The following is a 93,892-nucleotide window of genomic DNA, read 5'->3' as shown; positions in this document are numbered from 1 at the left end:
TGTGATACCGGCCACCAAGGCACGGCTCCAGTTAAAGGTAGCTCCTACAGTCGCACTTGTGGGTGTGTAGGTAAAGGTAGCACCACTGCAAATAGCTGCTGGCGTTAAACTGCTGCTCAGCGCTGGCGTAGGATTCACTGTAATTGTAAACACCTGAGATGTTCCAACACAAGCGCCATTATTGGCCGTAACTGTAATGGTAGCAACCAGGGGTGATGTTCCTGTATTGGTAGCAACGAAACTATTGATGTTACCTACACCACTGGCAGCAAGACCGATGGAAGTATTATTGTTCGTCCAGGTATAGCTTGTTGCGTTGGTGCCTGTAAACGTAATAAGTGTTGTGTTGTCGCCATTACAAAGTGTTTGATCCGTCACTACATCGACTGTAGCAGTTGGTATTACCGTATTTATTATTGCATTACTAACATCTGTACAACCTCCGCCACCTGTTACCACGACCTCTAATTGATCTCCATCATTTAATGCGTTTGTTGAAAAAGTATTAGAGCCCCCCGACTGTATCGGAGTACCGAAATTTCCATTCAGCACGAAATCGTAAGAAGCAGCCCCAATAGGTGTTGCCGTAAACAGAACAGTGGTTCCATCACAAATTGTATTATCAACATCATTGCTAACCAAACTAGCCGTAATACCTGAAATAACATTAAGTGTAACAGGTGTAGCAATACTGCGGCAACCGCCTACAGTTTGTGTTACAAATACAGTTGTTATACCTGCAGAAGCTGTAGAAAAACCTAATTCAGCTCCGGTAGGATTGGTAGGTGACGCGGTTGCTATTGGCGATAACAATGTGACATCACTCCACCACTGCAACGCAGTTCCAGCAGTTGTTGGGGTAACAAGTGTTGCTCCTGTACAATACGTGGAAGGCGTGAAGGTAACTACTGGCGCTGCCGGACGCGCCAGGGTGTTAACTGTTATATTATCTGTGCTTTGACATGTATTGGCATCTGTAACTGTAACTGTATAAATCTGACTGCCCGCTGATGAGGTTGTCAGTGTGGGATTAGCAATTGTAGCATTGTTAAGTCCAGTAACAGGACTCCAGCTATATGTATAGCTTCCCGCACCGGCAGTAGCAGTGGGACTTCCACCTAAAACAACTGACTCACCTTCACATACATCAACACTGACAGCACCCGCATCTGCAATAGGGTTTGCTCTTACAGTTAAAGTTACAGGGGTTGCAGCACCACGACACCCTGCTACAGTTTGTGTAACATATACAACTGTTGTTCCTGCAGCAGCAGTACTAAAACCAAGTTCTGCATCTGTAGGGTTTGCCGGATCAATAGTCGGCAATAATGTAAGCAGTGTTACATCGCTCCACCATTGCAAACCTGAACCAACAGTTGTAGGTGGTATAATAGTTGCACCAACACAGTAAGTATTGGTTGTGAAAGTCACGACAGGTGCAGCTGGTAAAGGGTTTACCGTGATGGTTGTTGTCTCTGCATCCGTGATACCATTCGCGTCTGTAACAGTTACGGTATAGGTTTCATCGGAAACAGGACTTGCCTGGGGATTTGCACTGTTAGTAGCCGATAGACCTGTTGCGGGACTCCACTCATAGGTAAAGGGAGCTTCTCCACCACTGGAAACAGAGGCAAGAATTGCTTCTGTTTCTCCTTCACAGATGGCAGTGCCCGCGCCTATATTAATAATTACAGTTGGACCAGCGCCCAGAATACCTGTGAATGCAGAGGTTTGCCCTGCTGTCAAAATAGCTCCAGTAAATTCGGCCTCATTGTTGGCTGCATCTAATGCAGTAGATTTTACCCAAGGGTTTGTATTCCTATCGAAAATTCCTTCTAATTGCGCAGTATTGATCTGAGCCTCTGTACCCGTAATGTCAGGATTAACATAGCCTGCAATCAGATCAACCGAAATTGTAGAGGAAGCGGATACATTCCAGTATCGGGTTAAAAAGTTAGCTGTACTTGCGTTGTTCGGATGCTTTGCATCAACAACTGAGACACCAATAGTTGAGGCCCCACTTGATGTTAGCTGAATGGGTGAATGCTCTAAAGCTCCTGTGTTATCACCGATAGGAAAACTAAAAGTACCTGCTCCCGCAAAAATCTTTCGTACTTCGCTGCCTCCTGTAGCAATAATCATTTTTGCTGAAGAAAAAGGACCACCAGCAATGGCATTTGCAGAAGAGCCGAGTGTAAGATTATTACCATTCAGGTTAAGATTACGAGCAGTAAGCGTTAGTGTATTGCTAACTGATGCATCACCCGATAATGAAGCCTCTCCTGAATTTTGATTAATCAATAGATTAAAGTAATCCGTTGGAAAAACTGTCTGACTTGCACCAGTATATTCAATTGTATTTCCAGCCGCAGTTGCTGTCAGCGAAGCAATAGATAGTGTACCGCCCAGATTAAGTGTCGCTCCTACAGCCTGTGTAAAATTACCAGTCCCACTTAAGCTTGTGCTGATACCTACTGACCCATTGTTGGTCAGTGTAACACCATTAATCGCCATGGATGGAATTGATAAGGTTCCGGACAAAGCCTGATTGTTGGTATCGAAAGTTTGTAAAGCAGATCCAGCCGTGAAGAGCCAATTATTCGCAATGCCTCCTCTAAAGGTTATTGCTTCATTGGCCGAATTATTCCAAAAGCCGTTGGAATTGATAAGTACGAGTCCTTCAAAAATCTTTGTGCCTGTGGTGGAAGTGATTGCTAATATGCCACTTGCACCTGCACCTATTGTTGTAGTACCACTAACAGTGAGATCAAAGCCGGCTACGGTAAATGTAGTACCATCCCCAATAGATAGATTTCCATTGATGACCGTGGCTATTCCTGTTGAGGTGTTTGTACTTCCACTTGTGGAAAGGTTGTTGAAAGTAGTACTGGTTGATCCCCCTATTGATTGAATTGTGCCATCGAAAATCACCGTGCCGGTACCTCCGACAAAAGATCCACCATTATTTATGAAATTTCCGCCAATATTTGTCGTGGTTCCGCCTGTATGAGTCCCTGCGCTTAATGTGAATGCCCCTGAAACATCCAGTAAAGCGGGGCTATTGAAATTACCTGTTGTTTGGGTAAACCCTGCAACATTTAATGTTGTTGTACTACCACTAACACTGAGTGCCTGTCCTACTGTTTTTGCAATGATAATATTATTAAATGATTGAGTTGCGTCAGTTCCGTTAATCGCCTGGGGGCCGGTTCCGTCAAATGTTATTGTACTTGTTGCAGGTGTAAATGTCCCACCATTATCCGTCCAGTCTCCAGCTATTGTATGTGTAAACGAGGCTGCGTTTAAGGTCGTGCCGTTTCCTATAGATACTGAACCATCTATATCAAGTCCAGTTACTGCTGTTGCAGAGGTTGTACCTGACAGGTTAAAATTCCCGCTGATGGAGGTTGTGCCAGCTTGCAATGTTTTGGTGCCACTACCCGAAAGACCCAACGTGGAATAATTAGAGGGATGAACTGTTTGGGCTGCTCCTGTATAATTTACGGTATTCGGCACACTGGTAGTAGCATCTAATACTGTAATGGTTGAGGTTCCACCAATATTCAATACTGAACCTGTTCCTTGTTGTATACCACCAGTTCCTATCAGTGCTGTTGTTACTGTGAGGTCGTTTGTGTTGATCAGCCTTACAGCTGCCCCTGTAACCGTAATGCGCGGCACGTTAAATGAGCCTGTCAATGTTTGTGTAGCTGTGTTAAATGTGTAAACAGCTGTTGTGCCTGTTGTATTAAAATTACCTGTTGGGTTTTTTGTAATGCCTCCACGGAACACCACACTTTCTCCAGCAGTATTATCCCATGTCCCTCCTGCGTTAACAGTAACTAATCCAACAAATGTTTTACCTGATGGTGTTGCAGAAAATGTTAATACCCCACTTGTGCCCTGACCGATGATGGTTTGACCAGTAACTTGAAATACAATACCTGTGACAGTAAAAGAACAATTATCCCCAATTGACAAATCACCACCAATTGTAATACTTGCTACTGTAGATGATGTAACAGTTCCTGTCATTGTCAGATTTCCTGAAATAGACGTGGTTCCTACTTGTAGTGTCTTTGTATTCGTTCCTGAAAGGCCAAGATTTACATAAGTATTACTATGGACTGTTTGTGTTCCCCCTGTATAATTAACAGTATTACCCGCAGCTGTAGCGGTTAGTGTTGTTATACCCGATGAGCCTCCGATATTGAGCACCGCATTTCCTGCTTGCGTTAAACCTCCTGTTCCACTCAAGGCAGTCTCAACAGTCAGCAAATTATTATTAGTCAGCGTTATTGCTGTTACCGTTACATTAGGGATTACAAATGTTCCTGTTAGTGCCTGGTTGTTACTTGTAAAGGAGTAAATGCCCGTGCCCGCAGTAAAACTTGCACTTGCGTTTTTTGAAACACCATTTCTGAAATTGATGTCTTCATTGGCCGAATTATTCCAAATAGCGCCTGCATTTAATGTGACTAAGCCATCAAAGCGTTTTGTTCCCGCTGCACCTGAAATTAACAAAGAACCACTTGTTCCTCCTCCGATCGTAGTTGTTCCATTGGTGGTGAAGTTAAAGCCGGGCACTTCAAATGTAGCTCCGTTTTGGATAGTCAGATTACCTACGATAGTGGTGGCAATGTTTGTGATTGTACTTGAGCCTGTAGCGATTATTACGTTACGAAAAGTAGAAGCTGAAGTACCACCTATCGTCTGGTTTGTTCCATTGAAAGTGACCTGAACCGTTGTGGCATTGATGGCTGAGGTAAATGTTCCATTATTGGTAAAATCTCCATTAAGATTTAGAAAGTGTTCAACCGTTCCACCTACATCATTGACTGTATATGTTCCTCCTGCATCAATCGTAAAATTGCCTGTAACATTTAGCGTTCTTACTGTTGTGCCTGAATTGGTTCTAAGGGTTCCTCCATTGTTTATTGTAATATCATTGCATTCGTGGGTGGATGGAGGAGCTGATCCATCACTTACAGTAACCGTATGTGTGTTTAGAATGACAACATCATCGTTGGCATCAGGAATACCATCTGCGTCCCCGTCAACCCCTGAGAAAAGTGTCCATGTAGCTGCGTTGGTCCAATTACCCGATGCATTGCTGCGATAGGTAGCTTGTCCGAAAGTCTCTCCGCCTGCTAACAGTAAAATAAATACTGCCAATGGCTTACCCCAGTTATTAAGTAGAAATGTAGTAAAGACTTTTTTCAAAGGTTTGTTTTTTAAGAATAGGCTTCAAAACATAATAACAGGAGATCAGCATGTGTCTTGTTTATGTTTCAGCAGACATCTGGGGAATATCTTTACCGAACCGTATTTATCGTGGAAAAACTGCCTTTACCAAGCGATTTACAGTTCTTGTTTCTAAAACAACAATACAGCAGCCAACTAACTGTTTAAATATTAAAATAACTTCAAAAGTAACCCAAAAAACAGTAATAAATCTAGTTCAAAAACTGCCCTTCTGAATTAACCTTTAATAGCATCATTTTTTCCTGATTACCCAATGTTCCTGTCCCGACAATCAAAATCTTTCCATTAGGCAACTCCTCTACTTTTGCAGCCTTATAACTATCATCTACACCAAATTGGGTAGTCCATACTACTTCTCCGGAAAATCTGAGACGAGCTAAAACAATATTGCTGGTTACTTCATTTCCCAGGTTCAATTCCTGATTTGCCACCAATAAATACCCTGTTTGGCTCGAGGGTGCCACTGAAACACCTGAAAACGCACCTTCAAGACTGTTCAATCCCACAGTTTGGTTTCCTGCGTTTCTATGCTGTGTTGGTACAAAACCTAATGAGTTAGTCATGGCAACAAAGTAAACCTGCGAAAATCCAGCGCTGATTCTGTTACCCACTAACAAATAGTCCCCATTACCAGGATTGCTCACCACTTGCTGCAAAAACTCCTGATCACCTGACTCAGAAATCCGGGCAAAGCCTATGCTTCCCTCCGTAGTGGCATCCCCATCTGCTTCTATGGGTTGTAGATGAAATCCTGTTCTGGAAGCACTAGATTCAGGATTGGTATTCAAAAAAAGCAAAAAACCAGTTTGTCGCGTCACTATTTTAATACCCTGATCCAGGCTCCCATTATTACCAGGATTAGTAACCCAGAAGGGATCCAGGGTCAGGTTTTGATCTACTTTGTATGTGAATGGGTCCGTCTGATCGCCAGGAGTATTAACCAAAGTGGTACTGCCTGTGACTAAGAAGCCAGTTTCGCCATTTAACTGGTAGGGCGTAACTGAAACAACTGCTTCATCACCCTGACTATTACTTATTACTGTATTATCAAAAACCGTTGAATCCAATCTTACCAGGTCTGGAGAAATTAGCAGCAGTTTAGTGTCTCTGTTTCCTGGTGATGCAGTTCTTTGAATGGCTATAATAAAGTTGCCGTCATTTGTTTTTTCAATATCAATGGCTGATTCAATAACTAAGCCGCCTTCGCCAAAAGTTTTCTTCAACAGGATGTTACCTGCTGTATCGATTTTTGTTACAAAAAATCTATTCTCATTATTCTTTTCAGTGTTGCCAAGCAGGAAGATTGTTGCATCATCATTCACCACCATATCCACACCTTGCTGGTTCCCTGCATCTCCGTAGTACTTAACAAAATAATTTCTAAAATCCGGATTAACAGATTTTTCCGTTTCGCAGCTCATCAGGCAAATAATTGCAAACATGGCTAATCGTATGTTTTGCAGTTTATTCATTGGTCTGATTTTTTACATTTTTTAAAACACCTCGGGTGGTTCTTGCTCTTTTCAGTTTTCTTGGTTTATAAATTGGTTTAATATAACCAATCGTTATTGTGGCCTGATCCAATCTGAAATAATCATCTACATAACCGACCTTTAACGCTGAGGCGCCCGTAGGAAAGATGTCACTCCTGTCACGTACTAAATTATTATTTCTGACAATGTTGTTAAATCCAAATGCATAACGGACATCAACAAATAAGTAATCAAGTTTATACTTCCACCGAAAGCCTGCGCCAATATGTGCGGCCCTGTTTATAGCATCTCTTCTGAATCTATTATTCAGTTCTAACTCAAGGCTTTGTTCAAGCCCCTCTCCGACAGTGGCACCCGGTGTTTTATCTACAAAGAGAAAACTCTGATTTGATGCCAGTAATAAACTTGCAGACAAGCCTGCGTATGCATAAGGACTTAGACCTTGTCTGATGTGCGTATACTTAATTGACAAAGGTATTTGTAAAGACAGCTGGGTTTCTGTCATGGTTAAATTATCGTCAACAAATATTCGATCTTCATAATAGCCAAAGGCATTACTTGAAAAATCGAGACCCAGTTCTGCAGTCCACCTGTCGTTATAATTCCAGATAATGCCACCGCCAGCAGACCAGCGCGGTTTTATTGTGTATTGCTGATTACTCCCCACATTAACCTGGTGATCATTTATAACACGAGTTATTGTGCTATTGCCTGAAACATGTGCAAACCATGAAAAGATAGGTGTAGCTGTAAATTTTTTGCTGAGATATACAACATCAATCGGATCTCTTTCCGGATTGCTTATGTATTCTGGATTTGCACTCAACAGGCTGAGGTAACTTTCTTCTGCCGCCACAGGATTTTCAAGAATGAGATAAGTCTGCGTCAATAATTGATAGGCACGCACCAACTGTTCTTTTGTAAAGGTTTTGTTACTAATACAGGGCTTCAGAATGGCTTCCAGTCCAAAGAAATGTCCTGCATTAAATTCATCTGTAGCCAGGGATAGTGTACTCTCCGGGTCACACTTATCCTGAGCAAATGAAGGGGTTAACATCAGCATGCAGAGTATGCTTATTGCCAACCACCTTTTTGCTAGTAGTCGTCTATCAATAAGCCAACACATGTTATCTCTTGTTTAATATCTTTTCCTACGTAAGTTTCCCATTCGTAGCGTGTCATGTTTCGGTCAAGTTTTGAACAAATTTCATTCTGAAGAATTGCAGGATCTGTAGGCCATATCCGGATTTCAGATTCATAAGTAGTTGTAATGAGGTAGTCCGATCCTTTTGCAAAAGCAATGTCCCAGATAAAACCATCATTATTATCCATTACTACAGGCAAGTCCTCCAGGTTTCTAATCACCCACATCTGCAGACGTTTATCTGAACCGGCACTGGCCAGCAGCTCACCATCCGGGCTAAATTCAATATCATATACAGCTGCTTTGTGTCCGGTAAACTGTCTGCCAAGACTTCTTGAATTTAAGCCATAAAACTTAACCAAACCACGCTTGTTGCTCAGTTCTTCTGTTCCGAAAGCAATCAATGTATCTGAAGGATGAAACTTCACTGAGGTAATTCTGCTGGCCGGATCTTCATACAGTGTTTCGAATTCATTTTTAGCAAGATCAATCAGCAACAATTTACCAGACCAGGTACCTCCTACAGCTAAGGTACCGGATTTATTTACGTGAAGTGATTTAATGGCAGCACTTGAAGAAATAATTTTTCTAGTTGCACCTGCACTGCTAACAGTCCATACAGCATTTGCTGTGGCAACCAGAAAGCCCTGCCCATTCGGCATTACTTCTGCGTCATGTACTAAGGCACCTAACTTAACCACCAAAGGCTTAGCCTTCTCTTTCTGAAGGTCGAATATCTGCACAAAAGAGGAGTCACCTGCATTTAATAAGTAGCGATCATCTTTAGAGAGTGCCACAACTCTATTGGGGAAACGATTCTCCATAGCTGTTGGCGCGATGTCTTGATTATCCAAATCGCCTTTAAAAATTCTGCCATCTGCACCAGCAGCATAAAACGTATTGCTATTTGATGAAACTGCTACTGAATTAATTCTGTTTCTGGATACCCCTGGAACACGTAGTGCATTATAACTACTTCCTTTTATGCGAGTAAGTGCAGTATAGAGTGCATTATGGATAAATGGGTCATATTTTTTACCCTCATGCCTTGTGTTAAAAATATAAGCTTGTTTTGCCAACAGACCTGCCAGGTTTTTATCATCATCCATTTGAATGGAAACCCCTGCCATAGCCCTGGCTTTGGTCAACATCAGCAATTTGTCGGCACGCTCATATTCTCGTCTGGCTGTAACAAGGTTGTCGGCTGCTTTTCTTCTTTGCACTTTGGCGGTGTCTCTCTCTTGCTGGGCTAGCAAGAGATTTCTCTCTGCATCAACCTTAGCCGCTTCTTCTGCCAACACGGCTGCTTGCACTCTTTGTAATGCTTCTGCCAATTTCTTATTGGCGTCTTCAGCAATGTTCTTTTGCTTGGTGGCTTCTTTCTCTCTGAGTATAGCTAACTCCAGTGACTCTTCTGCTTCTTTTGATTTTTGTTCTGCTACTACTTTTTGTTGCTCTGCATATTCTTTTTGTTGCAAGGCCTCTAAACGCTGTGTGTAACCAAACACCAAAAACAAAATTGAAACAATAGTGGCACCACCCAATACAATAGCTGTGATTCGCGCCCTGCGCAATTGGCGTTTTTGCAGCAGCTCCTGATTCTTGAGTTCTGCCTCATATGTAATTCTGCTTGAATCAAGGAAAACGATGGCACGCTCAAAGGCTTCATCATAACGCTGTGCCCAGGCACGCGTTGGTTTTTGTTTCTTTTGCCAGTTCAACGCCAACTGAAGATCTGGGGGCCTCCACAAACCGGTTTTACCGATTTGGTACATGGCTGCTGCATCTGACAAACGCTTGTACATTTGTGCAGACTCATATTCATCTGCTACCCAAACATTCAAGCGCGTCCATATCCGCATTAAACTTTCGTGCGAAAGCTCAATAAGTGAATCTGAATGTAATGGAATGTGTGCTGAAGGCATCAGGAACGATCTCCCAGACTTGCGGAAATGGTCTACAATTCTGATCACATCCTGTTCGTCAGCTTCTGCCAACTCACTTAGCAATGATATTTTACTGGGTCTTCTTGTGCCTCTGTTATCCTGACGCTTTTCTGTGATACTTTTGAAAAGTACCTCAGCTATTTCTTTTTCACGCGCATTAAGTTCCTCAAAAGCTTCGTTGGCGTGTTGAGAAAGTGCCTGACTTACTTTACCTACTGCATTATAGTGCCGAATGTCTATCGACTCACTTGGGTCTCTGTTGATCAGCCAATAATCCCAGGTACGCATAAGCGCATGCTGGATAATGGGGAGTTGATCTTGTTCGTTACCAACATCATTGAGGATACGCTTTACCAAACGCTGTGAAATGCGTCCACCGGCAACAGCAATTGGTCCTTCAATAGCCATTTTTTTCTGATCGCGCGTCATTTGCGGAACCAGGTAGTTGCTATGGTTAATGAGTGTGGTCAGGCCAGGAAAAATTGAACATGATCCGATAAAGTCAGATCGCATGGTCAAGGCTATGTAAACCGGTACTCTGGTCTGCTGTACGGCCGTAAGCACAAGATTAACATAAGCCTGTGCTTCGTTAAAAGATTCGTCCGTATTAACATTTTCTGCGTACCTGAAAAGTTCTTCGAACTGATCGACCAGAAAGAAAACGTTCTCGTCTCGCTCATCCTGAAGGTATTTGGCAATATCCACCAAACCATTAGAACTACTCCTGAGCACAGAGCTGATAATGGAACGATGTATCTCAACATCTGCCACATCTATCTTTTCTCTTACCAATAAATGGTCAACAATAGATTGGGTAAGGCTTTGTATGGGTGAAGCGCCTGGTCGGGAGGTAATGATTTGCCAATGCGGGCCGGTCTGTGTCATAAAGCCTCCATAGAGGACCGGCACCAAACCGCAATACATTAAGGAAGACTTACCACTACCCGAATAACCCATAACGGTTACAAAGCGGTTAGCAGATAGTTTAAGTAATATTTCATCTGATTGCCCCTCTCTGCCAAAGAAGAGATGACATTCATCTATCGTAAATGGTCGCAGTCCCGGAAACGGATTCATCGTTCCAGGTTCAATGTCGAACATTGATTCCTGGGTCAGATTAGAGGGACTATCGATATGGGCCTGCTGTACTTTCATTTCAGCAGAATTTTCGCCTTGCCAACTGCTTGGGGGACAGCAGGGGTCAAAAACTCAGTTTAAAAAATTAACTCAACTTCAAAAATTATAAAAAAAACTTGAAAATCAATGCATTTCGTTAAATATACACTAAAAACTGGTCAGCCAACTTAACATGGTCTGATAGTAATTCATAAAACTGATTCTTGTCGAACTTCATAAGGAGACTGTCCTGGGTGGTTCTTACCCTATTAAAATTGGCAAAGCCTTCCTTCACAACCATTTCCCCAATAAATTGACCGTCACTGTAGAGTGCTATCAACTCTCCCCCCTTAAACAATTCAAGTCCACCGGAAACAACCAGGTAGAAGTAATCATTCTGCTGATCGTCAAGTATAAGCACCTCCCCCGCCTTTACTTCTATTTCATCACTGATATCGGCAATGTACGATAACACAATGCCCGGAACGTTTTGAAATAATTCAATCTTACTCAGGAAAAGTATGCGTTCAAAAAGCATTTCTTTTCCGCCCTTTTGAAGTATGGAATGGTCAAGTTTACGTTTTCTGATAATCCCCAAACGTTTTGTGTTTTCTTCATACGCCTGCGGGCTGAACTGGTATAGAGACCAGGCCGCCACTTCACTGATAAGTTCATCAGGATTGAAGAGTTGAGCGATCAGATCCATTTGAAAATCCCTGACTTTTAAAAGCCCTATCTGATAGATTAGGCATGCTTTTGTCCAACGATTGGTCTGCGTAAAATCTCTGTTGATCAGGAATTTTATGACAAGTTTAGCATCTAAGCGGACGCGTGGGTAGATGTCTTCTAGTCGGTTTATTCTCTCGCTGTCGGTGAGATCATCCAATACAGGAATAACCCTCTGTTTTAGTTGATCGGATAAGAATACGTCCAGCAATTCAATGGCATAGGCAATGCCTTCGGGTGTACCACTATCAATATTTTCTTTTACCAGCTGGATGGAGTGAGTGTCATATAACATGGTGAGCAACATATAAATGTGCTCTATATCATTCTGGATTTCCCAACGGATAGCCTGTGCTATATCCCTATAGATGCCGTGGTTTTCCATTTCCTGCAAAGCACTCAGGTTCCAGCGAATGTCGGCCACGTCAGACTCTATCGCGTATTTAATGCGTGATATTTGCGAAATGCCTGCTTTAAAACCACACTCACCCAAAGCAATCAGTGCTTTGGATACAATTACCTTGTTTGGATAATCAATTTTTTGCCACAACATATCACGCGCCCTTGCACCACCGATTCTTCCCATTACCTGTATAATGCGCAGCATAATTTGTGTGCTTTGACCACTGCGGTAAAAAGCAGAATCCAAAGCAACCAATGCAGGTTCGCCAATCAAAAGTAAAGCGTTTAAAGCCTGGTTACTGTAGTTAGCGCTGCCCAGATTTTCAATCAGGGCATTGATTACTTCTGCATTATAGCGTTGCACAGCCGTTTTAATGGCGGTGTTTCTTACTTTATGTTCTGAGTCCGTCAATAACTCCATTAAAAAAGATGTTGATTCATCTTTAGCGGTGTGTAGCAATAATTCCGCTGCATATTGCCTGTCGTTGGCATCGAAAGATCTTGTCAGTTTCTGAACACGGGATTTCGTTATTTCTCCGTTGTTCTCAATGATCATCTGAAGGTCAGCCTTACTCAACACCTGTTTGCCACTCCCCTCTTCGCGATCCCCCTTTATAACATACTTATCGGAAACTGAGAGTCCCTTTAACTCATTCATGCGATGCTGTGCGTAGTTTCTGGCGGCATCATCTGAGTTTCGCATCAGGATATTAATCCATCCCGGTACTTGCCCAGCATTGATTTTCTCTAATAATTTAAAAGAGAAAACGGCTTTCGCGGATTCTGGTACACGTAAAAAATTCTCTAAGGTGGAAGTAAGTCTTGCATAACCTCTTTCCAACTTCTCTTGTGTGATGTTTACGCTTTCAAGTTTCTCGTGAATTTTACCTCTGTAGCCCTGGTATAATCTGTTTACAATAACCAAATAGATCGCAGTAAGTACGAGTAAGAAACCCATGATATACACCACCTTAAAGAAGGGCAGCAGGGCTACACCAAAAAGCAGTAAGCCTGAAAGAAAACGCGCTATCTCATTAAAAGTACCTTCAACTTTAGATTGGATGGTAAAGCGCAAGCGACTGTCTAAGGGAATGAAGAATAGTTTGAATACAGGATTCTCCAGCGAATCACGCAGGGTCCAGCTAAACAAACGGGTTAAGGCCACCGACACAAAGAAAAATACATAACCACTTTGTGAGGCATCGTCTCCAAAGAAAAGGCCAGTACCCACAGAAGAAAAGGCGAACAAGCCAATAACTGCCGGAAGAATAAAGAGAGAGACCTTTAAACCATAATTGCTAATAATGCGATGGTTAACAAAAGTCTGCATGGTTAGACTCAGAATGTACACCGCACCCATAAAAAAGGCCATGAAGTTTGTCAGCTGCCTTTCGTCCGGGTATTGCTGCTGCACCACCTGCTGAAATGAAAATTGCGACAGGATGTATACTGACATGGACGCCAAGAGGAAAACAGACAAGATGCGCGTATAGGGATCTTTTACAATACTTATCAATGAGGTTTCACTGCTTTCTACCACACCATCGCTATCGTCCTTTGGATCGTCTTTGGCCATTTTAAAGTTTGAAGAAATGACAAAGAGCAGAATGGATACAATTAAGATGCTGATAGCACACAACAACAAATAGTTAGTCGTGTCTGGTACAAAGGGAGAGGTAAGTGGAATTACGAAAGAAGCTAAGATGGCAGCAATCAACTGTCCCGCATCAATCCAACCAATGATTCTTTTTGATTGTCTGAAATTAAAGAGTCGACCGAAGGTTCCCCAATAGCTCAGCAATAGAATAGCCGTTAAAGGCCCTGACATACAATAGAGCGCGAAGATGAGTGTCTCTTCTAGATCAACCCTGACATGTAGCAGATAATAAACACCCACCGTAAATGCAGAAATCAGCATTACGGCACTAATAGTCAATGTAGTATACCTTATTCTGCTCTGAAAAAAGGAATAGACGGCTGTAGTTAAAATACCTAAGGCGCCTGCAATTAAGAATGCTTTATTGAGCTGATCGCCCAATCGGCTAAGGAATAGAGAGTCTGCTGTAATTTGATAGGTAGCAATAAATATCCCCATGAAGAAACCGGTGGCCAACATGAGGCTTACCTGCTTCGATTCCTGGCTACCGGACCAGATTCGTGCAAAAAAGGAGTTAAACACGATGGGATGCTTTTTTTAGTATTGCTAAATATAATGAAAGCTTGTACTTAAAAACAAAAAGACCGGCCATTATGCCGGTCTTTTTGTCAAACTAAGTCATAGCTTACTTTGTCTTGGTAGTATCGGAAGGGTTTTTAACGCCTGCCTTTTCGTTTTTGTAAGCACTGTTTAATCCATCAATAACAGGCTTGGTAATATCCAGTGTTTCACCACCAAACAATACATCGCTGGTAGGATCGTATTTTAGCACCACCTGCAGATCATTTTGCTTGGCATAATCTTTCAGGAAAGCCGTAATTCTATCGTAAAGCTCTTTATTCAATTTGCCTTCTTCCATTGCCAATTGCTGAGAAAGACTTTGCTGATACAATTGAAGGTTTTGTTGTTTTTTCGTCAATTCTTCTTCAGCGGCTTTAGCCTGACCAAAGGTCATGTTGTTCACTGTGCGCTGGTAAGTAGCAACATCGTTTTGAAGGCTCTGTGCTCTGTTGCGGAAATCCTGTTCCATTTGCAGACCTCTTGATTCAAGCTCAGTTCTGTTTACAGTCAGGTATTCATAATATTTAAGTACACTATCAGAGTTGATATAAGCAATTTTAGCGTCTTGCAATAAAACACCACCATCACCGCCAGTTGTTGAAGCCTTCGGGCTTGAGAAGTGCAAATAATACAAAACAGCCACTGCTACCAGCAAAACAGCGTTAAGGACCAAGGATACGTTCTTCATGAAATGTCAATTTAAGCGCGCAAAGATAGCATTGCAAGTGATTAAATCAACTAGCCAGGGCCTTGAGGAAATGGATAATGCTACACTACGGACTTACTCATCCAGTATGGCAATCAAATCAACTTCAAGATTCGCCTGAGGCATGTATAGCCTGTCAATTTGCAACCAGGTAGCCGCAGGAAAGTCCCCCTGATAATAAGCTTTTCTCACTTCATTATTCTTCTTTACAGCCTCAATATCAGTGGTATACAAATTTTCTTTCACTACATTTTGAAAAGTAGCTCCATAGTGTGCCAAGGTCTTCTGCAGACCATCATATACTTGCTTCAGCGAAATACCCATATCAGGGTCGATACCCGGAATACCCGAAATGTAAAGGGTATTGCCCACTTTTACAGCTTGCGTATACCCTGCTTTAGTTTCACCCGGTTCGCTAAAATGAAACTTCTGTTTTTCGATGGGTTTTGATTGAGCAATGGCCAGCCAGGGGATTAAAGCAATGATGAGTGCAATAATGAACCATAAAAGCATGCGCTTATTGGTTTTCGACATGGAGTTAGTCATGAGTGGTTAGTTGGATTCAAATACTAAGCTTTTACGATAAGAACCGTCTAGTGTTTATCTAAACCTTCAGAAAAAACCATTTTAACAAAATTTTAACACCTTTTGGGTGAGGTTATATTTTTTGCGACTTTCGCGCTGCAAACAAAAGCATCATGACAAAATTCAGCTTCACAGAAAAGAAAGATACACGCTCCGGCTTTGGAGTTGGTTTATTGGAATTAGGTAAGCAAAATCCAAACGTAGTCGGCCTTTGTGCTGACCTTACCGGCTCGCTTAAAATGGATGCTTTTAAGAAAGAGTTTCCTGAACGCTTCTTTCAAATCGGTATTGCCGAAGCCAATATGATTGGTATGGCTGCTGGAATGACCATTGGTGGCAAAATTCCTTTCACCGGAACCTTTGCTAACTTCTCCACTGGCAGGGTATATGACCAGATTCGTCAATCTGTAGCTTACTCACATAAAAATGTTAAAATCTGCGCCTCTCACGCAGGGCTTACGTTAGGTGAAGATGGCGCAACGCACCAGATACTGGAAGATATTGGTATGATGAAAATGCTACCCGGCATGACTGTCATTGTGCCTTGCGATTACAATCAGACAAAAGCAGCAACCATTGCCTTGGGACAACACCAAGGCCCGGCTTATCTGCGTTTCGGAAGACCAAGCTGGCCTGTATTTATGGCACCTGATCGCCCATTTACAATCGGTAAAGCGGATAAATTAATTGAAGGTAAAGATGTGAGCATTTTTGCTTGTGGCCATTTGGTTTGGAATGCCATTGAAGCCGAAGCAATGCTTGCCGAAAAAGGCATCAGCGCAGAAATCATAAACATCCATACCATTAAGCCTTTAGATGTTGAGGCCATTTTGGCTTCAGTAGAAAAAACAAGATGTGTAGTTACTTGCGAAGAGCATCAGATGAATGGTGGTTTAGGAGACAGTGTTGCCCAGGTGTTGGCGCGCTTTAACCCCCGCCCGATTGAAATGGTCGCGGTGAATGACTCCTTCGGTGAAAGCGGAACACCTGCCCAATTACTTAAAAAATATGGCTTAGGGCCTGAGAACATTGTAGCCGCTGCTGAAAAAGTATTAAAAAGAAAGAATTGATAATCAGTCAATTGAATTAAAAAACCATCCTCCCAAGGGATGGTTTTTTTAATTTATTGAAACCTTTATCGGTAAATTACGATTAACAAGGTATGGGACTAACAAAAACAGAGGCTTTTAGTCAAACGCAAAATGAATTAGCCATGGTGAGCAAGGCTTTGGGGCATCCTGCCCGCATTGCCATTTTACAGTTCCTGGCTGAGCGTAAAGCTTGTGTTTGTGGCGACATTGTAGATGAGCTTCCTCTCTCTCAATCAACGGTTTCTCAGCACTTAAAAGAGTTGAAAAATGCAGGATTGGTGAAGGGCGATATAGAGGGACCGAGTGTTTGCTATTGTATTGATGAAGTTGCCTGGGCCAAAGCACAGCAGGTTTTACAACGGCTCTTTGATAGTTACCAGCCAGCTAAGTGCTGCTAAAATTTTTTACCCGAATTGATCGCAATATTACGATAATATACTTAAAGAACTTACCTATGGAAACCGCAGAACAACTCAAACAAATTGTAAAAGACAAGTACAGCGAAATTGCTGAACAGGATCGCGAACTTAATGCTTCCAGTTGTTGTGGCGCCACATGTGGTTGCGCTACCATCGACAATGCAATTATGGCGGATGATTACACACAACTGAAGGGCTATGCGGCAGATGCTGACTTAGGACTGGGTTGCGGGCTTCCCACTGAACATGCACATATAAAAGCAGGCGATACCGTTGTCGACTTAGGATCAGGAGCAGGTAATGATGCATTTGTGGCGCGTTCAGTTGTTGGAGAGAAAGGGAAAGTGATTGGCATCGACTTTACCGAGAAGATGATTGAAAAAGCCCGAATCAATGCTGATAAGCTGGGGTATAATAATGTAGAGTTTCGCCAGGGTGACATTGAAAAAATGCCATTGAGTGCAAACATTGCCGATGTAGTGGTAAGCAACTGCGTGATGAATCTTGTGCCCAATAAACAACAGGCATTTTCAGAAACGTATCGCATCCTTAAATCAGGTGGGCATTTCAGTATTTCTGATATTGTGTTGAGAGGCGAACTGCCTGAAGGTCTTAAAAAGAGTGCCGAGATGTATGCAGGCTGTGTTTCGGGTGCTATTCAAGAGGTGGATTATTTGCTGGCCATTAAGGATGCTGGTTTTACTAACCTGCAAATTCAGAAAGAAAAGAAGATCACCATTCCGGATGAAATTCTTAGCAATTATTTGAGCGCGGAGGAATTTAATAATTATAAATCGGGGTCCATTGGCATTTATAGCATAACGGTTTATGCGGAAAAACCTTTGGCACAAAATTGTGCACCTGGTTCAGGTTGTTGCTAAATTACCCTATGAATTTACAGATGATACAAGATCAGATTGCGCTGGAAAAACTCCAGACCTTTTTACAAAAAAATGCACTGCCTTTTAGCGATGTAAAACTGGAAGGCAGTGTATACCTGTCTTACCTTGATGATCATAGACAATTGGTAGCCTCAGGTGGACTAGAACTTTTTGGTAGTTATGCCTTATTGCGTTCTGTCGCTGTAGAGCAAGAACAAAGAGGCAAAAAAATTGGTCATCAAGTTGTGCATGACCTGATCACCAAAGCAAAGTCGTTAGGGGTAGCCGAACTCTATCTGTTAACAGAAACGGCTGAAAGTTTTTTTGAAAGCCGGGGTTTTCAAAAAATAGGTCGTGAACATGCCCCTGCGCCTATTCTAAACTCAACAGAATTTAAGAATGTATGTCCTGTTTCAGCTACATGTATGGTGTACAAGATCGGCCTTGGTTCATAAATCACAAAACGTCTGGCTACTATACACGATTGACTAACAGACATTAGCTGAATAAAAAGAATGCAAAGCATTCGCTAATACCACATGAGTTTATTTACTTTCGGCTTGTACACACTATGAAGCCAAGTAAGTATTTCGTAATCGATTTCGATAGCACTTTTACCAAAGTTGAAGCCTTTGATGTGCTGGCCGATATCTCTCTTAAGGATTTTTCAGATCAGGAAAAGCGTAAACAAGAAATTATAGCCATTACCAACCAGGGTATGGATGGTTCCATATCCTTTCGTGAATCGCTCGAAAAACGCATTGCGCTATTGCAACCCAACAGAAGGCATCTGGAACAATTGGTGACTGTTTTACGTGGCATGGTGTCGGAATCTTTCAAACGCAACAAAGAGTTTTTGCAGGAATACGCTGATCAGGTGTACATCATCTCCAACGGGTTCCATGCTTTTATAGATCCCATCGTTACAGAGTTTGGCATTAAGCCAGAAAATATTTTTGCGAATCGCTTTCATTTCGATGACAACGGTAATGTTATTGGCTTTGATAAAGAGAATCCGCTTTCTGCCAATAATGGAAAAGTGGAACAACTCAAACGTCTGAATCTTCCCGGAGATGTATATGTAATTGGTGATGGGTATACGGATTATGAAATCAAATTTGCCGGACTCGCTAACAAGTTTTACGCCTTTACAGAAAATGTAGAACGCGAACGTGTGCTAAGTAAGGCCGATCACATTACACCAAGTCTGGACGAGTTTTTATACCTGAACAAGCTTAACACAGCTATCTCCTACCCTAAAAACAGAATTAGTGTTTTATTGCTGGAGAACGTGCACCCAATAGCCGTTGAGTTAATGCGTGCAGAAGGGTTTAATGTTGAAACCTATTCAGCTGCCATGACAGAAGCTGAACTTTGCGAGCGGATCAAAAATGTTTCTGTACTGGGCATACGTTCTAAAACACAAGTAACAGCCAAAGTGCTAGAGCAGGCCAATCGCTTAATGGCCATTGGTGCTTTTTGTATTGGCACTAATCAGATTGATTTAAAAGCAGCTACTGAAAAGGGTGTCGCTGTTTTCAATGCTCCTTTTAGCAATACACGCTCCGTAGTAGAGCTGGCCATAGCAGAGATGATCATATTGATTCGTGGGATCGCTGATAAATCTGCAAAGATGCATAAGGGTGTTTGGGATAAATCTGCCAAAGGAAGTTTTGAAGTCCGTGGTAAGAAACTCGGACTTGTAGGTTACGGCAATATTGGTGCTCAACTTTCGGTGTTGGCCGAATCGCTTGGCATGAAAGTATTGTATTACGACAGAGAAGAAAAGCTCGCTTTGGGGAATGCCATCAAACTTAAATCTTTAAAGGAGGTATTGGAACAGGCTGATGTTGTTTCATTGCATGTGGACGGTCGAGACAGTAACACCAACCTGATTGGGGAACGTGAATTCGGCTGGATGAAACAGGGCGTTATTTTTATGAATCTGAGTCGTGGGCATGTGGTTGACATCAATGCACTTAAAAGTAACATCGAAAGTGGCAAAATCGCAGGCTGTAGTATCGATGTTTTCCCTTATGAACCGGTTAGCAATGATGAAGAATTTCAATCGCCCTTAAGAGGATTACCCAATACGATTCTTACACCACACATTGGCGGTTCTACACTGGAAGCACAGGAAAACATTGGTCAGTTTGTTCCTGCTAAGTTTATGGATTATATCAACACAGGCAGCACCAGTAATAGCGTAAACTTCCCTAATCTTACTTTGCCCATTTTAGATAATGCGCACAGATTAATTCATATTCACAACAATGTGCCTGGTATTTTGGCTAAGATAAACCACGTGTTGGCACAGCATGAGATTAACATTGTAGGTCAGTATTTAAAAACCAATGAGCAGATTGGTTATGTGATTACTGATATCAATAAAGAGTATAATAAAGATGTTGTGAAGGAGCTTCGGGCGATTGAGAACACGATTAAGTTCAGGATACTGTATTAGTGGTAGTCTTTTAATACTGAGTAGTTGCTATTGTTTTGCTATCTTGATGGATGCAAACGAATAAACCTTCAAAAAACTGGAAGGATCGACTTTATGAAATCATCTTTGAAGCCGATACAACAGCAGGCCGTCTTTTTGATATTAGCCTGTTAATCTGTATCGTTTTAAGTGTTATTACCGTAATGCTTGAAAGTGTATTGGGTATTCAGGCAGAAGCTGGTAAAATACTCTACGCGTTTGAATGGGGTTTTACCATCATTTTTACATTTGAATACCTTGCCCGTCTTATTGTTGTAAAGCACAAGCGTAATTATATTTTCAGTTTTTTCGGCATTGTCGATCTACTCTCAATACTACCCAGTTACCTGGCCATCTTCTTTTATGGTGCTCAGTCTTTAATGATTATTCGCGTGCTGCGTTTCTTGCGCATTTTCAGGATTTTTAAAATGGTGAAATTTGTTGGAGAAAGTAATGTGTTGTTGCAAGCACTAAAAGCCAGCAGGTATAAGATTACTGTCTTTATGATCACCATTGTTACTTCGGTGGTTATTGCCGGAACCCTTATGTATCTTATTGAAGGCGGTGAAAATGGTTTTACAAGTATACCCAGAAGTATTTATTGGGCGATAGTTACCATGACAACGGTTGGCTATGGGGATATTGCTCCGCAAACAAATCTCGGTCAAAGCCTGGCCGCTTTAATCATGATTCTAGGTTATGGTATTATTGCCGTGCCAACCGGAATCGTATCCGCTGAGATTATACAACAAAAAAGCAGGGAGAAGCTGAGTACTCAATGTTGCCCGGTATGTTTCAAGGAAGGTCATGATACTGATGCTGTTCATTGTAAGTTTTGTGGAGGTGTTCTTAATGAAAAGGATAAAAGTCATTAAACCGATGGTGAGAGTAACGGATTAAAAATCCTTTGATAATGCTTCCGAATTGTAAATTCGGAAGAGCAGCTCCTTTGATACCCATAAAAAAAGATCGTGAACTTCTCCACGATCTTTTAAATTTTACTGTACTCTTAAATTAGCGCTTGCTTTTTTTGGCAGCAGCCTTTTTCTTAGCTGGTATCACTTTTTTAATAACACCTGATTTTTTAGCTGCTGTCTTCGCTGGTGCTTTTTTAGCTGCTGACTTAGTCGCTGTTTTCTTCACTGTCTTCTTCGCTACTTTAACTGCGGGCGCCTTTGCACCAGCTTTCTTGGCTGTCTTTGCCGGTGCCTTTTTCTCCTCACTCGCTGGTGCTGCTTTTCTTCCAAAGCGTCCTCTCTTCTCTGGTGTAGCATCCGCTAAGGCTTTGCACTCTGCATAGGTAAGTGATTGCGGTTCGGTTCCTTTCGGAATCTTTACATTCTTTTTACCTGCTTTAATATATGGCCCAAAACGACCATTCAATACTTGCATCTCTGCATCTTCAGGGAAGCTCTTGATTAAACGATTCGCATCTGCAATACGCTTGGCTTCTATCAATTCAATCGCACGAGCTCCTGTGATGGTATAGGGGTCATCGTCCTTAGGAATACTTACAAATTTTTTATCGTGTAAAACATAGGGTCCGAAACGACCTAAGTTGACCACCACCGGTTTGTCTTCAAACTGAGCCACTTCACGCGGCATCTTGAAGAGCTCCATTGCATCTGCCAATGCAATGTTTTCTAAAAACTGTCCTTGACGTAAGCTGGCGAACTTAGGTTTCTCGCCACCATTGTCATCGGGGTTTTCGCCTAATTGAACGTAGGCACCAAAACGACCAAGTTTTGCATAAACCATTTTATTGGTTTTAGGATCAACGCCCAGCTCTCTGCTTCTACCCACTTCAGAGCGTTCGATCTTTTCTGTTTTAAGCACTGTTTTGTGGAAAGGCTGGTAAAAATTATCCAGCATGCGTCTCCAATCTAACTTACCCTCTGCAATTTCATCAAACTCTTTTTCAATTTCAGAAGTAAAGGAGTAGTCAGTAATATCAGGAAAGTTGTCAACGAGGAAGTCGTTAACAATCATGGCTGTATTGGTAGGAAACAATTTGTTCTTCTCTGCTCCCGTTATTTCTGTATCTATGGATTTGCTAAGGGTATTGTTAGCCAGCTTAAATACATTATACTTACGCTCAACACCTTCTCTCGCTTCTTTTACTACATAACCTCTTTTTTGCACGGTCGAGATCGTTGGTGCATACGTTGATGGTCGACCGATACCTAACTCTTCCAGTTTCTTTACCAAACTTGCTTCTGTGTAGCGTGGCGGTGTGCGAGAGAAAATCTGTTTACCGATTAACTCATTCAACACTAAATCCTGACCTACTTTAAGTGGTGGTAATACTTTGCTGTCTTCCTGCTCGTCATCATCATCGCCAGATTCCATATACACTTTTAGAAATCCTTCGAAGAGTACTACTTCACCCTGCGCCTGTAATACTTTTGGATTGGTTGATATGCCGATGTAGGCTGTTGTTTTCTCTAACTCAGCGTCAGCCATCTGTGATGCAATGGCTCGCTTCCAGATTAATTCATATAAACGTTTAGCACCACTGTCCATACCAGGATCCATCACGCTGAAATCAGTGGGGCGTATGGCTTCGTGGGCTTCTTGTGCGCCTGATGATTTTGTTTTAAAGACTCTTCGTTGCGCAAACTCTTTACCATAAGCCGATACAATTTGCTGTGTCGCATTGGCCAACGCTTCTTCTGATAAGTTTACAGAGTCTGTACGCATGTAACTGATCTTACCTGCTTCGTACAACTTTTGCGCAACCACCATGGTTTGTGTAACGGAGAAGCCCAGTTTACGGGAAGCCTCTTGCTGTAGTGTTGAGGTAGTAAAGGGTGGTGCCGGTGTACGCTTTGAAGGCTTGGTAATTAAGTCTTTGATGTTAAACTTGGCACCCTTGCACGATTCCAGAAACTCCAGTGCTTCTTTCTCTTCTTTAAAACGCTCGGGAAGTTCAGCTACCAGGGTTTTACCCTTTCCTAAATCAAAATAAGCATTGATTTTGTAAGATGATGTTATATTAAAGTCGTTGATCTCTCGCTCGCGCTCAACGACAAGGCGAACGGCCACAGATTGCACACGACCGGCAGATAAACCAGTTTTAATTTTCTTCCATAATATAGGAGAAAGCTGATACCCCACTAACCTGTCGAGCACGCGTCTTGCCTGTTGCGCATTTACCAGGTCAATATCGATACCGCGGGGGGTTTGAATGGCGTTCAGAATTGCCTTCTTGGTAATTTCAGTGAATACGATGCGCCTGATTTTCTTATCGCTAAGGTCAAGTGCCTCCTTTAAATGCCATGAAATAGCTTCTCCCTCACGGTCTTCATCGCTTGCCAGGTAAACCATTTCTGCATCATCTGCCAGTTTTTTCAGTTTTGATATAATTTCCTTTTTATCAGGACTTATTTCATAGGTCGGCTCGTAGCCGTTTTCAATATCAATTGCGTCTCCACCCTTCGGCAAGTCGCGTATATGTCCCATGCTGGAGGCTACTTTATAATCCTTACCCAGATACCCTTCAATGGTTTTTGCTTTCGCAGGAGACTCAACAATTACTAAGTTTTTCGACATGCTTTTTTATCAGAAGGGTCAAATATCTCTAATTTTTTAAAAAATCAAATTCAATTTTCTTGTTATTAGTTGTTAACCTGCGCTTAGAAGGGGTAACATGTTATTAACTGTCAGCATGTTAGCTCAATTAAAGATAATCTTCAGGTGGTTTTTTATAAGATGTTTAATTTTACGGTTTCAAACCAAATCCCTCATTCCATGCAACGCACACTTTATATTATGCGGCACGCTCAAGCCGAGGACGTTCATGGTGATTTGCATGACAAAGACCGTGAGTTGACTGCAAAGGGACAACAAGAAGCACTGATTATGGGCACACAATTGTCTAAACAGGGATTCAAGCCAGAATATATTTATACGAGCGTTGCCAACCGTACCAGACACACTGCAGCGCTGGTATCCGATGTATTAAAAGTTAGCATTGAAAATGTAATTGAGGAAGAAGAGCTCTATAATTCATCGATACGCTCTTACCTTAATTTCATAAATAAAATTGATGCAGGTGTAAGGTCTGTGCTTTTGGTTGGACATAATCCGACTGTCTCTTATCTGGCTGAGTACCTCAGTAATGCCGAGATCGGATCGATGCCTACCGCAGGCATTTGTCTGTTACAAATCTCGGTCAATTCCTGGAAAGAGGTGAGCAAAGACTGCGCAACCTTGCTGGAGTTTATTTATCCAGAACAATTTTCAAGAGGTTAAACATTATTCGAACATAGGAGTTCTTATTTCATGATAACAAAAGAAGATATTATTGCCCAATTTGATCCAAATGCTCCCGGTGCTTCAGGTAATCTGTTTGGTTTACCCTTCTCACCGGAAAATGCATCTCTGGTTATCGTACCTGTGCCATGGGAGGTTACTGTTTCTTATAAAGACGGAACAGCCAAAGGGCCGGAGGCAATTTTAAAAGCCAGTGCTCAAGTCGATTTATTTGTTAAAGATATTCCAGGTGCCTGGAAACTTGGGATTACCATGCTACCTGTGCCGCAAAATCTATATGAAGAGAATAGAAAGCTAAGAGAACTGGCCTCGCAGCATATACTTTCATTAAGTAACGGTGAGGAAGCTTCTGATAATCCGCTGCTTGATAAAATAAATGAAGCCTGTGAAAACCTGAACATTTATGTAAAAAATACAACCCTCAAACAAATCAAAGAAGGTAAACTCGTGGCATTACTCGGAGGCGATCATAGTACACCCCTTGGTTTTTTGCGGGCGTTAAGTGAACGTTACGATCGCTTTGCTGTATTGCAAATTGATGCACATGCTGATTTAAGAAAAGCATACGAAGGATTTACCTACTCACATGCCAGTATTATGTACAATGCACTGAAGCTTCCTGCTGTTGCTAAGCTGGTTCAAGTTGGCATTCGCGACTATTGCGAGGAGGAAGTAATGGTTATGCAAAGAGCGGCAGGCAGGGTGGTTACTTTTTTTGATGAAGATATCAAGGCACATCAATTGGAAGGAAAATCATGGGATGCGATCTGTAATGCTATTATTAAAGAGCTACCTGAATTAATTTATATCAGTTTTGATATTGATGGCCTTGATCCGAAACTTTGTCCGAATACAGGAACACCGGTAGTGGGCGGATTTCAATTTCATGAAGTTCAGCATCTGATTAAAAAGCTGGTAAAATCTGGTAAGCGAATTATTGGCTTCGATTTGAATGAAGTAGCCACCTCTGGTAACGATGAATGGGACGCGAACGTTGGTGCACGCTTACTTTATATGCTTTGCAATTGGATGGCTGTATCGAATGGGAAATTGAAAACAAATAACTGATAAGTACCAGTTATCATTTATTGATAGTGCTTTTACTCTTCTTTTGCTTTATTAAATGAAAATTGTCAATTAAAGAATAAGTCCTATTTTAGCCCTTTAAAATTTTGCAAATGAGTGAATTTATTAGTGAATTAGCCACCCAGGTATGGACGCCAGTTCTTTTCTTATTAATTCTTGGAGGACTTTTCTTTCTTATTTATTCGGGATTTATCCAATATAAATATTTTGGACATGCTATTTCAGTGTTAAGAGGCAAGTATGATAACCCCAATGATCCTGGTCACATCAACGCATATGAAGCGCTCTCAACAGCACTCGCTTCAACTGTGGGTATGGGAAATATTGCAGGTGTTGCCGCTGCTATTTCAATAGGCGGCCCCGGAGCACTTTTCTGGATGTGGGTTACTGCTTTTGTTGGCATGAGTACTAACTTCTTTACAAGTACTTTATCTGTGATGTATCGTGGAAAAGATTCTGCGGGTGTGCTTCAAGGAGGTCCCATGTATGTGATCAAAGAAGCCTTGGGTAAGCCGTGGCAACCTTTGGCCATTCTCTTTTCAATATGTGTGATGGTCGGATGCCTCCCTATTTTTCAAGCTAATCAACTTACTCAGGTTATTATTGATATCGGTTTTACATCAGAGAGCACTAAGACAGCTTCCTTTACTGTTGCAGGTTTTGAAATCAATATAGCCAAGTTCATTATTGGTACTGTGCTTATGATCATATCGGCTGTCGTTATTGTTGGAGGCATTCAACGCATCGGTACCTGGGCAGGGAAAATGGTACCTTTAATGATTGTGATTTATTTCGTTTCTGTGGTGGCCATACTGATTGTAAACTATGCTAAAGTTCCCACCTATTTATGGATGGTGATTACAGATGCTTTTTCTGCTAGTAATTATCGAGGAGATCCTTTGCTCGGTGGTATTGTTGGCGGATTAATTGTGACAGGTGTAAGAAGAGCCTCTTTTTCTAATGAGGCAGGTATTGGCACTGCTCCCATGGCCTTGGGTGCATCCAGAAGTAAAGAGCCTATTCGCGAAGGATTAGTTTCTATGATGAGCCCCCTCATCGATACATTAATTGTATGTACACTGACCGCATTGGCCATTCTGGTAACTGATGTATGGAAGACCTCCGGTGCGAGCGGTGTATCACTTACAGCCACGGCTTTTGAAATGTCATTAGGTACACCAGGCAAAATCTTATTATTGCTGAGTGCATTCTTCTTTGCTATTACCTCTTTGTTCTCCTATAGTTATTATGGCAGTAAAGGCATGGCCTTTTTATTTGGTGCAAAAGCAGGCCATTATTACAACTACTTCTATTTGTCTACTATTATTGTTGGTGCTGTCGCTTCCATGACGGACGTCATGAATGTGATTGATATTGCATATGCCCTGATGGCTTTCCCCACCATGCTTTCGGGATTTGTACTGGCACCGAAAGTGATGGCTGAAGCGCGTAAATATTTCGCCAAACTTGATGCTAAAGAATTTTAGTTGATCGTTGTTAGTTGTTGGTTAATCGCAATACCAACAACTAACAACCAACAACTAACTTAAGCGAGTTCCTTCTCCTCGCCTACAATAATCTCCAGCGGCTCACCTGAAATAACTTTAATGTCAGTTGATGCCTTGCTTACATTGACCAGAATAACCCTGCCTCTGAATTCAACTTTGAAAGAATACGATTTCCACTGATCTGGAATAAATGGATTAAAGTGTAGCTTGCCATCGCGCACACGCATACCACCAAAACCTTTCACAACACTCATCCAGGTACCCGCCATACTGGTAATATGGCAACCATCTTCGGTATCGTTATTATAATCATCCAGGTCGAGTCGTGAAGTGCGTAAGTACATTTCGTAAGCCTTCTCTTTATAACCCAGTACAGAGGCCAGAATAACGTGTACGCATGGTGAAAGTGAAGACTCATGAACAGTCATGGGTTCATAAAAATCGAAGTTGCGTTTCAATTCATCAAATGAAAAACGGTCTTCGAAGAAATATATCCCTTGCAACACATCTGCCTGTTTAATAAAGCACGAGCGCAGTATTCTGTCCCACGACCATTTTTGATTTAGTGGTCTGTCTTCTTTTCTTAGTTGACTTACCGTTAACAACTCTTTGTCCAAAAACCCATCTTGCTGCAAGTAAACGCCACGCTTGCTGTCTTCCGGCAAATACATGTTGGATCGGATGTCAGACCATTTTGCTGTTTCTTCCTTCTCATTAAAAGAAACTTTCTTCGCCAGCTTTTCATAGGCAGTTTTATCATCCGCCTTTACAAAATCAATTGCTTGTTGTGTATACTCTAAAGTCCAGGCTGCAATTAAGTTAGTATACCAGTTGTTGTTAACGTTATTTTCATATTCATTAGGACCAGTAACGCCTAACATAACATACTTCTGTTTATCGGCCGACCAGTTTACACGCTGTGCCCAAAACCTTGAAATACCAATCAGTACTTCCAGACCGTATTGCGTCAAATATTTTTCTTCGCCCGTATAGCGAATGTAATCATAGATACCGTAAGCTATCGCACCATTGCGGTGTATCTCTTCGAAGGTAATTTCCCATTCATTATGACATTCCTCGCCATTCATGGTTACCATGGGATAAAGCGCAGCACCATTGGTAAATCCAAGTTTTGCAGCATTTTCAATAGCTTTCTGCAAGTGCTTGTGTCTATATACAAGCAGGTTTCTGGCAACGCTCTGATCGGTAGTGCCCAGGTAAAAAGGCAAACAGTAAGCTTCAGTATCCCAATAAGTACTTCCACCATATTTTTCTCCGGTGAAACCTTTTGGTCCGATGTTCAATCGCTCGTCATCGCCTGTATAGGTCTGCATAAGCTGGAATATATTAAAACGTATGCCTTGCTGTGCTGCAATATCACCTTCAATGGTAATGTCTGCACCTTGCCAACGCTTTAACCAGTTATTCTGGTGCGCATCAAAAAGTCGGTCGAAACCTTCTGTTTTAATTGAACGAAGTTTTTGTTCTGCTACTGAAACCAATAAATCCTTCTTATGATTTTCGCTCGAGAGCACAACCGCAAATTTCTCAATACTGAAAATGGTGTTTTCTTTTAGATCATAGTTAAAAGTGATGGCTGCATACTTTTCTTTTGTTTCGGTATTGGCAGTTACTGGTTTTAACTTATCGTTTTCCTTAATGAGGAATGAAATACCTGTACAAACGTGAAATTTTGTTTTTTTGGTTTCTGCTACAACGATAGCCCTGTCTGCATCAGCTGATTTATAGATTTCTTCCCAGAATTTTTCATCATAGTTAGCATCTTTATTTACTACGTCAGCATCTACAGGTAAATTGACAGATAATTTTCCTGAACCATTCAACAGTGTGATTGAATATCGGATGGCTCCTACTTCACCGTCAGCCATGCTGCAAAAGCGTTTAGCTTCTACCGATAACTGTTTGCCATTTTTTAAGGTAGCTTTAAATGATCTGGTTAGCAGACCATTTTGCATATTAAGTTCACGTCTGAAATTTTCAACCTTTGCTGTAGCCAGATCGAGCACTTCACCGTCAATAGTTATCTTAATGTCAATCCAACTCGGTGCATTAAGTACTTTAGCAAAATATTCCGGGTATCCGTTTTTCCACCAACCTACTCTGGTTTTATCCGGATAATACACACCGGCCACATAACTGCCCTGATGTGTATCACCTGAATATTGTTCTTCGAAAGTAGCACGTTGGCCCATTCTTCCGTTACCAATGCTAAATACACTTTCCGATATTCTATTATAAGCCGGAGTAAATCCCTCTTCGATTATTTTCCAGGCATCATGTTTCAAATACTGCTTCATGTGATGTTTTTAATTACATATTAAGGACACATGGAATGGCTAACTTTATCAACGTATTTTTTTGAAAACTTTGAAAAGGCCATTTCATATCATCAACAATTCTTAGTGAGCAAGGACAAGATCTGTCATGTCCTTGATAGTGAAATTCTTTAAATCTGGGACAACAAGGTTTGCTTTACCCAATTGTGCCGGAGAACCTAAACCAACACAACGCATACCTGCCGCTAAGGCAGCCGCTACACCTGCTTCTGCATCTTCAAAAACCATGCATTGACTTGCAGGAAGATTCAGTAAGGAGGCTCCCAACAGGAAAATTTCAGGATCTGGTTTGCTTTTTTGGATCATGGTGCCATCCACAATCACATCAAACAAATGATTAATGTTTAATAGGTTTAATACTGTTTTCGCATTCTTGCTACTCGATCCGAGTGCCACTTTAATTCCATTAGCCCTGCAAGCTTCAAGCAAGGCCTTTGCACCAGGCAAAATCTCGTCTGGCTTCATCTGGTTTACATAGTCTACAAACCAAGTGTTTTTTCTATCAGCCATTGCAATCTTCTCCTTTTCGCTAAACTGAACGCCTCCTAAGGAAAGTATGATGTCCAACGAATCCATCCGACTTACACCCTTCAATCGTTCATTATCCTCAATACTCAGATCAATGCCAATTTCATTTGCTAATTTCTTCCATGCCAAGTAGTGATACTTAGCTGTATCTACAATCACACCATCTAAATCAAAAATGGCTGCAGCTATTTTGTTTTCTATTACGTTCATCAAATTAAAATTCAAAAATACTTCTTGCCCTCGCTTTACTCTAGGATTAGCTACAATAAAGTGTCGCAAACGATTGTTCATTCGTTGGCATTTTAGTACTTCATAATCTTATGTGTTACACGTTTATCTTTTAAAGTATAGCGGAGTATGTACAAGCCTGGACTTGATTCAAATTCAATCTCATTTTCAGAAATCTTTTTGATCAATACGTCTGCTCCTGTTAACGTTTTGATAGAAACACTTTTCAAATCGACTGCATCAGGGAGAATTAGTTTCCCTTCGGTTGGATTTGGATATACCGTTACAAGATTATCCTGGCCTTCTTCCAAAGCGGTTATCACATTCACATCAATAGCTACATCCGTGTACAGTTTATATTCCCCAGGAGCAAGAGTAACTGACAAACTAGCTTGCGTTACCTGAACAGATGTACCCCCTGCAGTATACTCAAACCAAGTGCCTGTATGCGGAAAATCCACAAGACTTGCCCGTTCAATCAAATCAAAATTTGAAACCACCACAGCATTCATATTCTCAGGAGTGGCGGGCGCACTGATATAAGGCGAATTTTTTAATACAACAGATTTGACAAGTGAATTGGTAGTTGAGAATGTAGCATCCCCGTTGGTAAATACATCATAGGCATTTCGCAATCGCAGTAAGTCAGCTGTTTTTTCGAATAAAACTCTTCTGCCCTCAGTCTCTTCAAAGTCCCACATAGTAGGTTTCGGTGACAACCGACAGTTTTCTGTGATGGTGCCATTCTCACAAAGGTTAATCGATTTATCATAACCAAATTCACCGAATTGCCAGATCATTTTAGGACCAGGCACAGTTAAGAAGAGGGCATTGGCTGCTGCTATTCTTTTTAACGCAATACGCAAATCCTTAGTGCTGTAACTGCTGATTGCATTTCCAAAATTAAGGTTCTTGTACATGAGCCGCTCCTCATCATGACTCTCCATATAACCGACCAGGTGTGCAGCATCCCATCCCCTTTCCGCATGGTATACATTGCGTATTGAAGAATTCTCCAAATACCCCATCGTGTTCTGATTATACTGATCTGTCATTTTAGCCCACAACATCATCCCTTTCCCTTCTGCATATCGGTATTGCGCCAACTCCTTTTCTTCAGTGTTTTCTCCCAAATGTTCCAATACAACATAGGCGTCTGGTGTATGCGACCATATCACATCTGCCATGCGTTTAAGTAAGGCAACACGCGAAGCATCATAGGAAGACCAGGCGCCAACATTACCGGGGTTATTGGTTTGTGTAAAACCTTTAGATAAATCAAAACGAAAACCATCTACTTTATATTCATTAAGCCAGTAATAATTTACCGTGTCTACATACTTTTTGGTGTAGGCACTCTCATGATTCATGTCATTAAATACATTGAAAGGATGGCGTGCATCTACATTGAACCAGGGATTATCAGGTGTTGGTTTAAACGTATCAAAATTAAAATACATGGAAGCATAAGTATTCGGCACATCCTGATGATTCAATGCGATATCCAGAATGACGGCAATTCCCTCCTGATGACAACGATCTACAAATTCCTTTAACTTATTTTTTGTTCCATAATACTTGTCAGGCGCAAACATGAAAGTAGGATTGTAACCCCATCCCTCATTACCGTTAAATTCCATTACAGGCATCAGTTCAATGGCGTTGATGCCCAAGCGCTTCAAATAAGAAATGGTATCAATTAGGTTTTGATAGTTTCTGTTATCAGCACCAAAAAAATCGCGAATAAGCAATTCATACACAACCAGCTTTTCTTTAGCAGGTTTCTGAAAATCAGTAACAACCCATTGATAGGGCTGTTGTGCAGTTTGCAATACAGATGCACGGTTCTCATACCATTTGTTGCTAAGTGCTTTTGACGGGTATTCTTTTAAATTTGGATAAGTGGTTTCCGGAATATATTGATCTTCAGGGTCAAGAATTTTGTCTGCATAAGGATCAGCTACTTTAATGCTTTCGTCAACAAAATATTGAAAGGCATATTCCACTCCTGCAGTAAGGCCAGTAAGTTTTAACCAAAAATGTTCCCCATCTTTTTTCATTTGATAGTCTGCATCTATGGACCAGTCATTAAAATCGCCCAGTACATATACTGAAGATTTACCCGGTGCCCACAAACTTAAGGTAGCTACCGTAGGGTCAGTCTCATAATTGATACCATCAATTATGTTTGGAGGTCTGTTCTCATTAATGGTTGCAGATCGGAGTGTATAAACAAAAGAGGTGGAAATGGTTTCAGTTCCGTTATTGGCCTCACACACTACCTCTACGGAACCTTGCGTTTCGGTTACTATGTGTTGGTAGGTGAATGTATTAACACCCGCTGCAGATGTGGCAATACTCACACCACCGATCTTATAAGCAATTGTTGAGTTTTGATTGGTGTTCGTAGTAATATTTATGGTTTCCCCGTTCTCAACAAAAAATGAAGTGCTTGTCGGGTTACTCAGGGTAATAGCAAAATTTAAGGAGAGGTTAATAAAGCGATCATTATCTGTTTGCTTATTATCGCTCCAGTTCCTTGTCTTTAATTTAAGTCCGATTTGCGTAATCTCGGAAGCTGGCTTATTAAAAAAAGTTGTTGGTGTAATCGTTATTTGATAGATGTCGGGATTTGTACCAATACGTGTACACTTGGCAGCATCTTGTGCAGCAGTTGCCGGGTTTACATTGGTAGGTGCGTTAATGTCTGTAGCACCTTTTTCTAACCATGCCCACAACCAAACGGGTGCCGTGTCATTGTTCCAGGCATAACCAGACAAACTTGTTCCTGCAACATTCACCGTAATCGTTACTGGTTGGTCAGGACTTGGTACAGCCGGATTAGTGGTGACTGTTTGTGCCCATAGTGTTAAAGGACTTAAAAAAAATAATAGTAAAAATCTCCTCATTACTCGATGGTAAGTTGTTTAAAAAAACAGAGGCTGTGATCACAGCCTCTGTTTATAAAATCGTAGGCCTTGCTTTACTTCAGGAAGTAATATTCACCTGTACCAGAGTTGAAGGTTACAAAGTAAGTACCAGCCTTTGTTGGAATATTAGCGCCACCTTGGCTGCTCACGCCACCAGGGAAAGCAGAACCACCCCAGTTTACATCCCATGCATTATTCGCGCGGAATTTAGCTTCAGCCTCAGTCAATGTGAATATTTTTGACCACAAGAAAGGATTGCTCGGATTCCTTGTCATGTCTGTGTCATTATCCCATCCACCAGGCGTAGCCGAACCAATAATACCAATGGTTGTATAAGGCGTGGCGCTGGCTACAGGCATAAACTGATATTCTCCTGTTGCATCATTAAAGCGAATCGCATATGTACCAGCTTTTACAGGAATATTTGCACCATTCCCAATGCCATGGCCTGAAGGATAAGTGTTAGAGCCCCAGTTGTTCGCCCAATCGTCATTGGCTCTGAATTTTGCCTCGGCTTCTGTTAACGTAACGGTACCTGTCCAAACATGAGGATCATTAACATCTTGTGTCAGGTTAGTATCATTATCCCAACCCCCAGGCGTTCCTGAACCTATGATACCAATTGTTGTAAACGTTGGTGTTGACAGCAAAGTGAAAGAGTATGCAAAAGTATCTTCGTTGAAAGTAACTTTATAATAGCCACTTGCATTCACCGTAATGTCGGCACCACCTGCTGCGCCAGTTCCTGTAGGGAAACTTGTACCACCCCAATTGTCAGTCCAAGCATCACTTGCTCTGAACTTCACCTGACTACCTCCGGTGAGATATAAGATAGCAGTCCATACAGACTTATCTACACGCGTAGCATCTGCCAGGCGCATGTCAGTATCATTATCCCAACCACCTGGTGTCGCGCTGCCAATGATACCAATTGAACAAAACTTACCACATTCACTGCTTTGGAAAGTTGAAGCACTTCTTGTAATAACTCCAGAATATAATGCATCGGTGTATAAAGTGTCTGTAGTTCCATTTACAGTTGACTTCAAACGAATATAGGCAGTAGCTTCTTCAAAGGGTGGTAATCCAAGTGAAATCATTGCGTTATTAATGTTCTCAACTGTGATTACTGCTGAATCCGCTGATGTTGTCATTAGATTCTTTGGTGCATCGAAATCTTCAGTTTTATCAATCTCAACAACATAAGTGGTGGAGAGATTTATACCACCATAGTTGGTGCGTTCCCATTTTAATATTTCATAGGTCTCAGGAAAGTCTTCCAATGTAAAAACCTCAGATGGTCTCGTTGTTTCATTTACAATTGCAGGTGCTTCAAAGGCACTGCTATCCATCAGGACAGGGCCTACTTCCTCCTCAGCACAGCCAACTGCCAGCAGTGATGCAAAGAATAGAATTTTATAATTTCTCATAGTCATTTAAAGTCTAGCATTAATAACCAAAATTTTGATCAAGATTTGGGTTGGCACCTCTATCAGCTGACGGGATAGGAAATAAATTTCTAAATGTTTCCGTTGCCACGCCTTCTTTTACCCTGCCCTTCCATGGCCATAAATATGTGTTTCCTGTAAATCGGCCAAAACGAATTAAGTCAGTACGTCTGTGGCCTTCGAAATAGAGCTCTCTTGCACGCTCGTCAATAATAAAATCAAGGTTCATTTCTGCATCCACGATATTACCAGAGGTGTTGCCATAAGCGCGTTGACGCAATTGATTAATTCTTGTTAACGCATCCGCCCTTGTAGCACCAGCCCCCCCGCGAACTACTGCCTCTGCAAACATCAAGTATGCATCTGCCAAACGGAACATCGGGTAGTCTGTGTTAACGAAATCGCCAGGAGGATTAGCTGTTGCCTGAGAGCCATCAAGTTTTCTGTTTCTGAACTTGGTAATGGCCCAGCCGTCAGTAAACTGACCAACATCATTGATATCAAGTGCCTGACCATCATTCCAGAAAAGGGCTCTGGCATCAGGTCCGCCAATAGGAGCATCAAACTTATCTACCAAAGCTGATGTAGTGCGTATACCACCCCATCCGCCATTAACACCAAATGTACTCGCAGCTGGCATCGACCCACCAATGGTAGCGTGGATAAGGTATACCATACCACCAAAAGATTGCGTGTTAACTTCATCAAAGGTGATTGGGAAAATCATTTCCGGACTGGTGTGATTATCGGCTACAAAATTGTGCAAGTAATTTGTAGATAGTGAATAAGGAGCTGCTAAGACTTTATTTAATGCAGTAATGGCCTCCGTATATTTGGCCTGGCCGATATACACCTCTGCATTCAAATACAATTTTCCTTGTAACATCCAGGCAGCTGCTTTATCAGCGCGTGCATATTCAAACTTAGGGTCACCCAACTCGCTTTCAATAGCAATAAGTTCCTGTTCGATGTAACTAAAAAGTTCTTCACGGTTGGTTTGTCTTGGAAAGCTTGAACCTGGCTTGTCAGCTTCAGTTACAAAAGGCGGATTACCAAACATATCCAAAGCATGGTAGTATGCTAAGGCACGCAGGAAGCGAGCCTCTGCAACCATTGTTGAAACCTCTCCATCTGAATTACCTGCGCCAGCTCTGATGAATTCGTTACACAAAGAAACGGTGTACATAATTCTTGAGTAAACAGCACCTATAAAAACGTCAGTAGCTGTCCAGGTGTGATAATGGAAATCTTTTATCGTTGCATCATTCCAGGCCATAATAGCCTCATCGGTTGTTAGTTCTTGCGCATTCCAGTATTGACGCAAATAGTTACCGAAACCTTCATCGATACCAGAAATATCAGGTTGACCTGATGGGCCTTGCTGACCGCTTACTGCAAAAGTAGCGTAAAGCTTGGCTAGACCTTTTTTATAATCAGCTGTTGTTTTATAAACATTGGCAGAAGTGGTTACATTCGGATCAATTGGGCTTACATCCAAATCTCCCACGCACGAAGTAATGAGCGCAAGTATGGCTACAAACGTTGCAACTCTTGTTTTTACCTTCATCATAATCTGTCTTATTGATTTAGTATGTTAAATTAATTCCAAGTAAGAATGTGCGAGGGCGGGGATAAATGTTGTTATCAATACCGCCATCAACCTCAGGATCTAAACCACTGTACTTAGTTACCACAAAGGCATTCTGCACAGTAAAGCTTATCCGTGCCTTTAATTTCTCTGTAAAGAGTTGATCAAAGTTATATCCGGCACTCATATTATCCATTCGGAAGAAACTGGCATTCTCCACATAGTGATCAGAGAAATATTGTGGAGCAGTGAACTTCGTTTCATCTACAGCAACAGGCAAGTTGTTAAAGAAGCCAGATTGATTGTAAAGTGACTGATAAACAGCTCTGTCAGATAATACGTTGTTATATACATAATTGCCTAGGCTGATACGGCCGGATGCGTAAAAATCAAAATTCTTGTAGCGAACACTTGTATTCACACCCATTAATACACGTGGGGCAGGTTGCTTGTAACGATACTTATTCAATTCATTGCTGGTCACCGCTCCTCCTTGTCCACTTCTGTCAACGTAAAGCCCTTCGATAGGTAAACCATTGGCGCCATATACTTGTTCAAATACATTGAATGAATTAGCAGGGAAACCTACCTGATGGATCTGAACGTTGTTACCAACGCCACCAGAAATTACACCTACTGCTACTCCAGGATAATTAGGGTCATCTGTCTTTATCAACTTTGTGATCTTATTTTCATTTCTTGATAGGTTAAAGCCAAGATTCCAAGCTACATCGCTTGTCTCTACTACTTTACCATTCAGGCTGATTTCGAAGCCGGTATTTTCAAGGTTACCAACATTGGTGGTAAGGAAGTTAGAGAAATTACTACCAGCAGGAATAGGAATAAAATTAATCAGATCTTTAGTCTCTCGCTTGTACACATCAAATGTACCAGTGATTCTGTCTTTCAAGAACCCGAAATCTAAACCAGCATTTAATGTTGTGGTTTCTTCCCACTTGATGTTGGCATCGTATGGATCAGGACGGAAAGTAGAATAGAAAGTACTACCAAATTGATAAGATGCACCGTTAATACTTTCGCGGTATGCAGCTAGATAAGGATAATAGTTTGCACCAATATCTTGCTGACCTGTAACACCATAACCTAAGCGCAATTTCATATTTGATACTGTTGATGAACTGGCGAGGAATGATTCTTGAGAAAGATTCCATGCGAATGCAACTGCCGGAAATAAACCCCATCTGTTTTCTTCACCAAAACGAGAAGAACCATCATTACGCAAACTGGCGGTTACTAAATATTTGCCTTTAAGAGAGTAGTTTACTCTTCCGAAGAAAGAAACAAGAAAATTTTCGTTCTTATATGCTGAGCTGTCTCTCACCTCAGATCCGTCAATATTGCGCTGAAAGTTAGATCCCTGACGTTGAAAATGCTGCCAGGAATAACCACCTGTTGCATCAATTGTATGAATACCGAATTCCTTCTTATAGTTTACATAAAAATCCAGTAATTCCGAAGTGTTGGTAGATTCGTAATTAGTTCTCAATTGATTGGCTGTTGATATAAATGCGGCATTTTCATCAAAATTTCTGAAACCTTCACCAACAGCTCTATCAAAACCAAGGTTAAGATTTAAACGCAATTCGGGAAGTGCCTCAAAACGATAATCAGTTTGCAGGTTACCAATAGTACGGTTTACCGTAGATAAATCTGTTGTTTGCTCCAGCAAAGCAACAGGATTAGAAACACCAATCGGGTTTCTGTTCCCTTCAGGATTGTTGGATCCATCAGGTAGTGCTTGTCCTAGTTCTGTCCAGGTAAAATAACCTCCATAACGTGTATTGCCATTACGCACAGGTTGTGTGGGATCAAAAGCAACAGCAGCTCCAACTGCGCCCTGGTTTCCAAAATTATGATCCGAAAAAGCAGCCTTCAAATTTGCATTAAAGTTTAAGCGGCTATCCAGAAAAGAAGGGTTAATGTTAACGTTAAGTGTATTTCTGCTTAAATCAGTATTCTTTAAAATACCTTGCTGCATGGTATATCCATATGACAATCTGTAAGGGATATTTTTAACAGAACCTGAAGCACTTAAATTATGGTCAGTAGAGAGTGCGTTGCGATAGATTTCCTTCTGCCAATCTGTATTTTCAGCACCCAAACGATCAAGAGCAGCCTGGCTTAAACCAGAAAAACCATCTGCTTCTAATTGGGTTGCTAATGCTCTTACTTCATCACCTGTAAACACATCAATAAACTTAACAGGAGTACCTACTGAAAATTGTGCATTATAGTTAAGTTGAAAATTATCTTGTTTACCTTTTTTAGTGGTGATAATAATCACGCCATTAGAAGCACGTGAACCATAGATAGCTGTGGCAGAAGCATCCTTCAACACTGTAAACGATTCTATGTCATTAGGATTAATTGTTGATAAAGGGTTTGGACTTCCAGAAATACCAGCGTTATCCACTGGAAAACCATCAATCACAATTAATGGATCATTACTTGCACTCAAAGAAGAACCACCACGTACACGTATGGTTGAACCAGCACCAGGCGCACCTCCATTGCTCACAACCGATACACCTGCTACCTTACCTACCAAAAGATCTTGTGGAGAAGAGAGGACCCCTTTATTGAAATCTTTGGTACTAATGGCTACAACAGAACCTGTTACATCTTTCTTCTCTTGTTGACCGTAACCAACAACTACAATTTCAGATAGTGCTAATATGTCCGTCTCTAAAATAACATCAATAGAAGTTCTTCCACCAACTACTACTTCTTGTGAGGCATAGCCCACAAAAGAGAAAACTAAGGTAGATCCAGATTTCACTGAAAGGCCGTAGTTACCATTAGTGTCTGAGATTGTTCCATTACTTGTTCCTTTTTCAGCGATGTTAACGCCAGGCAAAGGGCTGCCATCATCAGCAGAGGTAACTCTCCCCGATACTCTTACTTCTTGTGCCCAGGCGCTTGTGCCAACCAAAAGCAAAAGAAGCAGAAGTAAGTTTTTTCGTGCTTCGTAGAATTTTAACATAGGTTTAGATTTAAAAATGAAATTTTTATGAACTATTTAAGCCGTGTTTAGATGTTTAATTCGACTTGAAAATAGAGATGAATAGCTACCGTTTGTAAGTAAAAAGCACATTTATTCACGGAATCGAAATCGGAAACGGAACCGCAATCGATTTCTGTTTTTTACCTCTTTTTATAACGGATTCAAAAAAGCTTACCCAGTCAGATAATATTTACTGTTTAACGATTTCAATCTGGATAGAAAATGGATGTCTAACGGTATACCTATTGGGAGATTACTTTATCTTTAATGACCACACTTGACTTAGTCCTTTAACTAGGTCACCTTGTCTTAATATATACGTCTATTGTATCATTGAAAAATCATGCCTGGCCATCACAAAGCATTGCATTAAACATGATTTTTATTCTTTGCGATAAAAAATAAATAGCTAAAAACCAGCTCGTTCAACCGTTTGTGCAACAAGTTGCGGTAAATTTTGTTTTCTTTGTAGCTATGAATTTCAATCAGGTTACCATTAAAGATATTGCCCGCGAATTAGGCATCTCCCCCTCTACTGTTTCCCGCGCCTTAAAAGACCATCCTGATATCAGCCCGGAAACTAAAAAGTCGGTTAACGAACTGGCTGAAAAACTCAATTATCAACCCAATGTAGTAGCGTTAAGTCTGCGCTCTAGTAAAACCAATACCATTGGTGTTATCATTCCTGAAATTGTTCACTTCTTCTTTTCAACTATTATCAGTGGTATCGAGGATGTTGCCTATAGCGCTGGCTATAATATTATCATTACTCAATCTAATGAATCATTGGCACGTGAGAAAAGTGATCTCAAAGCACTTTTTAACAGCCGTGTGGATGGTATGCTCATGTCTATCAGTCGCGAAACTGTTGATTTCGAACATATTGAAAACATTCTTGCCAAAGGAATGCCTATCGTTTTCTTTGATCGCATTTATGATACACCTGGCAGTAGCAAGGTTATTGTAGATGATAAAGTAGGAGCAAAAGAAGCAACCCTGCATTTAATTGAGCAAGGATGCAAACGTATTGCCCACCTGGAAGGACCCCCCAACTTATATATCAGTAAGCAACGTCTCGAAGGCTACAAAGAAGCTTTGTCAGAAGCAGGATTACCTTTTGACGAAAGTCTGGTGGCACTATGTCCGAAAGGCACAACAGAAGAAGGTAAATTAGCTACCGAAAAACTGTTAAGCCTTAAAACGAAGCCCGATGCTATTTTCGCCAGCAACGATCCCGCTGCCATGGGCGCTATGCAAGCTATTCGTCAGGCAGGCCTGAAAATTCCAAAAGACATAGCCATCGTTGGTTTTAGTAACTGGCAACTCAGCTCACTCATGGAGCCACCTTTATCTTCTGTTGATCAACCCGGTTACGAAATGGGTCAAGAAGCAGCCAGAATTTTGATTCGTCACATAGAGTTGAAATCCAAGAAAAAGCCAGAACCAGCGCCTGAAGTAAAATTATTGAAGACGAGACTGATCGTGCGCGAATCTTCTGTGAAAAAGTAAGCTTCTCCAGACTTGCTGTTATTGACCTCCAGGCGTACAAAGTCGTCTGGAGAGGTTGCCATTTTATTCTTCTACACTAAAACCCAATCAATCAATGCTTGCTGGGGAAACACTGCATTCTTAAGGTGGATCTGTGTTCAATAAGATCCTGTCAATCGGGAGAAAATCCCATTTCAAAAGAAACCGCAATCGATTTCTGTATTTTTTTACTCCATTTAGCAAAGTCCTGTACTGAATCGATCTATCTTAAACCCTGATTCTGCATTAAATTCTGATGTATAATCTAGATTTAAGATGAACATCCATGGCAATACTTCATTCTTCATTAAGCAAAAGTCTGTCAAAGCTTGACAACTGGAAGTCTATACAAAATGGCATCAGCGGGAAAGCTGCTCATGGTAACTTTCGTGTACTTTTTTACAACGATAACATTGTAAGGATCACTGCTTCGCAGCACGAGACTTTCGAAGACTTCTCTTATGCTGTTATGGCCAAGCCTGACAACGCTGATCTTAATATTACGGAGGATGCCAACCACCTGCACTTAAAAACCAAGCGCTTCGATATTTCAATTGATAAAACACAAACTCGCTTCATCTTTACCAACAAGCAAAGTCAAGTTATCAATGAGGATGATAGCTTTGGCATCAGTTGGAATGGTGAACAGGTAACTACTTATAAGAAACTACAACAAGGTGAACGCTTTATCGGGCTTGGAGAAAAAACAGGTCCGCTGGACAGGCGCGGACAAGGTTACCAAAACTGGAATACTGATAATTTCGCTTATCACTCCGGTGCAGATCCTTTATATTGTTCCACTCCCTTTTACATAGGCATACACAATGGATTGGTCTATGGTATTTTTCTTGATAATACTTTTAAATCTTTTGTAAACTTTGGTGCTTCCAATAATCGCTTCTCCAGCTTCTCGGCCGACAGAGGCGACATGAACTACTATTTTATTTATGGTGAAAGTGTAGCTGAAATTATCAAACACTATACGCATCTTACCGGACGAATGCCCTTACCTCCATTGTGGAGTATTGGTTATCAGCAATGCCGATACAGTTATTTTCCCGACACAGAAGTGCACAGCATTGCCGATACTTTTCATGAAAAAGATATTCCTGCCGATGTCATTGTATTCGATATACATTACATGGAGGCCTATAAAATCTTCACCTGGCATAAAGAGCACTTCCGCGATCCCAAAAAGCTGATTACAGATTTACAAGCCAAAGGCTTTGAAGTAGTCGTAATGTGCGATCCCGGTATTAAAGTAGAAGATGGTTATCACACCTATGAAAATGGTGTGAAAGAGAATGTATTTATTAAATATCCGGATGGCAGCAATTTTACTGCACAAGTATGGCCCGGTTGGTGTCACTTCCCCGATTTTACTAAAGCAGCCACTCGTGCCTGGTGGAAAGAACAGTTTAAAGAATACGTTTCCCTTGGTGTAAAAGGTTTTTGGAATGATATGAATGAGATTGCTACCTGGGGCAATCAACTTCCTGAAAATATTGAACTTGATTTTGAGGGAAATCCGGACAGCATGCGCAGGGGAAGAAATATCTACGGCATGCAAATGGCAAGAGCAACCTATGAAGGCACGAAAGCTTTAATGAAAGGCAAAAGACCTTTTAACTTAACAAGATCGGGTTTCTCGGGCATACAACGTTATGCAGCCGTATGGACAGGCGACAATGTAGCCAACGATGAACACATGATGCTGGGCACACGCATGCTCAACAGCATGGGCTTGGCTGGTATTGCTTTTTGTGGTTATGATGTAGGTGGTTTTGTTGGTGATGCCAATCCAAAATTATTTGCGCGCTGGATTTCTTTAGGAGCCTTCTCTCCCTTCTTCAGAGGACACTCTATGGTAAACAGTCGCGATGCCGAGCCATGGTCTTTTGGTGAAGAGGTTGAAGAGATTTCACGTAACTACATTAAGCTGCGCTACCGATTGATGCCCTACATCTATTCGGCCTTCTATGAAGCCACACAAACAGGTATGCCTATCAATCGCTCTTTAGCTATTGATCATCCACACGATGACAAAGTTTATCAGGGACAATATCAACATCAGTATATGTTTGGGGATAACTTGTTGGTGGCACCCATTGAAAGTTATAAAGATCTAATGAAGGTTTACTTACCAGAAAGCAACTGGTATGGCTTATACGATGACAAAGTTCATGCAGCGGGAGAAACTATTGTTGAGTGCCCCCCGGATAAATTACCTGTTTTTGTTAAGGCTTCAGCTGTGCTTGTCATGAATGAAGAAGCCGGGAGCAATACAAAGCATAAACAGGAAGTGTTGGAGGTACATGTGTACAAAGGCGAAGATGAAACTTCAATGCTGCGTTATGAGGATGATGGAGAAAGCTTTGATAATGAACAAGGCAATTATTGCACACAACAATTTATCCATCAGGCACACAAACAAGCGCTTACGATTGAAAAAGCAAAAGGTCAGCGAAATAGCCAATACAAAAGGTATATTATTTATTTCCATGGTTTTGGCGTCATTCAAACTGCAAGCGTTAACGGTGTTAATAAAAAATTGCAATCCAAAAACTACCGCTTTCTGCAGCCCCTTCGCAGTTTCGATCCTGTAGGCTCAGTAAATGAAGGTTATAAAATTAATGATCTACCTTATATCGAAATACCCGCATCTGATGAAGATATTAAAATACAACTATAGCCCACTATTATTAATCTGTTTACTGATTGCTTCGTGCAAGCCTTCAACCAAAGATTATACAGATCAACAAGTAATCTTTGGACTTGCCAGCGTGTTTACACTTTCGCAAGACACGACACATATCAATCTGGAAGATTATGTACTGGAAATAAATAGCATAGATTCGATTTCAGTCCCTGCTTCACTTCAATACGCACGTGAAGGTAATAACCTTAAATTAATTGGCTCTTTACCTGAATTGATCGGCTCCATTTCTTTATGGGTAAAAAATCAAGCATATCAGATTCCTTTGCAACAGTCCGGTTCTTTAAAACAAAGTTTTACTTACACAGGTATTGTCAGCGAAGTAAAAATAAAAGGTGAGTTCAATGGTTGGAATGCAAATCAAACGGTGCTTAGCAAAACCGCTGAAAATTTCTCCACTACAGTAGCATTGAAACCAGGTCGTTATCAATACCTTTTTGTTGTAGATGGCAAGGAAATCAGAGATCCAAATAATAAAGATTCAGTCGACAACGGTATGGGTGGGTGGAATTCAGTGCTGCAATTGCCTAAACCAGACCCTGCCAAACTTCCGTTACTAAGTACCGAATCATATAATGAAACAAGTATTACACTTCAACTTTTAAATCCTGCCAAACTTGTAAAAGTGTATTGGCAAAATTTTGAAATAGACGAAGTCAGTAAAAGCAATCAGCACATTACTTTACAAATTCCGAACACCGCTAAAAATAGTAAGCGCAGTTTTATCAGGGTCTGGGCTGCCAATGATGAAGGTATTTCCAATGATGTGTTGATTCCCCTGGAGAACGGAGCAGTGATTAACCAGACCAATCAACTGACGCGAAGCGATAAGGAAGCACAAGTATTGTACTTTATGATGGTGGATCGCTTTAACAATGGGAACAGCAACAATGACGAACCACTGAAAGATAAAAGCGTGCACCCGAAAGCGAATTATTTTGGTGGCGATCTGGAAGGCATTACAGCAAAAATTAAAGATGGTTATTTCACTGACTTAGGTATCAACACACTCTGGCTCTCTCCCATCACACAAAATCCTACAGGCGCTTATGGTAAGTACCCAACACCACCCACTACCTTTTCTGCATACCATGGTTACTGGCCCATATCATTAAAACAAATTGATTATCGTTTTGGCAATGAGACAGCGTTTAACGAATTACTTACAACAGCACACGACAACAACATCAACGTCATTCTCGATTATGTAGCGCATCACGTTCACCAGGAGCATCCCTTGTATAAAGAAAAACCGGAATGGTTTACGTCTTTATACTTACCCGATGGCAGCATCAACACCGAAAGATGGGATGATGAACGACTTACTACTTGGTTTGATGTTTTCTTACCAACACTGGATTTGCGTAAACCAGCAGTAGTTGGCCCGATGACTGACACTGCTATGCATTGGTTACAACATTATGACCTTGATGGTTTTCGTCATGATGCCTCCAAACACATTGATCTATTGTTTTGGCGTGAGCTTACTAAAAAAATAAAAAGACATGCTATCAGCAACAACAAGCTAAGCATTTATCAGATTGGAGAAACCTATGGCAGTCGCGAATTGGTGAGTAGCTATGTAAACAGTGGTATGCTCGATGGTCAATTCGATTTTAATGTTTATGACGATGCCGTAGCAACGTTTGCCAGAGATGAAGTGTCATTTTCTCGCTTGGTTAATTCTGTTCAAGAAAGTCTGGATTACTTTGGTGATCACCACGTAATGGGTAATGTTACGGGTAATCAGGATCGCGCCAGGTTTATTTCATATGCCGATGGTTCTATTCGCTTTGATGAAGATGCCAAGCTTGCAGGCTGGACAAGAGAAATCAATGTTAAAGATACCATGGCTTACAATAAACTACAATCACTCATCGCTTTTATGATGACCATACCGGGTGTGCCTGTTATTTATTATGGCGATGAGATTGGTGATCCGGGTGGAAACGACCCGGATAATAGAAGAATAATGCGTTTTAAAAATTTATCCGCACAGGAAGAAAGAACTAAAATGCTCACTCAGCAATTAGTCAAGCTGCGTAGAAACAATCTTGCACTTTTGTATGGTGACTGGCAGGTGATTCAACAAGATGATCAACAATTACTCATTAAGCGCAAATACTTTACAGAAGAAGTGTGGATTGCTTTTAACAAAAGTAAAACATCAGTAGCCATAGAAATTGCCAACTTGTCGGCACAAGCATCAAATCTTATGGGGCACGAACTTGTCGTCAACGAACAATCTGCCACCATTACTTTATCACCTCTTTCATTTGAAATAATTACTGCAACGAATAAATAATTTATGTCTTTATCATCTACCTCAACCAAGCCGCGTTTAAGTTTCTGGCAAATCTGGAATATGAGTTTCGGGTTTCTGGGTATACAATTTGGATTTGCTTTACAAAATGCAAACACCAGTCGCATATTCGAAACTTTAGGCGCAGATACTTCTAACCTCGCGCTTTACTGGTTGGCCGCCCCCATTACTGGTTTAATTGTTCAACCCATTATCGGTTTTTACAGCGATCGCACCTGGCACAAGAAGTGGGGTCGCAGAAGGCCATACTTTGCTATAGGAGCATTGCTGGCATCAATCGCCTTGTGTATGATGCCCAACTCAACCATGCTTTGGATGGCGGTTGGTGTACTCTGGATTATGGATGCCTCCATTAACATCAGTATGGAGCCTTTTCGCGCTTTTGTGGGTGATATGCTGCCTCCCTCGCAAAGAACAAGTGGTTTTGCCATGCAGAGTTTTTTCATTGGCATTGGGGCTATTGTTGCATCATTTCTTCCCTGGGTATTCACTAATTGGCTAAATATTTCTAATACAGCAACAGAAGCTGGTGTTATTCCTGATTCTGTTAAATACTCATTTTACCTGGGTGCCTTTATGTTGTTTCTTACTGTCATGTGGACTGTATTCAGCACCAAAGAATATCCGCCAGATGCTGAAACAGAAAATCAATTATCGAACAGAGAGAGAAGAAAAATTGATAACGAGCAATTTTACCGCAAGAAGTTTTTTGACATCGGTATTTTACTTTTATCGATAAGCTTAGTTTTTACTGCCATCATTTACTTTCTCGCTTTAGAAAAAGAGTTGTACGTATTAACTTTTGGTTTTGGTGTTTTTGGTGTAGTGCATATTCTTGGTGCTGTCTACATTAGCCAAGGCAGGTCTTATCTTGGTCTGGTTAGCATTGTAAAAGATTTTAACACCATGCCCAAAACCATGATTCAGCTTGCTTATGTGCAGTTCTTCTCCTGGTTTGCACTTTTTGCTATGTGGATATACACCACTCCGGCTGTTACGAGTTACATTTTTAAATCATCCGATCCTACAACCACGGCTTACAACGATGGTGCTGATCTTGTTGGTCTGCTATTTGGTGTTTACAATGGTATAGCGGCTTTAGCTGCCTTATTACTTCCTGTATTAGCAAAGTATACAAGCAGACGCGTTACGCACCTGATTGCACTTGCTTGTGGTGGAATTGGGTTAATCTCCTTCTATTTTATTTCAGATCCGCAAATGCTTTGGTTCTCCATGATTGGGGTTGGTATTGCCTGGGCCAGTATTTTGTCGGTTCCTTATGCCATGTTATCCGGCTCTCTTCCTTCCGAAAAAATGGGCTATTACATGGGGGTATTCAACTTCTTCATTGTTATACCACAAATTATTGCTGGTACTGTGCTGGGATTAATGCTCAACCATTTCTTTCATGGCGAATCGATTTATATCTTAGTAACCGGTGGCGTTTCTATGATTATCGCAGGTTTGCTTTGCCTGCGTGTAGATGACCACGATGAAGTAACTATATAACTATGCGCATATTCCTGTGTTTGCTTTTCTTCTGTTATGTTGGTGCTCAGGCACAACCTGAAGCCTCAATTTCAACCCTGCTCAAAGCATTACAGGAGCCAACGACAAGAGAACAGACTTTTAATGCGATAGTTTCCAAAAACCAGATTCCTTTTGTGGTGAAAGATTCTGTCTTGTTTTTATTTAAGGGTGCTGCCAATGAAGTAAAGTGGATGGGTGACTTCAATGCCTGGGGTTATAATAAAACCTTTAATAATACTGGTATACGCATTCCTGGTGCTGATCTCTGGTACCTTAAAGCAAGTTTTCCAACAGATGCCCGACTGGACTATAAAATTGTTATTGACAATAATCTATGGATACTGGATCCCATCAACCCAAACCATCAATGGTCGGGCGTAGGTGGCGGTAGTCCCAATTCAGAGTTGCGCATGCCTGACTGGAAAGCGGATGAGATGACCCTTATTCGGGATGAAGTACCTCAGGGTAAAATGATACGCGATGTTCTGGTTAACAGTAAACTACTTTCCTATCAGTTAATGTACTCCGTCTATCTGCCACCAGGTTTTTCAGCCGATAAAACATACCCGGTTTTATATGTTACCGATGGTTTCGAATATCTCCATGAAAACATGGGCAACATCCTCATATCACTCAATAACCTTATTCACCAGCAAAAGGTAACACCTATCATAGCGGTTTTCATTGATCACCGTGAGCCTGCTAACAGACTAAACAACAGGCGCATGACAGAGCTGGCTATGAACGAAAATTACCTCAACTTTTTTGTTGATGAGTTTATACCACTGATTGAATCAAAATATCCGGTAAGCAGAAACGCAGCCGAACGCGGCATTCTTGGTACGTCCATGGGCGGGTTAACGGCTGCTTACTTTTCCTTTTCCCGCCCTGACATATTCGGTCTGGCTGGCATACAATCGCCTGCCTTCTGGTTTAAACCCGCCATCTACACTACTTGCGACAATCCGGAAAAACCACCAGTAAAAGTATTTATGACAACCGGCACTATTAACGATGCACAAGAGGGTGCATTAAAAATGAAATCTATTTTAGACAAGAATACATGCACCTATCAGTATAAAGAAGTTAATGAAGGCCACTCCTGGGGCAATTGGCGCAATCTTTTAGATGATATTTTAATTTATTTCTATCCGGTTAAAGGTTAATTTCAGGCATTGAATTTGCAAAAGTTCCCCTAACCCTATCTTTTTGCGTTATGAAACATTTTTCCCTGTCTCTGTCCTTGTTTTTGGCCGTTCTTTCAATTGCCTGTAGTTCAGGTAAAAAGGCCTATGAAAAAGGTGATTATTATGCTGCAGTTGTAAAATCTGTAGAGCGTCTACGGCAAAAGCCTGATCATGAAAAATCTCAGGAGGCTTTACGCCTTTCTTATCCCCTGGCAGTAGACTTTCTGGAAACACAGGCTCAAAGTACAATCGCATCTGATGCCCCCTTTAAATGGAAGCAGGCTATTAACTATTATTCACAGATCAACGTATTGCACGATCAGATTAAAACCTCACCAGCTGCCTTAGGCATTATAAAAACCCCGGTAAGTAAGTTTAATGAAATAGCTGACTTGAAGAAAAAAGCAGCCGAGGAGAGTTATGAAGCAGGCATTCAGGCCATGATGAAAAACTCCAGAGCAGGCGCCATTGAAGCTTTTTATCTTTTTCAGGAAGCCAACAATTTTGATCCCGGCATTAAAGATGTTGTGGAACTGCAGCACAAGGCTGAATATGATGCAACACTTCGCATTGTCTACGCACAGCAAGTCTACCGCAATAACTGGGTGGCTGTGGAGCCTTTGATTAATAACCTGAAGCTGCCTTTTACCAAGTTTTATACCACAGCACAAGCAGAAGCTGAAGAGGCTCCTATACACCATACCCTCCTCATTGAGGTATTAGGTTACAATGAAGGACGTCCTGCTACGACAAAGACTGAGACTTCTCACACAGACAGTGTGCAGGTGGAGCGCACCATGGGTGGTAAAAAGGTAAGGGTTTATGAAAGGGTTAGTGGCAGAAGCACTTTATACGAAAAGAAAGCCTCCTCGCAAGGATCGGTGAGACTTACCATAAAGGAAAAAGAAACGGCCAAACAACTTATGAATAACGAATTTACAGGAACAGGCACCTGGAGCGATACCTGGGCACGATGCTCCGGTGATACGCGCGCCATACCTGAACGAATTCGCAAAGCCTGCTCAAAGTCTGAGCCAGAGCCAAACAGTGATTTAATGTTGAAACAGGCAAGGGAAAATCTTCTGAAACAAGTAGAAAGTTCACTTTCGTCTTTCTACCGACTTTAAGGCATATTCTTTAAACTTTTAGGTCTCTTGAATAGTTTAGTACACTATGAGAACAATCAGTTTATTCATGGTACTGATGCCGCTATTGGCTTTCAGTCAAACTAAACAAAATACAAGCATGACGAGTTCAGATGGTAATTTAGAGGTGGCAACTTTTGGCAATGGTTGCTTTTGGTGTACTGAAGCAATTTTTCAGCGTGTAGAGGGCGTTGAAAAAGTAGTTTCGGGTTACACGGGTGGTGCTGTAAAGAACCCTACCTATAAAGAGGTATGCACCGGGCTTACCGGACATGCAGAAGCCATTCAAATTACTTTTGATCCACGCAAAATCAGTTTTACAGAGTTACTGGAGATCTTTTGGCAAACACACGACCCTACTACCCTGAACAGACAAGGTGCCGATGTGGGAACGCAGTACAGGTCTGCCGTTTTTTATCATAGTGATGTACAGAAAAAACTTGCAGAAGAATACAAGCAAAAACTTAATGCTGCAGGTGCGTTTGATAAACCTATAGTAACGGAAATAACCCAGGCGGTGGTATTCTATCCAGCAGAAAATTATCATCAGAACTATTACAATCTTAACGGCAAAGCACCTTACTGCTCTTATGTAATAGCTCCGAAACTGGAGAAATTTGAGAAAGTCTTTAGTAAGAAAATAAAAAAATAAGGCTAATTTCTTCCTGCAAACGATAGCATAATCCGTTCATCATAAAGGAGGACGCTTAAAAGACTTTTTGTGATTTCTTTGCAACCAAACACTACGACCTACGTTAAGAATAATCGAGTAGAGAAATTCTTCTCATAGGTTTAGGTTTAGGTAACAAAAAAGCTCCGGGACGCGGAGCTTTTTTGCATTTGGGGCAATTCGTAATTTCTATCTTTTTACCTGCCCCTGAAGTTCGTTCAATTGCTTGAGCATATCCTTTTCCTTGCGCGCCATTTCTTCTTGTGTGGCTTGCAGTTCTTCCATGTTCTGGCGCATCTCTTCTTCTTGTGCACGCATTTGTTCGGTCATCTCCTGAGATTCCTCTAACAGGCGTTGTGTTCTTGCATTTACCTTTACTGATGAAATAGTAGAAGCAATGCTCTCAGCCATTTTCTTCACGAAATCTATTTCGAAATCCTGGAAGACACTGAAAGAGGCAACTTCCACAACACCGAATACCTGATCATTTAGCTTTAATGGTGTAATCAACACACTGGAAGGATTGGCATCTCCTAAACCTGAGGTGATGCGTATATAATTCTGTGGCACCTCCGTCAGGTAAATAGAATCTCCCTCTTGCCAAGCTTGTCCAGCCAGTCCTTCACCTTTAAAAATCTTCTGATTAAGATATTTCTTTTTATCCCAGGCATAGCAAGCCTTCATTGACATGGTCTGTTCACCTTCTGTCTCTTCATCATCAATGATGTAAATGGCACCCTGATTACCTTTAATGTACTTAACCAGGTTGGCTATAATCTCTTCAGAGAGTTTCTGAACATCATTGTTGTTCGTTCTCAATAGCTCACCAAACTTGGCAAGTCCTTCTGTAGCCCAATTACGTTTTTTATCATCCTCCGCCACTTTCTCCAGGTTATTACGCATGTTAATCAGGGCATTACCTAATACATCGTGCTCACTTAGCGGACTAAAGTCAGATTTGTAGTTACCGTTACCAATATTCTCTGCAAAAGTAGTTGTGGCCCGTAAGCCTGCTACCAGGTTATCCATGGCGCGTGACATTTCTCCAATTTCATCGTTGCTCACCTTAGCTTGTTTGTCCTCCACTAACTCTCCCCTACCTAATTTCACAACAACGTTTTTCAGGAAGTTGATCGGTACAGTTATGTTTCGCATCAACAGAAAAGCACTGACCAGACCAAGTATTACCATTACTATTGCCAGCAAAATGGTTACACTGGTCAGGTTATCCACTGAACTGATTACTTCATCATCCGCAGCATTACTGATGCTGGTTTGCTGGGCCGCTACTTTATTAAGCATGCCTATGATGTTATTGGTACGTGGAATTACCTGGCTCTCAATCGCATCTTCAGCTAATAGCTTGGTAAGCATATCCTCATAGTTCTCAAACGTCTGGAGATTAGCCATAATGGTCTCCTTTTGTATAGAAAGTAATGTATCAAACTCATGGAAGATGGTGTCCATCATCATACGCTGACTGTCACTTTCCCAGTTCACCATCAATTTCTGAATCTTATCTTTTAAAGCCGGATAATCGAAATCCTGCAACTGACGCAGCGCCTGCTTATCGTCCTGGTTAGTTTGAAGATAAACCCAGTTTGTTACCAGCATTTTAGCTTTGGTAACGGTTAGTATAAACTCATTGAGTGCATCTTTAGAAGGGCGATAAGTATCTGCAGATTTTTTGGCCACACCGTTGATCACATTACCAACAGAGAAAATGACAACTGCATTAATAACAAATAACAATATCAGAATAATAAACCCGCCTAAAATTTTCTGGCCAATTCCTATCCTGATCCCTTTCTTTTTTGACTCTTGATTTTCCATGCTCATAGTTAAATCTGAATTGCTAAACGCGACAATTCCGTTGACGCTTTTAAGTTTTGTTTATTCATGCTGCCCTGATTAAGCTCGAAAAACAGCTTTCCTTCTCTGATGACAAAATTGATGTTTGAACCTTTAGCGCCCAGGCCCTCTTCCTCAGTGATGATTAATATCGATTGTGATCCCACCTTGCTTAGTACCTCTGTCAAAGCCTTGGATTTACTGGCCGGAACAAAAAGCACATTACATTTCTTTATCTCTGTTGGCGAGTTAATTTTTGTCACTACAATTTTACGGTTGTCTGGCGTCTTCTTTGCACTTGCCATGGCATTCAACTCCTTTACAATGGGAGAATCGCCCAACACCACTATTTCGAAATCACCTTCTTTATAAGCATCAGGCCAAATAATGTATTTGGTGAAGCTGAAAATATAAACAGGGTGAAGCTTATAGTCCTGCGCAAAGGCAGTACTCGCCATGAGGATTAAGGCCAAAAGAAAGATTCCACGTTTCATAGGAAAGGTAATTATACACTTTCTTTCAAAAGCTACCAAAATTAAGCCAGTATTGGGGATTTTTATCAACATTTTTTGATCTGCGGGGTTAGATGTAAGGAAAAGGGGCAAATGTTGTTCAATTGACAATCTCTAAGCCCGTTTTTATCGTATTTGTATCATTATTTAACAGAATCTTATGAAAGTACTCAGAATATTTTTTGTCTTATTGTTTATGCTTCCTACCATGATGGCCTGCTCACAAAAGAGTAAAGAAGAGGTGCAAAAAGAGAAGCCTGCCTACTCGGTTGTAAAAACGGAACAAGAATGGAAAAAACAACTAAGCCCGGAGCAGTTTAATATTTTACGCGAAAAGGGCACTGAAAGAGCTTTTTCCGGTAAATATTGGGATAACCATAAAAAGGGTATCTACACTTGTGCCGCTTGCCAGCTTCCACTTTTCAGTTCGGAAACAAAATTTGAATCAGGAACTGGCTGGCCAAGCTTCTACCAGCCCCTCGATAAAAAAAACGTAGCCATTGTTATTGATAAAAGCTACGGCATGACACGTGAAGAAGTGGTCTGTAGTCGTTGTGGTGGCCATCTAGGCCATGTGTTTCCCGATGGTCCCAAGCCAACAGGGCTACGCTATTGCCTTAACTCTGCATCGTTGTTATTTACAGAGCAGAAATAGAGGATCAGTTTTAATCAACGCTATACCTACTGTATAATTTACTTTGATTATTAATCTGCTCTGTTCTAATTTTCTTGCCTTACCTTTTAGTTATGTGCAGATTATTAGCCTATAAAGGAACGCCCATTATTTTTGATGAACTGTTGTACAAACCCAACAATTCGTTGATCCAACAAAGCACTAAAGCCAGGGAGATGGATGAACCCCTGAATGGAGATGGCTTTGGTATAGGTTGGTATGCGCAAGAAATATCCAAAGAACCAGCCACTTTCATTTCGCTTAACCCCGCCTGGAGCAATAGAAACCTGCGGAGTCTTTCTGCTAAAATAAAAACAGATTGTTTGCTAGCGCACATCAGGGCAGCCAGTGTGGGTGGCGTATCTGAGGCAAACTGTCACCCTTTTCAGTATGGCGCTTTGCTAATGGCACACAACGGTAACGTTCACAATTTTTCAAAGATCAAAAGGGAGTTACGCGATGGATTAAGCGATGAGATGTATCACTGGATTAAAGGTCAAACTGACTCTGAACATCTTTTTGCTTTTCTGATTAATCATATCTTAACCGGGAAAGGTGTTTTCACTGTTGATAGTATTATCGAGAGTTACGAATACACCTTTGCCCATGTGAAGTCGCTTCTGAAAAAACATGGTATCGAGGAACCTGCATTCCTCAACCTGGTAATCACCAACGGGGAATTTATTATTGCCTCCCGCTATGTAACCGATATCCAGCATGAACCCCGCACCCTCTATCATTCAGAAGGTGCCCGTTATGTAGTGGAAGACGGAGTCTCTTACCTGGACGCACCGCAGGATGATGATCAGGCTGTGCTGATTGTTTCTGAAAAACTTACAGATGATGAGCATTGGTCGATGATTCCTAAAAATCATTTTGTAATTGTAGAGCCCTCGCTGACCGTAAGAATTCGCCCCATCAAGGCGTAGCACTTGTAGGCTCGCTCGTCAAAACCTACCTTTGCCAAAATTCAGCACTGTGAAATTCGATTGTATCATTGTGGGTGGTGGTATTGTAGGCCTGGCCACTGCACTTCGCTTGTCAGCCGCACCTCATCATAAAAAGGTATTGGTTATTGAAAAAGAACTTGAAGTAGCCAGGCACCAAACGGGTAATAACAGCGGTGTCATTCACTCCGGTATTTACTACAAACCCGGAAGTCTTAAAGCTACGAATTGTATAAGCGGCTATCATCAGCTTGTTAACTTTTGCCGTACCAATGATGTGCCTTTCGATTTGTGTGGTAAAATCATTGTGGCTACGGAAGAGAAAGAATTACAAGCACTTAAAAATATTGGAGACCGTGGCTTGCAAAACGGATTAACAGGGCTCAAGCAATTAAGTAAAGAAGAACTGAAAGAATACGAACCGCATGTGGCAGGTATAGCTGGTATTTTTGTTCCTCAAACCGGCATTGTTGATTATGCGGTAGTGGCCCGAAAATATGCCGAGCTGATTCAACAACAAGGCGGAGAAATTCGCTTTGGTGAAAAAGTAATTGAAATACAGGATAACCAGGGTACGCAGGTTGTGATTACACAAAAAGGTTCTTACAATACTTCACTCGTTATTAACTGCGCAGGCTTATACTCTGATAAGGTGGCAAGACTTACTTCTAAAAAAGTAGATGTCAAAATCATTCCATTCCGGGGAGAGTATTTTAAATTAAGAGAAGAGAAGAAGTATCTGGTAAAGAACCTGATCTATCCTGTACCCGATCCAAATTTCCCTTTTCTGGGTGTGCACTTTACACGCATGATGAAAGGTGGCGTGGAAGCAGGCCCTAATGCTGTGCTTGCATTTCAACGCGAAGGCTATAAGAAATCAGATATCAATTTGCGTGAGTTGGCAGAATCATTGGCATGGCCAGGTTTTCAAAAAGTAATGGCTAAATACTGGCGTACAGGTTTAGGTGAAATGTATCGTTCATTTTCTAAAGCTGCCTTTACTAAAGCCCTTCAAAAACTCATTCCTGAAATTGAAGAGCAGGATTTAGTAGAAGGTGGCGCGGGGGTGCGTGCACAGGCCTGCGATCGCACCGGTGGTTTGGTCGATGACTTTATGATTCTAGAAGAAGCGCACGCCATCAATGTTTGCAATGCGCCCTCTCCTGCTGCCACCTCATCGCTGGCCATTGGCGAAACGGTAGCAAATCTTGCTTTAAAAAGATTTTGATCACCATCCTCGGTCTGTGTCCTCACAGACCGAAACAACATTTACTTCCCCTCAGCGTTTCCCGAAAAGAATTCTGAGGCTACTTTGCATAGGGTATCAATTCTTAGTCCTCAGAGTCCTTACGCTCATGCCTACCCACATCCCAAGTGACTCTGAGGAGGAGTAAAAACCACCTCGGTCTGTGTCCTCACAGACCGAAACGAGTCGAAGTAAAAAAAGTCTTATGATCTTATAATACTGGTTTGTGGGGACACAGACCAGGGATTAGTGAAACGGTAGCAAACCTTAACCTTACCCTGAAAAGATTCTAATCAGACCGCTTGTGCGGATTTCATTTGAGTCGATTCCTCCACAAAGTCAATCACTTGGCGGATGACATGCTCTGACCGAAGATTATGACCATACCCTTTCGTAACGATTAAGGAAGAATTTTTCCATTGACTATGTATTCGTTTTGAGTTTTCAACTGAAGTATCCATATCTTCTTCATCGTGTATAAGCAAACCCTTACTGGTAAGTGTAGCCGCGAACTTATGCGCTGAAAAGTAAGAAGGTGCCTTTTTGATTTGCGCTTCAAAATAATCAACCACCAGCTTTACCGTTTTACTACTGAGTCCTAATTCTTTTGTGTAGAAGTTAAAGAAATCCTCTGCTTCACCGGGGGGTGCCAATGCAATAATGTTGGCCGGTGAGAGATGAGAAAGTCTGTGGAAAGTATAGATGGCCGTGAAGCTTCCTATGGAATGGGAAACCACGGTATCAACCTTGCTGACATTATTTAAAAACAATTCCACAACTTCACTGTAAAGGGGTACCGTCATAAATTTACCGCTGCTTAATCCGTGACCAGGTGCATCAAGGGAGTAAATGGTATATTTTTCTTTATCCAAAGACTCAACATAATTCTTCCAGCGGAAGGTATGACTCTGCCAGCCATGCAACATCAGCACAACGTGTTCCCCAGTCCCCCACTTGTATAACTGAATAGTCTCTCCTTTATATTCAAGCGTGGATCTTTCTGCAGAAAATAAAAAAGCCTTGTGCTTATCGGTAAGCTTGGCGCGAAAAGGGTAACAAAAAAAATTAAAGCCCATGCGTGCTGCTTTGCGTGGAGCAATGTTTGCAAGTATGTTCAGTGAGAAACCAATCGATTTACTGATAAGCTTTTTCATTCGTTACAATTTTGGTTGTGGGGATATTATCTTGGTTTAACATGAAGATACCAATTGGTATCTTTTGGTTTAAAAAATTTTAGGTGGCTATCATTTCCAATTGCTTTTGCAGGTGTTTGGTAATACGACAGATGTCTGTGTTATTGCCTTCAAGCTTACTCATCATAATACCGCCTTCTAAGGCGCCAATAATCAGTGTAGCATAAAATGCTTTATCTGTATCGGCTTTTATTTGCTTATTATCAATACCATTTTGTAAAATCGTAATCACTGAAGTTCTTAATATCGTTAACATTTTAAGCGCTTCTTTTCTTAGTACTGGATGTGCATCATCTGATTCGATGGCTGCATTCAACAACGGACAACCTCCTTTTAAAGGAGGGTTTGTGATGTAAGCTTCAAAGAATTTAAAAATTGCCGTGAGCTTTTTAATGGCATGCCTTTCTGAACTTACGATTGCGCGAAGTTTAATAAATAGCTTCTCCGACATGAAGGCGAGTGTCTCCTTCTCTAATTCATCTTTACTGGCAAAGTGTCTGTAAATAGCACCCTTGGTTAGTCCCGTAGCCTCGGTAATGTCGCTAATGGAAGTAGCCTTATACCCATTTGTGTTAAAGAGTATACCCGATTTTTTTAGAATGTTCTCTTTGGTGGCTTCCGGGTTGCGCATACACAAAGATACCAATCGGTATCTAATTTCCAAATACCCGGTGGTACTTAAGGACGGATAGCGGTAGCCTCTATCTCAATCAAGTAATCTGGTTCTATAAGCTTACTTACCTCAAGCATGGTAGTACAAGGCTTTATCATCCTGAAAAACTCAGCATGTGCTTTTCCTGCCTCTTCCCATTTACTGATGTCGGTAACGAAGAGGCGTGTACGTACCACATCTTCCATACTGAAGCCGGCTTCTTTCACCACCTTTTCAATTTTTTGTAAAGCAAACTTTGTTTGCGCATACATATCACCCTTGCCTACTACACCATTTTCATCGGTAGCCACGGTTCCGGTTACTTCTAATGTATTCCCTACTTGTACTGCGCGGGAATAGCCAACGATGTCTTCCCACTTAGCACCACTGGAAAAATTCTTTCTTGCCATATTAATTACTAATAAAGATCAGTCAGTTTGTTTACTACCGGATAGCGATGCGTTGTAAAACCTTCAGCATATTTAATGCCTGCAATATTGCCCAGCTCAATGGCCCTTCCTTCTAAAAAATTAATAAACTCTGGTCGCGAAATAAATGTCTGAGGTTCTGTACTGTCACTACTAAAGAACTGTGTTTTGTAGGCCTTAATCGCAGCCATTTTTTGTTCCCATTCATCGCTAACATCTATAATAAAATCCGGTTGTATGTACTGGCTTTGTATATAATGATACACATTCTTGGGCCTCCAGGCTTGCTGCACATTACCTGCAGCATCCTTGGTTTCTATCTTTGACAAACCCGACAAAAAGCAAGCATCGGCAGCCAGGTTTGCACCCTTTCCATGATCGGGATGGCGATCGCGAATGGCATTGGCTAAAATAATATCGGGTTGATAGCTACGAATTTTCTGAACAACTGCTAATTGACTTTCCTTATCATTTTTGAAAAAGCCATCGGCAAGGCCTAGATTTTCTCTCACCTGAATGCCTAGAATGGTTGAGGCTGCTTTAGCCTCCTGCTCACGTGTTTGTATTGTGCCACGTGTGCCGAGCTCTCCCCTTGTCAGGTCAAGTATGCCAACCTTTAAACCGCTCTTGGTATGCTTTGCAATAGTGCCTCCACAACCCAACTCTGCATCATCAGGGTGAGCAGCTATGACGAGTATGTCTAATTTCATTTTGAATATCGTTGATCGTTGGTGGTTGTTCGTTATTCGTAGATCGTTCGTAGTTGGTGGTTAATAAGTACACCTGGAATTCACGAACAACGACTAACGATCAACTAACAACCATGTTCACTACGCGTGTACCGCTTCTTTTGCTTGTAAGAATTTCTCGGCATCTAAAGCTCCCATGCAGCCAGTACCAGCAGCGGTAATGGCTTGACGATAAACTTTATCTGCAGCATCCCCAACCGCAAACACGCCTTCTATATTTGTTTTTGTAGAGCCGGGCTGCACTTTGATATAGCCAGTCTCATCCATGTCTATATAGCCTCTAAAGATGTCTGTATTAGGCTTGTGTCCAATGGCCAGGAAGAAACCCTGCACTGACAGATTTTTCTTTTCACCTGTCTTACCGTTTACAATGCGCGCACCTGTTACACCACTGTCGTCACCCAGAATTTCTTCTGTTTCACTATTCCAGTGAATTTCAATATTGGGTGTATTCATTACGCGCTGCTGCATAATTTTAGAAGCACGCATTTCGTCTCTGCGCACGATCAAATGTACTTTAGTACAAAGCTTGGCCAGGTAAGTTGCTTCCTCCGCAGCTGAATCGCCAGCGCCCACTACAGCAACTTCTTTACCTCTGTAAAAATAACCATCGCACACCGCACAGGCAGATACCCCTTTGTTGGCATATGTTTCTTCAGAGGGAATGCCTAAGTATTTAGCAGTAGCACCTGTTGAAATAATGACGGACTCAGCCACTACTTCTGTTTTTTCGTCAATGGTAAGTTTATGCGGATAGCTAGAGAAGTCTACAGCCGTAACTAAACCGTAGCGCACTTGCGTGCCAAAACGCTCTGCCTGCTTTTGCAAATCCATCATCATCTGCGGGCCATTAATACCTTCCGGATAACCAGGGAAGTTTTCAACATCGTTGGTGGTCGTTAACTGACCACCAGGTTGTCCACCGGTGTAAAGCACAGGCTTCAACCCAGCTCTTGCTGCGTAGATAGCGGCTGTGTAACCTGCCGGGCCTGAACCAATGATAAGTACTTGAATGTGTTCGCGTTCCATAATCTTTTGTCATTAGGTGGTTTGCCTGAAAACAAACCGGGAATTGATAAATCTATAATTTCCACAAAAAGGAAAGGCCTCTTGCGAGACCCTTCTAAATCATTTTAATATTTCAACAACATTAGCCAAGATAAGGTTTCAATGCCTTGCTTCTGGATGTGTGTCTTAATCTGCGAATAGCTTTTTCTTTAATCTGACGAACGCGTTCGCGTGTCAGATTAAATTTCTCGCCAATTTCTTCGAGCGTCATGGCGTGTTCGCCATTCAAACCGAAGTAAAGTGTAATAACATCAGCCTCACGTTGTGTTAAAGTAGAAAGTGCACGTTGTACTTCTTTACGCAGTGAATCATTCATCAAACCAGAGTCTGGCGTTTCTTCACTGTCGTTCTCCAACACATCTAATAAACTATTTTCTTCACCTTGTACGAAGGGCGCATCCATTGACACGTGACGACCAGAGATCTTCATCGTATCTACTACTTCTGCAGTAGAAACATCCAATACTTCCGCTAATTCTTCAGGTGAAGGTTCGCGTTCATATTTCTGTTCCAGTTCAGAAAAAGTCTTTGATATTTTATTCAATGAACCTACGCGGTTAAGCGGCAAGCGAACAATACGGGATTGTTCAGCCAGTGCTTGCAGGATGGATTGACGAATCCACCATACTGCATAGGAAATGAATTTAAAACCACGGGTTTCATCAAAACGCTGAGCAGCTTTAATCAAACCAAGGTTTCCTTCGTTGATCAAATCACCCAAAGAAAGTCCTTGATTCTGGTATTGTTTAGCTACTGACACCACGAAACGCAAATTGGCTTTGGTTAATTTTTCCAAAGCAATCTGATCGCCTTCTTTGATGCGTTTTGCAAGTTCTACTTCTTCATCAGGTGTAAGCAAGTCCACCTTTCCGATTTCCTGTAGGTACTTATCCAGCGATTGGCTTTCGCGGTTAGTAATCTGTTTGCTGATCTTAAGCTGTCTCATTCAATTCTTGCGTGCTACTGTTCAACAATTTAGTATTTCTCGATAGTTCCGTAAAAAATCTGAAATTTCAAATTCAACATTTCATTCAGATTAAGTACAAATTTCAAATTTAGTTTTTAACGTTAGTTTGGTGTAGAAGTTGGAGCCGGAGCACCATCTTTCTTTTCAGGTTTTGGCAAAAGTACTTTTCTAGATAGACGGTATTTACCGGTTTTCTTGTCTATTTCTACCAATTTAACCTGCAATTCCTCTCCTACTTCAAGCACACCGTCCATCGTTTCAAGACGATCCCACTTAATTTCAGAAATGTGCAGTAATCCATCCTTGCCAGGCATGAATTCCACGAATGCACCAAATTGCACAATTGATTTAACTTTTCCTGTATAAACTTCGCCTACTTCAGGAATAGCCACAATGCCTTTAATACGGCCAACAGCCTTATCCATAGACTCTTTGCTGGTAGCAAATACGCTCACCACACCTTTATTGCCTACTTCTTCGATTACTACGGTTGCACCAGATGTAGCCTGGATATCCTGTACTACTTTACCACCTGGGCCGATTACCGCACCAATCTGATCTTTGTCGATGGTGATGGTTACCGCACGTGGTGCATGAGGTTTAAGGTCTGTATTCGGTTTAGTAAGGGTCTTCTTCATTTCGTTTAAGATATGAAGACGACCTTCTTTGGCTTGTAAAAGGGCCTCGCGAAGCGTTTCGTATGTTAAACCGTCTACTTTTAAGTCCATCTGACAAGCTGTGATACCTTTTTCAGTGCCAGTAACTTTAAAGTCCATGTCGCCCAGGTGATCTTCATCGCCAAGGATATCAGACAGAATTGCATACTTGCCAGTCTTACTATCGGAAATCATACCCATAGCAATACCTGAAACAGGACCGCTGATCGGCACACCGGCATCCATCAAAGCTAAAGTACCTGCGCAAACAGTTGCCATAGAAGATGAGCCATTAGACTCAAGAATATCAGATACAACACGGATGGTATATGGGTTTTCGGCATCCGCAGGTATTACCTGTTTTAATGCACGTAAAGCCAAATTACCATGGCCCACTTCACGTCTGCCAGGACCGCGGTTAGGTTTTACTTCACCAGTAGAAAAACCAGGGAAGTTATAATGTAGGATGAACTTGTTAGAGCCTTCGAACATAGCCCCATCAATCATTTGCTGATCGAGCTTGGTACCAAGGGTAACAGTAGTTAATGATTGTGTTTCACCACGGGTAAAAATAGCAGAACCGTGTGCTGAAGGAAGATAATCAACTTCGCTCCAGATATCGCGGATTTGGTTGGTTTTACGACCATCCAAACGCAAGCCTTTTTCTAACGTAAGGTTACGAGATGCCTTGTTCTGAATTTCGTGGTAGTATTTCTTAACCAGTGATTTATCGATAGTAGAATCTTCAGGTAATGAAGCCAGGTATTCTTCTTCTACTTTATGAAAAGCTTCTGCACGCTCGCTCTTATTAGCCGTTAGTCTGCAAGCTACTTCATAAGCTTTAGGGTATAGAAGATCCCAAAGTTGTTTTTTCAATTCTTCATCGTTCTTCTCGTGGTTGTAAGTACGCTTGGTTTCTTTACCCAGGGCCTTAGTCAACTCCACCTGAAGCTTGCATTGTTCTTTAATGGCTTCATGGGCAACACGAAGGGCTTCGACCATATCGTCTTCGCTTACTTCTTTCATTTCGCCTTCCACCATCAACAGTTTATCCATAGAAGCAGCCACGATCAAGTCTATGTCGGCAGTTTCTTTGTCTTTTAATGTTGGGTTAATTACAAATTTGCCGTTGATACGCGCAACACGTACTTCAGAAATAGGGCCATCAAATGGTATATCTGTTACAGACAAAGCTGCCGAAGCTGCAAAGGCTGCAAGTCCATCAGGCAATGCGTTTTCATCACCAGAGATTAGAGAAAGTGCAATTTGCACATCAGCGTGATAGTCGCTGGGGAAAAGAGGACGTATAGCGCGGTCTACTAAACGGCTGATTAAAATTTCATAATCAGAAAGTTTGCTTTCGCGCTTTAAAAAGCCACCGGGAATTTTACCGGTTGCTGCAAATTTTTCTTGATAATCAACAGAAAGCGGGAGAAAGTCTACGCCTTCTTTTGCTTCTTGATTGGCTACTACGGTAGCTAAAATCATGGTGTTACCCATGCGTAGTACAACGGCACCGTCAGCCTGACGGGCTAGTTTACCTGTTTCGATAGAAATCTCACGTCCATCGGGCAGCTTGCAGGTTTTTGTTATTACAGTTGGTTTCATACAATTTAGGATAATTTAGCTGTTTTAGATTGAAAAACAGCATTGTTTAAAAACACAAAAAGGGAACCTTGAAAGGGTTCCCTTAATGGGTTTTGTTTTTATTACTTGCGAAGGTTTAGTTCAGCAAGAATCGCTCTGTAGCGATCGATATTGGTGCTCATTAGGTAACTAAGCAATCTTTTGCGCTTACCTACTAACTTTATAAGACCTTGCTGAGAAGCGAAATCTTTCTTGTTTTCTTTCAAATGTTCTGTGATGTGGTTGATGCGCTCGGTAAATAGAGCCACCTGAGACTCAGGAGAACCTGTATCTTTTTCAGATTTGTTAAAACCGTGCTTCTTGAAGATGTCTTTTTTGCTGGCTGATGTCAAAATCATTGCTTTTTCACTTTATTCAGGCTGCAAAAGTAGTGAAAAACATTATTTCTACAAGCAATTTACCTGAACGATAACGTTTTAAGTCAATTTTTCTTCGAAAATCTTGTTTTGAGCTTGTCTAAAACCACCATATAAAAGTCATTTTCGAATAATCGGGCATCTACCCTGGCTTGTCGCAGGAAAAACAAGCCAATTAGCAACAGTATGAAATCGGCTGCCCAAACCCCACTCCAGGCACTGATGGCGCCCGTTTTAGCCCATTTTTCGCCTTGCATGGTAAGCAGGTAAAAAACGATAAAAAACAGAATAGAGACTAAAAACGGTACACCCAAACCGCCTCTTTTAATAATGGCTCCCAACGGAGCCCCAATCAGAAACATGACGATACAGGCCAGTGAGTTGGATAAAATTTTATGCCACTGTACTTCAAAAACGATTCTTCCTTTCACATAATTATCTTCATAATCTTTACTGCTGGTAATCTGATTTTTGGTTTGTCTGGCGTAGTTGGCAGCTGCCTGTACATGCTCGCGAGTGAGTGGTTGATTTAAAATGCTATCAATATTGATTTTATCAGGGTTAGTAGTTATCGCAGATACCACTTTCGGCTGGAGCGTCCTGCTTTTTTGAATATTACTTACAGCCTGTGGGTTGTTCTTAAATTTAGTGAACGTCAATTGCTTCTTTCTGGCTTTAATTTCTATAGCTGAAACACTGTCGGCAGGTGCAGCGTGTGAGCTTACTTCTAATTTGGCCGTTTCTATTTTTGCCAATGAATCTTTATATAAATCGAATAAAACCAATTCTGTTGGCAGGGTAATGGTGTCGTTGCGTTGGTAATACACAAAAAATGTAGGTCGCGACTTATAGTAGCTTAATTGCTGGCCCAGTACTAAATTATTTACCGAGTCAATATCACTTTGCAACTCACCCATGTTCCGCATCATCCTGTCGCTTTGAAACCAGCGTTGGTCTGTTCTGTTCAAGGCAAAGGATGAGAGATCAAAAACCACCTGCGATCTGGAAAATTTAGTCCGGCTCAGGGTCTCCTGGGCGTTGGCATCTCCCATTTTATTTTGGCCAGTCATGTCGCGCTCGGTAGAAGAGCCTTCATCGTAAAAATATCCATTGAATAATTCCAGTTTCAGGTATTGTTCATTGTTAAATGTTGACATCCTTCCTGAGTCAGCCAGGGTTACTTGTTTATTGCCATCATTCTTTCTGTGATCGTAGATAATAACACCTTTTAGTGCGTCATCATCTTGCGAAAATTTCTCATTAACCTTAATGCTTACATCAGGGATACCGTTGTAAAATATCCCCTCCCTGATTTCCATCGCTGGCTTTTTCTGCTTGATATCGTACATTAAACTATATGCTTCTAATGCCGCATTGGGCACCAGATAGTTGTTGGTGTAAAAAGCGACAGAGGTTAGAAATAGTACAAAAAAGAATATAGGCCTGAGTATACGGGTTAAGGAAACGCCAGAAGCCTTGATGGCTGTCAGCTCGAAATGTTCACCCAGGTTACCAAAAGTAATAAGCGAGGCCAGCAGTACTGCCAATGGCATGGCAATGGGCATCATGAAAATGCCAAAGTAAAAAAGCAATTGCCCAATCGTTGCCCAATCAAGCCCCTTACCGATGATGTCATCAAAATACTTAAGCATATGTTGCATCAGTAAAATGAATACCACCACTAAAAAAGTGAGGATAAAAGGGCCTATAAATGATTGGAGAATGAACTTATCAAGTTTTTTCATGCGCAGCTATGAGCAAGCTTTGCGCCAAAGATACAGGAATGTTGAGTAATCGCGCGGGCAGGCTTCTAACCGCCCACAATTTTTTTAAGATCACCCACTAAATCATCCCATAAATCGTGCAATTCCTTTTGGTCTTCAAAATCAGAATAATCGGCAATGTGCAAGTACACCGTTTGGGTAAGGTCGTTGGTTTCTACCTTAAACTCTAAATAAGCCGGATCATTTTCGTCCTCTTCTTCTTCAGGCAGGAATTGAAACTTAACAGAATGATTAACACGGTGTGCAACCTGCATGGCCTTGTGTTCTTCATTATCCCATAAAAAAGTAAGGGTCTTACTTTCATTATTGATTTTTACGTCATCACAAAACCATTCTGCCAGGCCACTGGCAGTTTGAAGATAAGGGTAGAGCATCTTCGCGGAAGCGTGAAATTCGTAATCGGTCGAAAAAAGTCTCTTTGCTCCCATAATTTTAGGCGATGTGCTGAAATTAAGACTTTTTGCTTAACACCCAAAATATAAATCACATAGTGGCCGAAAGTATTGAGATAGGTTTGCGTATTAAAAATGCTTCTGCTAAGTTTGCGCTCCCAAAAACGAATGGCGCGGTAGCTCAGGTGGTTAGAGCGTTGGATTCATAACCCAAAGGTCGGGGGTTCAACTCCCCCCCGCGCTACAAAGGCCCGGATGTAACAATCAGGGCCTTTTTTATTGTCCCATCTTCCAATTCAGACAGAAAATACCAACGGAGGTCTATGCTAACTTCCTTTTTTATAGTGTTTGAAGAAAGGCTAGATGAAATAAAGGATTGCCAGCACCCCATTTTAATTTTTTAAACTATTAAATAATTTTCAGGGCAGCCCTATGCAAAAAGGATTTCTGCTGCGACCCCTGCTGCGGCAGGCGTGGAGAATTCGTCTCTTCCAAATTTGTAATTCGGAAGAGGGGAAATTAAGACGGATGAGGTTCGGTGAAAACACCGACTGCAGGTGAAACCCTTTCTGAAACGGATTACAAATCCTTGGATAAGGCTTCCGAATTACAAATTCGGAAGAGCAAAGTTCAGAAGAGCAGAAGTTGTAAATTCGGAAGAGCAAAGGCTTTTTCGTTTCTTCACATCATCATGAATCTTGAAAAAGCACTAATCGCGCCTTATTCTCAAACCGGTGTTCAGAAAATAGCGAGCTTTATTGGTGAGGATGTAGCAAAGTTTAACTTGTTGGTTGAGCACGTACTTAGTCTGGATAGAAAAAAAATGCAGTTGGCAGCTGGCAGCATGAGTATCTGTGTGGAGAGGAACCCTTCCCTGCTTAAGGGTTATGTTAGAAAATTAGTCAAGGCCGCTTCGGTAAATACAGCAAGCGATGGCTTAAAAAGAAATGTGCTGCGTGCCCTGCAATTTGTACAGATACCTGCCAAGGATCAGGGAATTGTTGCTGACTTTTGTTTTACAGCGCTTGCCAACAAACAAGAGGCCATCGCCATACGCGTTTTTGCCATGACGGTACTCGGTAATATTGCAAAGCAACATCCTGATTTAAAACAAGAATTAAAATTATTGCTTGAAAGTGAGCTGTCCATTGGCAGTGCTGGTTATGTATCCCGGGCTAAAAAAGTGTTGAAGCAACTCAGTCAAATCCAATAAACACTGGAAAGATTTGTATTTTGCTGCGTGGATCAAGCTCTAACCGAAAAGCATACATGCAAAAACTGTGGCCATGAATTTACAGGCCTCTACTGTAACTTATGTGGAGAGAAAGTACTCCAGGTAAAAGACAGAAATTTTAAAAGCTTTCTTGGAAGCATTCTTATTGCCATAACCTTTGCCGATAATAAAGTAATTCAAACGCTCTGGTTGGTTATCCGCAAGCCAGGATTTCTCTCTAAAGAATACATCAATGGCATAAGGGTTAAATACATAAAACCTTTACAACTCTTTTTTATCCTCAACCTCGTTTACTTTTTATTTCCGGTCTTCCAGCTTTTTAATGCTTCCTTATATACTCAGATGTATCTGTTGCCGCATCGGCATATGGTGAGATCAATGGTGCTTCATAAACTTGCTCATTCGAATTTCAGCTTGCAGGCTTATACGTTAATGTACGATGCCAAATCACAAAGTCTGGCAAAGCTGTTAATTGTAATGTTTATCGTTTTCGCCTCACTGCCGCTCTCTCTTATCTTCAGAAAAAAGAAGATCTATTTCACTGATCATACTACGCTCGCTGTTGAACTGGCTATTTTTAATATTGCTATTAATGCCATATTACTAAACCTGATTTTCTGGGTACTTAATTCAGTACTCAACTGGTCTGGCTCAGGATGGATAAAATACCTGGACGACTTTGCCATCACTACTGTTTTTATTGGCAGTAACCTCTACTTTTTATGGCGTGCGTCACGCACTTTTTACGGTGAGCGCAGACGGATGCTTTCTTTTAAAGTGCCCCTAGCTTTGATCGGTCTTTACGCAGCATTAGAAATGTACCGACTGATGCTCTTCCTGATTACCTACTGGCGTACGTAATGATCAGTAGGCAGTATTTACAGTAGCTTTCAAATCGTGCAAGATGTTGTATAAGCCAAAGTAAGTTCTGTTGATGTATAGTGCATCTTTAACGCCTCTTGCTTTTTTAGATTTTCTTAATTCCTTCATGCCCGATATCTCTTCTCCAAAGGCAAAGATGGTATCAAAATAAGCTTTGTCGGCAAAATCAAAAGTTGATGATCGAAAAGGCTTACTTAATAAAACAACCAGCTTTGTAAAAATCTCCGTGAAGAATTCTTTCTCTTTAGCGCTGTCATCCGGATAGATAAAACGCAAATCGTAGAAAGCCTTTTCCAGACGTTTTGCATCATCTATTAAAGTCGGATCCAGTAACTGAAAATACCTGGCATGGAAATCTTCAGTCATCACTTTTACACAACCAAAGTCTATAATGCCTAACTTATAGTCAGGGGTTACTAAAAAATTACCTGGATGCGGATCTGCATGCACTGCCTTTAAGGTATGCATCTGGAAGTGGTAAAAATCCCACATCGCCTGCCCTAATATGTTTCTGGATGTTTGTGGAATTTCATTTTTCAATACTTCTCCCAAAGGCTTGCCATCAATCCAGTCCATGGTCAGGATTTTTGGGCCGGAATATTCTGGGTAGTAGTTGGGGAATAGTACGTTTTTAATATTTCCTGATTTTACCGAAAGATCCAGTGACCGCTTCAACTCAAGGTCATAGTCCGTCTCTTCCAGCATGCGCGCTTCAACCTCTTGTATAAACTCGTCATATTCAGAAGCATTGAGCTCGAACATGCGTAAAGCGATGGGCTTTACCATGGCCAGGTCTGATTTAACGCTGTCGCCAACGCCAGGATACTGGATTTTAACCGCCAGTGTCTTACCATCTTTTACCGCTTTATGAACCTGCCCAATAGAGGCTGCGTTGGCCGCAGATTTTGAGAAACTATCAAATAACTGATCAGGGTTTTTACCAAACTGTCGCTGAAACGTTTTAACAACTAAAGGATAGGAAAGTGGTGGCGCTGAATATTGCGCCATAGCAAATTGTTGCTGGTAGGCTGAGGGCAGAATGTTCTTATCCATGCTCAGCATCTGTGCAACTTTAAGGGCACTCCCTTTAAGTTCACTCAGTGATTTATAAATATCGCGCGCATTATTCTGGTGCAAGTCGTCCTTATTTGTTTCGCCTGTTACCAGTTGCTTGCCATAATGCTTCAAGTAGTTAGCACCTATTTTTGCGCCTGTTCCAATAAATTTCCCTGCACGTTGTACCTTACTGGTAGGTATACTCTCCTGCTCCTTCATGTTGTGGTTATGCGTGTGCTTTAGCCTGATATAAAAATTTCAGAAAATCAATAGCGGAATCAATGGCACCTTTGCCGATTAAATCGAAAGCCAGGTTAATAGATTTTTCTACAAAAGCATCTGTCTTTTCAAAACCTTTGCTGTTGTCATCTTTCCAGAACATGATGAAAAAAGTCATGTGTACCCAAAACAAGTTCGGGTAGCGTTTGTCAACAAAAGGGCGTTTAGCCACCTCTTCACGACTAATCCCCTCACCTATTATCTGTTCCACAAAATTCTCGAAGGTCGATTTAAAATCCTTGATGTAAGCAGGGCTGAATTCTGGAAATTTATGCTGTTTCGTTACCAGTAAAATATAACTTCTGTTTGATTTAAGTACTTCAGCCAGTGCAAAGTAAAAAGTAAGTAACTTTTCTCTGGCGCTGAATTCAGCAAAGGCAGCATCTGCATTCAACTTTTGTAAAGTAGACGTGGCAAATGTCTTCCAAATAGCTTTGTCGATGGCGTCAAAAGAACCGAAATGATCGTAAAACATTTCTTCTTTAATGCCGAGTGCCGTACAAAAGGAATAAATTGAAGCGGGTTGCTTTCCTTCCTTCAATAAATGGTCTTTATAGGCTTCTATGATGGCTTGGTCATCAATGGCCTTATTTGTTTTCTTCTTAGCCGACTTTGTGGATTCCATACTTTTTTAACAATATTGAAGGGTCAATGTTTTAATCCGTATAAAAATAATGCGTTGTCTAATCCTTCTCTCGTTTCTTTTTGTTCATTTAGGCCTTTATGCACAGGTACAAAAACCTGTAGTTAAGCCAATTGTAGTTAATACCTGCGAAACCGTTAGTAATGAAGCCATACAACTCATCCCCTACTACCTGGAAGTAAATAACCTGGATTCAGCGGCCTATTACGCCCGGGAGTGGAAGGATAAATGTGGCCGTAATAAGTTTAACGAACGCATTAACCTTCTACTTTCCATTAAAGATGACTCTTTTACCCAATTCATGGTTGATTATTCAGCCTATGTTTTCTTATTAGATGACCTTGCCGACCACAGGCTTAACCAACTCATTGATACTGTCTATCAAAATCCTACTAATTTCTTCAATCAATATTATAACCCGGCTGATCTTATACTTGCATTTGATAAAGCAAGTAAAGATTTCGCTAAAAAAATATTACTAGAACTCATCAATAATGGGATAAACACTTGCGATCTTAGGTACCAGATGCTGACTTTATACGCAGGCGACATAGCCGCTTTTGAAAAAAGTATTAAGTCTTCTGAATGCAGTGATGGCCGTTTGCCACAATTGATCAATGAGCTTATCACGAAAATTGAAAAGAAAAAACTTGTTCACGTAGCCCTCAGTTCAGGCATTTGGATTCCCACAGAAAATGTATCCATTCTTGGGGTTCATCCAACGATCGGTTTCCTATTTGGCGTAGGAAGTAAAAAGTACACATTTGATTTGAATGCTGAGTTCAGGTTTGTTAACTCAAAAAATGATTACACAACACTTTATCAGGGCAATCTAATTACAACGGATTACTTTTTTGGAGGTTTTGCTGGCCTTGATGCAACACGCACTATGCTTACCAAAGGTAAATCTAACCTACATGTGGCTGGTGGCGTGGGTATAGATGGTATTGATGTGGTGGAGAGTGATTCGGATAATGATATTGATGGTAAGTCTATCTTGTCCTTTAATGCTAATGCCGGTTTGGGCTATCGTTATATCAATACAAAAGGGTCTTACTCAGGGATTGATGTTCGTTATAACTTTGTTCAATATGATAATAATCCAGGCACTTCATTTTCCGGAAATACAATTTCAGTAAGACTCACTTTTGGCCTTATTGCCAACGATAAGAAAAGAAGGCAATTGAATGAGGTTAACCGCTTATTTGGCAATCTATGATAAACAGTATTACAAAAGTTATAACCTTATTTCTAATAGGGATTCTATTTTCTCAATGCGCCATTTTTGGCTCTAGAAAAACAATCTTAGCCAAGGCATCAAAGCCTCTTAAAAAAGTTGCACTCATTATTGTGGTGGAAAACGATCCGTTTTCACAAAATTTTGCAAACTCCTCAAACGCCATATTCATAAAATCGCTGGCTGAGAATTTTGCCTCTCAAAAGAAATTCGATTTTATGATCATTGATAAAGAGTACGTGATCTTAGAAAAAGACGACATGGAAAAATCTTTTATTGGTGTGGAAATGAGGGATTATGATGCTTATATACTATGCTTCCGTAAAATGCAGTCTGGCTTTAATCACAAAGTTTGGTTTGAAGTCTTTGAAACAAATCCAGGAAAGCTACTAATCAATACATCGCATTCAACCAGAATGGGTAATTCTTACTTCATGCCTCCAGATCCTTATGAAACTTTAATCGATGCTACTAATGGCTCTTTCGACATACTTATGGCTCATTGGCATAAAGTGTGCGAATGATTAATTGAGTTAAAAGAAAATCTCCTGAGCCAACCGATAAGTATTGGCGTGTGCTTCAATAATGTCTCTGAAATCAGGGGAATAGCCTCCCCCCATACTTACTACTATTGGGGTTCTGGTTTGCCTGGCTATGTTTAACACCAGCTTATCGCGTTGCTTACAACCTTGTCTGGTTAAGGCTAACCTGCCTAGTTTATCGGTCGCCAATACATCTACACCTGACTGATAGAAAATAAAGTCAGGTTGCTCATGATGCATTAAGTCTTGCAGGTGCCGATCAAGTAAGGTAAGGTAACTTTTATCATCCGTATGATCGCTTAAGGCTATGTCCAAGTCTGATTGTTCTTTATGCAAAGGATAATTATTAGCACCATGCATACTAAAAGTGAACACACGCGGATCGTGCTGAAAAATTTGTGCTGTACCATTTCCCTGATGTACGTCTAAATCTACAATCAGAATTTTTTTTATCAACTGATTATTCAACAGGAAATGGGCCGCCATGGCCATGTCATTCAGTAAACAGAAACCTTCCCCCCGATTGGTAAAGGCATGGTGCGTACCTCCGGCTATATTCATGGCTATTCCATGTTGTAAACTAAACTTAGCACACTCAATGGTACCCTGCGCAATAATAATTTCACGATTAACTAACTCAGATGTCAAGGGGAAACCTGTGCGCCTAACTTCCTGACTGCTTAATTGAAGGTTCTTCAGTTTAAGCCAGTATTCAGCTTCATGTGTTTTCAGAATTTCGGTTTCACTGGCGGGTGCAGGGGCGAAAAAATTAGCGCTGCTAACTGTTCCCTCATGTATAAGTTGTTGAGGTAATACCTCATACTTGCTCATAGGGAAACGATGGTTCGGTGGTAAAGGGAGAACGTATTTTTCGGACCACGCAATTTTTAACATAAGGCAAATAAAAAGACCTGTGGTATATTAACTCCACAGGTCTCTTTTAGTTTAAAAAAACTATTAATGATTGTGCTGATGACCACCGCCACCGTACCAGGCTTCTTGCAATTCGTGAAACTTGTCATGAAGTGCAGTAAGTGCTGTACCGATCTCTTCATCTGTGCCTGTAGTTACCAGTTGTGCCAATGCATCACTGCCTGTCTTCAATTCTTGTAATTTAGTTTTAATCTCATCATTGTTCACTTTCTCTGGCAGTGGGGCATTAACCCATGTTTCTGCCGCTTTGGCTAAGTCTGCAGCTTGAAGTTTTACGGGTGCAAGGTTTGCTGAATCTTTAAAAGGGTGGAAAGCTTCTGCCATGGCAAAGTGATAAGCATCCATTTCAGGCCACTCATCTGCAGCAGCAGTTTCTTCAGCGGCAGGCGCTGCTTCTTCTTTTTTAGCAGAGCAGGCTGCTAAAAATACAACAGCTGCTACAAATAGGATCGATGTTAGTTTTTTCATGGTAATTGGTTATGAAACAAAAATACGAAACACTTTTAATCCCGAACACGTCTTTTACCATATTTTAACCAATTCTCGACACGAATTATGAGACGGTGCAGTAAGTCAAAATAAAGGGTTATAAATAAAAAACAGGTCATTGACCAAATCACAAGGATATTGAACAAAAAAGTATTATGCGTGGCTCCTGCAAAATATTTTGTAGGCTGATACAGGTTAGCTGAAAAATCAAGGTAATGTCTTGGTTTATGTTCATCAGCATAAATGGGGTAAATCTTCTGATGCAACTGTTCACGAAATTCGACAATCCTGTCTGGTGTAGACACATTCTTTACCGCGTCCATTACTGTTTGATTCTGATAGCGAAGTTTTGTTTTTTCAAAAAGTGCTGCCTTTTCAGGTGTATTGGTTAATGCCATCACCATCTGTTCTTTTTGCACCTGCGCTTTATCTTTTTTATTGCCGTAGTAGCGTTTCAAAGCGCTGAAGAAATTTACAGTATTGCGATGCAGTAATGAGTCAAAGGAGCCAATGGCAATCTTATCAACTTCTGCAAACTTATCTTCACCAATCCAGCGAAGTTCATTCTTTATTTCACTGCGCAGTAAGTTCATCGCAGATGCCACATCTGTTCTGTTTTCGTTATACCAACCATCTCGGTTATTCAGTATAAATGATAATCGTGATTCTAATTCTGGTATCAGGTAAATGCGTTTGTACTCCGCCAAGGCTGCTTCCTTATCCAGTTCATAGAATTGTGCTTCAAAAGGATTGTCCCGGAACTGTGTTACCATCATGGCTTCGAAGGCCCAACGCGAGGCCATCATTTCACCAATCACCGGAACGCCAACAGGTTTACCAACACTTGGATTAAATTTATCGAAGTTGATGACTACACCACTTAATAATAGCTGCGGAATAACCAATAAGGGAATCAATATATAAATGGTAACTGCCGAATTGAATGATGCCGAAATATTTAAGCCCAGCATGTTGGCAAAACAAGAGCAGGCAAATAACACAAACCAATAACGCAATTCAGTAAAAGGAATTTCCAGTACCAGATTACCCACTATAATGAAGAGCAGGGTTTGCACAGCCGATATAAAAAACATGATCAGCACTTTCGATGACAGGTAGCTGCTTCGGCTCAGGTTAAGAAATTTTTCACGCTTCAGAATTTTCCGATCGCGAAAGATTTCTTCTGCACTCATGGTTAAACCAAAGAAAAGTGCCACCACCACGCTCATGAAAAAGTAGACAGGAATGTTCTGATTTTCAAAAAAACTATAGCCTGCCTCCTCACCTTTCAAAACATTATAGTATTTCACCATATAACTGATGAATAATGCCAGTAAGGGTGCTTCAAACAAATTGATATAAAAGTATTGCTTATCGGAAAGCTTTGACAGTACATCGCGGGTAACAAATACCTTTAATTGCGTAAACCAATTGGGTATTTTTTGAACAACCGGCAGAGTCTCCGTTGTGTGAATTACCTTGGGGATTTTAGTTTTCTGTTTAAAATACTGATACCATTGCCCTGGAGAAACTTTTCTGGTTGTGGTCAATCTTCCATATTCATTTACAACCTTGGTTTCAATAATGGAGAAAATCTGTTCAGGATTAATATTACCACATTCAGGGCAGGCACCTTGATCACGGTTGGTGGCATTCACGATATTTCTGAAATACAATACGGCATCAACAGGATTGCCATAGTAAATCTGAAATCCACCTACATCTAAAATCAGTAGAGAATCAAAGAGTTTAAAAATATCAGATGAAGGTTGGTGAATAACCACAAAAATCATTTTACCTCTCAGGGACAATTCCTTGAGCAAGTCCATGATGTTCTCAGAATCACGCGAAGACAAACCAGAGGTTGGTTCATCAACAAAAAGCATGGCTGGTTCGCGCAATAATTCAAGACCGATGTTGACACGTTTACGTTGCCCCCCACTAATGGTCTTATCCATGGGTGAGCCTACCTTTAAGTCGCGAATTTCTAAAAGACCTAATTGTACAATGGTTTTATTAACGATTTCTTCAATATGCTCATCCCTATAAGAACCAAAACAGAGCTTGGCCGCATAGAAAAGGTTTTGATAAACGCTCAACTCTTCATGCAGCAGATCGTCTTGTGGTACATAACCAATAATACCCTGTACCTTTTCGGGATGCGTATGTATATCTATACCATTAACCAGTACTTGGCCGCTGGAAGGTCGCTCGGTTCCATTAAGTACATTGAGCAGCGTTGATTTACCTGAACCGCTGGCACCCATAATGCCTATCAGTTTGCCTTCCCGTTCTGCAAGGTTGATATTTTGTATAGCGGCTCTTCCGCTTTTAAAATGATAGAAGAGGTGATCGGCCGTAAATGTAATAGAGGTTTGTGTTTGCCCCACCCTGAAGCGGCCAACGATATCGCTATAATAAATTGTTTCTATCTTATCCCCACGAATGGTGCTGCCCGCAGGGAAAACCTCGATCTTTCTACTCTTTAGTAAAATACTATTCAGGTATAGACCAGAAATACCGAGGTATTTAATCAGATAAGTCTCAACATCAGCGAGATACAAAACCGCCACCATACCATTGATATTCTTTTCGGTAATACGTGGTCCTGGGTAAGGCTTCTCATCGAGGCCTTCATCTATAATTAATACATTTTTAGAGGCGAGTTCATCAATATCCTGACCTGTTACAAAATCCTGCAAAGCCGTAACATCACTTTGTGGAATTTTCAGCGCTTGCCCGATATAAAAAATAAGGTTTCCCTGTCTTTCAGAAATTTCAAAATCGACATAAACCAATTCTATTATCTTGACAATCAGTACTAGTTTCTGCTGAACGGTTAGCGCCTGGTTCACCTTTCTGGCAATCTCCATTATTTTGGCCCAGTCACCCACAAACTCCTGGGTGGCCTCATCCATGGGAATGCTTTCACCCGCAATGGCCTTTCGCTCGTGCTGAGCACAGTAGTTATCGAATAAATCCAGGTAGTACTTTACAGCCTCCCGGTTAAGGTGTTGCCCCAGGAACTCCTTTACTTTATTACGTTCATCATCGGTAATCCTCTCGCGCGCAACAATTGCAAAAAGTTGTATCACCGCTTTGAGCAGTTCTTCACTCATGTTTGGAAAGTCTCCTTAAATTCTTCCAAAATAGGGAAATATGCCGAAACCTTCGGTAGAATTAAAAGTTAAAATTTTAAATAAGTTTTATGCCCATGCTAAATCTTATCTCAATACACTGTAATTTTCTAATACACAAACCGACTTACATAACATTAAAACCCAAATTATGAAACACAAACTACTCACAGCTGTTGTTTTAGGCTTTTTCGCCTTCACAGCCAATGCCCAAACCGCAGATGAGATCATCGCCAAGTATTTTGAAAATACAGGTGGTATAGAGAAATGGAAGACTATTGAAGGCATGAAGATGTCAGCAAAAGTAAATCAGGGTGGTATGGAAATACCCCTGGAGATCATTCAATTAAAAGATGGTCGTCAGTTAACCTCCATTAATTTACAGGGCAGGGTTATAAAGCAAGGTGTATTTGATGGCACCACACTCTGGTCTGATAATTTCATGACCCAAAAAGCTGAAAAAAGTGATGCTGAAACTACTGAGAACTTTAAACTATCACTTGGTGATTTCCCAGATGTATTTTTAAACTACAAAGCTAAGGGCTACAAAGTAGAATTGGCTGGTAAAGAAACCGTAGATGGCACTGAGACTTTTAAGCTAAAGGTTACTAAAAAACCTATTAAAGTAGACGGACAACCTGCTGATGATATCAGCTTCTATTTCTTTGATGCCGAAAATTTTGTCCCCCTCGTTGTTGAAGCTGAAGTTAAATCAGGTCCAGGCAAAGGACAGATTTCTCAAATAAAATTCAGTGATTATCAGGAAGTAAGCAATGGTGTACTTATGCCTTTCTCTTTAACACAGGGTGTAAAGGGTGGTCCTGGTCAGCCTATCATTGTTACCGCTATTGAAGTCAATCCCGTTGTTGACGCTGCTGCCTTCAAATATCCTGAAGGACAATAATTAACTTGATAAAAACTGCAGGCTATCCTGCAGTTTTTTTTTGCTTTGGTTTTTCCTGACTCCATCACGATGTCAGGTATGCTTATGTACCACTGTGTTTTTACAGTAAGATTAAATAAACCTCAATAATGATCATGAAAAAAAATTACTTACCTCTTCTGGCGCTTTTGGTGAGCGGTGCTGCCTTTGCGCAGGACGCTGTCACTAAAGGAAAAGAGCTCTTCGGAGATATGCGCGCCAGGCATATTGGCCCTGCATTGATGAGCGGGCGAATTTCAGATTTAGAACTACACCCTACCAACGACCGTATTGTTTATGTGGGTGCTGCCGGTGGCGGTGTTTGGAAAAGTACGAATGGTGGAGCTACCTTCAATTCCATCTTCGATGAATACTGTCAGTCAATCGGAGCTATTGAAGTTGACCCTTCAAGTCCGGATAACGTAGTGTGGGTAGGAACAGGCGAAACCTGGACAAGAAACAGTGTTACCATTGGCGATGGCCTCTACAAAACCAATGATGGTGGGAGTACCTGGCAAAAAATGGGCTTCGAAAAATCTGAACGGATTGCCGGCATTCAGGTGAACCCTCAAAATTCTAATGAAGTATACGTTGGCGTTATGGGTGCTTTGTGGAGCGACAGCGAAGACAGAGGGCTTTACAAAACAACTGATGGTGGCAAAACATGGAATAAGATTCTCTATGTTGATAAGACAACAGGTTGTAGTGATCTACTGCTCGACCCAAAAAATCCTAACATCATCTACGCCTCTTTCTGGGAATTCAGACGCTCGCCCTGGAGCTTTAACTCTGGCGGCTTGAGTAGTGCATTATATAAATCTGTTGATGGCGGTGCAACCTGGAACAAAATTCACAACGGTTTCCCAAAGGGTAAACTGGGAAGAATTGCTGTCGCGGTTGCTCCATCTAATCCTAACATCTTATATGCGGTAATTGAATCTGAACAGGATAAAGACAAAGGTTTATACCGCAGTGATGATGCCGGAGCGACCTGGAAGCAAACCAATGGTGATTTCGGATTGGTGGTGCGCCCTTTCTATTTCTCCAGAATTACGGTAGATCCGCGCAATCCTGAAGTAGTTGTAAAGGCAGGTTTGTTCGGTTCAATCTCACGCGATGGTGGTAAAACTTTTAAAAACCTGGGACAAATGCATGCCGACATTCACGATATCGTTTTTGATATCAACAATTCTGATCGCATGTATGTGGGTACAGACGGTGGTGTGTATAGAAGCTGGGATGGAGGAACTACCATGGAAATCGTAGAAAATCTTCCGCTATCACAATTCTACCAAATCAGTGTTGATAATGAAGAGCCATACAATGTATATGGAGGCTTACAGGACAACGGTTCGTGGTACGGTCCTTCCAGTTCACCGGGTGGTGTTGAAGCTAGAGATTGGAAAGTTGTAGGGGTTGGAGATGGTTATCGTGTACTGCCACATCCTACCAAGAAAATTCTTTACTCAGAAATGCAAGGTGCAGAGAATGTATGGCGCTATGACAGAGTTAAAGAACAAGTAAAAACTATACAGCCACTGGCGATGAAAGGTGATCCTAAACTTCGCTTCAACTGGAATTCGCCTATGGCCACCAGCGCATTTAAACCAGATCGTTTCTATATGGGCAGTCAGTTTGTGCACCGCTCTGAAGATATGGGTGAGACCTGGGTAAAAATTTCGCCCGACTTAACCACCAACGATCCCTTAAAAACAGAGCAAGGAAAATCAGGTGGTTTATCTCGCGATAATTCCGGTGCTGAAAATCATTGCACCATTTTTACCATTGCTGAATCACCCCTTGATGAAAACATTGTTTGGGCAGGTACTGACGATGGTAATGTACAGGTTACAAAAGATGGTGGCAAAACATGGACTAACGTTGTGGCTAACATTCCTGGTTTACCAAAGAACACCTCTTGCTGGCACATTGAAGCCAGTGTATTTGGTAAGGGAACAGCCTATGCTGTATTCACCGGTTATCAGCGTGGCGATCAGAAGCCATATACGTATAAAACAACAGATTTTGGTGCAACCTGGAAGTCAGTTATCTCCAACGATGTTGTCGGTTTTGTACGCAACATTCAGGAAGATTATGTAAACGAGAATTTACTCTTCCTGGGTACTGAGTTTGGACTCTATATTTCAAATGATGGTGGTACCACATGGTTAAAGTTCACCAACAATATGCCTGCTGTGGCTGTTCACTTCATTGAACTTCAAAAGAGAACAAATGACCTGGTTATGGGTACACATGGTCGCGGTGTAATTATTATTGACGACATCAGTCCTTTGCGTGAATTTACTTCTGAAAATCTGGCGAAAGAATTTCACTTCTTCCCCATCAAGCCAGCTACCATGGATGAGTCTAATGGATTTGGTGGTACGGCTTCTGAAACACAATTTGTTGGTGCCAATGCCAGCACCAATGCAAAGATTGCCTACTACCTGAAAAAGCGTCATACCCTTGGTAAGATGACTGCTGAACTTCAGGATTTGAATGGCAACAAGATCACCGATCTTGATGCTGGTAAATCCAAAGGTATTAATGTGATTGAATGGGGCTTTACAACTAAACCGCCAAAAATTGCAACAGGCAAAACTTTCGCGTTTGGTGGCTTCACCAGTCCGCGTGTGCCAGCAGGTACCTATAAAGTAGTTATTCAGAAAGGAAAAGAAACTTTCACCAACGAGTTGGTTGTACAATACGATCCGAAGTCAGTCATCCCTTTGGCAGATAGAAAAGCCAATGAAGAAGTTACTAAGAAGCTTTTTGACATGACACAAGAGCTTGCCTACATGGTGTATGAAATTGATGAAACCATTAAAGCTGCTGAAGAGCAAAAAACGAAGAGTCCTGCCGCTGCCAAGGCAGTAACACCTTTGTTGACTGAATTAAATAAACTGAAAGAAACACTGGTGATTACTACGGGTGATAATTATGTAGGTGCCGGTGAGCCTCAGTTGCGCGAAGATTTGTCAGAACTGTACAGCAAGGTAGCTTCAACTTTCTTCAAGCCTTCTAATGCTGAGTTGGACAATATGGCTGCGCTTTCCGAACGTATGCAAGCCGCCAAAACAACTTTTAAGAAGGTAAAAGAAAAGCATACACCTAAGTTGAATGAAGTGATGAGCAAGAATAATATGCAGCCCATCATTCTCAAGCCATTTGATGAATTTATCAAATCCAATTAAAATCAAATCAGATTATAAAAAGAAAGGCTCCGGTTTCCCGGAGCCTTTTCTATTTTACTTCAATGCAGTTTATCCTACTCTTTGAACAATCAATTCTGACAAAATCAAAACACTCTCTCTCAGGTATTCATCGTCCATTTTAAAACCAGGTGTAGATACATTACCCGTTTCTTTGTCACCTAACTTAGTGCCCAAATTCGCGTTGGCTCTCTTCCTTTCTGCCTCTTCCATTTCTTTTTTGCGTTTTACTTCATTCAACGAAACTTTGGTTTCTTTAATGTTTCTCCTTACCTCATCTGTGTCGCTGATAAACTTATTCAGTTGTGCATCATTTTTTACACGATCCTGATAAGATTTATTCAATGTGGCCAGGGTTTGTTTATTTACAATAGGTGTTTTTTCATATAAGGTGCTTCTGATTTCATCCCAGGGAAGCGCACTCGGGTTTGCACTTTCACCATACTCTTCTTCATCAAATGGCGAAGGTAACTTAACATCAGGTGTTACGCCTTTGTGCTGCGTACTGCTACCTGTTACTCTATAGAATTTCTGAAAGGTGATTTTTAATTCTCCTACTTCTTCGCCTGCTGCTGGTTGTATAAAGCGTTTCAGATCAACTACTGTTTGCACGGTGCCTTTGCCATAGGTTGATTCGCCAACAACCACTCCGCGGTTATAATCTTGTATGGCTCCGGCAAAAATTTCAGAAGCTGATGCACTAAAGCGGTTGGTCATTACCACGAGCGGTCCGGTAAAGAGAACGCTTGGATCATCATCTTTAGCAACCTCGATGCGATTAGCAGAATTTTTTACCTGCACTACAGGACCATTCTTGATAAAAAGCCCTGTAAGGTCAATTGCTTCAGCCAGTGAGCCACCACCGTTGTTACGCAAGTCAATTATTAAACCATCTACTTTATCTACCTGCAGTTCTTTAATCAGTTTTTTTACATCGCCAGATGTACTGGTATAATCAGGATCTCCCTTTTGGTAAGCTTCCCAATCCATGTAAAAACTTGGTATAGTAATCACCCCCATTTTCAGGTCTTTCGTGCCTTGCTTGTAGGGAACTATTTCCTTTTTTGCCTTTTGGTCTTCGAGCTTAATTTTTTCTCTGACCAAAGTTATTTCCTTAGCAGCGCCCGTCAGTCCGGTCTCCCCCGGCAGATAGCTTAGCCGTACCGTTGTACCCTTGGGGCCTTTGATTAGCTTAACCACATCATCCAGACGCCAGCCGATGACATCCACCATTTCACCATCTGTGCCTTGCCCTACAGCAATAATACGATCGTTAGCTTTTAGTATGGTAGATTTTTCAGCAGGGCCACCGGGTATAATTTCTGCAATTTTTGTATAGTCATTATCCGCCTGCAAACGTGCACCAATACCCTCCAGTGAAAGTGTCATCTGCTCTTTAAATTTCTCTGCCGCTTTGGGTGAGAAATAAGAGGTGTGCGGATCGTAGGCTTCTGTGATTGTATTCATGTAAATATTGAATACATCTTCGCTGTTAAATTGGCGCATGGCTTTATTCATGCGCTCATATCGCTCTGCCAATACCTTCGACATTTCCTCTGGCTTCTTACCGCTCAGTTTCAGGCTCAGTGCCTGATTCTTCAGGTTTTTACGCCACACATCATTGAGCGCTTGTTCGTTCGCTGCCCATGGTTCTTTTTCACGATTGGTTTCGTATTCTTCATCAATCGTAAAATCAAATTGCTCATTAACCAGTTTGGTTAAGATGTAATTCATGCGCTCATCGAAACGCTTACGGAAAACCTTATAAATTTCGTAAGCCGGATCAACATTAGCGAGTTGTGTTAAATCATCCAATGTTGTGCGGTATTTCTCAAACGCTTGAATGTCTGACTTGAGGAAAAAAGATTTGCTTCCGTCTAAAGATTGAATGTACTGATCCAGAATAGCAGAAGACAGCGAGTCGTTGAATTTAATCTTGCTATAATGGTTGTTATTCAGGATCGCAATAATGGTTTGTGCTTCCTTGCCATAAATAGCTTTGGGCTGAAAACTTGTGGTGTCTCTGCCAGAAGCCCAAGACAATGCACTACATGTTATCAGAAAAAATAAAATCGACCCTACCTTCTTCATACTTTTCATTTAAGATTTATCAAAATCGAACTCGCTTAAAAAGCGCTGAGCTTCATCAACCGATTGAAACTCATAGTGCTTTTTACCTTTAACGGTAGAGTGTACTTCAAGTTTTACCAGGTCCACATCATTATTTGAACGGAATTTATACTTCTGGTTTCGGTAATCTGCTTCTGATTGCTTGTTGGACAAATTAAAAGCAGTAGCCCTGTTTGATTTGCAATAAGAACACTGGTAATATTTAACAAGTTCACCTGGCGTGTCAGCGGTTGCCGGTTTAGTTATTTCTTCACGCAGTACTTTCATGGTGAAGAATCCGCAGCTATTACATTTTAAGGCTTCCAGGTGACCAGCATATTTTTCAATTTTTACCTCACCGCTTTTCTCATCCACCCAAACATCATAGTCGATAGAGAAAATATTTTCTTCAGCCTGCATACCCATGTCCAGGTGAACATCTTCTTCTTCTTCACTGAGTAGACGCATTTTAGCACCTTGTGAAGAGGTACGGGGCATGTAACGCCACTTCAACAGTTTTTTGTGAATCACTGATGGGTAATAATATTCAAGGACGAGATATCCCACATAACCAACCAGCGTACCACCGGCTATTGAAATAATGAGACGGGCAAAAAACCATACTTCAATGGTTTTTAGTTTATCCATGCCATAGCGGTTAATCACTAAAGCTCCGGCCACGCCAAAACAGTAAAAAACAAGTTTATAGTTGGCTATTTCTTTGGTATTAATAAAATCGTATTTGGCATGTGGATCTTTGATTGTTGATAAACGAAGGTTGTAACTCAGGTATATCACAATGCCGGAGGCAATCATAATGATGGCTCCGATGATCATGGCTTGATGCCAAAAAACTAAAAAGGGACTGGGTTCTAAATAATCCATAAGCGGGTTTAAATTCTAACTATTCTAACTGTAATAATAAGGGCTTATTGCCATAAGTCCTAGACTAAAACTGCAAGGAACCTAATCAAACAAAATGCCTACCGAAATACGGGGTAAAAGACCTATGCAATTTTACCAGCCTGAATCTTGCGTAAACATGGGTTTGTTGAATACTTAAATTACTGATTTTCAAATATTTAACCAGCATGGCCCAGTGAGCAAAGGGCAATTGTGCATTTTTACACCAAAATACTTGCATTTATAGTTTGAATTGAAGTAACATTGTGTAGTTCTACACATTTTTATGTCCGCTTACGAAATTAAAAAATTGGAAATGGAGCTTCAGGCCTTTATCTCCAGGAATTTTGAAAAACCAGCCAATTGTAAAAACCTTGATCAGATAAGGTTTTATGTGAAGGAATTATGTGCAAAAATTGAAGAACTAGAAATACGTTTCAGCTATGTGCCTGAGTTTGTATACACATTGTTGGCTCAATACAATTCAAGGCAAAATGTGTTGATCAACTCTGAATTTAAAAACAGTTACCGTTAATTCCATTTTTATGCAATACATACCGTCTCCCATTCCCATTCAGTTTCGGTATATGTACTCTGCCACAGCCAATAAATCGGGGCGTATGCAATACCATAAAGTAAAGCCTGGGGAAAGCAAGCTACGCATAAGTCGTAGCGAATTTATCAGCACGTATAACAGCGCTCAGATCGTTTCTCTCCGCCCGATCCAGTCACCTGGCAACGATAGCGAGTTTCAACTTGAATTTTTTATTTAATCAAGGTTTTAAAATTCCTTCCAGGTTTGCCGGGGAATAATTGATTGACTTAATTGTCTTATTATCAGCCTTTCGGTACACTAACCAGTGACTTCCCTCCTGCTGGTAATAACATTCGGTGCCATCTTTTTGCAGATAATGCGCTACCGTTTTTTTTGCCTCTTCTTCATCTTTGCAAGTCTTGCTCATGTTTGAGCGCTGCACCTCATCAAACAAGGCCTTAAATTTTTCGCCTAAGCCAAATTCCAGTATGGCACCTGATAGTACATATTGTAAATCGCAAAGTGCATCAGCCACCTCCACAATGTCATTATTCAAAATGGCTACTTCCAATTCTTTTAGCTCCTCAGCCAACAAAGCAACACGTAATTTGCAGCGGTTCTCTTCCGGGATAGACGGGTTATTAAGGATGGGATGCTTAAAAGTACGGTGAAACTCAGCTACCTGATTAAGTGCATCTGGTTGTTGCATGGCCATGGATATTTTTAGGTTGAACAATTAATCTTCGAATAACGTTAACGCTGCTTAGATAAAAAAATTAGTTTAACTTTGCCTGTATGAAACTTTTCAGGAACACGCATTTTTTAAGACCGGTAGCCATACTGGCAGGTCTTGTGTTTTTGAATCTTAGTTTTTTTCTGACAGAGCTGAATATTCTGGATTTTAAGAAGAATAATGAGGCGCTCTATGAAACCCTTGTACTTACCTTCAATACAATTTGTGAGGAAGAAAAGGATCCTTTAAGTGGTGAATCATCAGAAACTGAATCCTTAAACAAAGAGCTGGATATTTTATTGAGTTCCTTTGAAAACTTTCAGGCAGGTTATGTGCTTCTTATTATTAGGAACAATCCTTCCTGTTTGCATCACCCCTGCGATGGAACCGCAGCCAGCATACATCAACCCCCTGAGCTAATCGCTTAATTCATTTTGTCGTGTTCAACGATGCCGTACAATAATTGATAGTTGTACGAGACCATACCGATGGCGGTATACCCTTTTCGAAATACTATTTTTTAACAATTAGATAATTTTAACATGCCACAGCATTATAACGATATATTTCTTGCCAATAAACAATGGGTTCAAAGTAAACTGGATGAAGACGAACAATACTTTGAGAAATTGAGTAAAGGACAAAAGCCTCCATTCTTATGGATTGGTTGTTCAGACAGTCGTGTGCCTGCCAATGAAATTACAGGTACCGCCCCTGGTGAGGTATTTGTACACCGTAACATCGCCAACATGGTTATTCACACAGACATGAGCATGTTAAGTGTGCTCGATTATGCAGTTAACGTGCTTGAGGTTCGCCATGTAATTGTATGCGGCCACTATGGTTGTGGTGGTGTAATAGCAGCCATGGGACAAAAGCAATTTGGTTTAATTGATAACTGGTTGAGACACATCAAAGACGTTTACAGACTTCATCATGAAGAACTAGATGCCATTGCAGACGAAGGTAAAAGAGCAGACCGATTGGTTGAGTTAAATGTACAAGAGCAGGTGTTCGACTTAACTAAAACAACTATTATCCAAAATGCATGGGCACAAGGTCGCTTCCTTCAGGTGCATGGCGTTGTTTACTCCATAGCCAATGGTATTCTGAAAGACCTGAATGTAACGGTGGGTGATAATTCTGAGATCGAAGGCGTTTACAAACTTCAGGTCAAAAAGAGAATCCTTGTTTAATTCTTTCATTACTCATTCTCATTTGTTTTAGCGGACTACCATGTCAACAAAAAACCTTAATCTTTTTGCTCACCTTAAAAACGATTTGCCCTCAGGCCTGGTCGTTTACCTTGTAGCCTTACCTCTTTGTCTAGGGGTTGCATTGGCTTCCACTGGAAGAGCAGATCTGCTTTTCGCTGGCATAATTGCCGGTGTTGTTGGCGGTGTTGTTATTGGTCTGTTGAGTGGCTCAGCCCTTGGTGTATCAGGACCCGCTGCAGGATTGGTTGTTATTGTACTTACAGCGATTGAAACTCTCGGTACTTTTGAGGCTTTTCTCCTGGCTGTTTTTTTTGCTGGCCTCATACAATTGATTGCGGGATTTTTAAAGGCTGGTATCATAGGCTATTATTTTCCGTCTTCGGTTATTAAAGGCATGCTTACTGCCATTGGTATTACCCTTATCTTAAAGGAGATACCCCATGCATTTGGTTATGATGAGGACTTCATGGGCGATGAATCGTTTTTTCAGGATGATGGTCATAATACTTTCTCTGAATTGTACTATGCCGTACGGTACAGCAGTGCCGGTGCCATCGTCATCTCAGTAGTTTCATTGGCTTTACTTATTTTGTTCGACAAGCCTTTTATGAAGAAGATTCAGCTCTTCAAATTTCTGCCAGGCGCCTTGTTTGTTGTATTAACTGGTATTTTCCTGAATAGTCTTTTTGGTGGTATTGCACCAGATTTACAAATGACAGGCAAGCACTTGGTTCAGTTGCCCGTTGCAACAAACATATCAGAGTTTTTCAGCTTTTTTAAATCGCCTGATTTCTCGGCCATCAGTAATCCGAATGTATACATTGTTGCAGGTACCCTGGCCATTGTAGCCAGTCTTGAAACGTTACTTTCTGTTGAAGCAACCGACAAGTTAGATCCGCTAAAACGAAATACACCCACCAACCGTGAGTTAAAGGCACAGGGTATTGGCAACATGGTTTCTGGTCTGTTAGGTGGCCTACCCATTACGCAGGTGATTGTGCGCAGTTCAGCCAATATTAACTCGGGTGGTAAAACAAAAATGTCTACCATCATTCACGGTTCCATCCTGCTGTTGTCTGCCATTTTTATACCACGCTACCTCAATCTGATTCCCTTAGCTTCGTTAGCCGTAATTCTTTTAATGGTTGGTTATAAGCTGGCAAAACCTTCGCTCTTCAACGGCATGTATGCCCTTGGTTGGGATCAGTTCATCCCCTTTATTGTTACGGTAGTTGCCATTCTGGGTACTGATTTACTGAAAGGCATTGGTATTGGTATGGTCGTAGCGATTTACTTTATCCTTCGCAAAAACTATAAAAACTCTTATCACTATAAGATCGAGAAAAAGCAGGAGCGCCAAACAGTTACCATTACGCTCTCTGAGGAAGTAACTTTTTTAAATAAAGGCAGCATTCAGTTAACCTTAAGCCACATACCTGATAACAGCGATTTGATCATTGACGGAAGCCAGTCCAAAAACATTGATTACGATGTGTTGGAAATCATTCAGGACTTCAAAAATTTTACCGCTAAAGAAAAAAATGTTAAGGTTCAAACCCTGAACATTCCTGAAATTGTTTCAGTAGGTAGCCACTAGGCATCTTCAAAAGTGGAGTAGAAAGCACGTTTAATCAAACGTGCTTTCTATATTTGCGCCCTACTCTCATTTGTATGAAAATCGATTTTATTGAGGAGCTGGAATGGCGCGGCATATTGCACGACATCATGCCAGGCACCAAAGAACAGTTAGCTAAAGAAAGCACCAGCGGGTATATCGGTTTTGATCCTACAGCGGACTCGCTGCATATTGGGCATTTGACTCAAATCATGACCCTACTCAATTTTCAGCGGGCAGGTCACAAGCCCTTCGCATTGGTAGGTGGGGCCACCGGTATGGTGGGTGACCCTTCAGGGAAATCCGCTGAACGCAATCTCCTTTCGGAAGAGATTCTGAATCACAATGTGGCTTGCGTAAAGAAACAATTAGAGAAATTTCTGGACTTTGGTTCAGGCAGCAATGCTGCTGAAATGGTTAACAATTATGATTGGTTTAAAGAATTTCGTTTCCTCGACTTTATCCGTGATGTAGGCAAGCATATTACAGTTAACTACATGATGAGTAAAGACTCTGTACAAAAACGTTTAGAGACTGGCTTATCGTTTACAGAGTTTACCTACCAGCTTGTTCAGGGGTACGATTTTTATTGGCTCTACCAAAACAAAGGCTGCAAGATTCAGATGGGTGGTTCTGACCAGTGGGGTAACATTGTAACAGGCACTGAGTTGATCAGAAGAAAAGCCAGTGGTGATGCATTTGCATTAACAACTAAGCTGATCACTAAAGCTGATGGCAGTAAATTCGGTAAGTCCGAAGGTGGTAATGTATGGTTAGATCCAGCTAAAACTTCACCTTATAAATTCTATCAGTATTGGCTAAATGTTTCAGACGAGGATGCCGCTAATTTCATCAAGATATTTACCCAATTCAGCAAAGATGAAATTGAAGGTTTGATAGCCGATCATGCCACTGCTCCTCATTTGCGAAAACTGCAACAAGCGTTGGCGAAGGACATTACTATACGTGTACATTCAGAAAACGATTATCAAACTGCACTCAAAGCTTCTTCAATTTTGTTTGGCAATTCAACGGCTGATGATTTGAAAAGCCTGGATGAAAACACTTTGTTGAATGTTTTTGAAGGCGTGCCTCAGGTGAGCATTAGCAAATCAAGCTATGAGAACACCTCAACGGTTACAGATCTGTTAAGTGAGGTTACACAAGGAATTATATTCCCTTCAAAAGGTGAAACCAGAAAAATGATACAAGGTGGTGGGGTGAGTATTAACAAAGAAAAAATTACTGATGTGAATGCTAAACCAATTTATACCCTACTTTCAGATAGGTATTTATTTGTCCAAAAAGGAAGAAGAAATTACTATCTGATTATTGTTGAATAGTTTTCCTGCTAAGCGTAAACAAAAAAGGATCGTTTTTCAACGATCCTTTTTTTATGTTATTAAATCGAATTTTAATTTCCTAAGAAATAACGGAAACCCAATGACGGACTGAAAGAACTTGCTCCAAAAGTAAACGATTTATTTTTATCGTTATCACCATCTTTATTTGGGTCAGAGCTATTATAAGAAATTCCTTGTAGTTGGAAATCCAAAGACCACTTGGGGCTGAAGAAATAAGCAAAGCCAGGAGACACATATAGATTAAAAGAGCCTGTTTTAGTCTCATTCCCTGCATCTGGATCGTATTTACCGGAACCTATGTTGAAACCTGCAGTACCTGTAAATGCAAACTTATCATCACCGATAAACTTATAATAACGCACAAAAGGGCCAAAACCTAAGATGGTTTGTTTATCATCATTGGCGTATTTATAAGAATCGAATGAAACATTTACACCAACTGCCAGACCATCAGAAAGGAAATAGCCGAAACTCGGACTAATACCAAACTGTGATGATTTTAAATCATCGGCTGCGGTTTCCGTAGTACTTGAACTAAATCTAAAACTACCTCCGATCATCATATTGCCAGCAGAAGTTTGTGCCATCGCAGCTGATGTTAATAATCCAAAAAGGGTGATCATTACTAGTTTCCTCATAATTATAGGGGGTTAAAATTTAAAAAAAACTGTTGATGAAAATAAAAGTCAAGCTTTCAATTTCACTTGGCATTATTTACCAAGTTTGATGATTTTAAAGCCAACAGAAACCTGGAACACCTGATTTTTAGCATCAGGGCTATTGTTTCCATCATTGATTTTAGATAAGCCAAGGTTATAACGAGCATCGATCGTTAAGCCAAATGGTAAATCCCAACCGGCTCCCAGTGCCAAACTTAAATCACTTCCTTTCAATTCATCTTTAGCATCTTGTGTTGTTTTAACATTGTTAACAATTGTCTCCACTTCAGCCTTGCTTACAAAGCCAAACTGAGGACCCGCTTGGAGATTGATACCGGCAACAGTATACAATTTTAACATGATTGGAATGTTGATGTAGCTGTAGTTCTGCTCGAGATTCTGGCTATTAAATTCGACAGTTGTTCCTTGCTGAGAAAATAATAATTCGGGCTGTATACCCACCTTTGTAAATTTGAAAAGAGTAAAAGCACCTGCATGAAATCCCGTACGGCTTTTGTAATTCTCGCCTACTGATGACTCTGTGTTAATGTTGGCGAAATTTGGTCCGCCCTTGATACCTACTGCCACTTGCACTTGCGAGAAGCCGGCAACTGACATTACCATTAAGATTATTACTAAACTGATCTTTTTCATATTCATTGCGTTTTGTTGGTTAAAGTTAAATAAAGGCATTGAGCTGTGAACTCTGTTAAAGTTAGTTAAACGTGGCTAATAACGATTCATCTACCTCATGAGCATATGTCAGTAAAATAGTTGAGTTAGTTTGTTGTTCACGTGTGGTGGCAAATTTGGCATTCTTATTTCTCGCCCAGGCACGTCTGGCTATTCCGTTGTAAACGTCAAAATGCAGCATATTGGCTAATTTTTGTTCGGCCTCTGCACTACCATCCAATAGCATGCCAAATCCGCCATTAATTACTTCTCCCCAGCCAACACCACCTCCGTTGTGAATAGAAACCCAGGTAGCTCCCCTGAAACTATCACCTATTACATTATGGATAGCCATATCCGCTGTAAAGCGGGAGCCATCATAAATGTTCGATGTTTCCCGATAAGGACTGTCTGTACCTGAAACATCATGGTGATCGCGCCCCAATACAACCGCTCCGATTTTACCTGTCTTAATGGCATCATTGAAGGCTTTGGCTATTTTCATTCTGCCTTCTGCATCGGCATATAAAATCCGGGCTTTAGAACCCACCACAAGTTTGTTCTGCTTAGCTTCACTTATCCATTTAATGTTATCTTTTAATTGTGGATGTATTTCAACAGGCGAATCCTTCAAGATTGATTCTAGCGTTTGCTTTGCGAGCAAATCAGTATAATCTAAATCTTCCTGCTTACCTGAAGTACATACCCAGCGAAATGGCCCGAAGCCATAATCGAAACACAAAGGCCCCATAATGTCTTGTACATATGACGGATATTTAAAATCAATTCCATTGGGAGCCATTACATCTGCTCCTGCCCTGGATGCCTCTAACAAAAATGCATTGCCGTAATCGAAAAAGTATGTTCCCTTGGCTGTATGTTTATTGATAGCCGTTGCATGTCTTCTTAAAGTCTCCTGAACCTTTACTTTAAATTGTTCGGGATTGTTGGCCATGAGTGAATTTGCTTCCTCATACGAAATACCCGCAGGATAATAACCCCCAGCCCATGGGTTGTGCAGAGATGTTTGATCAGAACCTAAATCAACATAAATATTCTCCTGATCGAATTTCTCCCACACCTCTACTATGTTGCCTTGATACGCGATGGAAACCACTTCTTTATGTTCTTTGGCCTTTCTAATTCGTTTTACCAGCTCATTTAAATCGGTGATGACTTCATCTACCCAACCCTGTTCATGTCTTTTTGTAGTGGCCTTGGCATTTACTTCGGCCACAACGGTAATGCACCCTGCAATATTTCCTGCCTTGGGCTGTGCCCCACTCATACCGCCTAAACCAGAAGTGACAAATAGCTTTCCTGCCAAGTCCTCTCCTGCTTTTGAAATCATACGTCCCGCATTGAGTACAGTAATGGTAGTGCCATGCACAATGCCCTGCGGGCCAATGTACATATAAGAGCCGGCAGTCATCTGCCCGTATTGCGTTACACCTAAGGCATTAAATTTCTCCCAATCATCCTGTTTAGAATAATTAGGAATCATCATCCCATTGGTCACTACAACACGCGGTGCAGATTTTGATGAAGGAAACAGACCCATCGGATGACCAGAATACATATGCAAAGTTTGCTCGTCTGTCATGGTGGCGAGATACTGCATGGTCAGTAAGTACTGCGCCCAATTTTGAAATACCGCACCATTACCACCATAGGTAATTAATTCATGCGGATGTTGCGCCACTGCCGGATCGAGGTTGTTTTGTATCATCAGCATAATGGCAGCGGCCTGCTTTGATTGCGCAGGGTATTTATCAATACTTCGGGCCTTCATCTCATATTGCGGACGAAAACGATACATGTAAATACGACCATAACGCTGCAACTCCTCATAAAACTCCTGTGCCAATACAGCGTGGTGCTTCGCATGAAAGTATCGCAGTGCGTTGGTTACAGCCAGTTTTTTTTCAGTAGGTGATAAAATATCTTTTCGCTTAGGGGCATGGTTAACCGAGGTGTCGTATGTTGGCAAGGGCGGCAATACCTCAGGTATACCTTGCAAAATTTCTTCCTTAAAACTCAGCATTGTTTTAGTGCTCATATCTTTATTCAAGTTGAAAATCCTGTACGGTAAAATTTGTCTTTGTGTACTGATACCCAATGTCAAAAATTTCTTTTGCCTTCGACACATCCAGGGGACTGTAAGCACCCAATGCCGGTGGTTCTATTACAATATTACAATGTGCTTTGCTGGCAGTAGAATTTACGTTTATGGCCATGAGTAAACTGCGCATGGTTACTTCCTTGGCATTCTTAATATCGAACTTCTGCCCCACTGGATTAGTATGAACGCCTATGATAAAATCGCATTTGCCTACGAGTGGTCTTACAGGCAGGTTGTCCATTATACCTCCATCGATGTAGACATTACCTTCAAAAGTAACTGGGTTGAATACAGCCGGAATACTGGATGATGCGATTATAGGAGTGATCAACTCCCCTTTAGAGAAGTATACAATTTTACCGAGGCGTATTTCTGTCGCTGCTATGGTTAATGGAAGCCTGAGCGACTCAAAAGAATTTTCGGGCAAATGTTTTTTTAATACTTCGCGAAAACCGTCTAAACTTAAAAAGCCGGTCCATGACCAGGCGGGTCGTACACTTTTTAAAATACCTGTACCCGAAATGATACTTAAAATTTCTTCTGGTTTATAACCATGCGCGTAGAATGCACCTACTATAGATCCTGCACTCGTTCCTGCCAGGCTATCGATTTTTACATTCATTTCTTCCAAGGCTTTTAACACACCTAAATGTGCAAAGCCCCTGGCACCTCCTCCCGATAATGCAATTCCGATTTTCATTCTTTGATATTAACTATTTTATTGATTCGTAACCATATTTAAAATCCGTCTGACCGCTGTTTACTTCAGCTTACAGCGGTCTGACGGATTATCACCTACTTGAAAAATATATTTCCATTAAAGTAGTTATGCGTTTACAAATAATATGTGCTTACCCTAATTCAGTCAATGAAAAAGTCCTCTCTAGTCTAATACCCTTCTCAGTACGTTGCACGGTGCAGCATTCATTAACAGCATCATGTTCTAAAAATAGAATGTACTTTTTATCCGCTGCTTCATTGAGAAAACGCTCTTTTTCTTCTAATGTCAGTAATGGACGTGTATCGTAACCCATTACGTACGGTAAGGGAATGTGGCCAATGGAGGGTAGTAAGTCGGCCATGTAACAAATGGTATGTCCTTTATAATTGATTTTAGGAATCATCATTTTGTCTGTATGACCTGAGGCATAAAATATATCAAAAGGAAGTGATCCTTCTTTTACATATTGCAAATGCCCACTCTCCTGTATGGGTAAAATATTCTCTTTAATAAAAGAAGCTTTTTCGCGTGGGTTGGGTTTGGTGGCCCACTGCCAGTGTTCTTCGTTAGACCAATACTTCGCATTTTTAAAGACAAGCTCGAGTTTCTCTCCATTATATTTTACACCACCACCGCAATGATCGAAATGAAGGTGCGTCAAAAACATATCCGTAATATCATCGGGAGAAAAGCCAGCCTGATGAATTGATTTCAACAAACTGTCATCGCCATGTAAATAGTAATGACTGAAGAATTTGGCGTCTTGTTTATCGCCAATACCGTTGTCAATTAATATTAGTCGGTTCCCATCTTCTACCAACAAACAACGCATCGCCCAGGTACATAAGTTGTTATCGTCTGCTGGATTTGATTTTTGCCAGATGGATTTCGGTACAACACCGAACATGGCTCCCCCATCTAACTTAAAAAAACCTGTATTGATTACGTGTAATTTCATATGTAAAAATTCCAGATTAACTTGACTATGCAGGTATCCTCAGACCCAATAC

At 41.1% G+C, this 93,892-nt stretch carries 70 protein-coding genes and 1 tRNA gene; 32 read left to right on the top strand and 39 right to left on the bottom strand.

The genetic code is table 11. The features are described 5' to 3' along the window. The 7 genes from ACO1XM_RS14555 to ACO1XM_RS14525 all read right to left on the bottom strand — a co-directional run. Positions 1 to 5,223: beta strand repeat-containing protein (locus ACO1XM_RS14555; protein WP_486230232.1), on the bottom strand; the 5,223-nt coding region annotated here is incomplete at its 3' end. Between the two features lie 233 nt (positions 5,224 to 5,456). After that, the gene (locus ACO1XM_RS14550) at positions 5,457 to 6,737 is read right to left on the bottom strand and encodes a hypothetical protein (protein WP_486230230.1); all 1,281 of its coding nucleotides are present in this window, start codon (positions 6,735 to 6,737) and stop codon (positions 5,457 to 5,459) included. Beyond that, positions 6,730 to 7,821 (bottom strand): outer membrane beta-barrel protein, encoded by a 1,092-nt coding sequence (locus ACO1XM_RS14545; RefSeq protein WP_486230228.1) that lies wholly within the window; start codon positions 7,819 to 7,821, stop codon positions 6,730 to 6,732. The genes ACO1XM_RS14550 and ACO1XM_RS14545 overlap by 8 nt, the downstream gene beginning before the upstream one ends. Before the next feature lie 32 nt (positions 7,822 to 7,853). Beyond that, positions 7,854 to 11,003, bottom strand: coding sequence for a WD40 repeat domain-containing protein (locus tag ACO1XM_RS14540; RefSeq protein ID WP_486230226.1), 3,150 nt, complete (start codon positions 11,001 to 11,003; stop codon positions 7,854 to 7,856). A 118-nt stretch (positions 11,004 to 11,121) separates the two neighbouring features. Next, entirely contained in the window at positions 11,122 to 14,271 is a 3,150-nt protein-coding gene (locus ACO1XM_RS14535) for a HEAT repeat domain-containing protein (protein WP_486230224.1), read from the bottom strand. 103 nt (positions 14,272 to 14,374) lie between these two features. Further along, complete coding sequence (locus tag ACO1XM_RS14530) at positions 14,375 to 14,998, bottom strand: OmpH/Skp family outer membrane protein (protein WP_486230222.1); 624 nt, start codon at positions 14,996 to 14,998, stop codon at positions 14,375 to 14,377. 93 nt (positions 14,999 to 15,091) lie between these two features. Beyond that, positions 15,092 to 15,550: a RidA family protein gene (locus tag ACO1XM_RS14525; protein WP_486230220.1), complete on the bottom strand. Its 459-nt coding sequence runs from the start codon at positions 15,548 to 15,550 to the stop codon at positions 15,092 to 15,094. A 164-nt stretch (positions 15,551 to 15,714) separates the two neighbouring features. Here ACO1XM_RS14525 and ACO1XM_RS14520 point away from each other — a divergent pair, with 164 nt between their 5' ends. The 6 genes from ACO1XM_RS14520 (at position 15,715) to ACO1XM_RS14495 (ending at position 21,349) form a co-directional block, all read left to right on the top strand. Next, positions 15,715 to 16,671 carry a transketolase family protein gene (locus ACO1XM_RS14520; RefSeq protein WP_486230218.1) on the top strand — a complete coding sequence of 319 codons (957 nt, stop codon included), beginning with the start codon at positions 15,715 to 15,717 and terminating at the stop codon, positions 16,669 to 16,671. A 92-nt stretch (positions 16,672 to 16,763) separates the two neighbouring features. Beyond that, positions 16,764 to 17,090 carry an ArsR/SmtB family transcription factor gene (locus ACO1XM_RS14515; protein WP_486230216.1) on the top strand — a complete coding sequence of 109 codons (327 nt, stop codon included), beginning with the start codon at positions 16,764 to 16,766 and terminating at the stop codon, positions 17,088 to 17,090. 56 nt (positions 17,091 to 17,146) lie between these two features. Beyond that, positions 17,147 to 17,992, top strand: a complete 846-nt coding sequence (locus tag ACO1XM_RS14510; protein WP_486230214.1) for an arsenite methyltransferase — start codon at positions 17,147 to 17,149, stop codon at positions 17,990 to 17,992. 8 nt (positions 17,993 to 18,000) lie between these two features. After that, positions 18,001 to 18,447: an arsenic resistance N-acetyltransferase ArsN2 gene (gene arsN2, locus ACO1XM_RS14505; protein WP_486230212.1), complete on the top strand. Its 447-nt coding sequence runs from the start codon at positions 18,001 to 18,003 to the stop codon at positions 18,445 to 18,447. A gap of 116 nt (positions 18,448 to 18,563) precedes the next feature. Continuing rightward, positions 18,564 to 20,456, top strand: a complete 1,893-nt coding sequence (gene serA / locus ACO1XM_RS14500; protein ID WP_486230210.1) for a phosphoglycerate dehydrogenase — start codon at positions 18,564 to 18,566, stop codon at positions 20,454 to 20,456. Positions 20,457 to 20,506: 50 nt separating this feature from the next. Continuing rightward, positions 20,507 to 21,349: an ion transporter gene (locus tag ACO1XM_RS14495; protein ID WP_486230208.1), complete on the top strand. Its 843-nt coding sequence runs from the start codon at positions 20,507 to 20,509 to the stop codon at positions 21,347 to 21,349. 139 nt (positions 21,350 to 21,488) lie between these two features. On the opposite strand, the gene topA is transcribed toward ACO1XM_RS14495, so the two are convergent. Beyond that, positions 21,489 to 24,026 carry a type I DNA topoisomerase gene (topA, locus tag ACO1XM_RS14490; protein ID WP_486230206.1) on the bottom strand — a complete coding sequence of 846 codons (2,538 nt, stop codon included), beginning with the start codon at positions 24,024 to 24,026 and terminating at the stop codon, positions 21,489 to 21,491. A 198-nt stretch (positions 24,027 to 24,224) separates the two neighbouring features. On the opposite strand from topA, the gene ACO1XM_RS14485 reads away from it, so the two are divergent. The 3 genes from ACO1XM_RS14485 to ACO1XM_RS14475 all read left to right on the top strand — a co-directional run bounded on the left by ACO1XM_RS14485 (position 24,225) and on the right by ACO1XM_RS14475 (position 27,322). Continuing rightward, positions 24,225 to 24,728 (top strand): SixA phosphatase family protein, encoded by a 504-nt coding sequence (locus ACO1XM_RS14485; RefSeq protein WP_486230204.1) that lies wholly within the window; start codon positions 24,225 to 24,227, stop codon positions 24,726 to 24,728. A gap of 30 nt (positions 24,729 to 24,758) precedes the next feature. Beyond that, complete coding sequence (locus ACO1XM_RS14480) at positions 24,759 to 25,817, top strand: agmatinase family protein (protein ID WP_486230202.1); 1,059 nt, start codon at positions 24,759 to 24,761, stop codon at positions 25,815 to 25,817. A 110-nt stretch (positions 25,818 to 25,927) separates the two neighbouring features. Continuing rightward, on the top strand, positions 25,928 to 27,322 hold the full coding sequence (locus ACO1XM_RS14475; RefSeq protein WP_486230200.1) for an alanine/glycine:cation symporter family protein: 1,395 nt from the start codon (positions 25,928 to 25,930) through the stop codon (positions 27,320 to 27,322). A 59-nt stretch (positions 27,323 to 27,381) separates the two neighbouring features. Here the strand turns inward: ACO1XM_RS14475 and ACO1XM_RS14470 are convergent, their stop codons facing one another. The 6 genes from ACO1XM_RS14470 to ACO1XM_RS14445 form a co-directional block, all read right to left on the bottom strand. After that, positions 27,382 to 29,661, bottom strand: coding sequence for a glycoside hydrolase family 65 protein (locus ACO1XM_RS14470; protein WP_486230198.1), 2,280 nt, complete (start codon positions 29,659 to 29,661; stop codon positions 27,382 to 27,384). 102 nt (positions 29,662 to 29,763) lie between these two features. Beyond that, positions 29,764 to 30,519, bottom strand: coding sequence for a beta-phosphoglucomutase (gene pgmB / locus ACO1XM_RS14465; protein WP_486230196.1), 756 nt, complete (start codon positions 30,517 to 30,519; stop codon positions 29,764 to 29,766). A gap of 11 nt (positions 30,520 to 30,530) precedes the next feature. After that, positions 30,531 to 33,365: an alpha-amylase family glycosyl hydrolase gene (locus tag ACO1XM_RS14460; protein ID WP_486230194.1), complete on the bottom strand. Its 2,835-nt coding sequence runs from the start codon at positions 33,363 to 33,365 to the stop codon at positions 30,531 to 30,533. Positions 33,366 to 33,439: 74 nt separating this feature from the next. After that, positions 33,440 to 34,816: a SusE domain-containing protein gene (locus ACO1XM_RS14455; RefSeq protein ID WP_486230192.1), complete on the bottom strand. Its 1,377-nt coding sequence runs from the start codon at positions 34,814 to 34,816 to the stop codon at positions 33,440 to 33,442. 19 nt (positions 34,817 to 34,835) lie between these two features. Continuing rightward, positions 34,836 to 36,404: a RagB/SusD family nutrient uptake outer membrane protein gene (locus ACO1XM_RS14450; protein WP_486230190.1), complete on the bottom strand. Its 1,569-nt coding sequence runs from the start codon at positions 36,402 to 36,404 to the stop codon at positions 34,836 to 34,838. 16 nt (positions 36,405 to 36,420) lie between these two features. Continuing rightward, the gene (locus tag ACO1XM_RS14445) at positions 36,421 to 39,426 is read right to left on the bottom strand and encodes a SusC/RagA family TonB-linked outer membrane protein (protein WP_486230189.1); all 3,006 of its coding nucleotides are present in this window, start codon (positions 39,424 to 39,426) and stop codon (positions 36,421 to 36,423) included. 495 nt (positions 39,427 to 39,921) lie between these two features. Here ACO1XM_RS14445 and ACO1XM_RS14440 point away from each other — a divergent pair, with 495 nt between their 5' ends. The 7 genes from ACO1XM_RS14440 to msrA all read left to right on the top strand — a co-directional run bounded on the left by ACO1XM_RS14440 (position 39,922) and on the right by msrA (position 50,527). Further along, positions 39,922 to 40,956, top strand: a complete 1,035-nt coding sequence (locus ACO1XM_RS14440; RefSeq protein ID WP_486230186.1) for a LacI family DNA-binding transcriptional regulator — start codon at positions 39,922 to 39,924, stop codon at positions 40,954 to 40,956. 304 nt (positions 40,957 to 41,260) lie between these two features. Continuing rightward, positions 41,261 to 43,666: a glycoside hydrolase family 31 protein gene (locus ACO1XM_RS14435; protein WP_486230185.1), complete on the top strand. Its 2,406-nt coding sequence runs from the start codon at positions 41,261 to 41,263 to the stop codon at positions 43,664 to 43,666. Continuing rightward, positions 43,641 to 45,995 carry an alpha-amylase family glycosyl hydrolase gene (locus tag ACO1XM_RS14430; RefSeq protein ID WP_486230183.1) on the top strand — a complete coding sequence of 785 codons (2,355 nt, stop codon included), beginning with the start codon at positions 43,641 to 43,643 and terminating at the stop codon, positions 45,993 to 45,995. Before ACO1XM_RS14435 ends, ACO1XM_RS14430 begins: the two co-directional genes overlap by 26 nt. 3 nt (positions 45,996 to 45,998) lie before the next feature. Continuing rightward, positions 45,999 to 47,522, top strand: coding sequence for an MFS transporter (locus tag ACO1XM_RS14425; protein WP_486230181.1), 1,524 nt, complete (start codon positions 45,999 to 46,001; stop codon positions 47,520 to 47,522). A 2-nt stretch (positions 47,523 to 47,524) separates the two neighbouring features. Then, positions 47,525 to 48,709: an alpha/beta hydrolase gene (locus ACO1XM_RS14420; RefSeq protein ID WP_486230178.1), complete on the top strand. Its 1,185-nt coding sequence runs from the start codon at positions 47,525 to 47,527 to the stop codon at positions 48,707 to 48,709. Positions 48,710 to 48,759: 50 nt separating this feature from the next. Further along, positions 48,760 to 49,857 carry a hypothetical protein gene (locus ACO1XM_RS14415; RefSeq protein ID WP_486230177.1) on the top strand — a complete coding sequence of 366 codons (1,098 nt, stop codon included), beginning with the start codon at positions 48,760 to 48,762 and terminating at the stop codon, positions 49,855 to 49,857. A gap of 118 nt (positions 49,858 to 49,975) precedes the next feature. Next, complete coding sequence (gene msrA / locus ACO1XM_RS14410) at positions 49,976 to 50,527, top strand: peptide-methionine (S)-S-oxide reductase MsrA (protein ID WP_486230242.1); 552 nt, start codon at positions 49,976 to 49,978, stop codon at positions 50,525 to 50,527. 207 nt (positions 50,528 to 50,734) lie between these two features. Here msrA and ACO1XM_RS14405 read toward each other — a convergent pair whose 3' ends face one another. Both ACO1XM_RS14405 and ACO1XM_RS14400 read right to left on the bottom strand, forming a co-directional pair. Beyond that, entirely contained in the window at positions 50,735 to 52,378 is a 1,644-nt protein-coding gene (locus ACO1XM_RS14405; RefSeq protein ID WP_486230175.1) for a GAF domain-containing protein, read from the bottom strand. Positions 52,379 to 52,386: 8 nt separating this feature from the next. After that, positions 52,387 to 52,890, bottom strand: coding sequence for a YfiR family protein (locus ACO1XM_RS14400; protein WP_486230172.1), 504 nt, complete (start codon positions 52,888 to 52,890; stop codon positions 52,387 to 52,389). 178 nt (positions 52,891 to 53,068) lie between these two features. Here ACO1XM_RS14400 and msrB point away from each other — a divergent pair, with 178 nt between their 5' ends. The 3 genes from msrB (at position 53,069) to lhgO (ending at position 55,756) form a co-directional block, all read left to right on the top strand. After that, the gene (msrB, locus tag ACO1XM_RS14395; RefSeq protein WP_486230170.1) at positions 53,069 to 53,563 is read left to right on the top strand and encodes a peptide-methionine (R)-S-oxide reductase MsrB; all 495 of its coding nucleotides are present in this window, start codon (positions 53,069 to 53,071) and stop codon (positions 53,561 to 53,563) included. A 92-nt stretch (positions 53,564 to 53,655) separates the two neighbouring features. After that, positions 53,656 to 54,510 carry a class II glutamine amidotransferase gene (locus ACO1XM_RS14390; RefSeq protein ID WP_486230168.1) on the top strand — a complete coding sequence of 285 codons (855 nt, stop codon included), beginning with the start codon at positions 53,656 to 53,658 and terminating at the stop codon, positions 54,508 to 54,510. A gap of 49 nt (positions 54,511 to 54,559) precedes the next feature. Then, positions 54,560 to 55,756 carry an L-2-hydroxyglutarate oxidase gene (lhgO, locus tag ACO1XM_RS14385; protein WP_486230166.1) on the top strand — a complete coding sequence of 399 codons (1,197 nt, stop codon included), beginning with the start codon at positions 54,560 to 54,562 and terminating at the stop codon, positions 55,754 to 55,756. A 311-nt stretch (positions 55,757 to 56,067) separates the two neighbouring features. Here lhgO and ACO1XM_RS14380 read toward each other — a convergent pair whose 3' ends face one another. The 10 genes from ACO1XM_RS14380 to ACO1XM_RS14335 form a co-directional block, all read right to left on the bottom strand. Beyond that, positions 56,068 to 56,928, bottom strand: a complete 861-nt coding sequence (locus ACO1XM_RS14380; protein WP_486230164.1) for an alpha/beta fold hydrolase — start codon at positions 56,926 to 56,928, stop codon at positions 56,068 to 56,070. Between the two features lie 79 nt (positions 56,929 to 57,007). Then, positions 57,008 to 57,598 carry a TetR/AcrR family transcriptional regulator gene (locus ACO1XM_RS14375; protein WP_486230162.1) on the bottom strand — a complete coding sequence of 197 codons (591 nt, stop codon included), beginning with the start codon at positions 57,596 to 57,598 and terminating at the stop codon, positions 57,008 to 57,010. 47 nt (positions 57,599 to 57,645) lie between these two features. After that, positions 57,646 to 58,029: a RidA family protein gene (locus ACO1XM_RS14370; protein ID WP_486230160.1), complete on the bottom strand. Its 384-nt coding sequence runs from the start codon at positions 58,027 to 58,029 to the stop codon at positions 57,646 to 57,648. A gap of 8 nt (positions 58,030 to 58,037) precedes the next feature. After that, complete coding sequence (bshB1, locus tag ACO1XM_RS14365; RefSeq protein ID WP_486230158.1) at positions 58,038 to 58,757, bottom strand: bacillithiol biosynthesis deacetylase BshB1; 720 nt, start codon at positions 58,755 to 58,757, stop codon at positions 58,038 to 58,040. A gap of 120 nt (positions 58,758 to 58,877) precedes the next feature. After that, the gene (gene trxB / locus ACO1XM_RS14360) at positions 58,878 to 59,825 is read right to left on the bottom strand and encodes a thioredoxin-disulfide reductase (protein ID WP_486230156.1); all 948 of its coding nucleotides are present in this window, start codon (positions 59,823 to 59,825) and stop codon (positions 58,878 to 58,880) included. 121 nt (positions 59,826 to 59,946) lie between these two features. Then, positions 59,947 to 60,810 (bottom strand): sigma-70 family RNA polymerase sigma factor, encoded by an 864-nt coding sequence (locus ACO1XM_RS14355; protein ID WP_127123769.1) that lies wholly within the window; start codon positions 60,808 to 60,810, stop codon positions 59,947 to 59,949. A gap of 122 nt (positions 60,811 to 60,932) precedes the next feature. Then, the gene (gene pnp / locus ACO1XM_RS14350) at positions 60,933 to 63,095 is read right to left on the bottom strand and encodes a polyribonucleotide nucleotidyltransferase (RefSeq protein WP_486230153.1); all 2,163 of its coding nucleotides are present in this window, start codon (positions 63,093 to 63,095) and stop codon (positions 60,933 to 60,935) included. A 101-nt stretch (positions 63,096 to 63,196) separates the two neighbouring features. Next, positions 63,197 to 63,472 carry a 30S ribosomal protein S15 gene (gene rpsO, locus ACO1XM_RS14345; protein WP_486230151.1) on the bottom strand — a complete coding sequence of 92 codons (276 nt, stop codon included), beginning with the start codon at positions 63,470 to 63,472 and terminating at the stop codon, positions 63,197 to 63,199. Between the two features lie 83 nt (positions 63,473 to 63,555). Continuing rightward, complete coding sequence (locus ACO1XM_RS14340; RefSeq protein WP_486230149.1) at positions 63,556 to 65,235, bottom strand: LptF/LptG family permease; 1,680 nt, start codon at positions 65,233 to 65,235, stop codon at positions 63,556 to 63,558. Between the two features lie 65 nt (positions 65,236 to 65,300). Further along, positions 65,301 to 65,702: an START-like domain-containing protein gene (locus ACO1XM_RS14335; RefSeq protein WP_486230147.1), complete on the bottom strand. Its 402-nt coding sequence runs from the start codon at positions 65,700 to 65,702 to the stop codon at positions 65,301 to 65,303. Positions 65,703 to 65,836: 134 nt separating this feature from the next. Between ACO1XM_RS14335 and ACO1XM_RS14330 the strand changes: the two genes are divergently transcribed. The 3 genes from ACO1XM_RS14330 to ACO1XM_RS14320 all read left to right on the top strand — a co-directional run bounded on the left by ACO1XM_RS14330 (position 65,837) and on the right by ACO1XM_RS14320 (position 67,761). Then, positions 65,837 to 65,910 (top strand) — tRNA-Met (locus tag ACO1XM_RS14330). 294 nt (positions 65,911 to 66,204) lie between these two features. Continuing rightward, positions 66,205 to 66,879 (top strand): hypothetical protein, encoded by a 675-nt coding sequence (locus tag ACO1XM_RS14325; protein ID WP_486230145.1) that lies wholly within the window; start codon positions 66,205 to 66,207, stop codon positions 66,877 to 66,879. A 27-nt stretch (positions 66,880 to 66,906) separates the two neighbouring features. Continuing rightward, positions 66,907 to 67,761 (top strand): DUF3667 domain-containing protein, encoded by an 855-nt coding sequence (locus tag ACO1XM_RS14320; RefSeq protein WP_486230143.1) that lies wholly within the window; start codon positions 66,907 to 66,909, stop codon positions 67,759 to 67,761. Positions 67,762 to 67,764: 3 nt separating this feature from the next. Here ACO1XM_RS14320 and ACO1XM_RS14315 read toward each other — a convergent pair whose 3' ends face one another. Both ACO1XM_RS14315 and ACO1XM_RS14310 read right to left on the bottom strand, forming a co-directional pair. Continuing rightward, complete coding sequence (locus ACO1XM_RS14315; protein WP_486230141.1) at positions 67,765 to 69,057, bottom strand: ABC1 kinase family protein; 1,293 nt, start codon at positions 69,055 to 69,057, stop codon at positions 67,765 to 67,767. Positions 69,058 to 69,064: 7 nt separating this feature from the next. Next, complete coding sequence (locus tag ACO1XM_RS14310; RefSeq protein WP_486230139.1) at positions 69,065 to 69,742, bottom strand: TetR/AcrR family transcriptional regulator; 678 nt, start codon at positions 69,740 to 69,742, stop codon at positions 69,065 to 69,067. A 49-nt stretch (positions 69,743 to 69,791) separates the two neighbouring features. Here ACO1XM_RS14310 and ACO1XM_RS14305 point away from each other — a divergent pair, with 49 nt between their 5' ends. After that, positions 69,792 to 70,979 carry a transporter family protein gene (locus tag ACO1XM_RS14305; protein WP_486230137.1) on the top strand — a complete coding sequence of 396 codons (1,188 nt, stop codon included), beginning with the start codon at positions 69,792 to 69,794 and terminating at the stop codon, positions 70,977 to 70,979. Then, on the top strand, positions 70,976 to 71,521 hold the full coding sequence (locus ACO1XM_RS14300) for a hypothetical protein (RefSeq protein ID WP_486230135.1): 546 nt from the start codon (positions 70,976 to 70,978) through the stop codon (positions 71,519 to 71,521). The genes ACO1XM_RS14305 and ACO1XM_RS14300 overlap by 4 nt, the downstream gene beginning before the upstream one ends. 9 nt (positions 71,522 to 71,530) lie before the next feature. On the opposite strand, the gene ACO1XM_RS14295 is transcribed toward ACO1XM_RS14300, so the two are convergent. The 3 genes from ACO1XM_RS14295 to ACO1XM_RS14285 form a co-directional block, all read right to left on the bottom strand. Further along, positions 71,531 to 72,433 (bottom strand): histone deacetylase family protein, encoded by a 903-nt coding sequence (locus tag ACO1XM_RS14295; RefSeq protein WP_486230133.1) that lies wholly within the window; start codon positions 72,431 to 72,433, stop codon positions 71,531 to 71,533. Between the two features lie 63 nt (positions 72,434 to 72,496). Continuing rightward, on the bottom strand, positions 72,497 to 72,940 hold the full coding sequence (locus tag ACO1XM_RS14290) for a hypothetical protein (RefSeq protein WP_486230131.1): 444 nt from the start codon (positions 72,938 to 72,940) through the stop codon (positions 72,497 to 72,499). Positions 72,941 to 72,975: 35 nt separating this feature from the next. Then, the gene (locus tag ACO1XM_RS14285) at positions 72,976 to 76,080 is read right to left on the bottom strand and encodes an ATP-binding cassette domain-containing protein (RefSeq protein WP_486230129.1); all 3,105 of its coding nucleotides are present in this window, start codon (positions 76,078 to 76,080) and stop codon (positions 72,976 to 72,978) included. Between the two features lie 169 nt (positions 76,081 to 76,249). Here ACO1XM_RS14285 and ACO1XM_RS14280 point away from each other — a divergent pair, with 169 nt between their 5' ends. Continuing rightward, positions 76,250 to 77,002, top strand: a complete 753-nt coding sequence (locus tag ACO1XM_RS14280; RefSeq protein ID WP_486230127.1) for a LolA family protein — start codon at positions 76,250 to 76,252, stop codon at positions 77,000 to 77,002. Positions 77,003 to 77,136: 134 nt separating this feature from the next. Further along, the gene (locus tag ACO1XM_RS14275) at positions 77,137 to 80,214 is read left to right on the top strand and encodes a WD40/YVTN/BNR-like repeat-containing protein (protein WP_486230125.1); all 3,078 of its coding nucleotides are present in this window, start codon (positions 77,137 to 77,139) and stop codon (positions 80,212 to 80,214) included. 69 nt (positions 80,215 to 80,283) lie between these two features. Here the strand turns inward: ACO1XM_RS14275 and ACO1XM_RS14270 are convergent, their stop codons facing one another. Both ACO1XM_RS14270 and ACO1XM_RS14265 read right to left on the bottom strand, forming a co-directional pair. Beyond that, positions 80,284 to 82,323 carry a carboxy terminal-processing peptidase gene (locus tag ACO1XM_RS14270; protein WP_486230123.1) on the bottom strand — a complete coding sequence of 680 codons (2,040 nt, stop codon included), beginning with the start codon at positions 82,321 to 82,323 and terminating at the stop codon, positions 80,284 to 80,286. 9 nt (positions 82,324 to 82,332) lie between these two features. After that, positions 82,333 to 83,226, bottom strand: coding sequence for a phage holin family protein (locus ACO1XM_RS14265; protein WP_486230121.1), 894 nt, complete (start codon positions 83,224 to 83,226; stop codon positions 82,333 to 82,335). A gap of 304 nt (positions 83,227 to 83,530) precedes the next feature. On the opposite strand from ACO1XM_RS14265, the gene ACO1XM_RS14260 reads away from it, so the two are divergent. Further along, positions 83,531 to 83,779: a hypothetical protein gene (locus ACO1XM_RS14260; RefSeq protein WP_486230119.1), complete on the top strand. Its 249-nt coding sequence runs from the start codon at positions 83,531 to 83,533 to the stop codon at positions 83,777 to 83,779. A gap of 10 nt (positions 83,780 to 83,789) precedes the next feature. Next, positions 83,790 to 84,017, top strand: coding sequence for a hypothetical protein (locus tag ACO1XM_RS14255; RefSeq protein WP_127123750.1), 228 nt, complete (start codon positions 83,790 to 83,792; stop codon positions 84,015 to 84,017). On the opposite strand, the gene ACO1XM_RS14250 is transcribed toward ACO1XM_RS14255, so the two are convergent. After that, positions 84,018 to 84,488, bottom strand: a complete 471-nt coding sequence (locus ACO1XM_RS14250) for a pyrophosphohydrolase domain-containing protein (RefSeq protein WP_486230240.1) — start codon at positions 84,486 to 84,488, stop codon at positions 84,018 to 84,020. It lies immediately after the preceding gene. An 86-nt stretch (positions 84,489 to 84,574) separates the two neighbouring features. Between ACO1XM_RS14250 and ACO1XM_RS14245 the strand changes: the two genes are divergently transcribed. From ACO1XM_RS14245 to tyrS, 4 genes are all read left to right on the top strand, one after another. Next, complete coding sequence (locus ACO1XM_RS14245) at positions 84,575 to 84,940, top strand: hypothetical protein (protein ID WP_486230117.1); 366 nt, start codon at positions 84,575 to 84,577, stop codon at positions 84,938 to 84,940. Between the two features lie 114 nt (positions 84,941 to 85,054). Beyond that, a complete protein-coding gene (gene can / locus ACO1XM_RS14240) occupies positions 85,055 to 85,708 on the top strand; it encodes a carbonate dehydratase (protein ID WP_486230115.1) in 654 nt (217 codons plus the stop codon). Positions 85,709 to 85,748: 40 nt separating this feature from the next. Further along, positions 85,749 to 87,326, top strand: a complete 1,578-nt coding sequence (locus ACO1XM_RS14235) for a SulP family inorganic anion transporter (protein WP_486230113.1) — start codon at positions 85,749 to 85,751, stop codon at positions 87,324 to 87,326. Between the two features lie 74 nt (positions 87,327 to 87,400). Beyond that, on the top strand, positions 87,401 to 88,687 hold the full coding sequence (tyrS, locus tag ACO1XM_RS14230; RefSeq protein ID WP_486230111.1) for a tyrosine--tRNA ligase: 1,287 nt from the start codon (positions 87,401 to 87,403) through the stop codon (positions 88,685 to 88,687). A gap of 71 nt (positions 88,688 to 88,758) precedes the next feature. On the opposite strand, the gene ACO1XM_RS14225 is transcribed toward tyrS, so the two are convergent. The 5 genes from ACO1XM_RS14225 to ACO1XM_RS14205 form a co-directional block, all read right to left on the bottom strand. Further along, the gene (locus tag ACO1XM_RS14225; RefSeq protein ID WP_486230109.1) at positions 88,759 to 89,346 is read right to left on the bottom strand and encodes an outer membrane beta-barrel protein; all 588 of its coding nucleotides are present in this window, start codon (positions 89,344 to 89,346) and stop codon (positions 88,759 to 88,761) included. Between the two features lie 72 nt (positions 89,347 to 89,418). Beyond that, positions 89,419 to 90,021: a porin family protein gene (locus tag ACO1XM_RS14220; protein ID WP_486230107.1), complete on the bottom strand. Its 603-nt coding sequence runs from the start codon at positions 90,019 to 90,021 to the stop codon at positions 89,419 to 89,421. A 61-nt stretch (positions 90,022 to 90,082) separates the two neighbouring features. Then, positions 90,083 to 92,098 (bottom strand): urocanate hydratase, encoded by a 2,016-nt coding sequence (locus ACO1XM_RS14215; protein WP_486230105.1) that lies wholly within the window; start codon positions 92,096 to 92,098, stop codon positions 90,083 to 90,085. A 4-nt stretch (positions 92,099 to 92,102) separates the two neighbouring features. Continuing rightward, positions 92,103 to 92,861 carry a patatin-like phospholipase family protein gene (locus ACO1XM_RS14210; RefSeq protein ID WP_486230103.1) on the bottom strand — a complete coding sequence of 253 codons (759 nt, stop codon included), beginning with the start codon at positions 92,859 to 92,861 and terminating at the stop codon, positions 92,103 to 92,105. Between the two features lie 151 nt (positions 92,862 to 93,012). Then, a complete protein-coding gene (locus ACO1XM_RS14205) occupies positions 93,013 to 93,840 on the bottom strand; it encodes an MBL fold metallo-hydrolase (RefSeq protein WP_486230101.1) in 828 nt (275 codons plus the stop codon). Positions 93,841 to 93,892 lie beyond the last annotated feature (52 nt).

Source organism: Chryseotalea sp., from assembly GCF_057350905.1.
The sequence above is the reverse complement of the archived record's forward strand: the minus strand, read 5'-3'. Positions and strand labels throughout refer to the sequence as shown.

Bases quoted from the DNA above. Each gene is read 5' to 3' on its own strand.
- ACO1XM_RS14235 (WP_486230113.1), top strand. From the start codon at position 85,749: ATGTCAACAAAAAACCTTAATCTTTTTGCTCACCTTAAAAACGATTTG.
- ACO1XM_RS14450 (WP_486230190.1), bottom strand. From the start codon at position 36,404: ATGATGAAGGTAAAAACAAGAGTTGCAACGTTTGTAGCCATACTTGCG.
- ACO1XM_RS14400 (WP_486230172.1), bottom strand. From the start codon at position 52,890: ATGAAACGTGGAATCTTTCTTTTGGCCTTAATCCTCATGGCGAGTACT.
- msrA (WP_486230242.1), top strand. From the start codon at position 49,976: ATGACGAGTTCAGATGGTAATTTAGAGGTGGCAACTTTTGGCAATGGT.
- ACO1XM_RS14405 (WP_486230175.1), bottom strand. From the start codon at position 52,378: ATGGAAAATCAAGAGTCAAAAAAGAAAGGGATCAGGATAGGAATTGGC.
- serA (WP_486230210.1), top strand. From the start codon at position 18,564: ATGAAGCCAAGTAAGTATTTCGTAATCGATTTCGATAGCACTTTTACC.
- ACO1XM_RS14475 (WP_486230200.1), top strand. From the start codon at position 25,928: ATGAGTGAATTTATTAGTGAATTAGCCACCCAGGTATGGACGCCAGTT.
- ACO1XM_RS14390 (WP_486230168.1), top strand. From the start codon at position 53,656: ATGTGCAGATTATTAGCCTATAAAGGAACGCCCATTATTTTTGATGAA.
- arsN2 (WP_486230212.1), top strand. From the start codon at position 18,001: ATGAATTTACAGATGATACAAGATCAGATTGCGCTGGAAAAACTCCAG.
- ACO1XM_RS14540 (WP_486230226.1), bottom strand. From the start codon at position 11,003: ATGAAAGTACAGCAGGCCCATATCGATAGTCCCTCTAATCTGACCCAG.
- ACO1XM_RS14415 (WP_486230177.1), top strand. From the start codon at position 48,760: ATGAAACATTTTTCCCTGTCTCTGTCCTTGTTTTTGGCCGTTCTTTCA.
- ACO1XM_RS14510 (WP_486230214.1), top strand. From the start codon at position 17,147: ATGGAAACCGCAGAACAACTCAAACAAATTGTAAAAGACAAGTACAGC.
- ACO1XM_RS14300 (WP_486230135.1), top strand. From the start codon at position 70,976: ATGATAAACAGTATTACAAAAGTTATAACCTTATTTCTAATAGGGATT.
- tyrS (WP_486230111.1), top strand. From the start codon at position 87,401: ATGAAAATCGATTTTATTGAGGAGCTGGAATGGCGCGGCATATTGCAC.
- ACO1XM_RS14295 (WP_486230133.1), bottom strand. From the start codon at position 72,433: ATGTTAAAAATTGCGTGGTCCGAAAAATACGTTCTCCCTTTACCACCG.
- ACO1XM_RS14480 (WP_486230202.1), top strand. From the start codon at position 24,759: ATGATAACAAAAGAAGATATTATTGCCCAATTTGATCCAAATGCTCCC.
- topA (WP_486230206.1), bottom strand. From the start codon at position 24,026: ATGTCGAAAAACTTAGTAATTGTTGAGTCTCCTGCGAAAGCAAAAACC.
- ACO1XM_RS14340 (WP_486230149.1), bottom strand. From the start codon at position 65,235: ATGAAAAAACTTGATAAGTTCATTCTCCAATCATTTATAGGCCCTTTT.
- ACO1XM_RS14280 (WP_486230127.1), top strand. From the start codon at position 76,250: ATGAAACACAAACTACTCACAGCTGTTGTTTTAGGCTTTTTCGCCTTC.
- ACO1XM_RS14285 (WP_486230129.1), bottom strand. From the start codon at position 76,080: ATGAGTGAAGAACTGCTCAAAGCGGTGATACAACTTTTTGCAATTGTT.
- ACO1XM_RS14335 (WP_486230147.1), bottom strand. From the start codon at position 65,702: ATGGGAGCAAAGAGACTTTTTTCGACCGATTACGAATTTCACGCTTCC.
- ACO1XM_RS14305 (WP_486230137.1), top strand. From the start codon at position 69,792: ATGCGTTGTCTAATCCTTCTCTCGTTTCTTTTTGTTCATTTAGGCCTT.
- ACO1XM_RS14440 (WP_486230186.1), top strand. From the start codon at position 39,922: ATGAATTTCAATCAGGTTACCATTAAAGATATTGCCCGCGAATTAGGC.
- pnp (WP_486230153.1), bottom strand. From the start codon at position 63,095: ATGAAACCAACTGTAATAACAAAAACCTGCAAGCTGCCCGATGGACGT.
- ACO1XM_RS14420 (WP_486230178.1), top strand. From the start codon at position 47,525: ATGCGCATATTCCTGTGTTTGCTTTTCTTCTGTTATGTTGGTGCTCAG.
- ACO1XM_RS14260 (WP_486230119.1), top strand. From the start codon at position 83,531: ATGTCCGCTTACGAAATTAAAAAATTGGAAATGGAGCTTCAGGCCTTT.
- ACO1XM_RS14525 (WP_486230220.1), bottom strand. From the start codon at position 15,550: ATGTCGAAAACCAATAAGCGCATGCTTTTATGGTTCATTATTGCACTC.
- ACO1XM_RS14215 (WP_486230105.1), bottom strand. From the start codon at position 92,098: ATGAGCACTAAAACAATGCTGAGTTTTAAGGAAGAAATTTTGCAAGGT.
- ACO1XM_RS14470 (WP_486230198.1), bottom strand. From the start codon at position 29,661: ATGAAGCAGTATTTGAAACATGATGCCTGGAAAATAATCGAAGAGGGA.
- ACO1XM_RS14270 (WP_486230123.1), bottom strand. From the start codon at position 82,323: ATGAAGAAGGTAGGGTCGATTTTATTTTTTCTGATAACATGTAGTGCA.
- pgmB (WP_486230196.1), bottom strand. From the start codon at position 30,519: ATGAACAATCGTTTGCGACACTTTATTGTAGCTAATCCTAGAGTAAAG.
- ACO1XM_RS14250 (WP_486230240.1), bottom strand. From the start codon at position 84,488: ATGCAACAACCAGATGCACTTAATCAGGTAGCTGAGTTTCACCGTACT.
- ACO1XM_RS14545 (WP_486230228.1), bottom strand. From the start codon at position 7,821: ATGCTGATGTTAACCCCTTCATTTGCTCAGGATAAGTGTGACCCGGAG.
- bshB1 (WP_486230158.1), bottom strand. From the start codon at position 58,757: ATGAAATTAGACATACTCGTCATAGCTGCTCACCCTGATGATGCAGAG.
- can (WP_486230115.1), top strand. From the start codon at position 85,055: ATGCCACAGCATTATAACGATATATTTCTTGCCAATAAACAATGGGTT.
- ACO1XM_RS14445 (WP_486230189.1), bottom strand. From the start codon at position 39,426: ATGTTAAAATTCTACGAAGCACGAAAAAACTTACTTCTGCTTCTTTTG.
- ACO1XM_RS14455 (WP_486230192.1), bottom strand. From the start codon at position 34,816: ATGAGAAATTATAAAATTCTATTCTTTGCATCACTGCTGGCAGTTGGC.
- ACO1XM_RS14220 (WP_486230107.1), bottom strand. From the start codon at position 90,021: ATGAAAAAGATCAGTTTAGTAATAATCTTAATGGTAATGTCAGTTGCC.
- ACO1XM_RS14435 (WP_486230185.1), top strand. From the start codon at position 41,261: ATGGCAATACTTCATTCTTCATTAAGCAAAAGTCTGTCAAAGCTTGAC.
- ACO1XM_RS14375 (WP_486230162.1), bottom strand. From the start codon at position 57,598: ATGCGCAACCCGGAAGCCACCAAAGAGAACATTCTAAAAAAATCGGGT.
- ACO1XM_RS14380 (WP_486230164.1), bottom strand. From the start codon at position 56,928: ATGAAAAAGCTTATCAGTAAATCGATTGGTTTCTCACTGAACATACTT.
- ACO1XM_RS14310 (WP_486230139.1), bottom strand. From the start codon at position 69,742: ATGGAATCCACAAAGTCGGCTAAGAAGAAAACAAATAAGGCCATTGAT.
- ACO1XM_RS14245 (WP_486230117.1), top strand. From the start codon at position 84,575: ATGAAACTTTTCAGGAACACGCATTTTTTAAGACCGGTAGCCATACTG.
- ACO1XM_RS14520 (WP_486230218.1), top strand. From the start codon at position 15,715: ATGACAAAATTCAGCTTCACAGAAAAGAAAGATACACGCTCCGGCTTT.
- msrB (WP_486230170.1), top strand. From the start codon at position 53,069: ATGAAAGTACTCAGAATATTTTTTGTCTTATTGTTTATGCTTCCTACC.
- ACO1XM_RS14315 (WP_486230141.1), bottom strand. From the start codon at position 69,057: ATGAAGGAGCAGGAGAGTATACCTACCAGTAAGGTACAACGTGCAGGG.
- ACO1XM_RS14425 (WP_486230181.1), top strand. From the start codon at position 45,999: ATGTCTTTATCATCTACCTCAACCAAGCCGCGTTTAAGTTTCTGGCAA.
- ACO1XM_RS14210 (WP_486230103.1), bottom strand. From the start codon at position 92,861: ATGAAAATCGGAATTGCATTATCGGGAGGAGGTGCCAGGGGCTTTGCA.
- ACO1XM_RS14275 (WP_486230125.1), top strand. From the start codon at position 77,137: ATGAAAAAAAATTACTTACCTCTTCTGGCGCTTTTGGTGAGCGGTGCT.
- ACO1XM_RS14515 (WP_486230216.1), top strand. From the start codon at position 16,764: ATGGGACTAACAAAAACAGAGGCTTTTAGTCAAACGCAAAATGAATTA.
- ACO1XM_RS14530 (WP_486230222.1), bottom strand. From the start codon at position 14,998: ATGAAGAACGTATCCTTGGTCCTTAACGCTGTTTTGCTGGTAGCAGTG.
- ACO1XM_RS14205 (WP_486230101.1), bottom strand. From the start codon at position 93,840: ATGAAATTACACGTAATCAATACAGGTTTTTTTAAGTTAGATGGGGGA.
- ACO1XM_RS14290 (WP_486230131.1), bottom strand. From the start codon at position 72,940: ATGAAAAAACTAACATCGATCCTATTTGTAGCAGCTGTTGTATTTTTA.
- ACO1XM_RS14265 (WP_486230121.1), bottom strand. From the start codon at position 83,226: ATGGATTATTTAGAACCCAGTCCCTTTTTAGTTTTTTGGCATCAAGCC.
- ACO1XM_RS14370 (WP_486230160.1), bottom strand. From the start codon at position 58,029: ATGGCAAGAAAGAATTTTTCCAGTGGTGCTAAGTGGGAAGACATCGTT.
- ACO1XM_RS14255 (WP_127123750.1), top strand. From the start codon at position 83,790: ATGCAATACATACCGTCTCCCATTCCCATTCAGTTTCGGTATATGTAC.
- ACO1XM_RS14460 (WP_486230194.1), bottom strand. From the start codon at position 33,365: ATGAGGAGATTTTTACTATTATTTTTTTTAAGTCCTTTAACACTATGG.
- ACO1XM_RS14430 (WP_486230183.1), top strand. From the start codon at position 43,641: ATGAAGATATTAAAATACAACTATAGCCCACTATTATTAATCTGTTTA.
- ACO1XM_RS14225 (WP_486230109.1), bottom strand. From the start codon at position 89,346: ATGAGGAAACTAGTAATGATCACCCTTTTTGGATTATTAACATCAGCT.
- rpsO (WP_486230151.1), bottom strand. From the start codon at position 63,472: ATGATTTTGACATCAGCCAGCAAAAAAGACATCTTCAAGAAGCACGGT.
- ACO1XM_RS14355 (WP_127123769.1), bottom strand. From the start codon at position 60,810: ATGAGACAGCTTAAGATCAGCAAACAGATTACTAACCGCGAAAGCCAA.
- ACO1XM_RS14485 (WP_486230204.1), top strand. From the start codon at position 24,225: ATGCAACGCACACTTTATATTATGCGGCACGCTCAAGCCGAGGACGTT.
- ACO1XM_RS14495 (WP_486230208.1), top strand. From the start codon at position 20,507: ATGCAAACGAATAAACCTTCAAAAAACTGGAAGGATCGACTTTATGAA.
- ACO1XM_RS14550 (WP_486230230.1), bottom strand. From the start codon at position 6,737: ATGAATAAACTGCAAAACATACGATTAGCCATGTTTGCAATTATTTGC.
- trxB (WP_486230156.1), bottom strand. From the start codon at position 59,825: ATGGAACGCGAACACATTCAAGTACTTATCATTGGTTCAGGCCCGGCA.